The following is a 90,409-nucleotide window of genomic DNA, read 5'->3' as shown; positions in this document are numbered from 1 at the left end:
TCGCTAACAACGCCATCAACTGATCGCCGTCGGCCACGTGTCCGTGCTCATCCACGATCACAACCCGATCGGCATCACCATCCAGGCAGATCCCGACATCGGCCCCGTGCGCCACCACTGTTTCAGCTGCAAGCTGAGGTTTGGTCGAACCGCAATTCAGGTTGATATTCTTACCGTTAGGAGACGTTCCTACAGGAATGACCTCGGCCCCAAGTTCCCACAACACCTCGGGCGCGGTGCGGTGCGCGGCGCCATTGGCGCAATCCACCACCACTTTGAGACCGTCCAGTCTAAGATCGCGGGATAGCGAAGATTTCACCCGCTCGCCATAGCGAAACCGCGCATCGTCTACCCGGCGGGCCCGACCGATATTTTGCGCCTGCGCAGGCCTAACCCCTTCTTCGATCAGCCGTTCGATTTCAATTTCCGCCTGATCCGACAGCTTGAAGCCATCAGGCCCGAAAAACTTGATCCCGTTGTCTTCGGCGGGGTTGTGACTGGCCGAGATCATCACGCCCAGATCGGCGCGCATTGACCGCGTCATCAGGCCGACAGCCGGCGTTGGAACTGGTCCCAGCAGCAAAACATTCATCCCGGTCGAGGTCAGCCCCGCCGTCAGCGCGTTTTCCAGCATATACCCAGACAGGCGCGTATCCTTGCCAATAACAACACGGTGCACGCCGGATTGGTCACGTCGGAAGTACCGCCCAACCGCGGCCCCCATGCGCAGGGCCATCTCAGCCGTGATCGGATGCGTATTGGCGGTGCCACGCACCCCATCGGTTCCGAACAGCTTGCGCATTGGTATCTCTCCGTAAATTCTTGCTTGCGACCGGATTACCGGACGGCGGCCCATAGACGCAAGGCCTGAGCGGTTTCAGCGACGTCATGAACACGAAGGATCTGCACACCCTGTGCCAATCCGGCCAGCCCCACGGCGATAGATCCCGGCGCACGGGCATCTTTGCCGGGTTCTTTGCCTATCTGACCAATAAACCCCTTTCGGGACACGCCCAGCAGGATCGGACACCCCAAACCGTGAAACAGGCTGAGATTCTGCAGAAGGATAAGATTGTGCTTTTCGGTTTTGCCAAATCCTATGCCCGGGTCGATAACGATCTGGTCCCGGCTCATGCCGAGGTCTTCAAGAAAACCAACCTGCCCATGTAGGAAGTCATAAACATCCAGCAAAACATTGTCGTAAGTCGGGTCATCCTGCATCGAACCGGGATCGCCCTGCATGTGCATCACGCAGACAGGGGCTCCGACCTGGGCACAGAACGGCGCAAGGTCCGGATCGAAGGTAAAGCCCGAGACGTCGTTGATCAGCCCTGCCCCGGCTTTCCAAGCGGCTTTGGCAACGGCGGCTTTGCGGGTATCTATGGAAATCAACGCATCGGTGGCCGACCTGATCGCCCTGATCAGCGGTTCGGTCCGGGCGATTTCTTCATCTTCAGGCACAAAACTTGCGCCGGGGCGCGTCGACTCGCCACCGATATCGAGAATCCTGGCGTCCTGCGCTACCATGTCCTGTGCCGCAGCCTGTGCCGCCTCAACAGAGTTATGCACTCCACCATCCGAGAAACTGTCCGGCGTGGCATTGAGGATGCCCATGATCTGAGGGCTATCCATCGCAACGCCAGAAATAGCGGCCCGTGGACGTGTCAGCCGATCCAGAACATCGCCCGGAACCTGCGCAACCGGGAGGATGCGCGCGGCTTCGGTCCGGCTGAGGCGTTCGACATGGGTGAACCACAGCGCCTGACCGGCCAAGGCGACCGCCCCCTCGGGGCGCGCCTCACCATGCTGAACCAAAGGGCGGTAGTAAGCAGTCACAGGGTCGCCTGATCCACCGGCACAGCGCGCAGCGGAATCTGCGGCGAGTCCGGCAGGGCGCCTCCGAAAACCAACAGCTCACTTGCTTCGAAAGTCGCAGCAAACCACGCCGCCAAAGCGACCGCGTCAGAGGGTGCGGCAGATGGCCCATCCACCGCATCAAGAACGATCTTGGACGGGGCCCAAACACAAATCTGTCCGTTCTTCATGGCCCAATCCAACTCAGTCCGCGTGGAAACGACGACACAGCGCAGGTCACGCGCGGCCAATACCCAGGCGTTTTGCTCGATGGCCAAAAGGTCGATCCGGCGTTGTGTCATGGCGTGCCCAGTTTGTGAAACGGCCATCTCCGCCGCCCCAACGCATAGGATCAAGGGGCGTTTCCGATTCTCCAACTGGTCGATCCAACCGGTCAGATTGTCCGAAGCGATTGCTTCGTTTGACAGGAAGGCCAAACGCGGGTGCGGACGCTCTTCCTCGACCAGATCGTGGTGAGATGCATCTTTACCGCGCACGATCTCGACGCCCAAAGCGCCGGGTCCTCGATCCAGTTTTTCTATTCTGACAAAAGCCCTTACGGCCTGAGGCTCAAGCAAAATTCTTTCCGCAATCCGATCTGCCAGAGTTTCCAGCAGGTTCAACCGCTCGGCTGACAGTTCAAAGGCGATAGCCTCGGTCACACGATCATATGACAAAATGCGATCAACATCATCGTCAATCGGATCGGTCAAAGGGCGCACTTCGACAACGATATTAAAGCAAATGCGTTGCGTCGTTCCGCGCTCGGCCTGAAAAGCGCCAATTTCGACCTCGACAATATGGTCCCGCAGAGAAATGCGATCCAGAGGTCCCCGCGTGGCTGTCGCTTCGGACCGCTCGGAGGGGTGCGCAAAGGCAAGACGGATTTCAGAACTCATGCGGTTGACCCTTTGGGCTTGGTGGACTTTTCGGACCTATTTACACATTGCAGGCCCTATAACACTGCAACAAGCGCCATTCCAGTCTTCGAATGCGGCGTCAGCTGACGCGAAACCAGCTCATCATTCCCGATGCTGAATGACCCAGCATGTGGCAGTGTAACAACCAGTCGCCTGGATTGTCAGCAATCAGCGCGATTCTACGGGTCTGACCCCGCCCTATCAGTATCGTGTCGCGCCAGGGGCCCAGCGTGCCGTCATCCAGGATGATGCGGAAATGGTGCCCATGCAGGTGCATAGCGTGGGGAAACGCCGTTTCATTGACAAACTCAATCTGATGAGCACTTCCCAATCGTGCATCCAGAAACGGCTCATCCGGTCGATCAGAATAGCCATTCAATGCCCAAAACCTCCCGAGTTGGGCCAATTCACGGCCTGATAGCTCGGTCTCGCCCAAATTGGCGGAATCCAGCCAGCGCATGGCCCCGCCTTGCAGCGTCATGCGATGGATCGGTGCGTCGTCCAGCCGAACCTTAGGCATCTCATTTGCTGGCAAAGGGCGGATTCCAGTCCTGTTTGCCGCCGCCTGACCGGCCACCGCAAGCCGAACCAGACCGAAGCTGTCACCGCGTTCTTGACTTACAAGCCCGGCAATCTGACCCTCATCACTTTGCACATCCACGATCAGATCCATCCGCTGAGCAGGTGCAAGCGGGACGTTCCCGGAAAACGGCAAAGGGTCAACCAGAGGCATTCCATCCAAAGCGACGATCCAACCTGTCAGACCATCCAGCCCCAGATCGAATATCCTGGCATTTGCCGCATTGATCAGCCGCAGCCTCAGGCGCGCGCCGCGCGCCACTGCATATTCTGGATCAAACTGGCCATTAACTGTGACGAGATTGCCCAAACGCCCGGCGTGGCTGAGGTCGTGCTGGTTATCAAAATCTTCTACGATCTGCCCGGTTTCCGGGGCCAACCTCCAGTCGTCCAGGACAAGGGTCAAATCCTGATCCACATCAGGCAGATTATCTTCTTCGACAATCAATGGGCCGTAGAGGCCACGCGCAACCTGCTCCATGGATCGGTTATGGGCATGATACCAATATGTTCCCGCATCCGGGACCACAAAGTCATAGGTAAAACTGTGGCCAGGCTGAACAGCGTCCTGCGTCAGACCCGGGACTCCGTCCATTGCATTGACAATCCGAATGCCATGCCAGTGGATCGTAGCGGGTTGGGGTAAATCGTTTACCAATCTGCGCCGGACGCTTTGCCCTTTGCGCAGGCGAATTTCTGAACCGGGCACATTTCCACCAAAGGACCAAACCGAGGTCTCGGGGTACCCGTCAGGGGCCAGCTGTCGGGAGACGATCTGGGCAACCAAATCATCTATTGCGGCATGCACTGCCTTGGGCAACAGCAACATTGCTGTACCGGATTGCAAAATCTGTCTGCGTGATAACACCAATACGGGCCTCCTGGACCCGCAATCTAAACCGATTTTCGTCCCGCGCCAGTAGGGTTCCAGCGCGGGTGCGTCAATCAGTTACTCGCCGTCTGATAGTTGTGACGGTAGAAAATATGGACACCGATACGCGCGGTTTCCTTGTAGACCTTGGCCCAAGACGGGCGCACTGCGGTCGTGTGATAATGCGTAGCCCCTTCGGTGAGCTTTTTGGCAGCCCCGTCGATGGCTGTACGCGCGACTTTCGCTACACGCTCATAGGCCTTCTTTTCACGGATCACTTCCTCTTGACCGTCACAGGTATAGGTGAACTGGCACTGGTATTTCTTACCTGTGCCCTGATTGATCACACCACACAGCGTGTCGGGAAAGCGGCTGCTGGCAACACGGTTGAGGATTACCTCCGCCACAGCAAACTGACCGCGCACGCCTTCGCCGCGCGCTTCAAAGTACAACGCCTCGGCCAGGCACTTGAACTGTTCGCCTCCGGTGGCGGTGGGTTGCTCGTCCAACCAGCTCTTGGAGTAGGACACTTCTTTCGGCTCAGGCTCCTGTCGGGGCTTGAACAAATTCAGATAATCGCGAAAATTCTGACCGGGCAGTTCGCTACGGGCGACCAGCTCACGTTTCGCAGTATCGGTTGCTTCCCTCTCAGCGAAGGACACACTAGGCAGCATGGTTGTCGCCATAACGGCAACAGCCAGAATATATCTTAGCATCAGATAACCTCGCACAGGCACATTCTGCGCCATACCCTCCCCCGGCGGGCGCGATGAGGCTCATACCGAATTGAATCGGAAACGTCCAGATCAGAAGAAGATGCAAGTGGAAAATCGCCGTAACGTCAAAATAAGTTGACGACGGCTACCTTCTTTTCCCACTAATCCTTGGGTCGGCAGTTACTGTCAACCCCCAAGTCTGGACGAAATCGCCAGTTGAGCGGCAGCCAGCCGAGCGACAGGTACCCGGAAGGGTGAACATGACACATAGTCGAACCCCAAATCCCGACAAATTGCGATTGATTCGGGGTTTCCGCCATGTTCGCCACAGACCGACAGGGTCACGTCCGGCTGAACCCGGCGTCCGCGTTCAGACCCCAGCTTCAGCAATTCCCCTACACCATCGGGATCTAGCACGTGGAACGGGTCCTCGGCAAAAACACCCTGACGCACATAAGCAGACATGAAACGACCAGCGTCATCACGAGACAATCCGTAGGTCATTTGGGTCAAATCATTGGTGCCGAAGCTAAGGAACGCAGTTTGTGGAGCGATTTCGTCCGCCCGCAGGCAGGCACGCGGCGTTTCCACCATGACCCCCAGCCGATATTCGAACTCTTGCCCTCGTTCAGCGGCTACCGATGCCGCAACCGTGTCTATCCGAGATTTGACAAGCTCAACCTCGCGCTTGGCCGAAACCAGCGGTATCATCACCTCGGGGACCACCAGAGCGCCCTCTTTGCTGGCCTCAAGCGTCGCCTCAAAGATTGCTCGGGCCTGCATATCATAGATTTCCGGCACCGTGATGCCCAGCCTGACGCCGCGCAATCCCAACATCGGATTGTATTCGGTCATCTCGGCGACACGGCGTTCCACATCTGAAACCGGCAGATCAAGTGCCTCTGCTAATTCACGCTGGCCACTGCGAGTCGTGGGCAGGAACTCATGCAACGGCGGATCGAACAGGCGGATACAGACCGGTTGACCTTCCATAATTCGAAAAAGTTGCACGAAATCTGCGCGTTGCATCGGAAGCAGACGTTCCAGAACCGCCGCACGACCGGAAGAGGTTTGGGCAAAGATCATTTCGCGCATCACGATCAGGCGGCCGGGATCAAAGAACATATGTTCCGTCCGGCACAGGCCGATCCCTTGTGCCGAAAAGTTCCGAGCGGTCTGCGCATCCGCAGGCGTATCGGCATTGGCGCGGATCTCAATATCACGTTCGGCGTCTGCCCAGCTCATAAGCGTCTGAAAACAATCGTCTAGCGCCGCCTCAAGCATCGCGGGCTGCCCCGCCAGAACCTGCCCCGAAGTTCCGTCTATCGTCAGCTTGTCGCCCGTTTTGAAAACGCGGCCATCCTGAGCTGTCAACATCTTCTCTTTGGTCTGAAACCGCATTTCAGAGGCGCCAACGATGCAAGGCAGGCCCAAGCCGCGACCGATCACGGCCGCATGGCTGGTCATCCCACCCTTTTCGGTCAGAACAGCCACTGCGGCGTGCATTCCCCGGACATCTTCCGGGGACGTCTCTCGGCGCACCAGAATACAGGGCTCGCCCCGCGCGGCACTGGCCTGCGCCTCGGCCGCAGTAAACACAAGCTTTCCGGTTGCCGCCCCTGGACTGGCTGCAATGCCTGTGGTCAGCACATCGCGGCGCGCGTCGGGGTGAACCTGCCGGTGCAGCAACTCGTTCAGAGAATGCGGATCGACCCGCATCACCGCCTCTTGCTGAGGAATGATGCCATCCTCGGCCAACCGAACGGCAATCCGCATGGCAGCACGGGCACTGCGCTGCACGCGCACACCGTCCAGAATGTGAACGTGCCCATTTTCGATGACGAATTCGACCTGCATTTCCTCACGCAGCTTTTCGCGCATGATTGCAGCATGTGCCTTGAGTTCCGCGAATGCCTTGGGCGCAACTTCCTCAAGCGACTTACCACGCGGATCCTTTTCCAGATACAGCGCGGCGACCCCCTCGCCCAACGCGTCCCGCCCCTGGCTTTGGCTGAGGTAACGACCGGTTATCTGCTGCAGCCCTGTTGTCGGATCAATCAGTTGCAGAACGCCGGACCCGCATTCACCCTGCCCCACACCCGGGACCATCTCCTGAATGACCAGGCCCAGACCTGCATCCGCTGGCGCACCTTTTGCCTGGCGTAACAGCCGGGCTGAGGTTCCATCCCATGCCCGCGCCATCGAACGCAGAACCGCAACCAGCTGCTCACCACGATCCTGTGGGAAAGGCTCGTCGGTCTCATCCTCATAGGCCCGCAACGACTGGCGCAGACCTTCCAGCCCATCGGCCTCGATGTCGTCAAACACATCCGCATCCAGACGCGCCACATGAATGGCATAGCTTTGAACAAAGCGCAGCGACAGTGCAGCCGCGGCCTCGTTCCCCATCTCGTCTGACAGATCCACATAGCGCGCATCATTCATACCGATGTTGAGGATTGCCCCAGGCCCGCCCCAATCGGGGTCCTCGGAACTTGGACGAACACATAGCAGCGCCGCCTCGTCGAACTGTTCGAGAATGGCCGCAATGTCGGGCACCTGCCCGCCGGCGATCCGCTGCACTGCATCAAAGGACAATGCAACCGTTCGTGGTACGGGAAAATTCAGCCGAACCAGACGCTGCAGGCATTTCGCGCGCCCGCCATGAGTATTCGCCGCTACGGGCGCTTCGGCTGTGATCAGAGTGGTATGCGGGTTATTCTGCACTGCGGCACCTTTTGGTTTCACCGCAGCATAGGCCCCTGCGCCGATGGCGCAAGAGCGTCAACCTTCGATTCGGGCCAGATCCGCCACGCTGGAACAGACCGTCCTGATCTGGCTGAGCAGGTTCAGACGGTTTCGGCGCAGGATGTCATTGTCGGTATTGACCTGTACATCCTCAAAGAACGCATCCACCGGCCTGCGCAGCGCGGACATAGCCGTCATCGCGGCCGGGAAATCTTCGGACGCCAGCGCTGTGTCGATCTGTGCCTTAGCCTGATCCAATGCTGCAAACAGTGCTTTCTCGCTGTCTGTTTCGGCAAACTTCACATCCGCACCATAGGAGTATTCCACCCCATCCTTCTCTTCCGCCTGAGACAGGATGTTGTTGGCCCGCTTGAACCCCTGCACGAGGTTCTCGCCATCCTCGGTCGCAATCACCGCATTCAGCGCGCGGGCACGTTTAACCAGCAGATTGAGATCATCATTGCCGTCCATCGCGATACAGGCGTCGATGATGTCGTGCCGGATGCCTTCGTCGCGGAGGAAAGTTTTGAGGCGATCGTGGAAGAAGGAGAGGAGGTCGCTCGGCAAACCCAATGGATCTTCAACCAAAATTGCATCAGCTTGGTCATCGCTGGCAATTCTCGCGCCATCGCTCACTTCTTCAATAAGCTCTACCAAAGGTTGGCTGGAAATTGGACCATCCAAAACCATGTGGAAATGAAGAGCCCCCGCCGCTTGATGGACGAGATTTAGGGACAATTCATTCTCCAATACCAAACGAATTATCCCCAGCGCCGCCCTGCGCAGAGCGAACGGGTCTTTCGAGCCAGTTGGCTTTTCATCAATCGCCCAGAAGCCGGTCAACGTGTCCAACTTGTCCGCCAGCGCCACGGTCACCGACAACGGCGCTGTTGGTACGTCGTCTGACGGGCCCAGCGGTGAGTAGTGCTCCTGCGGCACGGCGGCCACGGCGGCGTCTTCACCTGCGGCTTCGATGTAATACCGACCCATAAGCCCCTGAAGTTCGGGGAATTCATAGACCATTTCCGAGCTCAGGTCGGCTTTGGCCAGACGCGCGGCTTTCTCGGCCACTGCCGGTTCGGCACCTGTGATCGGTGCCAGCTCGCGGGCCAACGCGGCGATGCGATTGATCCGTTCGGCCTGCGTGCCCAGCTTGTTGTGGAAGGTCACGTTCTCTAACGCGCGGGTCCATTGGGCGATGTCCGATTTGGCGATGCGCAGGTCGTTCTCCCAAAAGAACTTGGCATCGGCCAGACGCGCCGACAGCACCTTTTGGTTCCCCGCCAGAATGGTCGCGCCATTGTCGGCGGTCTCGCGGTTGGCAACGGTGATAAATCGTTCAATCCGGCCGGTTTTAGGGTTCTTTACAGAAAAGAACTTCTGATGCTCTTTCATCGAGGTTTGCAGCACCTCAGGCGGCAGTTCCAGAAACTCCTGATCAATCTGCCCCATCAGCACCACGGGCCATTCGACCAGCCCGGCCACCTCGGCCAGCAGGCCCTTGTCGTCGACCACTTCCAGCCCAGCAGCAAAAGCCATGTTCTGCGCGTCGTTCCAGATGTGTTCGGCGCGTTCCTCAGGTGACAGCACAACAAAGGCGCGTTTCAGCTTGGCGGCATAATCCTCAAACGACGTTACAGAAAACCGGTTCGAGGCCATAAAGCGGTGACCCTCGGTTGTGTCGCCGGATTTGATCCCTTCAACTTCCAGAGGCACGACCTGCGCTCCGGTCTCATCATTGAGGATGCACAGGATCGAATGCAGCGGACGCACCCAGCGCATCGACCCACTGCCCCAGCGCATCGACTTGGGCCAGGGGAAATTACGGATCGTCGCCTCAAGCACGTCGGCCACGATATCAGTCGCCGGTCGCCCGGGCTTTTCGATCATCGCGAAATAGACCGCACCTTTGGGCGTTTCACGCTCTTCCAACTGGTCGCGGGTCAGGCCGGCGCCGCGCAGGAAGCCTTCGATGGCCTTATCGGGTGCGCCCACTTTCGGGCCTTTGCGTTCCTCGCGGATGGACGGGCTTTCGGCCAGCAAGCCTTCGACCGCCAAAGTCAGACGACGGGGCGTGGTCAGAGAGGCAGCCCCGGCATAGGTCAGACCGGCCTCGACCAGACCATCAGTGATCCGCTTTTTCAGGTCTTCACCGGCACGGGTTTGCATGCGTGCAGGGATTTCCTCGGAAAACAGTTCGATCAGCAAGTCGGGCATAGTCAGTCCTTAGAAATTGACGATCGTCTGGATGACGATGGCATTAGCGATATCCACAAAAAAGGCGGATACAAGGGGCAGTACGATAAAGGCAATAGGTGAAGGGCCATATCGCTTGGTTACAGCGGTCATATTGGCAATGGCGGTGGGGGTCGCGCCCAGCGCAAACCCGCCGAAACCCGCGGCCAGAACCGCGGCGCGATATCCTGACCCCATCACCGGAAACAACACGTAGATAACGAAGATTACCGTAAAGGCGGTTTGTGCCGCCAGTACGACCAAAATGGTCACACCAAGTTCCGCAATCGTCCACAACTGCAGGCTCATCAGCGACATGGCCAGAAAGGTACCCAACGCAAGCTCTGAAACCAGCCCAAGCGCGGATGTGCGGCTGACGGGAACTGCATTTGGCCGCAACCAGCTGCGCAGGTTGCCGATCAAAATGGCAATGATTAGACAAGGTACAAACAGGGGAAGTTTCAGGCCGGCCTCTGCGATCAGGACATTCACGCCATAGCCAATGATAATGGCAAGATGGAGGTACAGCATGACCCGCATCAGACCAAGCGGCGTAATATCAGGATAACGCTGTTCTTCGGTTGCGACACCAACTGTCAGTTCTTCGTTGGGGCGGTCGGGGGTCAGATTATAGCGTTCGACAAGATACTTGGCCACAGGACCACCAACCACCGCGGCCAACACCAGGCCCAATGTCGCCACTGCGACCCCCAACTCGGTCGCGCCTTCCAACCCAGTTACGGCACCAACGTCCGGCGCCCATGCGATGGCGGTTCCATGCCCTCCGATCAGGGCAGCTGATCCGAATAACACTCCGGATTGGGCAGGAAAGCCAAATGCAACCGCCCCGACGGCACCAATGCCGTTTTGCATGATGATGGTGATCAGTGTCAGAACCAACAGCAAGAACAGAGGTTTGCCGCCGGTAAGCAGATCCAGGAACCGGGCATTCAGGCCGATTGCCGCAAAAAACAGCACCAGCATATAGTCCCGCGTGGCCATCTCAAAATCGAATGAGATGCCTGTGGCCATGTATAATCCCAACATCACCAGCGCTGCGACCAACCCACCGCTGACCGGTTCGGGTATGTTGAAGCGCTGAAGCAGTTTCACCTGCGTGTTCAACTCCGCCCCCAAAAGATAGACAGCTAGCCCCAACGTGGCGGCGATCATATCCGGGATGAGATAAGTCATTGCCCCGTTTCCAGTTGCTGCGGGCATTCCTCTCCGACGACCGTGCCGTCATAGGCCTTTTCCCCGCAGTTGTTCAGCGCGTGCCAAACATAGCCTTTTCCATCCTGGGTTACAGCGACGATCCGGTCCACGCCAAAGTGTATATTCTTAGCCCCGATAAAGGCCTGCGCCTGACCGGTCTGCAACGCGTTGGCAATCTCGATGGCATCGTAGCACTCAAACCATCCGGGCGCCGTCAACGGTTCGGGGTCATTGGCGGTCTGATAACCAGCCAGATCTGCTGGCGTCAGGTCAGTTTCAAAGCAGGCGCGGTATCGAATCGGAGAGCTGTCCGCATCAATCGCCTGAAAGTCCGTATAGGCGATGGTCTCGGGCTCATCTGCGCCGATTGCTAGCAAACGGACATCCTGTCCCGGCTTTGAGACCACTTCATAATAAAAGCCGTAAACTTGCAGATAGTACATGGCCCCACCAGCCAGAACAGCCGACCCAAGAAGGAGAATAGCAAGTAGTTTTCCGGTCATCGTTCGAGCATCCTATTCACGTGGCCTCTTTCATTGAGGTCAAAAATGGGCCAGTTTCCAACCTGATACAGGCTGACATTAGGGTAATGAAAATGGACACGACTCTCGCCGCAGGTTTTTTCGGCGCGCTTTTTGCGATCATGAACCCGATCACCAACTTGCCCGTTTTTCTGAGCGTGACTGATGGTCTGACCCCCGCAGATCAGCGCAAAGTTGCGGTGAAAACCGTCACCTACTGTCTGATCCTGGGCGGAGCTTTTGCAGCCATTGGCAGCAAGACATTGGGACTGTTCGGCATCAGCGTCAATGATCTGCGCGTTGCGGGCGGTCTTGTTGTCCTGATGATCGGCCTGAACATGCTGAGCGGCACCGAGAGCACGGCGCATCACGGAACCGAAGGCGAAAAGAAATCTTATCCCGAGCCCGACACCGTCGCCTTTTATCCGTTGGCCTTTCCCATCCTCGTGGGGCCTGGCACAATCACAACGTTGATCCTCTATGCACATCAAATGTCCAAACCTATGGACGTCATACTCTATGTGGGCGTTTTTCTGGCAGTGCTGTTTTTGCTGTTCGTCACATTCTGGAACGCCGCGGCGCTGTCCAAGCGGCTTTCGGACAACGCTCGGGTGATCATGAGCCGCTTTATGGGTATGATCCTGTCCGCCATCGCCATCAGCATGATCGCGGACGGGCTTAAAGTTCTGCTTCCAGGTTTGGCGTAACTGCCGCATCAGACCTCGTACCCGGCGGCATCGGTCTGAACGAAGGCGTCGGCGCATTGCTTTGCCAAGGTCCGCACGCGCCCAATATAGGCCTGCCGTTCCGTCACCGAGATCACGCCACGCGCATCCAACAGGTTAAAGATATGTGATGCCTTGATGCATTGATCATAGGCCGGGTGCGCCATTACGATACGCTTACCGGTTTTTGGATCGTCATGCTCTTGCGCCAGAATATTGGCGCATTCGGACTCGGCCTCTTCGAAATGGCGCAGTAGGACTTCGGTGTTGGCCACGTCAAAGTTCCAGCGGGCATATTCTTCTTCGGTCTGTTTGAATATGTCACCATAGGTCAGCGGGCTGGGTGACTGCGGATCGTTAAAGGGCATGTCCATCACGTGATCAACACCCAGCACATACATCGCCAGCCGCTCCAAACCATAGGTCAATTCACCTGAAACCGGCGCGCAGTCATGGCCTCCGACCTGTTGGAAATAGGTGAACTGGCTGACTTCCATGCCGTCGCACCAGACCTCCCAGCCCAGGCCCCAGGCGCCCAGCGTTGGGCTTTCCCAGTCATCCTCGACAAACCGGATGTCATGCAGGTCCATGTCGATGCCGATTGCCTCAAGGCTGCCCAGATACAACGCCTGCAGGTCCGGCGGACTAGGCTTGATCAACACCTGATACTGGTAATAGTGCTGCAAGCGATTGGGGTTCTCGCCATAACGCCCATCTGTTGGGCGGCGCGAGGGTTGCACATAAGCTGCGGCCCAGGACTTGGACCCCAAAGCGCGCAAAGTAGTCGCTGGATGGAATGTCCCTGCCCCGACCTCCATGTCATAGGGCTGCAGAATGGCGCAGCCTTTTGACGCCCAATAGGTCTGAAGGCGCAGGATGATCTCCTGAAAAGAGCGAGGTGCGTTGGACTTAACGGTCATCACATTCCCTTTGGACGCCATTGCGCCCTGTTCCGGTGGGTTTTGCCCTTCCTATGCAAGGGGCCAAGGGGCGTCAACGGGACAGTGTGCCCGGGAAGCCACTGAGCGGCCAAACTGGAAATTCCCCGTATTCCAGGCATGGTGTTTCAACCCGCATATCGCGTACTCTTCATCGCAGAAAAACACCGCGGACACAGGCACACAATGAGACGCATATTAACGGTAATTTCAGTTCTTTTCCTTTTCGGCGTGCGAGCATCATTTGCGCAGCAAGACGGAGGTGTTTGGGTCCAGGTCGAGGCGCAGCCTTCGCTGCGTGAAGCCCAGGAACGCGCACAAACCTATTCTGGCGCGTTGCCAGACGTAAATGGATTTCGCCTGAATTCGGGCTGGTATGCCATTGTGATCGGCCCGTATCTGCGCGGCGATGCCGAGCAAGTTCTGCGGGTGTACCGCGCGGAGGGGCAAATTCCAGCCGACAGCTTTATCGCCTTCTCGAACACACTGGGGCAGCAGTTCTGGCCGGTCAGTGCGAATACTCAGGACCAGGCCGCTGTGACAGCGCCGGTCGCATCTGAACCGGAACAACCAGTGGCCGAGGCAACCCCGCAAATTGCTGATGAAACCAGATCACAGGCGCTGCAAAGCGAACGATTGCTGAGCGCGCAGGAGCGTATGGGCCTTCAAACCGCACTTCAGGCAGCCGGTTTCTACAACTCGACGATTGACGGTGCCTTTGGACAGGGAACGCGTCGCTCGATGGGCGACTGGCAAAGTTTCAACGGATACGAGGCGACCGGGGTTTTGACGACGGCACAGCGCAAGGCCTTGATGGATGACTATAACGCGCCATTAATCAGCGCCGGAATGCAGCGCTACACAGACCCACAGGCAGGTATCGAGATGGCCATGCCGCTGGGTGTTGTTGCATTCGACCGTTACGAGGCCCCCTTCGTGCATTTCAACGGCTCGACCGACCTGAAGGCTCAGGCCCTGCTGATCAGTCAGGATGGCACCAAAGCAACCCTGCGGGCCCTTTTTGAAGTCATGCAGTCGCTGGAAATCGTTCCGCTTGAAGGCCCTCGCCAGCTGCGCGGTGACAGCTTTACGCTGGAAGGTCGCGGCAATGACATTGTATCCTATACCGAGGCCAAGCTGAAAGATGGTCAGATTAAAGGTTTTACCCTGGTCTGGCCCGAAGGGGACGAGGCGCGCCGTACCCGCGTTCTTGCCGCCATGAAAGCGGGCTTTAGCACCACTGATGCGGTTCTTGATGCCGCCGCCGGATCGGACGCTGCGCAAAGCATTGATCTTGTATCCGGCCTGCAGGTTCGCAAACCGCGCCTGTCACGCTCGGGGTTCTTTGCGGATGCCAAAGGCACCGTCCTGACCGTGACCGAGGCGGCAGATAGCTGCTCGCGGATCACGCTGGACGGCGCGCATGAGCTTGAGGTCGCCTCGACCGATCCCAATCTCGGCATCGCCGTTCTGCGGCCAAGCCGCGACCTTTCCCCGATCAGCGTGGCCGAGTTCAGCAGCACCAAGCCGCGGATTCAGTCCGAGGTTGCGGTCTCCGGATTCTCGTATCAGGGCGTTTTGGGCGGTCCGACGCTGTCATATGGGCAGATCGCCGACCTGCGCGGCCTGAACGGTGAGGATGGCGTGAAGCGTCTGGCGCTGGCCACCCAACCCGGCGATGCAGGAGGCCCCGTGTTTGACGGCAACGGTCAGGTGGTCGGGATGCTTTTGCCGACCCCGACGGATGGGCGGACCCTGCCCGCCTCAGTCAGCCTGTCTGCCAATACAGAGAGCCTGAACAAGGCGCTGAGCAAGGCTGGGCTGGCAGGTCAATCCAGCGCCACCGCCGCCACGCAGGTCTCACCCAATGAGCTTAGCCGCCGGGCAAATGGGATGACTGTTCTGGTACAATGCTGGGATTGAGTTCGTAAAATCGCGCATTAACGCCGCCCATCCGGGCGGCGTTTTTTATTCTGCGCGCCATATGTCCGGAGTGATCCGGATCAATGTCGGCCCCTTAGCGGTAAACGCTTTTCGCACCGCAGACTGCATGTCTTCCAGTGTTGAGGGCGCGGCAGACAAGGCGCCGAATGCCTCGGCCAGTTTGCAAAAGTCAGGGTTACGCGCAACGACAGCATTCGGGGCGATCTGACTGCCCACCATGCTGTCTTCGATCTCTTTCAGCTTGCCATTGTCCCAAAGAATGATCGGCAGGGGCAAACCCAGCTCTACCGCCACGCCCAATTCAATCATCGTGTAGTGAAAGCCATATTCCCCAGCAATCACAGCAGTCGGCCTGCCCGGCCGCGCGATAGCGCCACCTATTCCAGCCGGCAACGCATAGCCCAGCGTGCCAAAGCCGTTCGGGTGGTGCCAATGATAGGGGAAGGGCATTTCCCACACCCCCTTGGCAACATAGGCGAACTGGGTCATGTCCGAATACACCATCACATCCGCTGGCATTGCCTTACGCAAGGCATCCAACACCGGGACAATTCCGGGTCGATCTGCGTCAATCTCGGCGCGCCATTTACTGCGGGCTTCGGAAACCTCATCCGAAGACCAGCCATTTGCCGGTTTGACATGGTCAATAGACGCCCACATCGCGTGGGCAAAGCTTTCGCCATCCGCCTGCAACTTGACCGAGGCCCGATGATGGTCTGACAGGACCTGAGGGTCCAGATCAATGCGGATCATATTGGCCGTATGCCCCAGCGCATCGCGCCACAGATCGACCTCACCCAGCTCGGCTCCGACGACCACCACAAGATCGGCGGAGGCGATGATCTGGGCGCTTTCGGGACGAGACAAGGCAGCGCCAAAATCCAACGCATAATCCAACCCCACCATTCCACGCCCCGCATAGGTGGTGAAACAGGCCGCTCCGATCTGTGTCAGAATCTGCCGCCACAGGTTTGATCTTGCACCGCCTCCCAGAATGAACAGCGGCCTGCGCGCAATGTTCAGCATCGACAAGACCGGCGCGACGTCCGGCGGCAGAGCCTTTGTCCGCAAACCCGGCTGGTTCGGGAATGGGGCCGGGTCAGCCTGTGCCTTAAGCTGCGAAATCGGCACCTGTATGTGCTTGGGTCTGGGGCGGCTCAGCGCGAACTCTTCGAAAGCACGTTCAACCAGGCCATAGGCGGCCGAAGCTGTATTAGCCTGCAACGACCAATCCGCGACCGTTTCTCCGGCGGCACGTTGATCCTTCATCTGATGAAGCTGCCCCTGCAGCGCCTGATCATCATCAAGACAGGAGGACAGCACCAGCATTGGCACCGAATCCGAATACCCCTGCCCCATGGGTGTCATGATGTTGCACAGCCCAGGCCCAGTGATCACATAGGCCACGCCAGGATTGCCGCTTGCACGCGCATATCCGTCCGCCATGAAACCGGCCCCCTGCTCGTGCCGCGCAAGAACATGGGTGATGCCGGCTTCTTCGATCCCGCGATACATCTCTTGATTATGGACGCCGGGGATACCAAAAATCACATCAACACCCCGATCCCGGAGCATGTGCGAGATTTGAGCGCCAAGTGGTCTTTTCATCAACTTCTCCAGAAATGGACTGTGAACAGCGCATAGACCGCGAGCAGTTCAAGCCGACCGACCAGCATCCCAGCAGATAGTAACCATTTGGCTGTATCGCTGAGCCCGCTGAAATTACCCGCTGGTCCGATCTGATCCCCAAGGCCTGGACCAACATTGGCCAACGCTGTTGCTGCACCCGAGACAGAGGTAATGAAATCCAGCCCGGTCAGCGCCAGCGCCCATGCCAGAAAACCCAAAGACAATACGAAGAACATGAAAAAGCTCATGACCGAAGTCAGGACATCCGTTCCGATGGGACGCCCGTCATAGAGAGGCATGAACACCCCATGCGGTGAACGGATACGCCGGATTTGAGTTTTGATGGATGCAAACAGCAGTTGATAGCGGAAAATCTTGATCGAACAGGCAGTTGATCCCGCACACCCTCCGATCAGGCCAATCAGGAAGAACACCATGATCGGAAAACTGCCCCAACCCATATAATCGACGCTGGCATATCCGGTACCTGAAATGATCGATGTGATGTTGAACAGCGATTCCCGCACCGCCTGTTCCCAGTGATGCGGAAAGACAGAGGTCAAAAACACCGCCATGACGGCTACAAGAATCAGGATCGTGGCCAAAAACGCCCGAATCTGACTGTCGCGGAACAGGGAGCCGGTGCTGCCATTGGCAAACTGAACATAACGCACAAATGGCAGGGCAGCGAGGATCATGAAAATCGACGCCGCATATTCCGCCGGACCCGAGAAGGTACCGAACGATGCATCATAGTTTGAAAACCCACCGGTCGAGATTGTGGTCATAGAATGAACCACGGCGTCAAAAAAGCTCATGCCAAGACCGGTGTAAACAAGCGCGCAGACCACGGTCAGGAACACGTAGATCAGGGAAATCTGGCCTGCGATTTCTTGCGCCCGCGGCAGGATCTTACCCATGGTTTCGAAACCTTCCGAACGGAAGATCTGCATTCCTCCGACCCGAAGCTCGGGCAGAAAAACCATTGCAACAACGATGATCCCGATACCGCCCAGCCATTGCAGCACACCGCGCCACAAAAGCAACCCCTGCGGCAGCCCGTCGAGCCCGGAAATCACGGTCGATCCCGTGGTCGTAAGGCCAGACATGGCCTCGAAATAGGCATCTACAAAGCGCAGCTCGGTTTCCCCGAACAGGAAAGGAATTGCCCCAAATAAAGGCAAAGCCACCCAAACGCCGGTCGTGAGCAGAAAGGTCTGACGGATCGTCAACCCTTCGCCAACGCCATTTGAGCAGCTCATAGAAAGGACAGCGCCGGTCAGAATGGTGATAACGCTGCTTTCAAGGAAAACATGCCATTCGCCGCGGCCCTCGATAAGGTCCGCAAGCATGGGCAACATCATGGTCGCCCCAAGAATGGCGACCAACAGGCCAATCACATATCCTACCGGGCGCATGTCCGTCATGAGGCGCAGCGTTGGCGCGCCTGCACGACTGTGTCAAGCGGATGTCCCGATTACTTTTCGGTTTTGCTGCTCGAGACGGGCATCACGGGCGGTTTCGAAGGCGCGCGTGACCGGCGTGCAGCTGCCGCCTGTCCCCCCTGAGCCTTCGGCGTGGCCGGATTTGCAGGTGCAGGTTTGGCGGTTGCAACCCGATCTGCCTTCACCTTGGACGCTACGGGTTTAACAGCTGCGGTTTTTGCAACAGCAGCGTCGATCGCTGCGGCGGGAGCAGCAGTTTTTGCCACTGCAGGTCTGACTACAGCAGGTTTAGCGGCTTCTACTTTGGGCGTTTCAGATTTGGCAGTTACGGTTTTGGTAACTGCAGGCTTTGCCGTAGCGGCTTTGGGGGCAGCGGGCCTAGCTGCGACTTTTGGGGCTGCGGCTTTTGCCACTGCAGGTTTTGCCGCGGATTTGGTCTGTGCCTTTTTCGCACCCCCCGACGCTCTGGCTTTTGTCACAGGTTTCGCCAGGGCGGGCTTGGGCGATTCGGCCTTTGCCTTGACTTCTACCTTTTTCTGGACGGCCACTTTGACCTTTGCCGCAGGTTGCGGATCAGCATTGACCACAGGCATCGCCTGAGATTTGAACTCAGGTGCCTTCACGTCAGCAACAGTCTTTTCGGAGGCGACACGCAGGGCCTGAACCTGGGCGAAGGGCAGTTCAATCGCAGAGTTAGTCAGAATTTGCATGATTTTCAAATGGTTGGTCATTGCCTCACCGGCAAATCGAATTGCTGCTGCCTGAAATTCAAATGGCTGGGTAAACGGGTTCATGAGGTTGTTCTCCTGTGAAAGTGATGCAACCCGCGAATGAGTAAAGAACCCTGCCCGCCCTGACTAAACGGGCGGATTACGTTGCCTTGCAGTCCTTGGCGTCGCACGTGCCGGCTTCCTGATTGAGTGAAATGATCACCAGAACAGTGACCACGAGATGGCTGCATTCAAGGATAGTTTACAGCAAGAACTTCGCGCTTGCAGCATTTATCGCTGCAATGCGGCGAAATTTCACCGCATCGACACTTAATCAAGGTTTTACAAAAGTTTAGCGCCTATCCGACGTGAAACAATGTCGTAAACAGTCTCGGATCCAGGCTAGAGGACACAAAGGTCGGGCCCTCAGTCAGAACAGAAACGGCATCATGGCTGTGCAGGCTTTCTTGATGGCTGGCGATCACGCGGAAATCGCCGATATGATGGTCGGCCAAAAGTTCGGCACAAAACAGGCGTGCCGCGTCTTCGACAAAAATCGGGTTTGCGGCGTTCAGCTCGGCAAATGCCTGCTCATCTTCACGTTTGACCATGACCTGCGTCTCGGTCGGCACCGCCCTGCGACACAGCGCAATCAGATCTTCGAACCAGAGGCAATCGGCATCGCAATCGACCGCAACCGATATCCGCGCAACCGAGCGCTGCGAATGCGGCGTCGCCAGTTGCCCTCGTGTAGACCGCGCATGCTCGCTGAGCTCCAGAGAACATGGGCACGTCGAGGAATACACATAATCCAGATGCATGATCTTTTGGCGCACGCCATTCTGTTCAACCAGTTCCAGCGCGATATCGTAATATTGATAGCCTTCCAGACCCGAACGCAGGCTTTGAGTCCTGTCCGGGTAAGAGAACCGCATCTGGATACGTGCGTCAAAGCTGTCCAGATCGGTCATATAGTCGTTCAGCGCAGCCTCGATCACCTCAAAGCTGAACGTGCGCTCAGCATGTTTGTAGAACGAACGCATGATACGGGACATGTTGATGCCCTTCTTTTCCGCATCAAGGCTGACAGTGCCAGTCACTGAGGTCTCCAGCGTCAGGTCGTCGCCCTGCTTGCGGTGAAACCGGATCGGCAGGCGGAAATTCGATATGCCAACATGTTGAATCTGTTGCTTTGCCCCACGGATCAGGCTGGAAGGTCCATTCTGAAGGTCAGGCAACGAGGCGCGGTAGGCCTCATCCACAGCAAACCCCTCGGGGTAATGCCGCGACAGGGATGGGTAGTTGACCGGCAGGAGCCCCGGCACAAGCCGCGCGACAGCAGGATCAAGCTGACCGATATCTGCCTCGGTCGCGTTCTCGGCCCATTTCCGCAGGGTTTTCAACGCTGCCGCGGCCTCATCATTGTTGGGGGCGTCATCAATGTCACGGGGATACACGTTCATCGATCAGGGCTCCTCGGGTTGGTCGCCGGACTATATATATGTTCGACGCGATTTCCAGTCTAATGGTATACGCGCCGAAACACAGCCCGGATCGAAACTTCGTGATGGGCGCATCATGCGCACAAGTCACAAACCGTTTTCGAACTATGCCTAACAGTCCAGCAGACACCCCTATTGCTGAGAAACGTCCAATGCGCGCTTGATATCGGCAAGAAGATCATCGGCGTCTTCCAAACCTACCGAGAACCGGATGAGGCCCGGAGCAATGCCCAGCTCAACTTTTTGGTCGTCACTCAATCTTTGATGTGTGGTGGTTGCCGGGTGGGTCGCAATCGACTTGGCATCGCCCAGATTGTTCGAAATCACCGGAATCGTCAGGGCGTTAAGGAAGAAAAATGCCGCCTCTTTTCCGCCCTTGATATCCAACGACAGCACTGTCCCGCCTTTGCCGCCAAGCTGCGTTTGTATCAGATCATTCTGCGCATGAGACTTCAGACCGGGGTAAAGCGTCCGCTCCAACGCCGGATGGCCCTCTAGCGCCTCGGCAATCCTCTGGGCGGTTTCGGCCTGTGCGTTGACCCGCAAGGCCATGGTCTCAAGCCCTTTCAGCATGATCCACGCGTTGAAGGGGCTAAGCGCGCCTCCGGTGTGTTTCATATAGGGCTCGACCGTACCACGGATGAACTCTTTGGTGCCGATGATGACACCACCCAGGGCGCGGCCCTGCCCGTCAATATGCTTGGTTGCCGAGTAGACAACCACGTCAGCCCCCTGAGCGATCGCGCGCGAGAAAACTGGGGTCGAAAACACATTGTCCACGATGACCGTTGCACCAACCGCATGGGCCAGAAGGGAAACGGCTGAGATGTCGATGACCTCAAGCGTCGGGTTGGACATGGATTCGAAGAAAACCGCTTTGGTGTCCGGGCGGATCGCAGCCTCCCATGCGTCAAGATCGGTACCGTCCACAAAGGTCACTTCAACCCCGAACCGGGTCAGCACGTTTTCCAGAATATACAGGCACGACCCGAACAGAGCCTTGGCAGAAACAACGTGGTCACCGGCTTGCAACATCGAAGTCAGTGCCGCATTCACCGCAGCCATTCCAGAGGCGGTGGCAAAAGCGTCTTCGCCCCCTTCCAGAGCCGCGATACGCTGTTCAAACATCGAAACTGTCGGGTTGCCATAACGAGCGTAAATGAACTCATCAGGGCCGGTTTCGATGAACCGCGCCTCGGCCTGCTCGGCCGTATCATAGACAAATCCCTGGGTCAGAAAAATCGCCTCGCTCACTTCGTTGTATTGGCTGCGGCGGGTGCCGCCATGGACGGCTTGTGTGCGCTTGTTCCAGCTCTCGCTCATGTCATTCCTTTCAGCCCCTTGAGGGACGTAAACAAAAAACCCCAGACGCGGCCAAGCGAAAGGGGTCTTTCATCCTGACCTTTTAGCGGTGTTGTTTAGCGTGGCCCGCAATCCGGTAACAAATCGCCACGTGGTGATGCTGAATTACGCCGCGGCTGCAGTATCGTCAACCCCGCCCCCGCAACGTCGCGCAGCTGTAACAATCCCTTCACCTAGGGGGCATAGGCTGTTGGGATATTGCCGCCACAACATCTTGTATGAGGCTGTGAGAATGCCAATAATCCGGATCAACGCGACCGGCGACACGCTTACGCTGCACAACAGCCCACAGTCCCCCTTCAGCCTGCTATGTCAGACCCGGCACATCCAAGGCCCGGTCATCCTCATGTCACATGGGTACAGGTTCCGGCCAGGCCGGGCCAAGGCCTGCCCGCACCAACATTTCTTGTCCCTGCCCCGGACATCCTCGCCAACATCTTTCTGCAGCTGGCCGCGGCAACTTGGTTTTGGCACTGGTTTGCAAACCGAAGGGCTGGGCATTGCCTTTGGCTGGAATGCACGGGGATCGTTTTGGGGTGCCCTCCGCCGGGCGCACGAGGCCGGACGTGTTCTGGCCGAATTGATCCGGGAACTGCACCATCTGAACCCGCGACGTCCGATCCACTTTATTGGCCACTCGATGGGGACCGAATTGGCGCTTGAAGCCCTGCATCACATCCGACCCGGATCCCTGAGCCGCATCATCTCGTTGACCGGAGCCGCCTATCAGAGTCGCGCGTTAAGAGCGCTGGCCACTCCGGCGGGTAGACGGGCGGAATTCATCAATATTACGAGCCGCGAAAACGATCTGTTTGATTTTCTATACGAATGCCTGATCCCTCCGCCTGAACGGGGCGATCGCAGCATAGGCAGCAGCTTGACGGCCCCGAATGCAATAACGCTGCAACTGGATTGCCCGGACACGCTGAATCATCTGGCGTATCACGCTTTTGCGATCCATGCCTCCAGACGCAGGTTCAGCCATTGGTCCAGCTACACACGCCCCGGTGCATTGCAAGTCTATCAGGCATTGTTACTTAACCCTAACGCCCTGAGCTTGGCGGTCCTGCGCAGTGGCATCCCACCCTTACCCCAGCGCCGATGGTCTCGGTTATTTGCATGGGCAGAACCCTTGGCGTTCAATTCGCTTTCCGGCAAAACCTCATGACCTCGGCAATCGGCGTATTATCGACCCTCGACCTCACAGCGGGCAGCCGCTGACAGGCTACGCCAAATCCAGTCAGTAGCTGCGGGTAAAAATACAGCGAGCAGAAGAACGGGAGGGGAACAAAGGCCAAGAATTCCCAGACGCGGCACATCGAGTCGCAAATGAGGCTGGAAACACCTAAATGCCTTGACTAAGGAAGGATCTAACATCGCAAGAGGAAGATGCACGCAATGGCAAAGATCACTTATGTCGAGCATGGCGGTACCGAGCACACTGTCGAGGTCGCCAACGGACTAACCGTCATGGAAGGAGCCCGTGACAACAACATTCCCGGCATCGAAGCGGATTGCGGCGGCGCCTGTGCCTGTTCGACCTGCCATGTCTATATCCACCCCGACTGGGTTGAGAAAATTCCCGGCAAGGATGACATGGAAGAAGACATGTTGGACTTTGCCTATGAGCCCGACCCTGCCCGTTCGCGCCTGACCTGCCAGATCAAAGTCACAGACGAGATGGATGGCCTGATCGTTCAGATGCCGGAAAAACAGATCTGATGCCCTGCAAAGCGCCGCGCCTACCCTACCGAACTTGGCAGGGTCAGGCCCGCGGCGCAGCGCTGACGTTGTGCTTCTGGCTGACGGGCCATGCCCCGTTGGCACTGGCGGAGACCGTCTCAGCCGCTCGTTTCACCGAGCCGACAACACGTTACGCCCACGGAGTTCTGGGTGATAACATCGAATATGGCGCGTTAGAGCTGACTACCCAAAGCGGAAACGTGACCATCCGTCTTCCATCTGATCGCGTATTTGAAGATCTCGCTCCACGGCTTGTGGACGTAGATCAGGACGGGACCCCCGAGGCCATTGTCGTTGAATCTCAGGATCAAGCGGGCGCTCAGTTGGCCATCTATGATGCCAGAGGGGACAAAATCGCCGCAACTCCGCATATCGGTACCCGCTTTCGATGGCTTGCTCCGGTCGGGGCGGCGGATCTGGATGGGGATGGCAATATCGAGATCGCCTATATCGACCGCCCTCATCTGGCCAAGACATTGCGCATTTGGCGCTTTGTCGACGGCGAATTAATCCAGATTGCCGCTCTACCAAGGCTGACAAATCATCGGATCGGCGAAGATTTCATCACAGGGGGTCTGCGCGACTGTGGCAATGGCCCGGAACTGGTTGTCGCGTCTGCGGACTGGCGCGAAATTGTCAGCATCCGCTTTGACAATGGCTGGGTGCAGCATCTGGTCGCCCCCTTTAGCCCGAAAGCAATGACCTCTGCGCTTAACTGCGTACCCTCGCCCTGACTGCAGCCCGCGTCAGAGGGCTGCCCGGCCCAAGTCCATTGACGCTGCATCTCTGATGCAGTGGCTGGGCGCGGGAGCCGTCGCGATTAAAGCGCCCGCCATCCGATATCCCGGCGAAAGAACCCCTCTGGCCAGTTGATCCCGTCGATCAGCTCATAGGCGCGGTCACGCGCTTCCTGCAGGTTCTGGCCGCGTGCGGTGACATTCAATACCCGGCCACCACTAGAGACGATCTGACCGTCGGATTCTTTGGTTCCTGCGTGAAACACCATATTACCGCTATCTTCAGATACGTCATCCAGCCCTTTGATCACGCTGCCTTTTTGGTAAGAGCCCGGATAACCATTTGCGGCCATGACTACCGTCAAGGCGTGATCATCCGCCCAGTTTACACGCGCCTCGGCCAACCGGCCTTCTGCTGCGGCGTGCATCAGGTCCATCGCCTGCGCGCCCAGGCGCATCATCAGCACCTGACATTCCGGGTCGCCGAAACGCACGTTATATTCAACCAACCGTGGCTGGCCGTCCTTGATCATCAAACCAACATAAAGAACGCCCTGAAACGGCGTTCCGCGCCGCTTCATCTCTGCCATGGTGGGGCGCACGATCTCGTTCATCGCACGCTCTTCGATTACAGCGCTTAACACAGGAGCCGGAGAATACGCGCCCATGCCGCCGGTGTTCAGACCGGTATCGCCCTCGCCTACCCGTTTATGGTCTTGCGCCGTGCCAATGGACAGGATGCTTTCCCCGTCGCATAGCACGAACAGAGATGCCTCTTCACCTTCCATGAACTCTTCGACCACAACTTCGGCACCGGCACCACCAAAGGCTCCGCCAAACATGTCATCGATCGCATCCAAGGCCGTCGCTTCGTCCATCGCAACGATCACACCCTTGCCCGCGGCCAAGCCATCAGCCTTGACGACGATAGGTGCGCCCTTCTTTTTGATATAGGCTTTGGCTGGCTCGGCCTCGGTAAACCGGGCGTATCCTGCGGTTGGAGCATTGGCGGCGTCGCAGATCTCTTTAGTAAAGCTCTTGGACGCCTCGAGACGTGCAGCCGCGGCCGAGGGGCCAAAAACCAGGACACCGGCCTCGCGCAAACGATCCGCAACCCCCGCAGCCAATGGCGCCTCGGGGCCGACGATCACAAAGTCGATCGCGTTCTCATCCGCAAACCTGACCACCTCACCGCCGTTTTCGATATCCAGCGCTGCACATTCGGCAATCTGGGCGATCCCGGCATTGCCCGGCGCCACAATCAGGCGGTCGCATTTCGGGTTTTGCATCACCGCCCAGGCCAGGCTGTGTTCGCGCCCACCACTGCCGAGAATGAGGATGTTCATGACTGCTCTCCGATCTGCTTGGCCTTGCCTTCCGCGCGTTCTAAGCTGGCCGGGCATTTGACACAAGGCGCTGAAATGTCCGACCTGCTTGACGACCCCATTCCCGGCCAAAATACCCCAGAATACACTGTTTCCGACATCTCGGGCGAGGTGAAGCGGACGCTGGAAGGCAGTTTCGGCCGAATCCGTGTTCGGGGTGAAGTCGGTCGCGTGTTCAAAGCCAGATCTGGTCATCTGTACTATGACATCAAGGACGACAAGAACGTACTGGCCTGCACCACTTGGAAAGGCCAGGTTGCTGCCCTGTCCGTGGTTCCCGAGGAAGGTCTGGAAGTGGTCGTCACAGGCCGCCTGACCGCTTTTGGAGCGCAGTCCAAATACAATCTGAACGTGGATGAGGTTTCGGTGGCCGGACAGGGTGCCCTGATGGCCCTGCTTGAAAAGCGAAAGAAACAGTTGGAATCCGAGGGCCTGTTCGCACCCGAGCGTAAAAAGCCTCTGCCCTATCTTCCTCAGATCATCGGCGTGGTGACTTCACCCTCGGGCGCGGTGATCCGCGATATCCTGCACCGGTTGCGTGACCGATTTCCGCGCAAAGTGTTGATCTGGCCTGTCGCCGTGCAAGGTTCGAATTGCGCGCCTGAGGTGGCGAACGCGATTACTGGTTTCAACCAACTGACTCCTGGCGGTGCGCTGCCACGACCGGACCTGATCATCGTCGCCCGTGGTGGCGGGTCAATCGAGGACCTCTGGGGGTTCAACGAAGAGATCGTGGCCCGCGCTACGGCGGCATCAGAGATCCCGGTGATCTCGGCCGTTGGGCACGAGACCGACACGACCCTGATTGATTTTGTCTCGGACCGCAGGGCCCCAACCCCCACAGCCGCAGCCGAACTTGCGGTGCCTGTCCGCATGGAACTTCTGGCCTGGACCGGAAAGCAAGGCGCCCGCCTGTCCCGTGCAGCCACGGACGCTGTGCAAAGACGGTCGCAACGGTTGCGGGATTTATCCCGCGCATTACCACGCCCGGATAGCTTGTTGAACAACCCGCGACAACGCCTTGATTTAATTGCGGACCGACTGACACCAGCACTTGAGCGCGGCGTACAAAACCGCCGCCTTCAAGTTGTGAAACTGTCCGCCCATCTGCGCCCGTCCACATTACGCTCACTGGTCGGAACCCGACAGGAAACACTGCGCAGCCTTTCGTCGCGCCTGTCTGTCCGGCCGATCCAGCGCGAAATCGACAGCCAACGGCAAAACATCAACCGCCTAGCCGAACGCTTGAGTACAGCGCAAGCCGCGCGTCTGGACCGGATGCGTCAATCCCTGGAAACCGCAGACCGGCTGCGGGAAACGCTAAGCTACAAGGCAACGCTGCAACGTGGATATGCGGTCGTACGCGCCGAAGGACAGGTACTGACAACCCGTAAACAGGCGGCAAAACACCAATCCTTTGACATTGAATTTGCAGATGGCGAATTGACGACCGGCCCGTCTACCGCGTCACCGTCAACTTCGAAAAAGCCGCCGAAAAAGGATGCGCCGGATCAGGGGTCGTTGTTCTGACCCCTGCACAGGCTAGACACCGACTTCGGGACCGTAACAGACCATCTCGGCGTCTGTGTCTTCGTTCTCATATAGTTCGGTCATCTCAGGATTTCCCTCGAACTGAGCGATCAGACCGCCGCCAGATTCGGTGAATACCCAGCATTGCGGGTCATGCCGGTCTTCATAGACGAAACAGATCTGTCCTTCCTGCTCGTACCAGAGCCCTTCTTTGCAGTTCCCATCCAGAAAAGACCAAATCACGCGGCGATCCGGCAGATAACGCTCGACCCCATAAATCCTGCCTTCAAAGCCATAGAACAGGGTTTTTCCCAGCGTATAGCGGTCAAATTCGGCGCCGGATAGAGATGTGTCGGCACAAACCGCCGGGGCAGCCATCGACAACAGAATCGCAATTCGTTTCAGCATGGGTTCATTCTGTCAGATGGCAGGCCGCTAGGCCAATTCCCTTTTCATTCCAACCGGGTGCCTTCACGTCACCGATTGAGTTTTGCGGTTATGCGCTGCGAAAGTGTTCAGTACATGCTGCGGAGATAACTCTATGACCAATGCCCTGTTTCTGATTGCGACAGCTTGCGCTCTGGCTTACCTGCCATTGACCTCGCGTGGCGCTGGCGCTGTTCGGTCAATCCTAAAGACCCTATCCGTCGCAGTTTTGGCGGTCATTGCCGCCCAAAGTGGCGCTCCATTTCTGTTGATCCTTGCGCTGGCATTCTGTGCGCTGGGGGACGCCCTTCTGTCCCGGGAAAGTGATGCCACCTTCATGGCCGGGATCGGTGCCTTTGCAACTGGTCATCTGGCCTATATCGGGCTGTTCCTGTCCCATCCGGCCAGCGACGCCGCGCTTATTCTGGAGAAGCCCGGATATTTCTGGTCTTTGATCCTCCTCGGTATTGTCGTTGTCACCCTATTACCGCCGCGTGCCGGAGACCTGAAATGGCCCGTTCTCGGGTATATTCCGATCATTCTGGGCATGGGTATCACGGTCCTGGCCCTGCCCGAGACAGGCGCGCTGCGTTGGGCTTTACCTGCGGCTTTGTCCTTTATCGCGTCCGACCTGATCCTGGCGACTGAGAAGTTTCTTTTGCCAGTGGACCATCCCAGCCGCCGTTTCACCTCCTATCTGGTTTGGGTATTGTATTGGGGGGCGCAAGCCGGTCTTCTGATCGCCTTCCTCTGACCCTTTGCAACTGCTGCAATTCCGCATTAGGTGAGAGGAACACCTGCGGAGACCAAAAATGGCGCTATTCTCAAAGCTCAAGGACAAGCTGTTCAAATCCTCATCCCGCCTTGAACAGGGGTTGGATGCCATCGTTGAAGATGGGGGCGAGGAAACAACTGCACCGGATCCAATCCCACCAGCGCCGCATTCCGAACCGGAACCCGAAGTCGCGCAACCGGACATGGCACCGGAACAGGCAGTTGCCAAACCGGTGGCCATTACAGCCGAGTCTGCTCCGTCCAAATCCATGCTCGGGCGGCTTTTCGGGCGCGCCGAGACCGAGACAACAGTTCGCCGCACGCTGGATGACGACATGCTGGAACAGCTTGAAGAGCTGTTGATTGCATCCGACATGGGTGTGGACACAGCGCTGCGCGTCACCGCCAATATGGCCGAGGGCCGTTATGGCCGCAAACTTTCGACACAAGAGATCAAGCAGCTTCTGGCGCAGGAAGTCGCCCGGGTTATGGAACCCGTTGCAAAGCCCATGCCGCTCTATTCCAAACGCCCACAGGTGGTACTGGTTGTTGGCGTCAACGGATCGGGCAAGACCACCACGATCGGCAAACTAGCCAGCCAGTTCAGGGCGGCCGGCAAGAACGTAGTGATCGCAGCTGGAGACACCTTCCGCGCAGCCGCCGTTGAACAGCTGCAGGTCTGGGGCGACCGCGCAGGCGTTCCGGTCCTGACAGCCCCCGAAGGCTCGGACCCCGCCTCCCTGGCCTTCGATGCGTTGACGCGCGCACAAGAGGATGGCGCCGATCTGTTGATGATCGACACCGCCGGTCGTCTGCAGAATCGTGCCGACCTGATGGAGGAATTAGCCAAGATCGTCCGGGTGATCCGCAAAGTCGACGAAACCGCACCGCACAATACCCTTTTGGTTCTGGACGCCACCACCGGTCAGAATGCACTCAGTCAGGTCGATACCTTTCAGAAACTGGCCGATGTCTCCGGCCTAGTGATGACCAAGCTGGACGGCACCGCAAAAGGCGGCGTGCTGGTGGCACTGGCCGACAAGTTCGGCCTGCCCATTCACGCAATCGGCGTCGGAGAACAGATCGACGATCTCGCCCCTTTCGATCCCGAAGAATTCGCCGCTGCTCTAACCGGCCTCGATCAACGCTGATCCGAACTTCAACTGACTAAAAATATCTTCGGGGGTGTGGGGGGCAGACAGCCCCCCACCCTCTCCACCCGCGAAAGGTCGATGTCTTGAGCGACTGGCTCATCTCTCTGGAAGGCACGCCCAAGGGCCATGACCTTGCCCTTGGGCTCGCGCTGATGGCCGCCTTCTTGCACGCGGTGTTCGGAGCATTACAAAAGGGCCGTCACGACCCGTGGCTGTCCCGCGGGGCCATAGACACCAGCTACTGTCTTCTAGCTGCACCTTTCGCGTTTTTTGTAGTGCCTTGGCCCGAGCCCTATATGTGGCCAATCTTCGCCACCGTCTGGCTGATCCACATCGCCTATAAGACCCTGCAGGCAATGGCCTATACCAAGGGCTCTTACACGGTGGTCTATCCCGTCGTGCGCGGCACCGGACCACTGTTCACCGTTTTCGGCGCCTATCTTTTGTTTGGCGAGACCTTCTCTGCCACGCAATGGTTTGGTGTCGCGGTCTTGCTGGCCGGGATATTCGGGCTTGCGGCCTATAATCTGCGGTTTCTAGAAACCAACCGCGAAACGCTTGGGATCGCCCTAGCCTTGGCCCTCGCAACCGGCCTGTTTGTGGCGTTATATACCACCTATGACGCCTATGGCATTCGTGCGACGGCCGATCCGTTCACCTTTCTGGCCTGGTTCTTCATGATCGACGGGGCGACGATGCCGATCTATGCGTTCTTTCGCTGGCGCGCGATGGCCCATCGCCCGGCCTTGGGACCCTTGGCGCTGCGCGGCATCGCCGGCGGGATCATCGCCCCTCTATCTTTCGGGGCCATCATGCTGGCCACGCGGTTGGACAAGGTCGGCGAAGCCGCCGTTCTGCGGGAAACCTCCACCGTCTTTGCCGCCCTGATCGGCTGGCTGGTTCTGAAAGAAACCGTCGGCCCAAGGCGGATCGCGCTGATGGCATTGATTGCACTCGGCGCTGTAATAGTTGAAATGGGCGGGTAAGCAGCAGGACAAGAGACATGACAGGCAAGACCGACATAAATCCATTTCTGAAACAGGTGCTGGAACTGGGGCCTCCGCTAGCCTTTTTCTTCATCTACCTGCGCTTGCGCGATGACAGCTTTATGATCGGCGGCATCGAGTATTCCGGCTTTATCATTGCCACGATCATTTTTGTGCCGCTGATGCTGGGGGCAATGGGCATCCTGTGGTACCTGACCGGCAAGCTAAGCCGGATGCAGATATTCACAGCTTTCATGGTCATTTTCTTCGGCGGCCTGACCGCCTGGTTCAATGACGAGCGGTTCTTCAAGATGAAAACCACGCTTGTTTATGGCCTGTTTGCTCTGATCCTGGGGATCGGGCTGCTGCAAAAGAAATCCTATCTTGCCTATGTTCTGGACGAGATGCTGCCCATGAAACACGAAGGCTGGATGATCCTGACCCGTCGTCTGTGTGCGTGTTTTGCTGTTCTGGCCGTCGCAAATGAATTCGTGTGGCGCACGATGTCGACTGACCTGTGGGTCAAGATTGAGACCTTCGGATTCCCCATTGCCCTTATGGCGTTCCTCATGCTGCAGTTCAGCCTGTTGCAAAGCTATATGGATGATCCCGATCATCAATGACGGCTAAATCCTCAACCGCCCTTCGGATGACTTTTCCGTGAAGCGCGGGAGCCCTAAAACCTAACAAAATCCTTGGCTAAACGCTTGGGCTATGAAAAGTTGTGTCACCACTCACCTTTTCCCGCCGGAGCACCACACCAAATGACGGCTTTCCCAAATAGTGGCTTTCTATCCGAAGCTTCAGACCGGCTGAGATCAATGCTCTCGGCACAGGCGACAGAGATTTCTCTCGAACCTGGTGATATCCTTTTCGAACAAGGGGATGAAGGGGATGCCCTCTATGCCATTCTTGCCGGCACGCTAGAGGTGTCCTTCTTGGCGATGAGCGGTCGAAAACTCTCGTTGACATTGATGAAGCCTGGCGAGGTCTTTGGTGAAATCGGCTTGTTCGACAATGGCCCCCGCACCGCAACCGTGGCCGCGGCCGAGGCCTCTCGGGTGCTGCGTGTGCGTAGGTCCGATGTCATGAACCAGATCCGCCAACATCCTGACCTTGCGGTGGATATGATCCGACTGGCCGGTTTGCGCATGCGGTGGATGGGGTCGCAACTGAATGAACAGGTCTTTTTGCCGATGCCTATCCGGCTTGCGCGCAAACTGCTGCATCTGTCCAACCTTCAAGACGATCCAACCACCCGCATTACCCTGTCCCAAAGCGAGCTGGCCGAATTCGTTGGTGCCACGCGCGAAGCTGTCTCAAAGACAATTTCAACCTGGAAACGCGACAAGGTTGTCGAAGCTTCGCGGGGCGGCCTGATGATCCATGATTTTGAGGCACTGCGGGAACTGGCGGATTCCGACCTCATTTGACCTGTTGTGACCTGCTTCACATACGACGGATCGCATTAAGATTACGTTAGGAACTGTTACCGTAGGAGGTCAGAGAATCATCCCCGATATCTGTCCACTGACCTCTCCCTGTACCAGAGCCATACGCCTTCCCCGGCGTGTGGCTCATCTTTTTTCAGCACAGAAAAAGGCCAGAGCAGGTGCCCTGGCCTTTCTGTTTGTTCAACCTAAGAGATCACTCTTCAAGGCTCAGCGCGACAAAGCGTGGATCTCCACCGCGCCGCACCAAAAGCAGCAGTGACTTCCGCCCGGCCGTGCGGGCTTCTTCCATTCGGTCCTCGAGATCAGAAATCGCAGTGACCTTCTGCTGGCCAGCCTCGGTGATCAGATCACCGGCGCGCAAACCCTTGGCATAGGCTTCTGACGCCTCGTCCACTTCGGTCACAACCAGCCCCTCAGTATCCGGCTCCAGCCCCAGATCAGCACGCAGGGCTTCAGTCACGGGCGATATCGTCAGCCCCAGAATATCGGCATTTTCCTCAACCGGGGCTTCTTCGGCTTCACCCTCTTCGCTTTCGGCCCGCTCGGCATCTTCGCGGCGGCCCAGAGTCACAAGCACTGTCTGCGTGCTGCCATCCCGATGCACCACCACACGGACCGACTTGCCAACCGTTGTCTCACCAACCTGACGTACCAATCCACGGGTGTCATCGACCTCGACACCATCAAAGCTGAGGATCACGTCACCGGCCAACAGGCCAGCCTCTTTGGCCGGGCCCTCGGGTACATCGCTGATCAGTGCGCCACCCGGCTTGTCCAGGCCCATCGCCTCGGCCATATCCTCGGTCACGTCCTGAATGCGGACACCCAGCCAACCGCGGCGGGTCTCGCCGAACTCGCGCAGTTGGTCGACAACCTTGACCACCACATTCGAGGCCATCGAGAAGCCAATCCCGATCGAACCGCCATTCGGCGACAGGATCGCCGTATTCACGCCGATCACCTCGCCATCCATATTGAACAGCGGCCCGCCCGAGTTCCCCCGGTTAATCGCAGCATCGGTCTGGATATAGTCGTCATAAGATCCGCTGAGCGCGCGGTTCCGCGCCGAGACGATCCCCGCCGAAACCGAAAACCCTTGCCCCAGCGGGTTGCCCATCGCAATCACCCAGTCGCCAACGCGCGCAATGTCACTATCGCCGAACTTGACGTATTTCAGCGGCCCGGTGGCTTCGACCTTCAAAAGGGCGATATCGGTTTTTTCATCCGTACCGATCACTTTCGCAGGCAGTTCTTTCTTCGGTTGACCGTCGCCCGGGAAAAATTCGACCAGTATCTCATCAGCCTCGGCAATAACGTGGTTGTTAGTAACGATGAAACCATCCTCGGATATCACAAACCCCGAGCCCAGCGAATTGCTGCGGCGCGGGCGGTTGTCATCTTCCCCGTTACGGTCTTGAAACTCGCGAAAGAAATCTTCGAACGGAGAGCCCTCGGGAACGATCCCCTGCGGGCCGGTCTGTCCCTCAATCAGTGTCGAAGTGGTGATGTTGACCACCGCTGGGCTGATCTTATCGGCCAGCGGAGCCAGGCTTTCGCCCCGCGCCTGTGCGGCCACTGACTGCGCCAATACAAGCAGCATCCCGGCAAAGGCCAGCCACATCAACCGCATGAAACCAACAACGTCGTCCCGCCGGACGGATATACTGCGCGCTTGTGACTGCACGTGGGAACTCCTTGTCGTCAACACTATCTGGATCGCCCGCAGGCGGCCCTTCTTGATATCCAATGTAGCTGGTTTGTCCTTGCCCGCAACTGAGGATCGCGGGGAAATCACCATGAAGTGTAGCCGTTGTTCAAAACCCGACCTGATATGCACCCCATAGCAACACGAGACCTCCCACCATACATAACAATCCTGCAAGCCGACGTGCCTGCTCTGGCATAGACCGCAACGCCTCTAGCATACGTTCAATAAGCGAAGGGGCCAGCGCATAGGCCAGCCCCTCGACAATCAACACCAGCCCAAAGGCCAGAAGGATCATACCCATTATTCAGACGCCTGCCCCGCCGATTGGCCCCGGCCGGTGGGTGATTTGAGATAGTTGAAGAACTCGGAATCCGGGCTCAATACCATCGAGCTGTTACCGCCCTGCAAAGCATTCTGATAGGCGGTCAGCGAACGATAGAATTCGAAGAATTCAGGGTCCGCACCGTAAGCTTCGGCAAAGATCGCATTGCGTTCGGCGTCAGCCTCACCGCGAATGATCTCAGCCTCACGCCGCGCATCCGACACCAGTTCGACAACGGTCCTGTCGGCCTGGGCACGTACGCGCTGTGCCGCCTCATTACCACGGGCACGTTCGTCTGTAGCTTCCCGCTCCCGCTCGGCCTTCATCCGGTCAAACGTCGCTTCGAGGTTGGCCTGCGGCAGATCGGTCGCTTTCAGACGCACGTCAATGACGGTCACACCCAGCGCAAGTGCCTCGGCAATCGCACTATTGCGGATACGCAGCATCAGTGCAGCCCGGTCCGAGCTCAGGATGTCACGGGACGAAACTGAACCCAGAACTTCGCGGGTTTCAGCGCGCAAGATGCGGTCCAGACGATCCTCGGCAACCGGGATACCACCGACACCAACCGCCTGGCGGAACTGGTTCAGATCGGAAATCCGGTACCGTGCGAAGGCATCGACTACCAGACGACGATCATCCAACGGCGTCACTTCAAGCGGTTGAACGTCGATGGACAGGATACGGTCGTCATAACGGACAACTTCCTGAATAAGTGGAATTTTGAACGCCAGACCAGGCTCTTCCTTAACCGCGACCACACGGCCGAATTGCAGAACCAATGCGCGCTGGCGTTCGTCCACGATAAAGATCGATGACAGCGCAACAACGCCGAGGATCACCACAAGGATGAGGATAATGGGTGACTTACGCATCAGTTGCTCTCCCCCGATTGATTGCGGCGCAGTTCGTTCAGCGGCAGATACGGCACAATGCCCTGTCCCTGACCGGCCGAGTTTTCGTCCAGTATGATCTTGTCGACATCACCCAGAATCTGCTCCATCCGCTCCAGATACAAACGTTTGCGCGTTACATCCGGCGCTTTGGAGTATTCTTCCAGAACCGCGCTAAAGCGGCTGGCTTCACCTTGAGCACTGTTGATCTGCTGGGCGCGATATCCTTCGGCCTCTTCCACAACTTGCGCGGCTTCACCACGTGCTTCGGCCAGTACCTTATTGGCATAGGCGTCGGCGACGTTCTGCAGACGGTCACGTTCTTGTGCGGCGGCCTGAACGTCGCGGAAGGCCGCGATTACGTCCTGTGGCGGGTCGGCTTTGTCAAAGTTGACACGCACAATGTTCACGCCGGAATCATAGCTGTCCATCGTCGACTGAATCAATTCCTGCAAGCGATCAGCGATCACACCCCGATCTCGGTTCAGGATCGGTGCCAGCTCGCTTTGTGCAATGATCTCGCGCATGGCCGATTCCGACACGGCGCGGATCGTCTGGCGCGGGTCGCGCAAATTGAACAGATACTTGGCCGGGTCATTGATGTTCCAGACCACCTGATAGTCGATATCGACAACATTTTCGTCGCCTGTCAGCATCAAGCCATCATCGCTACCACGGGCTCCGCCCATGTCTTCGTTCTGCTCGCGGGTCACAGGAATGACCTCGGCAGTTACAAACGGCCAAGGCGCAAAGTTCAGACCGGGATTTCCAACGTTTGAAAATTCACCCAAAAACAGCTCTACCGACTGTTCTTCCGGCTTTACCGTATAAAAGCTGGCCGCCCCCCAAAGGACTGCACCCACCACCAACCCAATGGCAATAGTCCCTTTGGTAAAGATGGGACCACCCCCGCCACCGCCCGAACCATTGCTACCACGGCCGCCACCGCCGCCGCCCATCAGGACGCGCAGCTGTTCCTGGCCTTTTTTCATCAGCTCGTCGATCTCGGGGATCTGCGGGCCCTCGTTTTCAGGGGGCTTGCGCCCGTCCCCGTTATCACCCCGATTTCCTCCGCCGCCAGAAGAGCCTCCGCCCCCCCAGGGGCCGCCGCTGTTGCCCGCCATTTTTATCTATTCCCTTGTGTTGAACCGTGTGATCACGGGTTCCCTTGTAACTTGTGTGCGCGCGGTTGCAAATCAAGCCGTACGCACAGGATGACGCATTGTTACCAGTTCTTCCGCCATGACCGGATGAACTGCAACGGTGCGGTCGAAATCTTCCTTGGTTGCGCCCATTTTGACGGCAATGCCAGCCAGTTGAATCATCTCGCCGGCGCCCGGCGCCACGATGTGACAGCCCAGCACCTTACGCGTGGCCTGAGAGACGATCAGTTTCATCAAAACCCGCTGCGTGCCACCTGCGAATGCCTTTTGCATCGGCTTGAACGAGGTTGCATAGATCTCGACCGGCTCTTGGGCTGCAGCGTCTTCTTCGCTCAACCCCACCGTGCCGAATTCCGGCTGCGTGAAAATCGCAGTTGGAATCAGGTCGTGATCCACAGGTGTCGGGTTGCCTTTGAATACGGTTTCGACAAAAGCCATCCCCTCGCGGATCGCTACCGGAGTCAGGTTTACCCGATCCGTCACGTCGCCAATCGCATAGATCGAGGGCACGCCGGTCTGGCTGTAATCATCCACGATGATCTCACCCTTGCGGCCGCGTTCAACGCCGATGGCCTCAAGCCCCAGATTGTCGGCATTGGGCGCGCGACCAGTGGCATACATGACCACGTCAAACAGCTGTTCCGTGCCATTGGTGGCCTTTACGCGAATCTTGTCGCCGTCCTTGGCCATCTCAAGCACATTGGTGCCCAGATGCAGATCGATGCCGTTCTGGCACATCTCTTCGCTGATCAGACCGCGCGCTTCTTCGTCAAAGCCCCGCAGGATTTGCGCACCGCGGTAGAACTGGGTGGTTTTCACGCCCATGCCGTTCATGATTCCTGCAAACTCGCTGGCGATATAACCGCCACCAACGATCAGGATGCTTCCGGGCAATTTTTCCAGATGGAAAATCTCGTTCGAGGTGATCGCCAGGTCCGAGCCCGGATACTCGGGCACAACAGGGCGTCCGCCTGTGGCCACCAGAATATGCTTGGCCGTCATGCGGGTGCCATCGGCCAGCTCGACGGTATGTGCGTCCACCACGTGTGCACGCTGATCAAAGCTTTCGACGCCGTTGTTTTTCAGGATGTTGCGATAGATGCCTTCCAGCCGGTCCAGCTCGGCATGGAGTTTGCCGCGAAAGAAATCCCAGTCAAATGCACCGGGTTTGACGTCCCAGCCATAGGCCTGCGCATCTTCGACCATGCCAGAGAATTCGCTGGCAAAAACCATCAGCTTTTTGGGGACACATCCGCGGATCACGCAGGTCCCGCCATAGCGATCCTCTTCCGCCAACGCCACTTTGGCCCCGTTTTCGCCAGCCGCCACACGCGCCGCCCGGACCCCGCCCGAGCCGCCTCCGATGACGAAAAGATCATAGTCAAAGCTCATTTACAGTGCCTCTTTCAGTTTTCTGACAACGCTATCGAGCCATCATCAATGATGTACCCGGTCACTCATGACGGCCCAGACTGGACCACTGGGACAGTTGATCTTGCCAAGACGCATACAGATTTGGTCGATAATGCTCAATCGTCTCTACGAAACACTCAGATATGGGTTTCGGCATGGATTGCAACGGAAGGGGTAAACACTCATGCCCGCCATCTGACTTGTTGAAGCTAACAAAAAAAATAGGGCGTCGTTTTTGCTCGGTTTCGTCGAACGCATCAATGTAGCGTACATCAGGCCAAACAATGTCTTGGATCATTCCTCTACGCGTGCGGAGCTTCGATCCACCAGAGTCCACTAGGGCCACAAGCGACGGCACCTTGAGTGAACCTAGATAGTTCATGAACAACACGACGGAAGTAAGGACAACGAGCACCAATGTGAAAAGCGTGCCACCTGTCCACCCCGCGGAAACAAAACCCCACGCCGCCACCACAGCCGCAATCCCGATCTTTATCAGGTTGCGTTTTAGCGTCCTGGCTCGCGCAGCCAAATCTGCTTCGGTTTCGCGGTATTCAGCAACCGGAGAGGTGCTCATACCTTAATCCGCCAAATCCGTGAACAGGTTGTCTTTGCCGCCATCGAACAACTCGTCCAGTTCCACCGTTCCCTCGTTGATGTCGCGCAGTTCGACCCGGCCATCTCCATAACCGATCACGACCTTGTCGCAAATGTCGATGAACAACCCGTTCTCGACCACGCCGGGCACCTGGTTCAGCACCAGCGCCATCTGCCTTGGATTTCCGATCCGTTGCAGATGCAGGTCCAGCACGTGATTGCCTTCATCCGTGACAAACGGCGCTTCTCCGTTCATGCGAAGTGCCGAGCGGGTACCGAGAACATCCATGGTATCCAGCACCTCTTCGATCAGGGTGCGTGTGGTCTGCCAGCCAAAGGGGATCACCTCGACCGGCAATGGGAAGGCACCCAGAGTCTCGACCTCTTTGCCGGCATCGGCGATGACCACCATCTGGTCGCTGGCCGTGGCTACGATCTTTTCCTGCAGGTGCGCGCCGCCGCCGCCCTTGATCAGATTAAGCTCTCTGTCGAATTCGTCCGCTCCGTCGATGGTGATGTCCAGCCATCCCGCCTGATCCAGAGAAACAACCTCAATGCCCAGTTCGCGGGCCAGTTGGGCCGTCCGGGTCGATGTCGGAACACCCTTGATCGCCAGACCTTCTTCTCTGACCCGTTCCCCCAGCCGACGCACCATCCATGCAGCGGTCGATCCGGTTCCCAGGCCGACTCGCATCCCATTCTGCACCATGTCAGCCGCACGGCGTGCTGCGACGTATTTTGCAGTGTCGATGGGCGACAGATCACCGGCCATTTCAGCATCCCCCTAATTTGCTGCGGAACTTATACGGAATGCCTACGACAACTGCGAGAGAGAATTGTCCGGATCGGTAGACCAACATGTCGCGAAACTACGCGTTTCCTATGGGAAACGTCGCAATCAGGTCTGTTGAAAACATACGTGAGGTATACATAGTTCGCATGAACACGCCTTACCGCCTGCACTATGCCCCGGACAATGCTTCGCTGGTCATCCGGCTGGCGCTGGAAGAGATGTGCCTGCCCTATGAAACCGTTCTGGTAGACCGCCGCCAAAGCGCACAGGACAGCCCGGAATATCGCGCGCTGAACCCCAATGGGCTGATCCCGGTATTGGAAACACCACAGGGGCCGATCTTCGAAACCGCTGCTATCTTGTTGTGGCTGGCGGATACGCATGGCCGGCTGGCCCCTACCCCCATGGACAGCAACCGCGCCGCGTTTCTGAAGTGGCTGTTCTTTGCCTCCAATACGCTGCACGCTGATCTGCGTATTCTGTTTTATGCCGAAAAATATATAGACGCAGCGCAGGTCAATCCTTTGCGCGCCGGTATCCGCCCTCGTTTGCGCCAGCACTTGCGCCTGCTTGACGAAGTTGCGAAAAGCGCGCCTTCCTGGCTGAGCCCGGACATACCATCGGTCCTGAGTTATTATCTGGCCTGTCAGATGCGCTGGATGGCGCTCTATCCTGCGAAGGCTGATCGCAGCTGGTTTCAGATTGCTGACACGCCGCATCTGCAGCGAATGCTGATGCAGTTGGAGACGCGCCCCGCCACACGTGCCGCAATCGCGGCCGAGGGTTTAGGGGTTACACCCTTTACCTCACCAACCTATGCTAACCCACCGGAAGGCTTTGCTACCTGATATGTTTCTGTCTGTCTTCGATATGTTCAAAGTGGGCATTGGCCCGTCCTCGTCCCATACGATGGGACCAATGGTTGCTGCCGCGCGGTTTCTGGACATGATGCGCGCCTCTCCGTTCGAATTTTCAGGGCTGCGCGGGTCGCTGCACGGGTCGCTAGCCTTTACCGGTGTCGGCCACGCAACCGATCGCGCCACGATCCTGGGCCTGGCCGGATTTGTGCCCGACACATATGATCACGAACGGGCCGAGGCCGCACTGGCTGGCATAAGTGAGACCCACAGCGTGACCCCCGAAGGATTGCCCACGCTGCAGTTCGATCCCAAGGCCGATCTGGTTTTCGACTATGAAAACAATCTGCCGGGCCATGCTAACGGTATGGTCCTGATGGCCACGGACGCACAGGGCGACGTGATCCTGCGGCAGGTCTATTACTCGATCGGTGGCGGCTTTGTTCTGACCGAGGAAGAACTGGCCCAAGGCAAGGCAACAGATGAAGGCGCACCGGTGCCCTTTCCTTTCAAATCGGCGGTCGAGATGTTGGACATGGCCAAAACCAGCGGCAAAAGCATCGCCGAGATGAAGCGCGCCAACGAGATCGCGCGCGGCTGTGCAGACAGTTTTGCCAAAGGCACTGCGCGCCTCTGGCAGGTCATGAACGACTGTATCGAGCGCGGTCTGACCACCGACGGTATTCTGCCAGGCGGTTTGAACGTGCGCCGTCGCGCCAAAGGCATCCATGACGCGTTGATGGCCGAGCGTGGCATGAACCTGAACGCGCCCCACACGATCAACGACTGGATGAGCGTTTACGCCATGGCCGTGAACGAAGAAAACGCAGCTGGCGGTCAGGTGGTGACCGCCCCCACCAATGGTGCTGCCGGGGTTCTTCCAGCGGTAATGCGCTACTATCTGGACCATGTACCCGGTGCTTCAGAGAACCACATCGAAGATTTCATGCTGACTGCGGCCGCTATTGGAGGGCTGGTCAAATACAACGCCTCGATCTCGGGCGCCGAGGCCGGGTGTCAGGCCGAAGTCGGCAGCGCCGCGGCCATGGCTGCAGCCGGGCTGTGCGCGGTTATGGGCGGCACGTCGGAACAGGTGGAAAATGCCGCCGAGATCGCTCTCGAGCATCATCTGGGCATGACCTGTGATCCTGTCGCCGGGCTGGTTCAAGTACCCTGTATCGAACGCAACGGGCTGGGTGCGATCAAGGCGGTATCAGCGGCCTCCTTGGCCCTGCGTGGAGATGGTCACCATTTCGTACCACTGGACGCCGTCATCGAAACCATGCGTCAGACAGGGCATGACATGCATGAAAAATACAAGGAAACGTCATTGGGCGGTTTGGCGGTGAACGTGCCGAATTGCTGAGGCAACGCGGGGAAGCGAAATGGAAGGCCATTGTCTTTGCGGTAAAATTTCATTTCAGGTGGACCCGCCTGTTCTGTCCTGTGTGATCTGCCATTGCGACAGTTGCCGCAGACAATGCGCGGCCCCGATGACGGCATATTTCGGGGTCTGCGACGGACAGTTGACCTGGACCGGCCAGGCACCAAAGACATTCGCATCCTCACCTGGCGTAGAACGCAGCTTTTGTCCTGATTGCGGCTCGCCGATCTCATTCCGGTCCGACACGATGTCCGGTGTGATGCATCTGTATGTGGCCCTTCTGGACGACCCTAACCAACTGCAGCCTACGCTGCATGTCGCGCATGAAGAGCAGCTGGGCTGGCTGAAACTGGATGACGGGCTGCCGATCTGCATCGGCCCGGACTACACCAAAGTACAACCGCTGCCCGACCCCTAGCTTTCGCCTTTCCCCGGTTCAATCAAATCGCTAGCGTCTCATCATGACACAGGACCGTCCCGTTTTTGGCATCGTGCTGATGCTTGGCTTTTGCGCGCTTGCACCCTTGGGGGATGCGGTCGCCAAATTACTGGGTGAAACCGTGCCGCTTGGAATGCTGGTCTTTGTCCGGTTTGCCATTCAAGCCATGTTGTTGGTTCCGCTGGTCGTCTGGACCGGCAGACCCTGGCGCATGCAGGGGCGTATATTTCGCCTGGCTGTCATAAGAACCCTGCTGCACATCGTCGGCATCGCCGCGATGTTCTCTGCCCTGCAATACCTGCCGCTGGCCGACGCTGTGGCCATCGCCTTTGTTATGCCGTTTATCATGTTGCTTCTTGGCAAACTGGTACTAAAGGAAGAAGTCGGCAAGCGACGCCTGATTGCGTGCCTTGTGGGCTTTGGTGGTACATTGCTTGTCATTCAACCCAGCTTTGCCGAGGTCGGATATGCGGCTTTGCTTCCACTTGTCGTCGCGGTGGTGTTTGCCCTGTTCATGCTCGTGACCCGGCAAATTGCAAAAGCTACAGATCCCATTGCGCTTCAGGCCGTGTCAGGCGTCATAGCCTCTGTCATCCTACTGCCTGCCCTGTTGGTGGGAACACCCGCCGGAATCTGGGAGCTGTCCCTGATTGCTCCGAATTTGGGCGATGTCTGGCTTTTGCTTGCAATCGGGCTTCTCGGCACGGTCGCACATCTGTTCATGACCTGGTCGCTGCGATATGCACCCTCTGCAACATTGGCCCCGATGCAGTATCTCGAAATCCCGGTCGCTACGGTGTTTGGCTGGCTGATCTTTCACGACCTGCCCGACGGTGTCGCCGCTTTGGGCATCTGCATCACCATCGCCGCCGGCCTCTATGTCATTCTGCGTGAGCGGGCCAGCGCCCGGACGGCCCCGACAGAAGCGCCTGCATGACCTGATCCAGCATCGCCCTGGGAAACATTACCAAAAGGCCCGGCCCATCCATACGCAATTCAACCGAGCCCAATGCGCGGTTGGACGTTCCGACAGCGCCGTTCGGCTCCATCACCAAACCGTCGATTGGCCATTCAAGGCCGCGGCTTTGCCCTGATACACGCTGCAATGGAAACAATGAGACGACATCTCGAGGCGCCATAGAAACCGAGATTTTGGGGGGTGCGTGAAAGATAATCTCACTTTCGCCAATCAGAATACAGGGCTGATCTTGCCTGCGAACCAAGACGTTGAGTGCTGCTAACTGGTGATCCAAACGCCCCCCGAGAAAACCGACCCCAATCACCAACGGCGCCTCGACACTGCGCAGGGCCTTGTCGAAATCCGTGCTGTTTTGTTCGCTAATTGGAAACAGTCGATCCAGCGGAATCTGATCTTTGTGATCCGAATCGAGCGAATCAAAATCACCGATAACAGCGTCTGGAGTACGCCCAATTTCCAACAAACTTGCCGCCCCACCATCCGCGGCGACGGCCAACTTTGTGCGAATCAACGCCAAATCCAAATCTTCAGGGCCAATTTGACCGCTTCCAACCAGCGTGATTGACTCTTTCGAACGTACAATTCGCGTCTTTTTCATGAGATTGATCATTTTTTCCGGGTTTTGACACATTGAGACCACAAAATGATAGGTTCATGGACAAAGTTCTGAGCCAATAGCTCTGCCCACGACCGGGCTGATGGCTCGTGTAGTTTGTAGAGGACGTACGTCTGATGGTACAGAATAACAAGGTTTTGACAGTTTCCTACGGAACCTTCTCGTGCACTTTGGAAGGATTTGACGATTCTTTTGAAACGATGAAGTCGATTGCCGAATACTTCCGCGACCTTGCAGCGGATGACAGGTATTTTGGGTCCGAACCCCCGCAACCAGACGCCGAAATGCTGACCCGCATTGCTCAGCGAGATGCGACGCGTAAAGTCGAAGCCAGCCAGAGCGAAAACGGATTGCTTCTGCGGGCGCAAGACCGTGCCGCTTCACCGTCCCTTTCTACCGCGCCCATGACCCCGCCCAGTACCCCGAGTGCTCCAGCCTATACCGCTGCCCCCTCACAGTCCGCGCCCATCGCAGAGGCCGAGCCGGTTGAGGGTCGACCCGAACCCGCCGCCGATAGTATCGCCGCAAAGCTGCAACGGATCCGGGCGGTAGTCTCTCATAGCGAAGAAAACTCGGTGATCTACGCCGAGGATGAAGATTCGCCCCTGATGAAATCCGAAACCGGCCCAACTGATGCCGTATCGGCTGCCTTTCAGGCCGGAACTCTGACCCCCACAGATCTGGTCGAATCCCCCGCGGCCGATGCAGTGGTTGAAGCAGCTCAGGAATTTGAGCCCGAACCTCAGATTGACATGCCCCCACCCGCCGCGGAAGAGGCAGAGATCGAAGGCCCGGCCCAAGAGACCCCCGCCGTGCCAGAAATTGATGTCGCACCCATCGCCGACGATGTGTCCACTGTCGAGGCAGAAGAGGTTTTGTTTTCGGATCTGAGTGCCGAGACGGACGAAGCCGAGAGCGACGAAATCGACAATATCCTGACAGAAGACATTTCGGCGGACGCAGACGAACCTGAAGAGGTTGCCGGCTATTTGACCGAAGAAGACGAGGAAACTCTGCTTGACGAAATCGCCAGCGTCGAAGCCGTGTTGTCCGCCCGTGCATCCGAGCCTCTGCCTGAGGAACCGAACCTGGACGAGGACGTTTCTCGCCTGATGGAAAAGGCGGTCGAACAGATGGATGATCCCGCGACTGCCACTCAGCGCGAGACATATTCCCGTCTGCGCAATGCAGTGGCCGCAACCAATGCTGATCGTGCAGATGCGCTGAACCGTAATCAGGCTCAGCAGATCAGCCCGCGCCGCCCCGAAAGCAATGTTACAACTGCCCGTCCCAAGGTAGAGCCTGCCGCTCCCCTCAAGCTGGTTGCTGAACAGCGCATCGACAATAAAGACGAGGATGAAATGGGGCCGATTTCTCCGCGCCGTGTAAAATCCAAACCGCTGGGTCTTCCGATCGAGGAAAGCGGCTTTGCGCACTATGCGCAGGAACAGGGCGCACAATCTCTGCCGGACCTGCTGGAAGCTGCGGCATCTTATCTGTCGTTCATCGAAGGACAGGAACAGTTCTCGCGCCCGCAACTGATGAACAAGATCCGTTCTCTCAAGCAGGACGATTTTAATCGCGAGGAAAGCCTGCGCTCATTCGGGCAACTGCTGCGCGATGGCAAGATTGAGAAAGCTGGCGGAGGTCGGTTTGCGGCTTCGGACGAGATAGGGTTCCGCCCTGACGGAGATGAACGCGCCGCAGGCTGAATTCAAACCGAAAAGAAAGAAGGGCCGGAGACCAACTCCGGCCCTTTTTCATTGGGCGTTCTTTTGTGGGCAGGCGTATGAACCCACCGCAGGATGAGCCCGGCATAGGCCGCTCAGTCAGAGGATCCGTTAGGATCTTCTTTTCCGACACCTTTGAAGATGAATTTGAAAGGCAGAGCCCACAAAATGCCGAGCGCTACGTATACCAGAAGTTCCAACCAAATTGGTGGCCGGTCCAACCAGTTTATCACCGTCACCACCGCAACGATATAAGCCGGCAGGCCAATCAGCAGCAGCACCATCGACCAACGACGACGCGCTTTATAGCTCAGGCCATTTTTCTGTTCGCCGGCCATCAGTCAGCAAACGGGTCTGTCACCAAAATGGTGTCATCCCGCTCTGGGCTAGTAGACAGCAATGCAACCGGACATTCGATCAACTCTTCGACCCGACGCACATATTTGATGGCGTTTGCGGGCAAATCCGCCCAGCTGCGCGCGCCTTCGGTGGATTCGCTCCAACCAGGCACTTCTTCGTAGATCGGAGTACATCGTGCCTGCTGATCGGCTGCAGTGGGAAGATAATCCAGACGCTTACCGTCAAGGTCATAGGCAACACAGATTTTCAGCGTCTCGAATCCGTCCAGCACGTCCAGCTTGGTCAGCGAAATACCGTTTACGCCGCTAGTGGCACAGGTTTGGCGCACCAGACAGGCATCGAACCAGCCGCAACGCCGCTTGCGCCCGGTGGTGGTACCAAACTCGTGCCCACGCTCACCCAGACGCTGGCCATCCGCATCATCCAATTCGGTTGGAAACGGCCCCTCACCCACACGGGTCGTGTAAGCCTTTACGATGCCAAGGACAAAATCAATCGAGCCTGGCCCGATGCCGACACCGGTCGCCGCCTGACCGGCGATCACGTTGGACGAGGTCACAAACGGATAGGTTCCAAAGTCGATGTCCAGAAGGGCACCCTGCGCGCCTTCAAACAGAATACGCTTACCAGCCTTGCGCTTTTCGTTCAGTACTTTCCAAACGGGTGCTGCGAAAGGCAGAATCTCGGACGCAATTTCCCTCAGCTGAGCAATTAGTGCATCGCGGTCCACGGGTTCGATCCCCAATCCCTTGCGCAGCGGGTCATGGTGCTGCAGCGCGCGATCTACGCGTGCCTCAAGGGTCGCTTCGTCTGCCAGGTCAGCAACCCGCACAGAACGCCGCCCAACCTTATCTTCATATGCGGGGCCAATTCCACGACCGGTGGTGCCGATCTTGGTTCCTTTGCTTGCCGCCTCTTCGCGTGCGCGGTCCAGTTCACCGTGGATGGGCAGGATCAGCGGGGTGTTCTCTGCGATCATCAGCGTTTCGGGCGATATCTCGACTCCCTGCGCCTGGATCGTTGCGATCTCTTTCAGCAGGTGCCAGGGGTCCAGAACAACGCCATTGCCGATGACACTCAGCTTGCCGCCACGTACCACACCGGATGGCAGAGCGTGCAACTTATAGACGGCACCGTCGATTACCAACGTATGACCGGCATTATGCCCGCCTTGAAAACGCGCGATCACATCGGCCCGTTCACTGAGCCAATCGACGATCTTGCCTTTTCCTTCGTCACCCCACTGGGCGCCGACAACAACCACATTGGCCATATCTGGTCCTTTTGCGCTGAGATATCAAACCCGGCTCGTATAGCGATGTGTCAGCGACAGGGAAACCGATAATTCGCCGCAGATCATAACCACGCTGTGCGTGGTGCCTCCGGCGGAGGTATTTTTGGCCAGATGAAGAGAGGATCCCTTGCTTCATCTGGCTCAAAATACCTCGGGGGAGTCGCGGCTTGCCGCGGCGGGAGCAGCGCCCCCTTTCTAGCCATTCGACAAATGAACGGGTTCACCATGTGGAGTCGTCAGATAGGCCTTCTCCCAATCCAACGAGACTGCAGCGACATCACTTGGGTTCGCGTCACCCATTTCGGCCAAAAAGGCCTCGAGTGTTTCCAGCCAGGCATGGAAATAGTCGTTGCCACCATTCAGCTCTTTGCTCAGACCATGGCGTTTTAGCATCTTCGAAAACCGATCGGCCCATTCCGACCATTCGAATCGTCCCGCTTCATTCAGCGCGACCGTGACCGCAAAGACCTGTGCATGCCAGGGCTCTGCGAATGCCAGCTCGGGTAATGGCTGTGCGTTACACTCACTCATCGGGCACCAGATAGCTTTGCCACAGATCTAATATGACCTCGTCATTTCGGTTCTCGGGATCGGCCCAAAGCTCAGAGGCTGGGAATGCAACCGCATATAATGGTTCAGGTGCCTCTCCCAGACCATGAGCATTGGAATCCGGCAAAACATGCGTCCCATGCAGGCGTAATATCCGACCGCAAGCGCCAGAAGCGTAAGATGGCAACCTGGTATGACCACCGTTTTTCAGGCGGTTGGCAGCCGGTCGTACTGTACGCACCTTTTGGCCGGGATCAAACTGCACCGCGATATTCGAGGGTCGATCAGCCGGACCGCCTTTGGACAGTGCGCCCTCTACCGCCCCGGCTGTCAGCGCGCGGGAAGCCAAAGGATGTGAAGCATCCGTTCCTTGGCCCAGAAGGTCTTCCAAAGTCAGGACCCCCTGCTCTACCAACAGATCTGCAAGTGCTGACACCCATTTTTCGTAGTAAGAGAATCGTACATAGTCTTTGGGCGACAGTCGTTCGCGTGCATGGCGCGAGATGTCGATATTCCATTGTCCCAGAAACCCGGCAGCCAATGTCAGTGCCAATGCGCGCCCGTGCCATTCTTCTGGGAAAATCGCTGCATCTTGGGATTCGGGGATCACCGGACCGTCGCCGAACCGTCCTCCCATATCGTGAACGCGGGTCATGACGGCACCTTTGGCAGGCCGGTTCCGATCATACTGTCACGGGTCACAAGCGCGGTCAGGTCGTCTTCGGTCATCCCATCGGTGCCATCGGGGCGCATGGGTAGAACAAGATAGCGTATCTCGGCCGTTGAATCCCAAACCCGCACGGCTGTCTCATCCGCCAGAGAAACTCCGAACTCGGACAAAATTTTACGCGGCTCACGCACGGCCCGTGCACGATAGGCATCCGATTTATACCACCCCGGCGGGATCCCCAACAAAGGCCATGGGTAGCAACTGCACAGCGTGCAAACGACCATGTTGTGGAGATCAGGGGTATTTTCGACAACAACTATGTGCTCGCCTTGCCGACCGTAAAAGCCAAGCTTTGCCACCTCGGGCGTTGCATCCTTAAGCAGTGCTGCCTTAAAGGCCGGATCAGTCCAGGCTTTGGCAACAACCCGGGCACCGTTCTGCGGGCCAATCTTGTTTTGGTAAGTGTCGATGATCTCATCCAAAGCGGCCGGGTCGATCAAACCCTTGCGGGTCAGAATCGTTTCCAGCGCCTTGACGCGAAGGGCGGGTTCAGGCGGCAATAAGGCGTGCGGATGGTCGGGATCGTCATGTGGCATGGGTCGCAGCCTGCTTTACCATCCCCTTGCCTGTCCAGTCTCTTTGCTGTGATCCCGAAGATCACTTGGCGTGATGGTAACTCGTGACTTGCCCCCGGAACCAAACTTGCATAAGTACCTCGCGATACACGCCACGCTGTACAGGACCACCATGGAAAACGTCGTTCTCATTATCCATCTTCTTCTGGCTTTGGGCCTGATCGCCGTCGTCCTGATGCAGCGGTCCGAAGGCGGCGGCCTTGGCATGGGTGGCGGCGGAGGCGGTGCCATGGCTGGCCGGTCGGCTGCAACAGCATTGGGCAAGGTGACCTGGATTTTAGCCGCGTGCTTTATCGTCACTTCGATCACGCTGACCATTCTGGCGGCACAAAAATCCTCGGGCAGCTCTGTGCTCGACCGGATTGGGACACAGGCACCGGCCGCGACCGAAGAAAGCACACCGGCAATTCCGTCGGCGGATGACCTGTTGCCTCCGGCACAGGGTGACAACGCGCCTTTGATCCCGCAGGCCAACTGACACACAAAACCTAGAAACCGAAAAGAGAACTGCAACAGCATCTTGCGGTTCTCTTGCGCTATTGGCGCGAATCCTTTATACGTGAAGTCCCGTGATGCAGCGGTTTTTCTTGAACCGCCGGGCAGCTGATATTGACGTCTCACGGGGAGCAGCCGAAAAACATGGCGCGTTTTATTTTCATCACTGGTGGTGTGGTTTCATCCTTGGGCAAAGGATTGGCTTCGGCGGCTTTGGGCGCGCTGTTGCAGGCCCGCGGATATTCGGTGCGTCTGCGCAAGCTGGACCCCTATCTGAATGTCGATCCGGGCACCATGTCGCCTTTTGAACATGGCGAAGTGTTCGTTACAGATGACGGGGCAGAAACCGATCTGGACCTTGGCCATTACGAACGTTTTACCGGCGTAGCCGCGCGCAAAACCGACTCGGTCAGTTCCGGGCGGATTTATTCCAACGTGTTGGAAAAAGAACGCCGTGGCGATTACCTCGGCAAGACCATTCAGGTGATCCCGCACGTCACCAACGAGATCAAGGATTTCATCGCCATTGGTGAGGATGAGGTTGATTTCATGCTGTGCGAAATTGGCGGCACCGTGGGCGATATCGAAGGCCTGCCCTTCTTTGAAGCCATCCGCCAGTTCAGCCAGGACAAACCGCGCGGGCAGTGCCTGTTCATGCATCTGACCCTGCTGCCCTACATCAAAGCCTCGGGCGAATTGAAAACCAAGCCGACCCAGCACTCGGTGAAAGAGCTGCGTTCGATCGGTCTCGCCCCCGACATTCTGGTCTGCCGGTCCGAAGGCCCGATCCCGACCAAGGAGCGTGAAAAGCTGGCTTTGTTCTGTAACGTCCGCCCCGATAGCGTGATTGCTGCGCAGGACCTCAGCACCATCTACGATGCTCCGCTCGCCTATCACCGCGAGGGACTGGATCAGGCGGTTCTGGATGCCTTCCAGATCAGCCCTGCCCCCAAGCCCGATCTGACCAAATGGGAAGACGTCAGTGATCGCATCCACAATGCCGAGGGCGAAGTGAAGGTCGCCATCGTCGGTAAGTACACCCAGTTGGAAGACGCCTATAAGTCGATAGCCGAGGCGCTGACCCATGGCGGGATGGCCAACCGTGTCCGCGTCAAGGTCGAATGGGTCGATGCCGAGGTATTCGATACCGAAGAGGCCGCCCCGCATCTGGAAGGCTTCCACGCGATCCTCGTGCCCGGCGGATTCGGTGAGCGCGGTACCGAAGGCAAAATCAAGGCTGCGCAATACGCCCGCGAACATAAAGTGCCCTACCTGGGCATCTGCCTGGGCATGCAGATGGCCGTAATTGAGGCCGCGCGAAATGCCGCTGGCATCAAAGAGGCCGGGTCCGAGGAATTCGACCATGAATCCGGTAAAAAACGTTTCGAACCGGTGGTCTATCACCTGAAAGAATGGGTGCAGGGCAATCACAAGGTCGAACGCAAAGTCGGTGATGACAAGGGCGGCACCATGCGCCTGGGCGCCTATGACGCGGTTCTGGCCGAAGGGTCAAAAGTGGCCGAAGTCTATGGCGGTACCGCCATCGAGGAGCGCCACCGCCACCGCTATGAAGTGGACATCAAATACCGCGACAAGCTGGAAAAAGCTGGTCTCAATTTCTCAGGCATGTCCCCCGACGGCCGGTTGCCAGAAATCGTCGAGTGGTCGGATCATCCGTGGTTCATTGGGGTCCAGTACCACCCCGAGCTGAAATCAAAGCCGTTCGACCCGCATCCTTTGTTCCGCGACTTTGTGCGCGCTGCCAAGGACACCTCGCGTCTGGTCTGACACCAGGCACGAAAGCAGATTGTATCGGTCAGCGCGAAAAGACTGTACGCGCTGACCCTTTGCACGGTTAACTGTCCGCAACTCAGAGATAGGAGACCGTCCATGACCGATCAGATCACCAATGCACTGACATTCGCGGCCCTGCACAAAAAGGGCGAACCGGTTATCCTGTACAATATCTGGGATGCTGGCAGTGCCGGTGCCGTGCGCGACGCTGGCGCCCAAGCCATTGCCACTGGAAGCGCTCCTGTTGCGATGGCACAAGGGTTCAGCGATGGCCAAAACATCCCGATGCAGGCCGCGCTGGACAATGCTCGCCGGATTGTCGAATCCGTTGATCTTCCGGTTACTCTGGATTTCGAAGGTGCGTATGCGGCTGATGCTCAGGGTATCTCTGCCAATGTCAGGCTGGCCCTTGAATCCGGCGTTGTCGGCTTCAACTTCGAAGACCAGATCATCGGATCAAATGAGTTGTACGATATTGAAACTCAGGCCGCCCGTGTCAGCGCGATGCGTGAAGGTTGCGATGCGGCGGGCGTTCCTGCGTTTATCAACGCGCGGACCGACATTTTCCTGAAGGCGCAGCCCGAAACCCATGATGATGCGATGCTGGAAGAGGCAATGGTCCGAGCACAAGCCTATTCAGATGCAGGGGCCAGCGGATTCTTTGCCCCCGGCCTACGGGATCAGGCCATGATTGCCCGGTTGGTAGAGTCAATCGACTTGCCGCTAAATATCATAGCATTACCCGGCACACCGGACACCGCCACTTTGGCTGGGCTGGGAGTCGCGCGTATAAGCTATGGCCCTGTACCCTATCGGAAAATGCTGGCCTGGCTGCAAGACGAAGCGCGAAAGGTACTCTGACCCAGCGCGCTATCCGGCTCTAGCAGGCGGTCTTTTGATCATTCTGAGCCTTGCGCGATAGTCCGTGCTTGGCGGGTTATCAAATATGGAATAATCTCTGACCATGTTGAAAAAACTCTTTCAGGCTTTCCGCCCGCCACAACACGACAATCTGCCCGACCCAGACGCTGAACTTGCACTCGGGGCGCTTATGGTGCGCGTTGCACAAGCGGACAGGGATTATAAGCTGGAAGAGATCAGCCTGATCGACCGTATCCTCGCCCGACTTTATCAACATAACGCGATCGAAGCCGCAAAGGTCCGCGCCACCTGCGAGAAACTGCACGCAGCCGCACCGGAAACGGACACGTTCGGTAAGCTGATCCGGGAAACCACGGACCTGCACGAGCGCTTGGCCGCTTTGGATGCCCTCTGGGAGGTGGTTCTGGCCGACGGGAATACAGATGAGGGCGAGATGAAAATCGTCGAAGAAGCCCGCATCGCCATGGGTCTGAGCTTTAACGACAGCAAGACCGCCAGAAAGCGTGTGCAAAGACGCTTGGAAGAGGCGTAAGGCCTCTCTATACCTGTCTCATGTTTAGTGATTTTCTGTCTCGACTGACCCAGCCTCAGCCCGCCCCTTTCACCGATGACGATGCTCGACTGGCCTTGACGGCCCTGCTGGTGCGCGTTGCCCGATCTGACAACGACTATGCCGACAGTGAAATGGCGCGAATCGACCGGATTTCGGTTGAACGCTATGACCTATCCCCGTTCGAAGCCGCCGGCCTGCGCGCCCGCGCCGAAGATCTCGAGGCCGAAGCACCGGACACCGTACGGTTCACTCGCGCAATCAAAGAGGCCGTTGCCTATGACGACCGCCTGGCAGTCGTTCAGGCCTTGTGGTCGGTCGCTCTGGCGGATGGGCACCGCACGGGTGAAGAGGATTCCTTACTGCGACTGGTCGTCAGCCTGCTGGGCATCAGTGATGTCGACTCTGCAATGGCCCGTCAAAAGGCTGCCAAATCTTGATAGCCATGCTGGGCATGTACGACATGCCTGCGCTGCGCCCTGCGAATGATCGGTTTTGGGCATCGATTCGGGATTACCTTGGCTATGGCCCCGCAAACCTAAACCGAGACCGGGATGTCTGGGATGTCTGGTTGGACCCGGATCTGGTTTTTGCCCAGACCTGCGGCATGCCCTTTCGCACCCGGCTGCATGGCAAGGTGCAGTTGGTTGGAACGCCGGATTACGCGTTGCCTGGCTGCCCACCTGGCCATTACCGGTCGGTTTTTGTAGCCCGCCGCCACGACCCCCGCGATCTTGATGAATTGGCCGATGGTGTTTTTGCCTATAATGAACCGCTGTCGCAATCCGGATGGGCCGCCCCAATGGTTCACCTTGAACGATACCACCGAACACCATCGTCGGTTCTGCAATCCGGTGGTCATGCGCTGTCTGCTCAAGCCATTTCCGAGGGCCGTGCCGATTATGCCGCGCTGGATGCACTGACATGGGAGATGCTGAAGGTCCATTCCGACCTTCCAGAAGCTCTGCGTGAGGTCGCCGAAACAACCCCAACCCCCGCGCTACCTTATATCACAGCGAAGGATCAGGACGCCGCTCAGATCGCACGCGCAGTTCGCAACGCGATTAAAACCATGTCACCGCAAGATCGGAACCTTCTGCACCTGCATGACCTGATCTCTATTCCTGCCAAAGATTATCTGCGCGTCCCAAATCCGTCGAAATTGTAAACTGCGATGGATAATTCATGATCAAATTGACCAGAACGCTTCGTCAAATTGACGGAATCACCCGCTTACTCTGTCATTTGCGCATTGCATTGATCTGATTTTTAAGCCCTAGTACCGCACCAACACCAATAACACCTGGACCAACCGTGACAGATTCAACTCCCGTCATTGAGATCAAGAACCTACACAAGAGTTTCGGCAATCTGGAAGTGCTGAAGGGTGTGGATATCACTGCCAGACGGGGCGATGTTGTATCTTTGATCGGGTCCTCGGGGTCTGGGAAATCCACTCTATTGCGGTGCTGCAACCTGTTGGAAGACAGCCAGCAGGGCGAAATCCTTTTCAAGGGTGAACCTGTTCGTTGGTCCGGTAACAGCCACACGCGCCGGCCTGCAGATGCAAAACAGGTTCTGCGCATTCGCACAAACCTGTCGATGGTTTTCCAACAGTTCAACCTGTGGGCTCATTTGACCATCCTGCAGAACGTGATGGAAGCACCTGTAACGGTATTGGGCCGTGACAAAAACGAAGTTGAAGACAGCGCACGCAGATACCTTGAAAAAGTTGGTATTGGCGACAAATGCGACGCCTACCCCGCACAGTTGTCTGGTGGCCAGCAACAGCGTGCCGCGATCGCGCGGGGGCTGTGCATGGAGCCCGAGGCGCTTTTGTTTGACGAGCCCACGTCGGCGCTGGACCCCGAATTGGAACAAGAAGTGATCAAGGTGATCAAAGACCTGGCTGCAGAAGGCCGCACCATGATCATTGTGACCCACGACATGAAAATGGCCGCTGATATCTCTAGCCATGTCGTTTTCCTTCACCAGGGCCTCATCGAAGAAGAAGGCCTGCCTGAAGATCTCTTTACTACCCCTGAATCTCCACGGCTTCAGGGCTTTCTTTCCGCCACTCAGGCGGCATAACTTCAGATCAGAACCAAAACTGGGGAGTATCCAATGAAAAAACTGATCCTGACCACTGCGGCCCTTGCGCTAAGCGCGGGCATGGCCATGGCAGACACCATCCGGATGGGGACCGAGGGCGCCTATGCACCTTGGAACTTCGTCAATGACGCAGGTGAGATCGACGGCTTTGAGCGCGAGCTGGGTGACGAGCTGTGCAAACGCGCAGACCTGACCTGCGAGTGGGTCAAGAACGACTGGGATTCGATCATTCCGAACCTGGTCTCGGGCAACTACGACGTGATCATCGCTGGTATGTCGATCACCGACGAGCGTGACGAGGTCATCGACTTTACCCAGAACTACACACCGCCGGATCCCTCCGCCTATGTAGCAATGTCGGATGACGCCGATGTTGCAGGTGGTGTGGTCGCCGCACAGACCGGCACCATTCAGGCTGGCTATATCGCCGAATCCGGCGCGACCCTGGTCGAGTTCGCCAGCCCCGAGGAAACCATCGCTGCCGTACGCAACGGTGAGGCCGATGCGGTTCTGGCCGACAAATCCTTCCTTGCCCCGATCGTCGACGAAGACGCAGATCTGCGCTTTGTGGCCGATGAGGTCCCGCTGGGTGGTGGCGTCGGCATTGGCGTCCGTGAATCCGACGGTGAGCTGAAAGAAAAGCTCAACGCAGCCATCCAATCCATGAAGGATGACGGCAGCCTGAACGAGCTGATCACCAAATGGGAAGTGTCTTCGACCTTCTAATTCTGATCCGGCGGCGTGCCCCAGTCTACGGGCGCGCCGCCCCAGCGCCTTTACCACCTGAAGAGGCCCGCCATTTTTTCATTCTGCACTGATCCCGACACGCTGGGAACCTTCCGTTGGTTCTCGTGCTATCTGACCAATGGTGTGCATTGGTCCTTTTACCTGTCCTTCCTCAAGGTACTGGCCCTACTTGCCGTGACGGCGCCCGTAGCGCTGGGTTTCGGGTTCGTCGGAGCCATGGCTGCCCGTTCGCACGTTCTGCCGGTCAGTTGGCTGGGTAAGGGTTATATCGCCATCGTGCGCGGCGTGCCGGATATCGCCTTTTTCATGTTCTTCGTGATTGCTTTGGATCAGGCATTCGAATGGACGCGGCATCAAATTCTCTGCCCGGACTGGACGGATTCGATCCGACAGGGCAACGACTTTATCGTCTGCCAATCTGCCAAACTGCCACTGGGCACCTCGCCGGAATGGGTGCACGAAACCTATGGGTTCTTTCTGGCTGTCATCACTTTCTCTATTGTTTTCGGCGCTTTCGCCGCCAATGTTCTGTTCGGCGGCATGCGGGCCGTACCCTATACACAGCTGGAAACCGCCGAAGCCTATGGAATGTCCCGCCGCCAGACATTCTGGAAAATCCTTGTGCCTCAGATGTGGGTTTATGCCCTGCCCGGTCTCAGCAATCTCTGGATGGTTCTGATCAAGGCCACACCGTTGCTGTTCCTTCTGGGCATCGAAGATATCGTGTACTGGGCCCGCGAACTGGGCAGCACCAAGACTCCGAAGTTTACGCAATACCCACACGGTGACTGGCGCATGTGGTATTTCCTGTTCCTGCTGGTTTTCTACCTTGGCTTCACCCGTATGTCCGAGATCGGGCTTGAACGCCTGATGCGCCGGCTGTCCCACGGACAGGCCACCGCCGCCGGAGAATTGCTGCGCAAGGAGACCACCGCATGAGCTGCTTGCAGACCATTCAGGACTACGGCCTGCGATCTCTTGGATATGGCGAGCGTCTGCTGCCAAAATCCGACTTTACCTTATGTGAGCACTTTACCCTGATTGGGTCTGGTATGATCTGGAATATCTATTTCGGAGTCATGGCGCTTGCGACCGGGTTTTTCCTTGCCACAGCACTGGCGCTTGGCAAAGCTTCACCCAGTTTCTGGCTGCGCAAACCTTCGGAATGGTTCATTTTCATCTTTCGTGGTTCGCCGCTGTTCATTCAGTTTTTCTTTGCCTATTTCTTCTTCCTGTCGCTGAAGAAATCCTATCCGATGTTCGATTCTCTGACGTCGGCCTGGATTGGGGCGCTGATCGTTCTGTTTCTGAACACAGCCGCCTATTCAGCCGAAATTTTCTTTGGCGCGCTCCGATCCATTCCCAAGGGCGATACCGAGGCTGCAGATGCTTATGGCATGTCCGGTTGGTCTCGCTTCCGGCGGATCGTCTGGCCCACCATGCTGCGGCTTGCCTGGCCCGCCTACACGAATGAGGCGATCTTTCTGTTCCATGCCACCACGCTGGTGTTCTTCTCGGCCTTCCCCGCCTGGCAGCAACGAGGCGATGCGCTGTATTACGCAAGCTATTTCGCGGACAAGACGTTCAACCCCTTTGTCGCCTATCCAATCCTTGCCTTCTATTTCATCTTACTGACGCTTGTGATCGTTGGGGGGTTCGGCCTAGTGAACAAGCATCTGAACCGTCATTTACCTGCGGAACGGAAAACAAAGATGCGCTTTCGCCTGAATCTGGCACGCTAAGAACCTACCGGGGATGCAGCCGCTGCAATCCCCGGAAAAGACAATTTCTCAAATAATAATCGGTACCGTTTTGAGTGAAGGCAGCCCTTCGATTTGCGCGGTGGCTTAGGGGCCGAACTAGCTTGCGAATTTTCTGGTAATCGGGGAGATGGTACCGCCTCCCTGGCTTGAACAGGGGACCTCTGGATCCACAATCAAGCGATTTAGTCCATTTTGTTGTTATTTTTCAATAAGTTAAAAACTATTCGATTTGAATTTATGCATTGTTTATGCAATCCGAATGACAGATATCGTGACAAAGAAAGCCATACTTACAATATATTGATTCTTTCAGGCGAAACTGGGCTTCAAAATCCTCTAGACCTCTAATTTGTCAGGTTAACTGACATCAGAGGTAGTTTTGTAAGTTAATGTTGTGACCTGTTATTTCGGACTTCTTGAAAAGAAACAGTATCATAGCCGAGTGATAGTCTGCCTTCGTGCTTCAGTCCTAAATTGCCGGAGACGTTTTGACGGTTAAGTACCTGCTACCAAATGTTCCACGTCAAAACCTAGCAACCGGATGCCTCGAATTGATCGGTTGTTGAAAGGTGGGCGTTTGGGGTCCCCCCACCCAAGCAGTTCCATGACACAGGCTTCACCAAATCCACTAAGCTTGTATCCGCCAAAAATACAATCATAGGCTCTCTCGATTGCATCGCCGGGGCCAGAAAGCAGATAGCCTACTGTTCGCACTACGTCTTCTACCCTGTTATTCTTCTGGAAGTCGATGCGCAGGCGTTCAAGACCGGGGAGATCTTCCCCGATATCCTTTGAGACAAATCGCAAACGTTCGAGAAACGCGTGGCAACCTGTAAGATACCGGAAAAGGTCATCGTAGCTTAGCTGGGCCAGTTCGTTTGGATTGCAGAGATAGGTCCGAATGTTTGCAATGTTCTCGATCTCTTCGGTAGCGTGATACATGTCGCCTTTCACAGTATCGTCTGTAGACTGCCAGAGGTGAACATATTCGGCTATGCGCTCGGCTCTGTCCTTGGGGTCGGCGAGCAATGGCTTCTCCCGCCAACCGCTCCCGCTCCCTTGCGTCAGACGCAGCCACCCAAGAAACCTTCCCATTTCTATCTGTGGGTCCTGCCCTGCATACTCAGGACGCCCAAAGCCATTCCGTTGAGCTACCTTCAGGATTTCGTGGTGTGCAGGAACTAGTATTTCATCATACTTCCGACGGAATCCTTGAATAAAGGTTCGTTCTTTTGACTTCTTCTCGCTTCCGACGACAATGCTTTTAGTGTTGGCTGGTCTGACAAATTTTTGGATGAATTTCTCAAAGGCAATCTCATCCTGTGGCTTATCCTTGGACTTGAACGCTTTCTCATATTCTCGGAGAACTTCTTCGTTCAACACATCTGCGTCGTTCCACAACTCGTCGAAAAGACCCGGCAGCGCGTAGAATGCCTCATCACGATCCTGCCTCAACAAGATGGAAAGCTCTCGGTTTGCCTTCAGACCGCTGTCGGTAAGGTTTGCGGAACCTACCAGCGCAACGTCATCGACTATGTACAATTTCGTGTGGAACTTGGAGTCTGTGAAATAGCGTACTTTGACCCGAGGATTCTCGAGAGCTTGTCTAAGCGCTTCTGGTCTCGTGATCGGTGAAAACCTAACAATAAGACGGACGTCACAGCCTTGGTCCGTCAGGGTCTCGATGGGTTCGGTCGTGGTAAAGAATGGAGCTGCTAAGAGACCCGATCTTGGATTTGTTCCTGCATTTATGAAAAAGTTTATCGTAAAGCCAGTTGAGCTCGTGTTTGCATAAAACTCAGAGAGTCCCATCACTTTCCTTTCGAATTTTCGGGGAAATCCGCGTATTTCTAGACGTGGACAGAGAAGTGCATTTGCACGATCCAATGAACAACACTTGGCAGCCCTAAGTTGGCGCAAGGCAACAGGCGGTATATGGAAGAACCATTTTGAAAATCTACCTCCAAGCGACGATCTGAATTGCGTCGGGACATCTTCCTCGCAATGTCAATGAAGCTAGTTCAAAATCCATATTTTGTTCTTCGCGTTGTGAATGCCTGTTCACCACCTTCAAGCAAGTCCTTAATCAACTGTTGAACAGAGTTTTTGTCGATGGAACCGCAGTCTTTATCCATCACTTTCGTTCGATCTCCTGCATCTTCGACTGTTGGAGTAAGCCCCACAATTTGATCGGCGTCCCCTAAAACAGGAATATTAGGGTTATGGCTGGAGAAGATGAACTGCCTGCGTTTTTTTCCTTCCCTCATAGTTGGAACGACATGCCCTGCGATAAAGTGGTTGTCCAAGTCGTCTTCCGGCTGATCAATCACTAGGGGCGCGTCTGCATCAAGCAACAAAAGCAAAAGTACGGCCGTTGCCTTTTGGCCAGCAGATAGGTTCTCCAGTTTCTTCCAATTTTGGACATCGCCTCGAACGACATTTAATTCAATTGCGGCTTCTGGAGGAATTCTGCATTCTTCAATCTCAAGTGCGGCTGCCTCACCGGCGTCCGCAATTTTCTTTGCGCTATGTTCCGTGAATCCATATTCAGAAACCAACGCATCACTACCCAAGCGAATAGTCTCTGCAAACTTAGACAGCGATAATGCATCTAGTTCTTCGAGCTTCCCATACGCTTGACTGATATTGCCATCGATGTGTTTGCGCAGAATGTCCTTCAAAGGTTCGATGTTTGTGCTGGGTTGAATTACTGCCTTCACAGTATCTTTTAGCTTTCTTGAAACCCTCTTTGCGGCCGTTTCAAGAGCTGAGTATGCACGTGCATCGACGCTCTCCCATTCGTCAATAATCCCTTGGCGTGTGCTGCGTAGGGTGCCAAGCTCGGCCTCGAGTTCCTCTTTTTCCTTTTGTTTCGGCTCTAGTCTAGCGACTTGATCATCGAGGCTAACGTATTCTTCTGGATCGTAACCTTCTTCTCTGAGCGCCTTCTTTACGTCTTCAAAGCGCCGGTTGGCTTCATCCTTTAGTGGGCTCCAGTTGCTTTGAATTTCCTTTAGATCATTGAGAGCCTTTGAATTCGCAGCGGTTAGAATCTCGGAAGCAGCACGCCACGCGTCATTGACATCTTGAGCGATTTTTTGAAGCGGTTCTAAAGTTGGACGATTTGGTAGTTTTTGATCCGCCTCTGCCGGTAATATTGGACCTGCAGTTTCACTAGACGGAGACAGCAGCTCTGACTGTTGTTTTAGAGCGGCAACCTTACTAGCCACGACTTCTAGCAATCGTTCCTCTGCTTGAATTGCAGTTTTTTCTTCAGCATGTTCCTTGAGTTTAGTGGCTTGAAATCTCTTTAATTTTTCGCGCAAGCCCGGCAACGCGTTTAAGGCTTCGTCCAACTCAGCAATTTTTTGACGTTTTTGAATTATGCCGGTCCGAGATGCGAAGAGGCGCGCCTTGATATCGTCCATTTCGACTTTGACTTTGGCATCGTCCCCGACAAATCGCTTCAAAATATCGGCGAGTTTAGCTTTATCACGGGTTAACTCTGAAATTTCATGCTGCCCGTAGACTTCAAGACCCGGAACTAAATCTAGAGGTCTAAGATCTTGTATTATATCTCCATTTTGATCTTTGACACGTGGCTCCTGTCCGTAGACACGCTGTACCAAATAGTATCCCGGTGAAGGTGTCGGCGAATGTAGTAAAACTGCTACGCTCGCTCGCTGCCCCATAAGCTCCTTCATCATAGATTTGTGCGTGCTGGAAGATTCCTTACCCTTCGGTTCAAGTCCAAAGGCATATCGAATACTCTCCACAATTGTGGATTTTCCAGCACCACGCCCCCCGATCAAAACATTTAGACCCGAATTTAGTGCAATTGATTGGCCGGACATAAGCCCTCGATCCCAAGAAACGGCAACCAGTCTTGTATAGTCAGTGGGTGCACCGTCTGAATTCAACAGAATGCGCCCATCAGCATCCAAGAATGCTTGCTTCAATCCTTCAATGGACACGTCTGTCATTTTGACCATGCAAGTCGCGCCATCATTCGAGAAGTCGTTCGGTTGAGACACGTCCGAAGCATTGACGAAAGCTACTGGGCGATCTCGTTTGTATTCTGGGTTCTTGTTCTTGCAGATTTGGAGATAATTACTGGGTACATCTGAGATTGGGCCAGGGATCGCTGCTGCTAAATGGTATTCAGACGTCCAAGCATTCACTCGAGTGCTGCCATTTAGTGTGGTCAGCAAACCTGCACTAGAGGTCACATGAGCCGTGATTGCAATGCCGCCCCTTTTGTGAACGAGTTGCAACAATTGCTCGCAGGTTTTGTTGGAAAGCGGTGACTCAACTTTCGAGTCCCGTAAATCACACGCGCCGATCAAAGCGTTCATGTCTGAGGCAGTGGTTTCAGGCGGAAATAGACAAAGAATATGCACGCCTTCCGAAGAGTTTGCTTCAAACGCCGGAAATACAGTAATTCCTTCTGACTTCAGACGATTGGATAAGGTTGTCGAAGCATCGAACCGGAAATGGTCAGTGATCGCGACCACTTGAATGCCGTTTTCTATGCACGCTTTGGCCATGGCATCATTGTAGTCTGCTTCATTTTCGTACTCTGATGGTTTTGCGTGCCGTTGTCCGTATTCAAAGGGGTTAACCTGAAAGGCACACCGGTAGAACTTACTACCGTTGGGTTTTCGTATTGCTGATACAATGCCTTCCGGTGTGGCTGTGTGAGCAAGCAAAGTCTCTAGACTCGGGTCATGATCGATCGGCATTATTCTTCTCCAGCGCACTCAAATTTTATATTTTTGCGCCGCATCCAATTGTTTGAAATGTTTGGGTTCTTCGAGACATTTGTAACGTCATTCACACACGCTTCAATAGCCATTTTTTACACACTATCAGCCCTCGGTTGTGCCTGCGAATAGCCAAATTTTGTATTCCAAGAGAAGCAATGCAATGTAGTTGATTGTAAATCTGACGCACCAAGCGGCGTCCTACTCTCGCAAAGACTGGAATCACCTTGTCTCTGCGTTGGGTCAGGAAAACTAACAATCTACCCTAGTGAACCACCGCAATTTGTATATCCGAAGGTGCATCATAGACTTCTGGATTCACAAGAAACCAATTCTCAAGAGGTCTCTAACCGGCGAAGTTGATGTCGACTCCCATGCCTTCGACAGCGTCACTTAGACTTACCTTCAAACGACGTAATCGACCGCCTAAACTTGGTGATATCAGGCAAAACCTGATTTCTTCTGTAAGAGAAAGCGACAATCAAGATGGTCTCAGTGTTAGTCAAAACATCATCTGCTTCAAGCCGCATTCAAGCAGTCAAAGTGCGTAAACAGTTGCGACTGTGGATGCATAAACTGAGCGGTCGACTGCATAAACTCTGCATAAACACCTGCATAAACAGCTTGACGCAAGCGAGGCTGACAAGCGCATTAACACTATATGTTATTGTTTTTAATGGAAAATTGTGGTACCGCCTCCCTGGCTTGAACAGGGGACCTCTGGATCCACAATCCAGCGCTCTAACCAACTGAGCTAAGGCGGCACTTGTGAAGGGCGATGTACCGAACGCGTTCACGGAATGCAAGAGGATTAAAGCTGAATTTTCCAGCTTTGTTCGACCAGATCAACCCCGAAGGAATGGACCGGTTTGCTATCCATCAACTGCCACCCAGTGGACCCATAAAGCGCACAGGCAGCCTTGTGGCTTTCATGCGTCCACAGCCTCATTTCAGTGTAACCGGCGCCGCGAGCAAAGCCCATGCAGCTCTCCAGCATCCGCTTTCCCAGGCCCATCCCACGCGCTTCGGGCAACAGCAAGAACAAGCGCAGTTTTGCGGTCGTTTCACTCAGGGCAACGCAGAAAATACTGCCCAAAGGTTTACCGTCACATTCGGCTATCCAGCCACGCTCGCGCTTGGCATCATGGTCCGAGATGAAATCGTCGAGGATTTCTTTCACCAACACGGCAAAAGAGTCGTCAAAACCCTCGTCTCGTGAATACAAAAGATCATGCACAGCCACCAACCACGGCGCGTCCAAAGCTTCAAAGGGTCTGATCTGAATAGAGTGCATCCCCTATTTGAACGCAAAGGTAACTTGATTCTCAAGCCTTTGCGCGCTAGCACGAACTCTCATCCCCGGAGGCACACATGAGCATCAATACCGAAAGTGACATTCAGGCGAATTTGCAGATCGGACCAACAGATCAGGGGATGGTGCGCCTATTCATCGAAGCGGAAAACCTTGAAATTCCAATGGATTTCGATCCGGAAGAAGCCGAAGAGATTGCCGATGAACTCCGTGCTGCTGCGCATGCCGCACGGGCGGTAAAAAGCTAACCTATCAGATTCTGGGATCTCTCAGGGACTGCAAGCGCCGGGCTGCATCTGTGGCAAATTTCTGGATCATCTTCTTCCGCCGGGCCGGAGCTATCTTGTCCTCTGGTGCCATACGCACGATCTCGGCGTCATAAGCATCGGCAATGATCAACCCGGTCTCGGCAGGCAACAGCTCGGTCGGAAACTCCGTATCCACTGCCCAGAAGAATCGATCACACCACTCCAAATAACCATGCCATTTGGAATCCGACTGGAAATCAGCGCGGCTTGATTTACATTCGATCACCCAAAGCTCACCCTTAGGACCCAGCCCCATCACATCAACCCGCAGTCCGCGTATAGGCACGAATTCCTCAACGGATACAAAGCCATGCGCCGTCAGGTGACGGGCGACGCCACGTGCAAGTCTTTGTCCGGGTTGCAGGTCCAATGTCATATCCCAAATGTGAACAATTAGTGAACAAATGTAAAGTGAGCCCATACGACTTGACATAATACCATTTGGTATCGCATTAATGTGAAACCAAATGGTATCTCTTTAGGTTGCATATGGAAAACCAAACTCAAAACGCGTTCCGCGCTCTGGCTGACCCTACCCGCAGGGACATTGTGCAGATTCTGGCACTGCAGGACATGACGATCGCTCAGTTGACTGATCGCTTCGACATGACCCGCGCGGCTGTCAAGAAACACCTGACCGTCCTGTCGGATGGCGGCCTGATTGCCGTCGAAGCCCGTGGCCGGGAACGCATAAACCGACTTGAACCAAAAGGTATGGCCCCTGTTCTGGATTGGCTCAGCTACTTTGATCAATTCTGGGATGAACGCCTTAACTCTCTTAAAGAAGCTGTTGAAAGGAAATCAAAATGACTGATGCCGTTCTAAGGAAATCCATCTTCCTGAGGGCCGAGCCCGAGACCGTCTGGGCCTACCTGACCGAACCCGACCGGTTGGCGGAATGGTTTCACAAACCCGAACGCCCCCTGGCGCAGGGCCAAAAGCTTGAGATGTTCGGAACAACCAGTGGCGACCTGCTGATCTGGGGAGAGGTCCGCGAGGCGCGCCCTCCGTCCTATCTGGAATATTCGTTCACGGTTAAGCCGATGGGAGACGCGGTCAGCATCGTGAAATGGACTCTGGAACCGGTGGCGGGCGGTACACGCCTGGACCTGCTGCACGAAGGTCTGCCGCAAGGTGCCGAAGCCTTTGGCCTGATCCTGGCGCTGGACAATGGCTGGGACGAGCATTTTGGCAAGATGCGCGTGGCCTTGCACGAAACTGTTGACGCCTGACCCCTTGTGCGAACCCGCCGGACGCCCTACTTAGGCCCGTGGCGGGTTCTGCCCTTCTTGTGACTGGTAGCATTCTGGTGGCCTTAAGCAATTCCGAGGGGGCTGGCTCTGTTCAGGTCCTGGCCTGATTACCTGGCGCCCACCTGTACATACAGGTCCTCGGGAATCAAACCGCACGGTTGACTGGTGGTCCCGCCACACTCGATCCAAACTCCGGCAGGAAATAGCCGGATTTACGAGCTCTGGGTTCTGACCTGCGGGCCAGATCGCGCTAATCATACCTGGAGCAGACAGGCATCAAGAAATGCTTTTACGGGTTCGGGTTTCCGAATGGCGCGGGGCTGCACAATCACAACATTGAAATACCCGATATCCTGTGCCAGCGGACGCGCGACGACCGCATCGCCTTCTATCGTGCGGCTCGCCTCTGGCGGAAAACCAACCAGCGTGAACCCAAGCCCTTTGCCAACATAGGCATGCACCAACTCTCGTGATTGCGAGGTCAGCGGCACTTCTGGATCAAGCCCGGCGGCCTGCAACAGGTCAAGATAGCTTGGACCCGGACCGGAACGCGACACTGCTATGTAGGGCAAGCCTGTCAGCTGCTCAAGCTGTACGCTGTCGGCATGCGCCATAGGGTGGGAGGCCGGAAGTAAAACCAGAGGCGCCAGTTCTTTAAGTACTTCAACGTGATGACGTTGGGGATCAAACCCTTGATCAAACACCACAAGCGCGTCCAACTCGCCCGCATCCAGCGCAGCAACGAGGTTCGGGAAATCATCCTCAACAACCTCGATGCGGATACCGGGATGGCTTTGGCGAAAAGCCAGAACAGCTGGTAGAATGATCTTCTGCGCAATTGCATAGTGTGTCCCGATCACAATAGACCCTGTTTTACCCTCAGCCATCACAGCGGCTCGATTGCCGAGCGCGCCTGCTTGCATCAGCAACGCTTCGGAATCCGTCAAAAAGGCTGCGCCATCGCGGGTCAACCTCATCCCGCGTGCGGGAAAGCGGTCAAACAACGTCAAACCAGTGACATCTTCGAGCTTGTCGATTGCCGATGAAATAGCGGCGGCCGAAACATTCAGGTTCCTGGCTGCCTGCGCGATACCGCCACATCGCGCCGTCTCGGCAAAGAACGACAACTGGCGCAAAGTGAAACGTATCATCAATAAAATCTTCTTTTTTCAAATTTTAAATCAGTTTTTTCGACCTTTAGCAATGCGTTACCCTGCGTTTGAAACTCAGGGAGAAAGCAGATGGACATCAGACCACTTACCGGCAGTGTGGGCGCAGAGATCATCGGCGCCGATATCCGAGACGGCAGCCAGTTCGACGCCATTCATACGGCCTTTGCTCAGCACTCTGTCATCGTACTCAGAGCGCAGGATGTCGGCCCGGATGAGCATCTGGCGTTTGCCCAACGCTTTGGCGCGATCAACATCAACCGCTTCTTCAGGCCGGTCGATGGGCATCCAGAAATCGCTATGGTGCTGAAGGAAAAGGATCAGAAAGAGGCCATCGGAGAGGGCTGGCATACCGATCATTCCTACGACCAAATCCCGGCGATGGGGTCTATCCTGCATGCTTTGGAAACCCCGCCCTTTGGAGGCGACACGCTGTTCGTCTCGATGGGTGCAGCTTATGAGGCGCTGTCACCTACCATGCGGAGCTTTCTGGATGGGCTCTGGGCGGTTCATTCCTCTCGGCACGTTTTTGGAACAAGCACACAGGACAGTGAAGCGGCGCAAAGTGGTCGGCTAAGCAATGCACAGGCAGCCACCCAAGACGCGCGACATCCTGTGATCATAAAACACCCCCTCAGCGGGCGGCGCGGTATTTATGTGAATCCAGTGTTCACAACCCATATCGAAGGCCTGAGCGCTGATGAATCAGCAGCCATCCTTGCAATGCTATATGACCATTGCCAGCAACCCGAGTTCCAATGCCGCATTCGTTGGCAAACAGGCGACATGACCATCTGGGACAACCGGGCCACATGGCACAAAGCGGTCAATGACTATCATGGATTTCGACGATTGATGCACAGGGTTACCGTGGAGGGTGTCGCCTTGTCTGCCGAATGACCCGAACCCTGTCAGACAAAAGTCACAACGCAGTCAGACTAAAACTGACGCCCTGACCTACCAATTACGGCGGGCAAGCTCTGCGTCCACCTCAGCCGGCGTGTCACCTGTCTTAACGCCCAGTACGTGCCTCTTGTTTGATCAAGGCAGGCTTTAGCCTGACAGAAACCGGCGTTCCACCGCGCGGACCGCCGGGTTTTTCGGCCATGCTCATAATGGCATAGGCAAACTGTACACCGGCAAAGACGATCCCGTTCATGAACCAGATCATCGCCAGACCAACAAGGCCGATATCAGAACCAGTAATCAGATGACGCAGGTTGGCGACATTCAGGGCCAGAAGCACCCCGACAAAAATTGCCGAGATGGCAAAGCCCCAGGCCACTTGCGTGATATACAAACGGATCAGTTTGGGCATGGCGGACCTCATTGCGCTGTAATATTCAGTTTAACGCATACTTGATCCGTGTAAACGCGTCAGAACGCCTCGGGCTTGGCCTCGTGCGCCATGTGATCCAGCACTGCGTTGACAAATTTGGTCTCTTTACCTTCGGGGAAGAAGGCCCGCGCCACATCGACGAATTCAGTGATGACCACCTTGGGCGGTGTGTCGTTCTGTGTCAGCTCTGCTCCGGCGGCCCGGAAGGCCGCGCGCAGGGTCGGGTCGATCCGGGCAATCGGCCATTTGGCAACCAAAGCGCGATCGGTCATCTGATCGATCGGCGCCTGATAATTGACCGCATCTTCAACCAGCTTGCGGAACAGACGAATATCGCCGTCCAGCATTTCATCGCCCTCATAGACGGCGCCAAAGCGGTGATCCAGAAACTCGGTCACAACCTGATCGGTTGTCTGACCCGATTGCTCCATCTGGAACAGCGCCTGCACGGCATAGAGCCGAGCGGCGGATTTCATCAGGCGTTTCTGGTTGGCCGGTTTTGGCGCGTCTGTCTTGGTCATGCTGTTGTGGGTCCGTTGCTGTCGCCCGCCACAAGGATGGACTCGGACGGCGGCTTGAACCCGACGCCCTTTTTGGAAGAGCCCCACTTACGGCTGAGCGCGATCAGATGCAAGGCCGCAGCGGCAGCCCCACCCCCTTTATTCATTTTTTCCGGATTGGCGCGCACTTCGGCCTGATTGTCATTCTCGACTGTCAGTATACCGTTGCCGATGCACAGCCCCTGCAGACCCATCAGTTGGATGGCACGGCTGGAGTCGTTGCAGACGGTTTCGTAATGCGTGGTCTCTCCGCGAATGACACAGCCCAGCGCGACATAGCCGTCAAAATTGCACTGACGGTCCGCCATGGCGATAGCCGTCGGGATTTCCAAGGCGCCGGGCACTTCGACCACATCACAGGTGCCGCCTGCCCCTTCGATCTCGGCCTTTGCGCCAGCCACCAGATTGTCAGCGATGACGCGATAGAACGGGGCCACAACGATCAACAGCTTGACGGGTTTGTCGAATGTCGGCGTTGGCAGCAAGCCGTGTTTGTCTTGTTCAGCCACAATCAGTCCTCCCTGAGGATTGAACGGGTCCCGACAATGGACAGGCCAAAAGCGTCGAGCCCGAGATAAACGGTTTCCGGCGAGTCGGTCAGCAGCACAAGTTCCTGGATCCCCATCTTGGACAGGATCTGCGCCCCCAGACCGGTTTGTTTGATGGTGCGTGGGCCCTCATCTTCAGCCGCATAGAGCGAGTTGCGCGGTTGGCGGAACAGACAGACCACACCGCGCCCTTCATCCGCAATCTTTTCCATCGCGCGCGGCAACTCACGTGAGGATTTCGGGCCAAGACCCAGAATGTCGGGCGCCTCGTGCAGCGCATGGGTCCGGGTCAAAACCGGCTCGGGCGTGGTGATGTCACCCTTGACCATCACGACATGTTCGATGCCATGGGTCTGATCGGTGAAAATCCGCATTTCCCAGTCGCCGCCATATTCGGATGTGACGGTTTCCCGAGATGTCTCAACCACCAGATTGTCATTGCGCGACCGGTAGGCGATCAAGTCGCTGATCGTGCCGATCTTCAACCCGTGTTCCTTGGCGAATTCGACCAGGTCAGGCAGCCGCGCCATGGTTCCGTCAGGGTTCATGATCTCGCAGATCACACCCGAAGGGTTCAGCCCGGCCAGGCGTGAGATATCAACGGCGGCCTCGGTATGGCCCGCGCGCACCAGCACCCCGCCCCGCTTGGCCCGCAAGGGGAAGACGTGACCCGGCGTGGCGATATGGGCCATCGTGTTTTGCTCGTTGATCGCAGTCGCCACAGTCAGCGCCCGGTCACCAGCGGAAATGCCAGTCGACACTCCCTCGCGCGCTTCTATCGACACGGTGAACGCGGTCTCATGACGTGACGAGTTGTTCACCGCCATCATAGGCAGACCCAACGTGTCAATCCGTTCCGCCGTCATTGGCAGGCAGATCAGGCCGCGACCATGGGTGGCCATGAAATTAATTGCCTCAGCATCAGCGAACTCGGCGGCAATCACCAGATCGCCCTCATTCTCGCGATCTTCGTGATCAACCAGGATGTACATCCGGCCTTTGCGCGCCTCGTCGATGATCTCTTTGATCGGGCTGATTGCCGCGCGCAGCTGGGCCTCGACCGGTCCGGGAGTTTCAAAGCTCATGGGGCAGCCTTTCACATGCCAAGTTTGACCGGGTGGATAGACCACCGCGCGGTCAAAGACCAGACCGCATGCGGCACCGTTCCGGTCAGACGCGACGTTGAATTGTGGACTAGGACATTTCAGCGAGGCGCGCGACATAGCGAGCCAGCGTGTCGATCTCAAGATTGACCCGGTCGCCGATGCCGACATCCCCCCAGGTCGTCACCTCTTTTGTGTGCGGAATGAAGTTGATACCAAAATCGCACCCGTCCACATCGTTTACGGTCAAAGAAGTACCGTTCAGCGCAACTGATCCCTTGGGTGCAATGAAGCGGGCCAGATCTTTGGGTGCGCGCAAGGTTACCCGCGTGCTGTCGCCCTCGTCCAGAACGGCGACCACTTCTGCGACGCCATCAACATGACCAGACACGATATGACCGCCCAACTCATCTCCGACCTTCAGCGCCCGCTCTAGATTGACACGTTTGCCGACGGTCCAGCGATCCAGATTGGTTTTCGAAACGGTTTCCGCGCTGATTTGCACATCATACCAGTCTTCGCCCAATGCGATGACTGTCAGGCAAACGCCGTCGCTGGCAATGGATGCACCAATATCAATCCCCGGGGTATTGTAGGCGGTTTTGATCCGCGCCCGCAGATCGCCTTGCTGCTCCAGTTCGGTGATGGTGCCGATATCTGTGACGATCCCCGTAAACATTGCGTTAATCCTCTGTTTCTAACCTGATGCCAGCGCTCACCGTCGAGGTAAGCGTAAGCGCGCCTACGGGCAAGCCCCAGGTTGCCGCAAATACGACAAACAGGCATAATTCCTCATCTAACGACAAGAGCAGCAGAAATGTCACCACTCAACGGCGCTGCGCAAAAACGCGTATTTCTTTTCCTGCAAGGACCGCACGGGCCGTTTTTTGGCGCGCTTGGTAAGATCCTGCGCGCAGCGGGTTCCGAGGTGTGGCGCGTGGGTTTTAACGCCGGGGATCAGGCCTTCTGGTCTGATAAGGCCAGCTTTATTCCCTATGCTGGCAAACCCGAGAACTGGCCGGTAAAATTTGTTGACCTGGTTGTCGGCCGCGAGGTGACAGACATTGTCCTGTATGGCGATACGCGTCCAATCCACGCCCAAGCCATCCGCATCGCCCGCGCCCACGGGATCACTGTTCATGTTTTCGAAGAAGGGTATCTGAGGCCCTGGTGGGTCACCTACGAACGCACAGGTACGAATGGCAATTCGCATCTGATGAATCTGGAAGTTACCCAGATGCAGCGAGCGCTGGAGCGTACTGATGCGCCGATGCCGCCCCCTCCGACGCATTGGGGTGATATGCGACAGCATATTTTCTATGGCGCGCTGTATCATTGGTTTGTTCTGTTCCTGAACGGCAAGTATCGCAATTTCCGAACCCACCGTGACCTATCGGTTTCGAAAGAGTTCAGGCTGTATTTCAAACGGCTGGCAATGATGCCGTTCCACAGAATCCGGCGGCGTATGGCGACGGAGCGAGTCCGGCGGGGCGGGTTTCCCTATCACTTGGCATTGCTGCAACTGGGACATGACAGTTCGGTTCAGTCACACTCGGACTTTGACTGCATGTCCGAGTTTCTTGAGCAGGTACTGCACGGTTTTGCAAAAGGCGCACCAACGCACCATCATCTGGTCATCAAAGAACACCCGCTGGAAAACCATCGGGAACCATTGCGCCAGGTGGCACGCAAACTGGCCAAAACACTGGGTATCGCTGATCGGGTCCATTATGTACCCGGGGGCAAACTGGCCACATTGCTCAACGAAGCGAGCTCGGCCGTGACGATCAATTCAACTGCGGGTCAGCAGGTATTGTGGCGCGGCATTCCTCTGCGCGCCTTTGGCAAATCGGTCTATGACAAGCCCGAATTTGTTTCCAGCCAACCGATCACTGATTTCTTTTCCAATCCAGATATCCCCGATACCGAAGCCTATCAAAGCTATAGGCGTTTTCTGCTTGAAACCAGTCAGGTCCCCGGCGGGTTTTATTCACGCCGTGGGCGGCGACAGTTGCTTAGGCGAGCCGTGGATATGATGCTAAGGGCGAAAGATCCCTACCAATCCGTGCTGACCGACAAAGAGGCGCGGACGCCACAGTTGAGGATCGTTGAGTAAATCACCCCTCTTGATGCTGGCGATTGCAGTTGGAAACAAGTACGCTGCTGGAAACAAAAGACCAAAACCAAGACGTTCGAGGATATTCGGCAGTGCAGCGCTTTCCAATCCGATGGGGACGGGGTGTAACCCTTGTGGCCGCTCTTGGCCTGCTGGCCGCGTGCCAACTACCTAAAACTGGCCCAAACAAATCCGAAATCCTTGCCGGTTCGACCACGAAAGGTGGAAACGCCTATGTTGTTGAGGTTGACGACCGGGTGGCGCAGGTCACGTCCGCAGTGCCTCAATACGGGTTCTCGCAAACCTTCCGTAGCGCTCAGAACCTGACCGCCGACACGGTTCGTCCGGGTGATGTACTGGGCCTGACAATCTGGGAAAACGTGGATGACGGGCTGTTATCCGGAGAGACCGGCGCCTCAACATCCCTGGAAGAGGTACAGGTCGACAGCGAGGGCTTCATCTTTGTTCCCTATGCCGGGCGCCTGCGCGCAGCCGGAAACACGCCGGAACAGCTTCGCATGTTGATCACGGAAAAGCTCCAGGACCAGACCCCTGATCCTCAGGTCGAAGTGCGCCGTATCGCCGGGGACGGATCGACCGTCTCACTATCGGGCACCCTGTCTGCGCCCGGGATCTATCCGATCGAACGACCAACCCGCACATTGGCCGGAATGCTGACACGGGCTGGCGGTGTGATCGAAGGCTCCGACATCGCCCTGGTGACACTGATCCGAGGCAATCAAAAAGGGACGGTCTGGTACAATGACTTGTTCCGCAACCCGGAATTTGACGTTGCCCTGCGGGGTGGCGACCGCATTCTAGTCGAAGCCGACAACCGGTCCTATGTCGCCTTGGGGGCGACGGGCGGTCAGTCGCGCGTGGCATTCGACAGTCAGGATCTGTCCGCGCTGGAAGCGCTGGCACAGGTTGGTGGCTTGCAGCCCCTGTCTTCGGACCCGACCGGCATTTTCGTTCTACGAAAGGAACGACAGGACATTGTCCGGTCAGTCATGGGAAAACCGGACCTGCAGGGAGAGCAGCGCATGATCTACGTGCTGAACCTGACAGCACCCAATGGCCTTTTCATCGCCCGCGACTTTGTCATCCGCGATGATGACACAATTTACGTCACCGAAGCACCTTATGCGCAATGGAGCAAATCCATCTCGTTGATCGCCGGTGGCCTGACCCCGCTTGCCAATGTCACGACCCTGACAGGCGGATGATGCCCTCCGTTCCACAAGGAACGTATGCCAAGGCCGAACGCAGTCGTCTTTTGGTCTATAATGGCGGATTTCTGACAGCCGCGCGCGTGCGGAGAATTCTGTCACTGACCGGATATGATATCGGAATCGGCACGCCCAAAGGGTCGGATCTGGTGGGTATCTGGGGCAATAGCCCGACGGCACATCGTGGACTGCGTATAGCGACCAAATACAATGCTCCGATCTTGCGCGTAGAGGATGCATTCCTGCGATCTCTGCACTCAGGACGCAGTGGCGAGGCTCCGCTGGGTCTGCTGCTTGATCGCAGCGGTGTGCATTTTGATCCAACACAGCCTTCGGATCTGGAAACACTTCTTGCGACCGACCCGTTGGATAATACGGCCCTGCTGAACCGGGCACGTGGCGGGATGGCGCGGCTGCGCGAACTACATCTGAGTAAGTATTCCGCCTATGATCCCGCGACCCCTGCGCCGGACCCAGGGTATGTCCTGGTTGTCGATCAAGCACGCGACGATGCTTCTGTAAGGGCAAGCGGTGGCGATGAGGCCCGGTTCCGCGAGATGCTGGTTATGGCGCAAGAGGAGAACCCCGGCGCGACCGTTCTGATCAAAACCCACCCCGACACGATCGCAGGGCACCGGCCCGGATATTACTCTGCCGATGATCTGACCGACCGCGTATCCTTTCAGCACAGCGCCATCAGCCCCTGGACCTTGTTAGAGGGCGCTGTGGGCGTCTACACCCTGTCCTCGCAACTTGGGTTCGAGGCCATATTGGCCGGTCACAAACCCCGCGTCTTCGGCCAACCGTTTTACGCCGGTTGGGGTCTTACCCAAGACGAAGCCCATTTCCCAAGACGCCAACGAAACCTAACGCGCGCGCAACTCTTCGCCGCCACCATGGTTCTTTATCCCAAGTGGTACGATCCCTATCGGGATCAGCTGTGCGAATTCGAATCCGTGCTGGACACGCTTGAAGGTCTGACCCGCGCCTGGCGACAAGATCACAAGGGCTGGACGGCATCCGGGATGCGGCTTTGGAAACGCAGGCACCTGCAGCACATGTTTGGGCGCGAGAAAAAGGTAAAATTCACGCCTGACGTTCCCGAAAACCCAGATCGTCCCCACATGGTTTGGGCGCGGCACGGCCGTGATATGGAAAAGGTCACACGGGTCGAGGATGGCTTCGTTCGGTCCCGTGGGTTGGGGGCCAGCCTTGTGCCGCCTCTGTCGCTGTCGCTGGATGACCTTGGGATCTATTACGACCCGACCAAACCCAGCAGGCTGGAAGAGATGATCGCCAAGCGTGAAACCCTGCGGCCGGATCAGGAATTGCGGGCCCAGCGGTTGGTGACACAGATCATAGCTGGAGCGGTTAGCAAATATAACACCGGCGGCCCGGTTCCGGACTTGCCAAAAGGTCACCGCATTCTGGTGCCCGGACAGGTCGAGGACGATGCCTCGATCCTGTTTGGAACCAGCACCGTTCGCACCAATACTGAACTTCTGCGCACGGCCCGCGAGATGAACCCGACCGCCGTTCTGATCTATAAACCGCATCCCGATGTCGAAGCTGGCCTGCGTGAAGGTGAGGCCGAGGCTGAGGGGCTAGCAGACCTGATCGTCACGAACACCGATCCCGCCGCATTGTTGGGTGAGGTTCAGGAGGTCTGGACCATGACCTCTCTGCTAGGGTTCGAGGCGCTGATGCGCGGATTGCCGGTCACAACGCTCGGTGCACCCTTTTATGCTGGTTGGGGTTTGACGCAGGATTTGGGGTCCGTCCCCGCCCGTCGTGGTGCACGGCCCTCCCTGCTGGGATTGATCCATGCCGCACTGATCGATTACCCGAGGTATATGGACCCTGTCACCGGCATGCCCTGCCCTCCGGAAGTGGTATTGGAAAGGCTGACAGACGGCTACCAGAGCCGATCTGGCCCCGGCCTTAGACTGCTCTCGAAACTACAGGGCGTTTTCGCAACACAGGCGCATCTCTGGCGCCGTTAGCGCAATGCCCGCGCCCAGCGATGCATCACGTCCTGACCGATGATGCGGGTCTCCAGCAGCTCAAACCGCGGGGCCTCATCCAGTCGATCCATACCAAGCGCCCCGATGGCAGGCAAACCTTCGGCACCAATCGCAAGCCCGGCACTGAAGCCGATCAACTCATCAACCAGTTCATCCACCAAAAGCGACGCAGCCAGGGACGATCCGCCCTCGCAAAAGACGCGGGTCAAACCCTCCTGCCCCAACTGCAGCAACAGGTCAGCGGCATCAATGTGATGATCGCGTAACGCGCAGGGGATAAGCCTTGCGCCCAGTCCTTCCCACGCTTTTGCACGTTCGGCATCCGGTGACGGACCATGGCACAACCACACCGGAATTTTCGAGGCGGTGCGTGCCAGTTGACCCATCAACGGGATATCCAGATGGCGCGAAACGACGACGCGCACAGGCTGACGTTCAATCCCAAGATCCCGAACTGTCAGAGAGGGGTCGTCTACACGCGCCGTACCTGCCCCAACCATAACAGCATCATGCGTTGCCCGCATGGCATGAACAGCCCGCCGCGAGGTCTGACCCGTAATCCACTGACTATGGCCGCTTTCGGTCGCAATGCGCCCGTCAAAACTGCTGGCCAGTTTAAGCGTGACAAATGGCCGGCCCTGTTCGGTCTTTAGAAAGAAACCGGCGTGGTCGCGGGCCGCCTGATCCGCAAGAACACCGGTTGTCACGTCAATCCCAGCCTCGCGCAGCATGGCAAAGCCCTGCCCGGCAACACGCGGATCACTGTCTTCGATGGCTGAAACAACACGCGCCACACCGGCCTCAATCAAGGCCTGAGCGCAAGGCGGGGTCTGTCCGTGATGGGCGCAGGGTTCAAGCGAGACATAAGCAGTCGCGCCACGCGCCTGCGATCCCGCCTGTCTTAACGCTTCGGTTTCCGCATGTGGCCGACCACCAGGTTGCGTCCAACCACGCCCAACAATCCGCCCGTCCTGTACGAGTACGCAGCCAACGGATGGGTTGGGCCAGCACGTCCCCTGTCCGCGCCGCCCCAAGGCAAGGGCCAGCGCCATATATCGCTTATCTGTTTCGCTCACTCGTCCGTCGAAGGCTGCGGCGGGCGCAGTTCGTGGACAAACTCCTCGAAATCATCGGCCGCCTGGAAATTCTTATACACGCTTGCAAACCGAACATAGGCAACGGTGTCGATCCGCGCCAGAGCTTCCATAACAATTTCACCGATCTTGCTGGACGGAATGTCGGTATCGCCCATGCTTTCCAGCCGTCGCACAATACCCGAGATCATCTGATCAATGCGTTCCGGATCAATCGGGCGTTTCTGCATCGAGATACGGATCGACCGTTCCAGCTTGTCTCGATCGAAATCCTCGCGTTTTCCATTGGTTTTGATCACAACCAGATCGCGTAACTGAACGCGTTCATAGGTGGTGAACCGTCCGCCGCAAGCCGGGCAGAAACGGCGCCTGCGGATCGCGACATGATCCTCTGCCGGGCGTGAATCTTTGACCTGAGTGTCGATATTTCCGCAAAACGGGCAGCGCATCCGCCGTCTCCTCGTCTCTTGTTCCGCCTCTTTTAGTAAGCGCTGTGGCCCACTTATCCACAACTATAGGGCAGCCTCTAGGATTTGGGTAGTCGGAAATTTTTACCGCTAAATAAAGGGGTCACGCGAAATGCGCAGCGACGCGTCGGTTGTGTGATTGGGTCCGGTGTTCAAACAGATAAACGCCCTGCCATGTCCCCAGCATGGGCACCCCTGCGGCGACAGGAATGCCCAAGGACACAGGCAGCAACGCAGCTTTGATATGTGCTGGCATATCGTCTGGCCCCTCATAGGTGTGCCTTAAATACGCCATCGACGGATCATCCGCCGGTGGCACTAGACGTTCGAAAAAGGCCTGCAAATCCGTCCGCACCTCGGGGTCCGCATTTTCCTGAATGGCCAGAGAACACGAGGTATGGCGCACAAACAGGGTCAACAATCCGTCGCGACCGCTTGGGGCAAGCCAGTCTCGTATACCCGAGGTGAACTCATACAGCCCCGGCCCCTGCGTTGAAATTATAAACTCGGTCTGCAAAACGCGGGTCTTACCTTCTTTAATCAAAAATTGGCTGCCGGAAACACAGGCCATTCGCGTTCTGGACGGACCTGCTCTGCCCCGGCTGGAAACCAATGGAAACAAAGCTTGTGCTCTGCTCGACATTTGCTGGAGGGGTCAACGAGAATTGGACCGCCGTGCGGCGACCGGTGGCTTCGCTTGGGCCATATCCACGCACAACATAGATATTCTGCTGCCACCCTGCCCCCAAGCTGCGACGAGCAAAATCTGCAGCAGCGCACCAATAGCCATCCACATCCCTACGCGCGCGCGGGATCACCTCAAACACTTTGTCGTTTACTGCAACAGTCTGAAAACCGTTTGGTGCTGCTGTCACCGCCCCCGGTTCAAACAACGTGGCGGCGGCCAGAACCGCAGATGTGATCACTTTTTTCATAATGCTACTCTCTCATGTTTCTTGATAAATATTAAAGTAGATTGCAGGAGGCCATGGCAAAGCCACCTCACGTTCATTTCAGGCATTGTTCCTATTTACGTGAACCGGCATCAGCCAGCCCCGATATCGGATCAGTTGACCCAACATCGGCATTTCTGCCGAAACATCGAACCGAAACCGGCCTTGATCATCCTGCCATTCCACCGTCGCCGAACGCGGTAAAAGAAAGTTTGGGCATGGCACCCCCAATAGAGTGAGGCGCAGGATGTTTAAATGCAGCTTTTGACCTCGAACCTGTGGGCGCATCCAGATGGTCAGCCCTCCGATCCTCTCTTTCACGCACCGCCTGTCTGCGTCGTAGACCAGATGAGACAGCGTCTCATGCCCGCCAAAATCCCTGAGCCATTCCCATTCCTGGCCATTGAGTTTGGTTCGAATGCGGACCGTCTGAGTATCTGCAGCGGGGGGAAACCCACCCAACCACAATGACAAAGAGGTCAACCACCCGGTTCCTCTTTGGATGCTGCATAATCCTGTAAACTCTGCCGTTTCACTGTGGAATTTTCGAACCGCATCCGGCACCTCAGAATTGGCTGGAAGGGCCTGCAGAAATGGGTCCGGCCTCACGCATACCCTCCGGGGAAGAACCGCGCTTTCATGGATGAATCCGGAACCAGGCACGTGTCGAACCGTCCAAAGAATGCAAATCGGTGGCGCGCGATGAAATGATAAAGCGGATCCTTCAAAAACCGCGGAAGAAATCGACAGGCCGACAGAACAGGCCACAAAGCGGGTAAGCTGCGCATTGCAGCAGCAAAAGCAACCAAGCGCTGATGCACAACACCGTCAACGATCACAAGATTGGTTTCAAACTCGTCGGTGGGCAGGCCGAGTTGCCGGTAAAGGCTTTGTCCTATGGGGGACTGGGCAATTACAAACTTGAACCGCTTCTTTGTGTCAGCCCACAGCATGAACCTGAAAAACCGAGAACACAGCACGCATTCTCCATCAAAAACGATGAGGTTCTGCTCGGTTCCCACATCTGAGATCGCCCAGTCTTGCATTGGATACCAGATCAATTTCGCCACAACCGGACCGTGCCATTGAAGGGTAAAATCCGCAATGCGACACGTAGGTTTTCAGATGAAACGTGCCGGGGAGCCACCGATCGCTAGTCTGAGACGACCGGAGCTCTACCCTCATCCCCATAAGGTGCTGACCCGACAACACGGGGTAACTATGCCTTTGCGCTGCTATATCCTTGCTGAAAAGTGCCAGAAACTTGTGAAAACCTGCCAGATGGGTTTGCCTGCACTCCTGCAAACTGGGTTCAAATTTTTCGCGAAAGCATTAAGAATTGGATATGGAACTTGATATTGCCAGAATTCAACACTTGACCCGAACGGTAGATGAGCGTTCGGGCGGCCCAGAGTTGGCAGACCAGCTTTTGGAACGCAGCGGTCTAAGCCGAGCGGCAATCGCTCCCCCCACTACAGTCTACAGTGCGCAAACTGAGGCGATGTTCATCAGATATGCCTGCGACGCTATGCGCGACATAACTTTTGCCGCCTATGCGGGTTCAAAAGTCAGTTCGGCCTCTAGCATTACGGCCTATATCAGCAAGTACTCTCGTGACCTCCGACAGGTGTTTGAAAACACAACCCGCTTCTCTCGCATCATAGATCCCACAATCACCTTCAGTCTGCGCCATGCCGGGAATTTTGTGTCCTTCGAGGCGGATTGGGAAGACGCAAGTTTTGCCCGGTATCACAGACGCACAGAGTTTTTGATGTTTGGGACACTGGCGCGAATGCGGAACCTGACGCAGTCAGACTTCCACCCCATAGCAATTCGCTTTCAACACGAGGTTGGAGAGAAAAGAAACCTATTTCAAAAGCTTGCAGGATTTTCGGTAGAGTTTGGAGCAGAAAACCTAGAGATTGTTCTGTCGCCTTCATCTCTGGATCTTCCCGTGCCCACATATGACCCGATGCTTCGTGAGCATCTGATTGAGTACGGGGAACGCGTCCTGGCAGAGCGGGCCTCGCCTAAGCAAAAATTGCGGGCGCAGGTCGAGGGTCTGATTACACGTTCGATGCCGGGGAATTTTCCGCAAGCCGATGACATAGCAGCCAATCTCGGCATGAGCCCGCGAACATTTGCGCGTCGGCTAAAGGATGAAGGGTCAAGCTATCGAGAGATCGCAGACGATCTGCGCTGTGATCTGGCCCAAACTTTCATCACCAACGGTATGCAGCTATCTGAAATTGCATTCTCACTTGGCTACGCAGACCAACCCGCCTTTTCCACCGCTTTCAAACGGTGGACGGGTCGCGCGCCCAGCGCTTTCCGCAGCCGCCTGGACCCGTAATCGTAACTTTGAGGTAGCCGGGGGTCGTCAGCCTTGCAGCCTCGCCCCGGCCCGTCCCATGAGTGGACATTGAGGATATAGGAAGACGCGCAGCGGGCTTCTTGTGAGTTCTCGCCAAATTGATGTTTCTACAAGCCACCGTGAACAGTGGTTTCAAACGAAAAAGGCGCCTCGGTCGAGGCGCCTTTTCTAGGTTACTGATCCAGGAACGACCGCAACTTTCGCGACCTGCTGGGGTGTTTCAGTTTTCGCAACGCCTTCGCCTCGATCTGACGGATACGTTCGCGCGTCACGCTGAACTGTTGGCCGACCTCTTCCAGAGTGTGGTCAGTGTTCATACCGATGCCAAACCGCATCCGCAGAACCCGTTCTTCTCGCGGGGTAAGTGAGGCCAGAACACGCGTGGTCGTTTCCTTGAGGTTTTCCTGAATAGCACTGTCCAGCGGCAGCACAGCATTCTTGTCCTCGATGAAATCGCCAAGCTGGCTGTCTTCTTCGTCGCCAATCGGCGTTTCCAGGCTGATCGGTTCCTTGGCGATCTTCATCACCTTGCGGACCTTCTCCAGCGGCATCTGCAGCTTTTCGGCCAGTTCTTCCGGCGTCGGCTCGCGGCCGATTTCATGCAGCATCTGACGACCGGTCCGAACCAACTTGTTGATCGTCTCGATCATATGGACCGGGATACGGATCGTGCGTGCCTGATCCGCGATGGACCGGGTGATCGCCTGACGGATCCACCAGGTGGCATAGGTCGAGAACTTATACCCGCGGCGGTATTCGAACTTGTCTACGGCCTTCATCAGGCCAATGTTACCTTCCTGAATAAGATCAAGGAATTGCAGACCACGGTTCGTGTATTTTTTGGCGATCGAGATCACCAGACGCAGGTTGGCTTCGACCATTTCTTTCTTGGCCTGGCGCGCCTCTTTCTCGCCTTTCTGGACCTGCTGTACGATGCGGCGGAATTCGCTGATGTCCAGGCCAACATATTGCCCGACCTGAGCCATATCGTTGCGCAGTTCCTCGACCTTGGAGGTCGAGCGTTCGATGAACATCTGCCAGCCCCGGCCCGGCTTTTCAGCCATCTCAGCCAGCCAGTTCGGGTCTAGTTCACGCCCACGATAGGCGTCAACAAATTCGCGACGGTTGATGCGGGCCTGATCCGCCAGCTTCACCATCGAGCTGTCCAGCGACATGATCCGACGATTGATGCCATAGAGCTGGTCGATCAAAGCATCGATCCGGTTGTTGTGCAGATGAAGGCCGTTCACCAGCTCGACAATCTCGGCGCGCAGCTTCTGATAGGTCGCTTCGTCCGTGTCGCTGAATGTGCCGTCTTCGTTCAGGGTTGCCGAAATCCGGCTGTCCTGCATTTCGCTCAGCATCGCAAAATCAGTCGAAATACGCTCGAGCGTAGTCAGAACCTGATCTTTCAGAGCAGCTTCCATAGCAGCCAGCGACATGTTCGCCTGCTCGTCTTCGTCATCGTCATCATCGGTCGCAATCGGGTTGCCATCGGCATCCAGCTCGGGGCCTTCTTCTTTGGCGGGCTTTGCGGCCTGCACGGTCGAAGTGTCGACGACCGGCTCTTCGACATCGCCGTCTTCGTCCATCTGATTGCCGAAAGTGGCCTCCAGATCAATGACGTCGCGCAGCAGAATGTCTTCGGACAGCAATTCATCATGCCAGATCGTAATCGCCTGGAAGGTCAGCGGGCTTTCACAAAGCCCCAGGATCATCGTATTACGACCAGCCTCGATCCGCTTGGCGATAGCAATCTCGCCCTCACGGCTGAGCAGTTCGACCGAACCCATTTCGCGCAGATACATGCGCACCGGGTCATCGGTACGATCAAGCTTTTCGGCGGCGGCACCGGCCAGCGTGACCTCACGGTTGCTTTCCGTTGTGATCAGGTCGGTCGAGCCTTTATTCTCTTCCTCTTCCGCCTCTTCATCTTCGATGATGTTGATCCCCATCTCGGACAGCATCGACATAACGTCTTCGATCTGTTCCGAGCTGACCTGATCAGGCGGCAGGACCTGATTGAGCTGGTCGTAGGTGATGTAGCCTTTCTCACGAGCCTCGGCGATCATCTTCTTGACCTGAGTCTGGCTCATGTCCAGCGAGATTTCCTGTTCCTGCTCGTCGGATTTGCTGTCTTCGTTTGTATCCTTGGCGGCCATTCAATGCTCCTGCAGGGATGGGTGATTCGATTGAACCGAATCATTAGCGCGTTGAAGTGATTCGGCCACCCGTTTACCTGTTTTTCTTTTCCAGTGCCTTACGAAAACACCACATTACCGGCGTTTTCGCTCGAAATTGATACCTGACATGATTGCCTTAAACGCATCCTTCTCGTCGCGGTTGATTCGCGCACCATTGTCAGCGATGTCGAAAACGGCCCTGTCTTCATTCTGGCTTCGGCTTGTTCTGTTGCGCTCTTCGGCAGCTTGCGCCAAGCGATAGGTCAACGCTTCATCGTCCAGATCAGACAGCTCCTCTGCGGCTTCGGCAATCTCTGCGTCCAGACCCCTGAGAGCTTTGATTTTGGCGAGTTCCTCAGCCAATGTCATTTCGGCCTTTTCAACGTCGCCCGGTTTATTCACGCAGGGGATCACTGCGACATGGCGAAGGGCCAGCAAGTTTTCAAGGGCGTGATGTCCCAAAGTTTCCGCAATATGTTGTTTGAGGTTCTCAGGATCATCTATCGCGTGCCGCAGAATGGCATCGCGCAGGCCCGCGTGATCTTGGTCACGGCACTCCATTTCTTCCAGTTGGTGCTCAAACTGCACCACGACTTGGGGGTTCAATGCGGCGATGGCTAGAATGGCGGCTTCGCGCATCTGGATATCGGCATTGTCGGATGATGCCAGGAATGACGCCCGCGCGCCCGGTGTGGCCGGTTGCGGTTGGGGCTTCCATTTCCCGCGTGTTTGCCAGGTGCGGTTTTGTGGCTGCCTTTGAGGGCGAAACAGCTGCCAGCGCAGGTCTTTGATCTCTTGCCCGTAATGCGACCGGATCGACGGGTCACGGATCAGCTTGATCTTGTCGCGCAAGACCTTGTCCAAAGCTGCTTTGCGTTCGGGGCTGTCGAACACCTTGCCTTCGGTTTCGCGCTGCCACAGCAGCCTGACCATTGGCATGGCCTCTTCCAATACCGTCTGCACTGCCGTTGGACCATCGGCCCGCAACAGATCATCGGGGTCTTTGCCCTCGGGCATCAGCGCAAAGCGCAAGGACTTTCCTGCCTCAAGCAGCGGCAGGGCCAGATCGACCGCCCGCATCGCAGCACGCAAACCCGCCGTGTCGCCATCCAGCGCAATGATCGGCTCGTCCGAGATACGCCACAGCAGTTGCAACTGATGCTCGGTGATTGCGGTACCCAATGGGGCCACCGATGCGCCAAAACCGGCCTCGGCAAGCGCGATCACATCCATATATCCTTCGGCCACGATCAATGGCTGCCCTTTGCCGGCAGCCTGCCGCGCGGGGCCTTGGTTATAGAGGCTGCGCCCCTTGTCGAACAGTTCAGTTTCGGGCGAGTTCAGATATTTCGCATTGTCATTGGGGTCCATCGCTCGGCCACCGAACGCAATGCAACGCCCGCGCGGATCCCGGATCGGATACATGATCCGGTTCCGAAACGTGTCATAGGGCTTTTTACCTTTGTTCGAGGGTTTCGCCAGACCCGCACCAAGGATCAGATCTTCGGCAACGTTCTTGCCGCGTAGGTGATCCCAAAGCGCCTGCCAACCGTCGGGAGCAAAGCCGATTTCCCACCGATCCAGCGTCTGCACTTTCAAGCCGCGCCGCGCCAGATAATCGCGCGCCTCCCCACCTGCCCCTGTTTTCAGCTGCAACCGAAAGAACTGCACCGCCTGTTCCATCACCTCGGCCAGTTGCGTGCGACGATCCTGTTTCTCTTGCGCCTTGGGGTCACGTTCGGGCATCGGCATTCCGGCTTCACGCGCGAGAATTTCGACCGCTTCGATGAACGAGACATTCTCGGTCTCTTTCACGAAGCTGATCGCATCCCCTTTGGCATGGCAGCCAAAGCAGTAATAGAAACCCTTTTGGTCATCGACGTGGAACGATGCTGTCTTCTCGTGATGGAACGGGCACGGAGCCCACATGTCGCCCTTGCCCTGATTGGACTTGCGCGCGTCCCACATGACTTTGCGCCCGACGACCTGAGACAAGCTCAGCCGGGTGCGCAACTCATCCAGAAAACCGGGTGGTAATGACATGGGTTAAACCTGACAGAAACAGCAACGCGCGCCAAGGGGAAGGCGCGCGTTTGTCCGCAAAGAAATCGCAAGGTTTGGATTACTGCTGCAGGCACAGCTCCATCCACGTGGCGCCGAGATCCTTTTTGCGCACATCGCGCATCTTCTGCTCATAGACCCAAGGGGTGATCAGCGGGATCGCGGCATTATAGTTCGCGGGCCAAGTCGGACCTGTATCGGCCACGGCTTGCGGCACGTCGCGCTCTTTCACGCGGTCAAGTCGCGCCTGCTGGATCGCCGCCACGACATCCGCCTGATGCTGGCAGCTTTGTTCTTTTGTTTCCTGAGCAGCCAGAGGTGTGGCCAGTAAAATAGCCGCAACGGCAATACGCAACATGGTGGTCTCCGGGATTCGTTCTCGTCGCTGAAGTCTACTGCCGGGCGCGGATGCGCGCCATCGTCGAATTGCATCTTGCGCAGCCCTGTTGCGCCTTGGTCCTGCGGGCGAGGGATCAGATGCCAACCGCCCGCAGAGAGTATTGTCAAAGCCCCTTAGCGCGGTAGCTTTTCGAGACACGGTCAATGGCCACGATGTAGGCCGCGGTCCTCAGATCCTCGACATCGTCGCGACTGTGCCAGACTTCACGCATCGACTGGTAAGCAATCCGCATGGTGTCATCGAGCCCCGAACGAACCAGCTCAAGCTCATCCGCACCTTTCAGGTATTTCGCCTTGAAGTTCGGAGACATGGACCAGGCATCGCCCAGATAGCGGTCCAGCCGTTCCAGTTCACTGACGATCAGCTCGTGCCGCGACTCTTCCTGACGACGCTGCATGCGGCCAAACCGGATATGGCTTAGGTTCTTAACCCATTCGAAATACGAAACGGTCACACCGCCAGCATTTGCGTACATATCAGGAATGATCACGACGCCCCTATCGCGCAGAACTTCATCTGCACCAGCTGTCACCGGGCCGTTTGCAGCTTCGATGATCAACGGGGCCTTGATGCGATCGGCATTATCAAGGTTGATCACACCTTCCAGCGCCGCCGGGATTAGGATGTCGCACTCTTCTTCCAGCACGGCCCCTCCCTCGGCGGAATGGGTGGCGTCGGGATAATCGCTGACGCCGCCATGCTTGACAATCCATTGGCGAACCGACTCGACGTCGATCCCGTCCGGATTATACAGCGCTCCGTCCCATTCAATGATGCCCACGATACGAGAGCCGTCTTCCTCGCTTAGGAACTTGGCAGCGTGGTATCCCACATTCCCCAAGCCCTGAACAATAATGCGCTTGCCGTCCAACTTGCCCGACAGCCCTGCCTTTTGAATGTCCTCAGGATGGCGGAAAAACTCGCGCAGCGCATATTGAATGCCGCGGCCCGTGGCCTCGACCCGTCCGGCAATACCGCCAGCATTCAGCGGCTTGCCTGTCACGCAGGCGCGCGCGTTGATGTCAGTTGTATTCATCCGGGCGTATTGGTCCGCCATCCACGCCATTTCACGCTCACCCGTCCCCATATCCGGGGCTGGCACGTTCTGTGACGGGTTGATCAGGTCGCGCTTGGCCAACTCATAGGCGAACCGGCGGGTGATCTGTTCAAGCTCATGCTCTTCGTATTGGCGTGGGTCGATACACAACCCACCCTTTGATCCGCCAAACGGCGTTTCGACCAGAGCGCATTTATAGGTCATCAGCGCCGCCAGCGCTTCGACTTCGTCCTGGTTCACTGCCAGGGCAAAGCGAATGCCGCCTTTCACCGGCTCCATATGTTCGGAATGCACCGACCGATATCCGGTGAATGTGTGTATGTCACCGCGCAGCCGGACGCCGAAGCGTACAGTATAGGTGGCGTTGCAGACCCTTATCTTTTCTTCAAGGCCCGGAGGCAGATCCATCAGGGACGCTGCCCTGTTAAACATTAGATCTACACTCTCTCGAAAGCTGGGTTCTTTTGTGGCCGTCATTTAAACCTCCGTGCCGGCGAACGACTTGCGTTCTGACGTTTTGTCGCACCCCTTTGCTAAACGATCAATGTTTAAGCAGAAATAAAATCTCAAGTTACGGGGAAATATTCGAACTCTGGCTGAGTCGCCAAACCCAGACATTATCCGCCGAATTGTTCACGCATCGAATACAGCCCCGCGCAACGGTCCGGAATTATCCCTCAATTTCCCTCAAACCAGCCAAAACTGGGCCCTTTTCGCCCAATTCCCGCCACGTTTCGCAGTTAATTTCCATACGTTAACTTTTCCTTAGCAGCTTTGGATGTCTGCTCAGCGAGGTCTGCAAGATGAAAATGCCCAAGTTTCTACGCGAAAGCAAAAGCGGCACTAAATCCGCGCTAAGCGCGCGCCGGTTCGCAAAAAGCGAAGACGGTACATTCACAATCTTTGTATTGTTGGGTTTCCTGGTGATCTTAGCTTCGACAGGAGCTGGCGTTGACCTAATGAATTTTGAACGCGACCGCGCCAATCTACAATCGACATTGGACCGCGCCGTTCTTGCGGCCGCTGACCTTGATCAGAAAATGCCCGCACGTGAGATTGTCGATGCCTATTTCGAGAAGGCCGGGCTGGGCGGCAAAATCACTTCTGTCGTGGTGGAAGAAGGCTTTGGATCACGCAAAGTATCAGCCACCGCAGAGGCGACCATCAAAACCCACTTTATGCATTTCTCTGGCGTAAAGAACTTAACCGCGAACGCGGCCAGCACGGCTGTCGAAAGCATTGGTGCTGTTGAAATCTCGCTGGTTCTCGACATCTCAGGCTCAATGAACAACTATTCGAGTTCTGGTGGGAAGAGCAAAATTGCGCTTCTGCAGGATGCGGCCACTGAATTTGTCACGCTGATGCTGGATTCAGATGATCCGAACCGCACGGGCATTTCGATCTCGATCGTGCCTTACGCGACTCAGGTCAACGCTGGTGAACCCATCCTGAGCAAATTCACCAACGTTACAGCAGAGCACAACTACTCCCATTGTGTGAACTTTATCCCGGAACAGTATAGCGACACAGACCTGGAGCGTGATGACACGCTGGAACGCACCGCGCATTTTGACCCCTTCACCTATTCCGAAGGCTCGATCAGAACACCGGTTTGCCCGGTCCGCGATGGCAGTGCGATTACGCCTGTTACCGATAATCTGGAGGCATTGACCAAACAGATCAAGGCGTTGACTGCAACCGGGAACACCTCGATAGATGTCGGCATGAAATGGGGCGTGGCCTTCCTGGACCCAAGCGTTCGTGGCATTGTGAGCGACCTGGCTGACGACAACATCGTTCCAAATCACTTCCGGACCCGCCCGTCAGACTATAACTCTGACATCTTGAAAATTGTAATCGTAATGACCGATGGTCAGAACACGGACCAGTATATGCTGAACCCGTCCCTTCGGGAGGGCTTGTCGGATGTCTGGTACAATGCTGAGGCCTCCGAATACACAGTCTACCATTCGCAGGGTCGCCCGAACTTTTTCTGGCCACAGCAGAACACGTGGGCGGACCATCCGTTCGGCAATCCTGATCCAGAGACACCAGCCAACGAAGAATTGGGTACGGCTGTTCGCCTGACCTATCCAGAACTTTTCAACCGTGTGTCGTTGGCCTGGAATGCAAGATATAACTATTACTGGCAGTCAAGTGCATGGGCCGAGTGGTACTCGAAAGCGTATGCCAAAGTTGAAACTTCGGCCAAGAACCAGCGCACCAAGCATATTTGTGACGCAGCCAAAGATGAGGGCGTCATTGTCTATGGCATCGCCTTCGAAGCACCCAGAGCCGGGTACAAAACCATCAAGGACTGTGCCAGCTCGGACAGCCATGTATACAATGTGAACGGTTTGGACCTGGAAGACGCATTTGCTTCTATCGCGTCGTCGATCAGAAAACTGCGGTTGACCCAATGATCGGAGCCCTTGTTTCAAAGCTGCGAAGCCTGAAACGCAGGGAAGATGGGGCGGTCACCGTCGAGTTTGTGATCATCTTCCCGGCTTTCATGTTCTTCATCCTGAGTGCGATGGAGTATTCGGTGGTCACCTTGCAGCAGGCGATGTTAGAGCGGGCTGTGGACCAGACAGTTCGCGACATTCGCCTCGGCACGGGCACCAACCCAACGCATGATCAGATCAAAGATACGATCTGTGATCGCGTCGTAGTGATCAAACGCTGTACCACCAACTTGCAGCTGGAGATGCTGCAACAAAGCGCGTTTGTCGGGTTGAACCTTCCGCCTGTTCCGGATTGCACTGACAATTCTGAAGAAGTGAACCCAGTTCGCGCTTTCGAAAATGGCCTTTCGAACGAGTTGATGATCCTTCGGGCCTGCGCAAAGGTCGATCCGATTTTCCCTACATCGGCGATGGGGCGTATTTTGTCGGATGAATCAGGCCAGATCGAACTTACCGCGACAACTGCCTTCGTACAGGAGCCTCTGTAAGCCTATGTTTTTCATTTCAAAGCTCCGGAATCTTCTGAAATCCAAGACGAAAGACGAGAGTGGGGTACTCACGGTTGAGGCTTTGCTTGTCTTTCCGATGCTGGTTTGGACGATCACAGGCGCTTTCACGTATTTCGACGGCTTCCGCCAAAGCGCATCTAACCTGAAAGCGGCATATACCGTTGGCGATTTGATCTCTCGCGAGACCGGCACGATCACGGACACTTATATCACCTCATTGCATTCGCTGCTGGTGGCGATGGTCAACACCCGATCACAGATGAATCTGCGCGTGTCGCTGGTTGTGTTCGACGAAGAGGATGATCGTCATTACGTCAGATGGTCAACGGCGCGCGGTTACGACAGCATCTGGACCGACGACAATATCGACCGCATGCGTGATAACCTGCCGCCTATGCCGAACCAGGACACGCTGATCATTGTTGAAACGGCGAATGCGTACATTCCGGTCTTTGACTCGATCTATGGGGTAGATTACCTCAAAGGCAACCATGTCTTTGAAAATTTCGTCTTTACACGCCCGCGCTTTACCAATGAGGTTGCGGCAAATGTGTCCGGCGTTGTTGAAATTGAGGAAAATCCCGACGGGTCTGGCGAGATCGGTGAAATCGAGGACCCCGGCACAGGGGATTCCGGTGCGAGTGCGGAAAGCGCAACGAACTAGGACAGGGTTGACCTCTTAGTACCTTCAACCCCGCCTTCGAATACCCAGTGTACGGCTAAGATCTGACCTAGCCGCGCTCTGCCACCATCACAGACAAAATCTCGGACATGAATTTGGTTTCGGCGGCGGATGTCATGCCGCCGATGCCAACGCGGCGTCCCAGGCGCCACCACAGCCCCGGCGCCCATCTATTTGTACCTGATTGCCGGGTTGTTACCAGAAAGCCATTCGACGGCTTGAAGGCAAACGCGCCTCTTTCGACGGTTTCAATGTCTTCTATTGCGGCGATCGGCTGCCCTGCCCCGGTTCTGAGTTCGGTCTCAGTCAGCTCGATCCAATCCGAGGTTGCCTGCCACATGCGATAGGCCAGCCAGAAGGACGCCGCGCCTACCACAAACAGGAATGCCTGCCAGGATGGCTCCGGCGGCGCGGCAAGCGCGACGAAAACAACCAGAAAGCCCACGGTCGACAACATTCCGACACCCATCCACCGCCTGGGTGATGAGGCTTTGACCACGGCCAGAACTTCTTGTTGCATTTGCTGCTCTCCCACTTTGCAGTTGGGTTTAGCCACTTTCCCAGCCAAACAACAGAGGCGAACGCACCTGCTGAATTTCGCACAGGTTGCGTGTTTCAGCGCAAATTGACCCGCCATGGCAGTGCGGTACATCTTCCCCATAGCAACAGGAGCGCAGCAATGTCCCTCAGACCGACTTTGGAAACCCGAAAGGCCATACCGACGATGGAGGGAGCAGGCGTTAAACTGCACCGCGCTTTCGGCTTTCAGGATCCGTCGGAACTGGATCCTTTTCTGCTGTTCGACGACTTTCGCAATGAACGCCCGCAGGACTATCAGGCTGGATTTCCATGGCATCCGCATCGCGGGATCGAGACGATCACCTATGTCCTGTCCGGCTCGGTTGACCATTCGGATTCACTTGGCAATAACGGAACACTTGGCGCGGGTGATGTGCAGTGGATGACGGCAGGGTCCGGAATCCTGCATCAGGAAATGCCCAAGGGGAGCCAAACCGGCCAAATGCACGGGTTTCAGCTGTGGGGCAATCTACCCGCGGCCCAAAAGATGACAACACCGCGATATCAGGACGTGCCGCGCAAAGAGATCCCTGAAATCATGGACGATGACGGAACCGTTGTCCGTGTGATCGTGGGGACGTTTTGGGGCAAGACAGGCCCAGTCGACGGCATCGCCGCCGACCCTCAGTATCTTGACATCCAAATTCCGGCAGGCGTGAAGAAGACCTTCCCCATAGACACCTACCGTCGCGCATTTGCATATGTATTCGAAGGCGCGGGCGCCTTTGCTGATGCCTCGCGGCCTGCGGGGGTCCTTTTGGAAAAAGAAGTTGGCGGCCAAGAGGTGAACATTCGTGACATGTCGGGAGACCGAACACTGGTTCGGTTTGGGAGTGGTGACGAAGTGACCGTTCAGGCAGGTCCGGAGGGTGTCCGGTTCCTGCTGATTTCCGGCGCACCGATCAATGAGCCGGTCGCGTGGCACGGCCCCATCGTCATGAACACCCGGACCGAGCTGGAACAGGCTTTTCGCGAATTGCGCAACGGGACGTTTATTCGGCCGGCACATTGAC

89 protein-coding genes, 1 tRNA gene and 1 riboswitch are annotated in these 90,409 nt (G+C 56.5%); of the genes, 38 read left to right on the top strand and 52 right to left on the bottom strand.

Annotated elements, in window-relative coordinates:
• The 9 genes from AC2FJ5_RS18820 to AC2FJ5_RS18780 form a co-directional block, all read right to left on the bottom strand.
• A partial coding sequence (locus tag AC2FJ5_RS18820; RefSeq protein ID WP_496794303.1) for a phosphohexomutase domain-containing protein occupies positions 1-802 on the bottom strand: 802 nt, incomplete at its 3' end.
• Between the two features lie 35 nt (positions 803-837).
• Positions 838-1,836: a dihydropteroate synthase gene (folP, locus tag AC2FJ5_RS18815; RefSeq protein WP_496794302.1), complete on the bottom strand. Its 999-nt coding sequence runs from the start codon at positions 1,834-1,836 to the stop codon at positions 838-840.
• On the bottom strand, positions 1,833-2,753 hold the full coding sequence (locus AC2FJ5_RS18810) for a dihydroneopterin aldolase (RefSeq protein WP_496788737.1): 921 nt from the start codon (positions 2,751-2,753) through the stop codon (positions 1,833-1,835). The genes folP and AC2FJ5_RS18810 overlap by 4 nt, the downstream gene beginning before the upstream one ends.
• Before the next feature lie 100 nt (positions 2,754-2,853).
• Positions 2,854-4,221, bottom strand: a complete 1,368-nt coding sequence (locus AC2FJ5_RS18805) for a multicopper oxidase family protein (RefSeq protein WP_496794301.1) — start codon at positions 4,219-4,221, stop codon at positions 2,854-2,856.
• A gap of 77 nt (positions 4,222-4,298) precedes the next feature.
• Positions 4,299-4,973 carry a cell wall hydrolase gene (locus AC2FJ5_RS18800; protein ID WP_271946407.1) on the bottom strand — a complete coding sequence of 225 codons (675 nt, stop codon included), beginning with the start codon at positions 4,971-4,973 and terminating at the stop codon, positions 4,299-4,301.
• Between the two features lie 153 nt (positions 4,974-5,126).
• Positions 5,127-7,688, bottom strand: coding sequence for a putative PEP-binding protein (locus tag AC2FJ5_RS18795; RefSeq protein WP_496794300.1), 2,562 nt, complete (start codon positions 7,686-7,688; stop codon positions 5,127-5,129).
• 36 nt (positions 7,689-7,724) lie between these two features.
• Positions 7,725-9,905 (bottom strand): glycine--tRNA ligase subunit beta, encoded by a 2,181-nt coding sequence (gene glyS / locus AC2FJ5_RS18790; RefSeq protein ID WP_496794298.1) that lies wholly within the window; start codon positions 9,903-9,905, stop codon positions 7,725-7,727.
• A gap of 9 nt (positions 9,906-9,914) precedes the next feature.
• Positions 9,915-11,117, bottom strand: a complete 1,203-nt coding sequence (gltS, locus tag AC2FJ5_RS18785) for a sodium/glutamate symporter (protein WP_496700057.1) — start codon at positions 11,115-11,117, stop codon at positions 9,915-9,917.
• A complete protein-coding gene (locus AC2FJ5_RS18780; protein WP_496700702.1) occupies positions 11,114-11,641 on the bottom strand; it encodes a DUF6446 family protein in 528 nt (175 codons plus the stop codon). The genes gltS and AC2FJ5_RS18780 overlap by 4 nt, the downstream gene beginning before the upstream one ends.
• Before the next feature lie 92 nt (positions 11,642-11,733).
• Between AC2FJ5_RS18780 and AC2FJ5_RS18775 the strand changes: the two genes are divergently transcribed.
• On the top strand, positions 11,734-12,366 hold the full coding sequence (locus AC2FJ5_RS18775; RefSeq protein ID WP_496794297.1) for a MarC family protein: 633 nt from the start codon (positions 11,734-11,736) through the stop codon (positions 12,364-12,366).
• An 8-nt stretch (positions 12,367-12,374) separates the two neighbouring features.
• Here AC2FJ5_RS18775 and AC2FJ5_RS18770 read toward each other — a convergent pair whose 3' ends face one another.
• Positions 12,375-13,304, bottom strand: a complete 930-nt coding sequence (locus AC2FJ5_RS18770) for a glycine--tRNA ligase subunit alpha (protein WP_496690759.1) — start codon at positions 13,302-13,304, stop codon at positions 12,375-12,377.
• A 204-nt stretch (positions 13,305-13,508) separates the two neighbouring features.
• Here AC2FJ5_RS18770 and AC2FJ5_RS18765 point away from each other — a divergent pair, with 204 nt between their 5' ends.
• On the top strand, positions 13,509-15,245 hold the full coding sequence (locus AC2FJ5_RS18765; RefSeq protein ID WP_496794296.1) for a serine protease: 1,737 nt from the start codon (positions 13,509-13,511) through the stop codon (positions 15,243-15,245).
• A gap of 45 nt (positions 15,246-15,290) precedes the next feature.
• On the opposite strand, the gene AC2FJ5_RS18760 is transcribed toward AC2FJ5_RS18765, so the two are convergent.
• The 5 genes from AC2FJ5_RS18760 to metZ all read right to left on the bottom strand — a co-directional run bounded on the left by AC2FJ5_RS18760 (position 15,291) and on the right by metZ (position 21,875).
• A complete protein-coding gene (locus AC2FJ5_RS18760; RefSeq protein ID WP_496794294.1) occupies positions 15,291-16,874 on the bottom strand; it encodes a thiamine pyrophosphate-binding protein in 1,584 nt (527 codons plus the stop codon).
• Positions 16,874-18,322, bottom strand: a complete 1,449-nt coding sequence (locus tag AC2FJ5_RS18755) for a TrkH family potassium uptake protein (RefSeq protein ID WP_142634535.1) — start codon at positions 18,320-18,322, stop codon at positions 16,874-16,876. The genes AC2FJ5_RS18760 and AC2FJ5_RS18755 overlap by 1 nt, the downstream gene beginning before the upstream one ends.
• Before the next feature lie 50 nt (positions 18,323-18,372).
• Positions 18,373-19,134, bottom strand: coding sequence for a hypothetical protein (locus AC2FJ5_RS18750; protein WP_496794293.1), 762 nt, complete (start codon positions 19,132-19,134; stop codon positions 18,373-18,375).
• Between the two features lie 275 nt (positions 19,135-19,409).
• Positions 19,410-20,513 (bottom strand): GTP cyclohydrolase FolE2, encoded by a 1,104-nt coding sequence (gene folE2 / locus AC2FJ5_RS18745; RefSeq protein WP_496678170.1) that lies wholly within the window; start codon positions 20,511-20,513, stop codon positions 19,410-19,412.
• 171 nt (positions 20,514-20,684) lie between these two features.
• Complete coding sequence (gene metZ, locus AC2FJ5_RS18740; RefSeq protein ID WP_496678172.1) at positions 20,685-21,875, bottom strand: O-succinylhomoserine sulfhydrylase; 1,191 nt, start codon at positions 21,873-21,875, stop codon at positions 20,685-20,687.
• 62 nt (positions 21,876-21,937) lie between these two features.
• Positions 21,938-22,015, bottom strand: a riboswitch (SAM riboswitch).
• Between the two features lie 131 nt (positions 22,016-22,146).
• Here metZ and AC2FJ5_RS18735 point away from each other — a divergent pair.
• From AC2FJ5_RS18735 to AC2FJ5_RS18725, 3 genes are all read left to right on the top strand, one after another.
• Positions 22,147-23,082, top strand: coding sequence for an alpha/beta hydrolase (locus AC2FJ5_RS18735; protein WP_496690764.1), 936 nt, complete (start codon positions 22,147-22,149; stop codon positions 23,080-23,082).
• A 230-nt stretch (positions 23,083-23,312) separates the two neighbouring features.
• Positions 23,313-23,636, top strand: coding sequence for a 2Fe-2S iron-sulfur cluster-binding protein (locus AC2FJ5_RS18730; protein WP_142634548.1), 324 nt, complete (start codon positions 23,313-23,315; stop codon positions 23,634-23,636).
• Entirely contained in the window at positions 23,636-24,391 is a 756-nt protein-coding gene (locus AC2FJ5_RS18725) for an FG-GAP repeat domain-containing protein (RefSeq protein WP_496690765.1), read from the top strand. The genes AC2FJ5_RS18730 and AC2FJ5_RS18725 overlap by 1 nt, the downstream gene beginning before the upstream one ends.
• An 86-nt stretch (positions 24,392-24,477) precedes the next feature.
• On the opposite strand, the gene purD is transcribed toward AC2FJ5_RS18725, so the two are convergent.
• Positions 24,478-25,740, bottom strand: a complete 1,263-nt coding sequence (gene purD / locus AC2FJ5_RS18720; RefSeq protein ID WP_496704886.1) for a phosphoribosylamine--glycine ligase — start codon at positions 25,738-25,740, stop codon at positions 24,478-24,480.
• Between the two features lie 75 nt (positions 25,741-25,815).
• Here purD and xseA point away from each other — a divergent pair, with 75 nt between their 5' ends.
• A complete protein-coding gene (gene xseA / locus AC2FJ5_RS18715) occupies positions 25,816-27,309 on the top strand; it encodes an exodeoxyribonuclease VII large subunit (RefSeq protein ID WP_496794292.1) in 1,494 nt (497 codons plus the stop codon).
• A gap of 12 nt (positions 27,310-27,321) precedes the next feature.
• On the opposite strand, the gene AC2FJ5_RS18710 is transcribed toward xseA, so the two are convergent.
• Positions 27,322-27,717, bottom strand: coding sequence for a hypothetical protein (locus AC2FJ5_RS18710; protein ID WP_185956619.1), 396 nt, complete (start codon positions 27,715-27,717; stop codon positions 27,322-27,324).
• 133 nt (positions 27,718-27,850) lie between these two features.
• Here AC2FJ5_RS18710 and AC2FJ5_RS18705 point away from each other — a divergent pair, with 133 nt between their 5' ends.
• The 5 genes from AC2FJ5_RS18705 (at position 27,851) to AC2FJ5_RS18685 (ending at position 32,082) form a co-directional block, all read left to right on the top strand.
• Positions 27,851-28,489, top strand: a complete 639-nt coding sequence (locus tag AC2FJ5_RS18705) for a lysoplasmalogenase family protein (protein ID WP_281972305.1) — start codon at positions 27,851-27,853, stop codon at positions 28,487-28,489.
• Positions 28,490-28,547: 58 nt separating this feature from the next.
• Entirely contained in the window at positions 28,548-29,660 is a 1,113-nt protein-coding gene (gene ftsY / locus AC2FJ5_RS18700; protein ID WP_496695013.1) for a signal recognition particle-docking protein FtsY, read from the top strand.
• Between the two features lie 86 nt (positions 29,661-29,746).
• Positions 29,747-30,649, top strand: a complete 903-nt coding sequence (locus AC2FJ5_RS18695; RefSeq protein WP_496794290.1) for an EamA family transporter — start codon at positions 29,747-29,749, stop codon at positions 30,647-30,649.
• Positions 30,650-30,666: 17 nt separating this feature from the next.
• Entirely contained in the window at positions 30,667-31,272 is a 606-nt protein-coding gene (locus AC2FJ5_RS18690) for an inner membrane-spanning protein YciB (protein ID WP_142634562.1), read from the top strand.
• A gap of 141 nt (positions 31,273-31,413) precedes the next feature.
• Positions 31,414-32,082 (top strand): Crp/Fnr family transcriptional regulator, encoded by a 669-nt coding sequence (locus tag AC2FJ5_RS18685; RefSeq protein ID WP_142634564.1) that lies wholly within the window; start codon positions 31,414-31,416, stop codon positions 32,080-32,082.
• A gap of 214 nt (positions 32,083-32,296) precedes the next feature.
• On the opposite strand, the gene AC2FJ5_RS18680 is transcribed toward AC2FJ5_RS18685, so the two are convergent.
• The 7 genes from AC2FJ5_RS18680 to rpiA all read right to left on the bottom strand — a co-directional run bounded on the left by AC2FJ5_RS18680 (position 32,297) and on the right by rpiA (position 38,971).
• Positions 32,297-33,787, bottom strand: coding sequence for a Do family serine endopeptidase (locus AC2FJ5_RS18680; RefSeq protein ID WP_496690773.1), 1,491 nt, complete (start codon positions 33,785-33,787; stop codon positions 32,297-32,299).
• A gap of 130 nt (positions 33,788-33,917) precedes the next feature.
• Positions 33,918-34,112, bottom strand: a complete 195-nt coding sequence (locus tag AC2FJ5_RS18675; protein WP_142634568.1) for a DUF2065 domain-containing protein — start codon at positions 34,110-34,112, stop codon at positions 33,918-33,920.
• Positions 34,112-35,008, bottom strand: a complete 897-nt coding sequence (gene hflC, locus AC2FJ5_RS18670) for a protease modulator HflC (protein WP_496700039.1) — start codon at positions 35,006-35,008, stop codon at positions 34,112-34,114. Before hflC ends, AC2FJ5_RS18675 begins: the two co-directional genes overlap by 1 nt.
• Entirely contained in the window at positions 35,008-36,150 is a 1,143-nt protein-coding gene (gene hflK / locus AC2FJ5_RS18665) for an FtsH protease activity modulator HflK (RefSeq protein WP_271946353.1), read from the bottom strand. The genes hflC and hflK overlap by 1 nt, the downstream gene beginning before the upstream one ends.
• Positions 36,151-36,222: 72 nt before the next feature.
• Complete coding sequence (gor, locus tag AC2FJ5_RS18660; protein ID WP_496794289.1) at positions 36,223-37,581, bottom strand: glutathione-disulfide reductase; 1,359 nt, start codon at positions 37,579-37,581, stop codon at positions 36,223-36,225.
• Between the two features lie 61 nt (positions 37,582-37,642).
• Positions 37,643-38,179 (bottom strand): hypothetical protein, encoded by a 537-nt coding sequence (locus tag AC2FJ5_RS18655; protein ID WP_496690777.1) that lies wholly within the window; start codon positions 38,177-38,179, stop codon positions 37,643-37,645.
• A 3-nt stretch (positions 38,180-38,182) separates the two neighbouring features.
• Positions 38,183-38,971 (bottom strand): ribose-5-phosphate isomerase RpiA, encoded by a 789-nt coding sequence (gene rpiA / locus AC2FJ5_RS18650; protein ID WP_271946345.1) that lies wholly within the window; start codon positions 38,969-38,971, stop codon positions 38,183-38,185.
• Positions 38,972-39,138: 167 nt separating this feature from the next.
• Here rpiA and AC2FJ5_RS18645 point away from each other — a divergent pair, with 167 nt between their 5' ends.
• From AC2FJ5_RS18645 to AC2FJ5_RS18630, 4 genes are read left to right on the top strand one after another with little or no spacing between them, the layout of a single operon-like run.
• Entirely contained in the window at positions 39,139-39,840 is a 702-nt protein-coding gene (locus tag AC2FJ5_RS18645; protein ID WP_496794287.1) for a glutathione S-transferase family protein, read from the top strand.
• Position 39,841: 1 nt separating this feature from the next.
• Entirely contained in the window at positions 39,842-41,215 is a 1,374-nt protein-coding gene (locus tag AC2FJ5_RS18640) for an L-serine ammonia-lyase (protein WP_496794286.1), read from the top strand.
• A 19-nt stretch (positions 41,216-41,234) separates the two neighbouring features.
• Positions 41,235-41,651, top strand: coding sequence for a GFA family protein (locus AC2FJ5_RS18635; RefSeq protein ID WP_496794285.1), 417 nt, complete (start codon positions 41,235-41,237; stop codon positions 41,649-41,651).
• Positions 41,652-41,694: 43 nt separating this feature from the next.
• Positions 41,695-42,609, top strand: a complete 915-nt coding sequence (locus tag AC2FJ5_RS18630; protein WP_496749152.1) for a DMT family transporter — start codon at positions 41,695-41,697, stop codon at positions 42,607-42,609.
• Here AC2FJ5_RS18630 and AC2FJ5_RS18625 read toward each other — a convergent pair.
• A complete protein-coding gene (locus tag AC2FJ5_RS18625) occupies positions 42,554-43,249 on the bottom strand; it encodes a thiamine diphosphokinase (RefSeq protein ID WP_496794283.1) in 696 nt (231 codons plus the stop codon). The two genes, AC2FJ5_RS18630 and AC2FJ5_RS18625, sit on opposite strands and share 56 nt — an antisense overlap.
• 134 nt (positions 43,250-43,383) lie before the next feature.
• On the opposite strand from AC2FJ5_RS18625, the gene AC2FJ5_RS18620 reads away from it, so the two are divergent.
• Positions 43,384-44,979 carry a hypothetical protein gene (locus AC2FJ5_RS18620; protein WP_496794282.1) on the top strand — a complete coding sequence of 532 codons (1,596 nt, stop codon included), beginning with the start codon at positions 43,384-43,386 and terminating at the stop codon, positions 44,977-44,979.
• 113 nt (positions 44,980-45,092) lie between these two features.
• Here the strand turns inward: AC2FJ5_RS18620 and AC2FJ5_RS18615 are convergent, their stop codons facing one another.
• From AC2FJ5_RS18615 to nthA, 5 genes are all read right to left on the bottom strand, one after another.
• Entirely contained in the window at positions 45,093-45,335 is a 243-nt protein-coding gene (locus AC2FJ5_RS18615; protein ID WP_142634590.1) for a DUF2842 domain-containing protein, read from the bottom strand.
• The gene (locus AC2FJ5_RS18610) at positions 45,335-46,630 is read right to left on the bottom strand and encodes an adenylosuccinate synthase (protein WP_142634592.1); all 1,296 of its coding nucleotides are present in this window, start codon (positions 46,628-46,630) and stop codon (positions 45,335-45,337) included. The genes AC2FJ5_RS18615 and AC2FJ5_RS18610 overlap by 1 nt, the downstream gene beginning before the upstream one ends.
• 216 nt (positions 46,631-46,846) lie before the next feature.
• Positions 46,847-47,182, bottom strand: coding sequence for a nitrile hydratase accessory protein (locus AC2FJ5_RS18605; RefSeq protein ID WP_496700031.1), 336 nt, complete (start codon positions 47,180-47,182; stop codon positions 46,847-46,849).
• A complete protein-coding gene (gene nthB / locus AC2FJ5_RS18600) occupies positions 47,175-47,855 on the bottom strand; it encodes a nitrile hydratase subunit beta (RefSeq protein WP_496794281.1) in 681 nt (226 codons plus the stop codon). Before nthB ends, AC2FJ5_RS18605 begins: the two co-directional genes overlap by 8 nt.
• Positions 47,852-48,466 (bottom strand): nitrile hydratase subunit alpha, encoded by a 615-nt coding sequence (nthA, locus tag AC2FJ5_RS18595; protein ID WP_496690784.1) that lies wholly within the window; start codon positions 48,464-48,466, stop codon positions 47,852-47,854. The genes nthB and nthA overlap by 4 nt, the downstream gene beginning before the upstream one ends.
• A 151-nt stretch (positions 48,467-48,617) precedes the next feature.
• Here nthA and secG point away from each other — a divergent pair, with 151 nt between their 5' ends.
• The 10 genes from secG to AC2FJ5_RS18545 all read left to right on the top strand — a co-directional run bounded on the left by secG (position 48,618) and on the right by AC2FJ5_RS18545 (position 56,827).
• Positions 48,618-48,983 carry a preprotein translocase subunit SecG gene (gene secG / locus AC2FJ5_RS18590; protein ID WP_142634600.1) on the top strand — a complete coding sequence of 122 codons (366 nt, stop codon included), beginning with the start codon at positions 48,618-48,620 and terminating at the stop codon, positions 48,981-48,983.
• 161 nt (positions 48,984-49,144) lie between these two features.
• A complete protein-coding gene (gene pyrG / locus AC2FJ5_RS18585; RefSeq protein WP_142634602.1) occupies positions 49,145-50,788 on the top strand; it encodes a CTP synthase in 1,644 nt (547 codons plus the stop codon).
• 102 nt (positions 50,789-50,890) lie between these two features.
• The gene (locus tag AC2FJ5_RS18580) at positions 50,891-51,655 is read left to right on the top strand and encodes an isocitrate lyase/PEP mutase family protein (RefSeq protein WP_142634604.1); all 765 of its coding nucleotides are present in this window, start codon (positions 50,891-50,893) and stop codon (positions 51,653-51,655) included.
• Between the two features lie 103 nt (positions 51,656-51,758).
• The gene (locus AC2FJ5_RS18575; RefSeq protein WP_142634606.1) at positions 51,759-52,208 is read left to right on the top strand and encodes a tellurite resistance TerB family protein; all 450 of its coding nucleotides are present in this window, start codon (positions 51,759-51,761) and stop codon (positions 52,206-52,208) included.
• Between the two features lie 20 nt (positions 52,209-52,228).
• Positions 52,229-52,666, top strand: a complete 438-nt coding sequence (locus AC2FJ5_RS18570) for a tellurite resistance TerB family protein (protein WP_142634608.1) — start codon at positions 52,229-52,231, stop codon at positions 52,664-52,666.
• 5 nt (positions 52,667-52,671) lie between these two features.
• Entirely contained in the window at positions 52,672-53,394 is a 723-nt protein-coding gene (locus AC2FJ5_RS18565; RefSeq protein ID WP_496751358.1) for a phosphate/phosphite/phosphonate ABC transporter substrate-binding protein, read from the top strand.
• Between the two features lie 146 nt (positions 53,395-53,540).
• A complete protein-coding gene (locus AC2FJ5_RS18560; RefSeq protein ID WP_496694986.1) occupies positions 53,541-54,317 on the top strand; it encodes an ABC transporter ATP-binding protein in 777 nt (258 codons plus the stop codon).
• Between the two features lie 33 nt (positions 54,318-54,350).
• Complete coding sequence (locus tag AC2FJ5_RS18555; RefSeq protein WP_271946303.1) at positions 54,351-55,064, top strand: transporter substrate-binding domain-containing protein; 714 nt, start codon at positions 54,351-54,353, stop codon at positions 55,062-55,064.
• Between the two features lie 72 nt (positions 55,065-55,136).
• Positions 55,137-56,024, top strand: a complete 888-nt coding sequence (locus AC2FJ5_RS18550) for an ABC transporter permease (RefSeq protein ID WP_142635158.1) — start codon at positions 55,137-55,139, stop codon at positions 56,022-56,024.
• Positions 56,021-56,827 carry an ABC transporter permease gene (locus AC2FJ5_RS18545; protein ID WP_142634616.1) on the top strand — a complete coding sequence of 269 codons (807 nt, stop codon included), beginning with the start codon at positions 56,021-56,023 and terminating at the stop codon, positions 56,825-56,827. Before AC2FJ5_RS18550 ends, AC2FJ5_RS18545 begins: the two co-directional genes overlap by 4 nt.
• A 516-nt stretch (positions 56,828-57,343) precedes the next feature.
• Here the strand turns inward: AC2FJ5_RS18545 and AC2FJ5_RS18540 are convergent.
• From AC2FJ5_RS18540 to AC2FJ5_RS18525, 4 genes are all read right to left on the bottom strand, one after another.
• On the bottom strand, positions 57,344-58,735 hold the full coding sequence (locus AC2FJ5_RS18540; protein ID WP_496794279.1) for a phospholipase D-like domain-containing protein: 1,392 nt from the start codon (positions 58,733-58,735) through the stop codon (positions 57,344-57,346).
• A 134-nt stretch (positions 58,736-58,869) separates the two neighbouring features.
• The gene (locus AC2FJ5_RS18535) at positions 58,870-61,590 is read right to left on the bottom strand and encodes a TrlF family AAA-like ATPase (RefSeq protein ID WP_496794278.1); all 2,721 of its coding nucleotides are present in this window, start codon (positions 61,588-61,590) and stop codon (positions 58,870-58,872) included.
• Between the two features lie 708 nt (positions 61,591-62,298).
• Positions 62,299-62,375: transfer RNA gene (locus AC2FJ5_RS18530), tRNA-His, on the bottom strand.
• 47 nt (positions 62,376-62,422) lie between these two features.
• Positions 62,423-62,905 carry a GNAT family N-acetyltransferase gene (locus tag AC2FJ5_RS18525; RefSeq protein WP_496690787.1) on the bottom strand — a complete coding sequence of 161 codons (483 nt, stop codon included), beginning with the start codon at positions 62,903-62,905 and terminating at the stop codon, positions 62,423-62,425.
• A gap of 77 nt (positions 62,906-62,982) precedes the next feature.
• Between AC2FJ5_RS18525 and AC2FJ5_RS18520 the strand changes: the two genes are divergently transcribed.
• The gene (locus AC2FJ5_RS18520; protein WP_142634620.1) at positions 62,983-63,171 is read left to right on the top strand and encodes a DUF6324 family protein; all 189 of its coding nucleotides are present in this window, start codon (positions 62,983-62,985) and stop codon (positions 63,169-63,171) included.
• 4 nt (positions 63,172-63,175) lie between these two features.
• On the opposite strand, the gene AC2FJ5_RS18515 is transcribed toward AC2FJ5_RS18520, so the two are convergent.
• A complete protein-coding gene (locus AC2FJ5_RS18515) occupies positions 63,176-63,607 on the bottom strand; it encodes an MmcB family DNA repair protein (RefSeq protein WP_496690788.1) in 432 nt (143 codons plus the stop codon).
• A gap of 113 nt (positions 63,608-63,720) precedes the next feature.
• Here AC2FJ5_RS18515 and AC2FJ5_RS18510 point away from each other — a divergent pair, with 113 nt between their 5' ends.
• Positions 63,721-64,041: an ArsR/SmtB family transcription factor gene (locus AC2FJ5_RS18510; RefSeq protein WP_496700015.1), complete on the top strand. Its 321-nt coding sequence runs from the start codon at positions 63,721-63,723 to the stop codon at positions 64,039-64,041.
• Positions 64,038-64,463, top strand: coding sequence for an SRPBCC family protein (locus tag AC2FJ5_RS18505; protein WP_281972322.1), 426 nt, complete (start codon positions 64,038-64,040; stop codon positions 64,461-64,463). The genes AC2FJ5_RS18510 and AC2FJ5_RS18505 overlap by 4 nt, the downstream gene beginning before the upstream one ends.
• Positions 64,464-64,738: 275 nt before the next feature.
• Here AC2FJ5_RS18505 and AC2FJ5_RS18500 read toward each other — a convergent pair whose 3' ends face one another.
• Positions 64,739-65,635, bottom strand: a complete 897-nt coding sequence (locus AC2FJ5_RS18500) for a LysR family transcriptional regulator (protein ID WP_496700657.1) — start codon at positions 65,633-65,635, stop codon at positions 64,739-64,741.
• Positions 65,636-65,725: 90 nt separating this feature from the next.
• Between AC2FJ5_RS18500 and AC2FJ5_RS18495 the strand changes: the two genes are divergently transcribed.
• Entirely contained in the window at positions 65,726-66,553 is an 828-nt protein-coding gene (locus AC2FJ5_RS18495) for a TauD/TfdA dioxygenase family protein (protein ID WP_496794277.1), read from the top strand.
• Between the two features lie 112 nt (positions 66,554-66,665).
• Here AC2FJ5_RS18495 and AC2FJ5_RS18490 read toward each other — a convergent pair whose 3' ends face one another.
• From AC2FJ5_RS18490 to AC2FJ5_RS18470, 5 genes are all read right to left on the bottom strand, one after another.
• Positions 66,666-66,971 (bottom strand): hypothetical protein, encoded by a 306-nt coding sequence (locus AC2FJ5_RS18490; protein ID WP_496794275.1) that lies wholly within the window; start codon positions 66,969-66,971, stop codon positions 66,666-66,668.
• A 59-nt stretch (positions 66,972-67,030) separates the two neighbouring features.
• Positions 67,031-67,513, bottom strand: coding sequence for a transcription antitermination factor NusB (nusB, locus tag AC2FJ5_RS18485; RefSeq protein WP_496794274.1), 483 nt, complete (start codon positions 67,511-67,513; stop codon positions 67,031-67,033).
• A complete protein-coding gene (locus AC2FJ5_RS18480) occupies positions 67,510-68,061 on the bottom strand; it encodes a 6,7-dimethyl-8-ribityllumazine synthase (protein WP_496794273.1) in 552 nt (183 codons plus the stop codon). Before AC2FJ5_RS18480 ends, nusB begins: the two co-directional genes overlap by 4 nt.
• Before the next feature lie 2 nt (positions 68,062-68,063).
• Complete coding sequence (gene ribB, locus AC2FJ5_RS18475) at positions 68,064-69,185, bottom strand: 3,4-dihydroxy-2-butanone-4-phosphate synthase (RefSeq protein ID WP_496690792.1); 1,122 nt, start codon at positions 69,183-69,185, stop codon at positions 68,064-68,066.
• A gap of 109 nt (positions 69,186-69,294) precedes the next feature.
• Positions 69,295-69,882: a riboflavin synthase gene (locus AC2FJ5_RS18470; RefSeq protein WP_142634640.1), complete on the bottom strand. Its 588-nt coding sequence runs from the start codon at positions 69,880-69,882 to the stop codon at positions 69,295-69,297.
• Between the two features lie 138 nt (positions 69,883-70,020).
• On the opposite strand from AC2FJ5_RS18470, the gene AC2FJ5_RS18465 reads away from it, so the two are divergent.
• From AC2FJ5_RS18465 to AC2FJ5_RS18455, 3 genes are all read left to right on the top strand, one after another.
• The gene (locus AC2FJ5_RS18465) at positions 70,021-71,319 is read left to right on the top strand and encodes a capsule polysaccharide biogenesis protein (RefSeq protein ID WP_496794271.1); all 1,299 of its coding nucleotides are present in this window, start codon (positions 70,021-70,023) and stop codon (positions 71,317-71,319) included.
• Positions 71,320-71,411: 92 nt separating this feature from the next.
• Complete coding sequence (locus AC2FJ5_RS18460; RefSeq protein ID WP_142634645.1) at positions 71,412-72,545, top strand: polysaccharide biosynthesis/export family protein; 1,134 nt, start codon at positions 71,412-71,414, stop codon at positions 72,543-72,545.
• Positions 72,545-74,551, top strand: a complete 2,007-nt coding sequence (locus tag AC2FJ5_RS18455) for a capsule polysaccharide biogenesis protein (protein ID WP_496794270.1) — start codon at positions 72,545-72,547, stop codon at positions 74,549-74,551. Before AC2FJ5_RS18460 ends, AC2FJ5_RS18455 begins: the two co-directional genes overlap by 1 nt.
• Here the strand turns inward: AC2FJ5_RS18455 and ribD are convergent.
• The 6 genes from ribD to AC2FJ5_RS18425 all read right to left on the bottom strand — a co-directional run bounded on the left by ribD (position 74,548) and on the right by AC2FJ5_RS18425 (position 78,156).
• Positions 74,548-75,648 (bottom strand): bifunctional diaminohydroxyphosphoribosylaminopyrimidine deaminase/5-amino-6-(5-phosphoribosylamino)uracil reductase RibD, encoded by a 1,101-nt coding sequence (ribD, locus tag AC2FJ5_RS18450; RefSeq protein ID WP_496700006.1) that lies wholly within the window; start codon positions 75,646-75,648, stop codon positions 74,548-74,550. The genes AC2FJ5_RS18455 and ribD overlap by 4 nt on opposite strands.
• Positions 75,645-76,115 carry a transcriptional regulator NrdR gene (gene nrdR / locus AC2FJ5_RS18445; protein WP_142634651.1) on the bottom strand — a complete coding sequence of 157 codons (471 nt, stop codon included), beginning with the start codon at positions 76,113-76,115 and terminating at the stop codon, positions 75,645-75,647. Before nrdR ends, ribD begins: the two co-directional genes overlap by 4 nt.
• 121 nt (positions 76,116-76,236) lie before the next feature.
• Positions 76,237-76,650: a secondary thiamine-phosphate synthase enzyme YjbQ gene (locus AC2FJ5_RS18440; protein WP_142635160.1), complete on the bottom strand. Its 414-nt coding sequence runs from the start codon at positions 76,648-76,650 to the stop codon at positions 76,237-76,239.
• A 19-nt stretch (positions 76,651-76,669) separates the two neighbouring features.
• On the bottom strand, positions 76,670-77,068 hold the full coding sequence (locus tag AC2FJ5_RS18435; protein WP_142634653.1) for a hypothetical protein: 399 nt from the start codon (positions 77,066-77,068) through the stop codon (positions 76,670-76,672).
• A 78-nt stretch (positions 77,069-77,146) separates the two neighbouring features.
• Positions 77,147-77,650, bottom strand: coding sequence for a DUF4166 domain-containing protein (locus tag AC2FJ5_RS18430; RefSeq protein WP_281995006.1), 504 nt, complete (start codon positions 77,648-77,650; stop codon positions 77,147-77,149).
• Positions 77,651-77,691: 41 nt separating this feature from the next.
• Complete coding sequence (locus AC2FJ5_RS18425) at positions 77,692-78,156, bottom strand: thiol-disulfide oxidoreductase DCC family protein (RefSeq protein WP_496794269.1); 465 nt, start codon at positions 78,154-78,156, stop codon at positions 77,692-77,694.
• Between the two features lie 305 nt (positions 78,157-78,461).
• Here AC2FJ5_RS18425 and AC2FJ5_RS18420 point away from each other — a divergent pair, with 305 nt between their 5' ends.
• Complete coding sequence (locus AC2FJ5_RS18420) at positions 78,462-79,439, top strand: helix-turn-helix domain-containing protein (RefSeq protein ID WP_281994815.1); 978 nt, start codon at positions 78,462-78,464, stop codon at positions 79,437-79,439.
• A 194-nt stretch (positions 79,440-79,633) separates the two neighbouring features.
• Here AC2FJ5_RS18420 and rpoD read toward each other — a convergent pair whose 3' ends face one another.
• The 4 genes from rpoD to AC2FJ5_RS18400 form a co-directional block, all read right to left on the bottom strand.
• On the bottom strand, positions 79,634-81,622 hold the full coding sequence (rpoD, locus tag AC2FJ5_RS18415) for an RNA polymerase sigma factor RpoD (protein WP_142634659.1): 1,989 nt from the start codon (positions 81,620-81,622) through the stop codon (positions 79,634-79,636).
• Between the two features lie 114 nt (positions 81,623-81,736).
• Positions 81,737-83,686 carry a DNA primase gene (gene dnaG / locus AC2FJ5_RS18410; protein ID WP_496709264.1) on the bottom strand — a complete coding sequence of 650 codons (1,950 nt, stop codon included), beginning with the start codon at positions 83,684-83,686 and terminating at the stop codon, positions 81,737-81,739.
• Positions 83,687-83,765: 79 nt separating this feature from the next.
• On the bottom strand, positions 83,766-84,062 hold the full coding sequence (locus AC2FJ5_RS18405) for a hypothetical protein (protein ID WP_142634663.1): 297 nt from the start codon (positions 84,060-84,062) through the stop codon (positions 83,766-83,768).
• 145 nt (positions 84,063-84,207) lie between these two features.
• Positions 84,208-85,638, bottom strand: a complete 1,431-nt coding sequence (locus AC2FJ5_RS18400) for a Glu/Leu/Phe/Val family dehydrogenase (protein ID WP_142634665.1) — start codon at positions 85,636-85,638, stop codon at positions 84,208-84,210.
• A 332-nt stretch (positions 85,639-85,970) separates the two neighbouring features.
• Between AC2FJ5_RS18400 and AC2FJ5_RS18395 the strand changes: the two genes are divergently transcribed.
• From AC2FJ5_RS18395 to AC2FJ5_RS18385, 3 genes are read left to right on the top strand one after another with little or no spacing between them, the layout of a single operon-like run.
• The gene (locus AC2FJ5_RS18395; RefSeq protein ID WP_496794267.1) at positions 85,971-87,584 is read left to right on the top strand and encodes a TadE/TadG family type IV pilus assembly protein; all 1,614 of its coding nucleotides are present in this window, start codon (positions 85,971-85,973) and stop codon (positions 87,582-87,584) included.
• Entirely contained in the window at positions 87,581-88,114 is a 534-nt protein-coding gene (locus AC2FJ5_RS18390; RefSeq protein WP_496690802.1) for a TadE/TadG family type IV pilus assembly protein, read from the top strand. The genes AC2FJ5_RS18395 and AC2FJ5_RS18390 overlap by 4 nt, the downstream gene beginning before the upstream one ends.
• Before the next feature lie 4 nt (positions 88,115-88,118).
• Entirely contained in the window at positions 88,119-88,799 is a 681-nt protein-coding gene (locus tag AC2FJ5_RS18385; RefSeq protein ID WP_496794266.1) for a TadE/TadG family type IV pilus assembly protein, read from the top strand.
• 67 nt (positions 88,800-88,866) lie between these two features.
• Here the strand turns inward: AC2FJ5_RS18385 and AC2FJ5_RS18380 are convergent, their stop codons facing one another.
• Positions 88,867-89,337, bottom strand: coding sequence for a hypothetical protein (locus AC2FJ5_RS18380; RefSeq protein ID WP_496794265.1), 471 nt, complete (start codon positions 89,335-89,337; stop codon positions 88,867-88,869).
• 159 nt (positions 89,338-89,496) lie between these two features.
• Between AC2FJ5_RS18380 and AC2FJ5_RS18375 the strand changes: the two genes are divergently transcribed.
• Positions 89,497-90,408, top strand: coding sequence for a pirin family protein (locus AC2FJ5_RS18375; RefSeq protein ID WP_496749168.1), 912 nt, complete (start codon positions 89,497-89,499; stop codon positions 90,406-90,408).
• Position 90,409: the final 1 nt, after the last annotated feature.

The organism is Ruegeria sp. CDSA221, from assembly GCF_059611825.1.
Note: the sequence above shows the minus strand (reverse complement) of the source record. Positions and strands in the feature narration are given on the sequence as shown.

Coding starts and splice junctions, on each gene's coding strand:
- AC2FJ5_RS18810 (WP_496788737.1), bottom strand. CDS start 2,753: ATGAGTTCTGAAATCCGTCTTGCCTTTGCGCACCCCTCCGAGCGGTCC.
- AC2FJ5_RS18800 (WP_271946407.1), bottom strand. CDS start 4,973: ATGGCGCAGAATGTGCCTGTGCGAGGTTATCTGATGCTAAGATATATT.
- glyS (WP_496794298.1), bottom strand. CDS start 9,905: ATGCCCGACTTGCTGATCGAACTGTTTTCCGAGGAAATCCCTGCACGC.
- gltS (WP_496700057.1), bottom strand. CDS start 11,117: ATGACTTATCTCATCCCGGATATGATCGCCGCCACGTTGGGGCTAGCT.
- AC2FJ5_RS18780 (WP_496700702.1), bottom strand. CDS start 11,641: ATGACCGGAAAACTACTTGCTATTCTCCTTCTTGGGTCGGCTGTTCTG.
- AC2FJ5_RS18775 (WP_496794297.1), top strand. CDS start 11,734: ATGGACACGACTCTCGCCGCAGGTTTTTTCGGCGCGCTTTTTGCGATC.
- AC2FJ5_RS18770 (WP_496690759.1), bottom strand. CDS start 13,304: ATGACCGTTAAGTCCAACGCACCTCGCTCTTTTCAGGAGATCATCCTG.
- AC2FJ5_RS18765 (WP_496794296.1), top strand. CDS start 13,509: ATGAGACGCATATTAACGGTAATTTCAGTTCTTTTCCTTTTCGGCGTG.
- AC2FJ5_RS18760 (WP_496794294.1), bottom strand. CDS start 16,874: ATGAAAAGACCACTTGGCGCTCAAATCTCGCACATGCTCCGGGATCGG.
- AC2FJ5_RS18755 (WP_142634535.1), bottom strand. CDS start 18,322: ATGACGGACATGCGCCCGGTAGGATATGTGATTGGCCTGTTGGTCGCC.
- AC2FJ5_RS18750 (WP_496794293.1), bottom strand. CDS start 19,134: ATGAACCCGTTTACCCAGCCATTTGAATTTCAGGCAGCAGCAATTCGA.
- folE2 (WP_496678170.1), bottom strand. CDS start 20,513: ATGAACGTGTATCCCCGTGACATTGATGACGCCCCCAACAATGATGAG.
- metZ (WP_496678172.1), bottom strand. CDS start 21,875: ATGAGCGAGAGCTGGAACAAGCGCACACAAGCCGTCCATGGCGGCACC.
- AC2FJ5_RS18735 (WP_496690764.1), top strand. CDS start 22,147: ATGCCAATAATCCGGATCAACGCGACCGGCGACACGCTTACGCTGCAC.
- AC2FJ5_RS18730 (WP_142634548.1), top strand. CDS start 23,313: ATGGCAAAGATCACTTATGTCGAGCATGGCGGTACCGAGCACACTGTC.
- AC2FJ5_RS18725 (WP_496690765.1), top strand. CDS start 23,636: ATGCCCTGCAAAGCGCCGCGCCTACCCTACCGAACTTGGCAGGGTCAG.
- purD (WP_496704886.1), bottom strand. CDS start 25,740: ATGAACATCCTCATTCTCGGCAGTGGTGGGCGCGAACACAGCCTGGCC.
- xseA (WP_496794292.1), top strand. CDS start 25,816: ATGTCCGACCTGCTTGACGACCCCATTCCCGGCCAAAATACCCCAGAA.
- AC2FJ5_RS18710 (WP_185956619.1), bottom strand. CDS start 27,717: ATGCTGAAACGAATTGCGATTCTGTTGTCGATGGCTGCCCCGGCGGTT.
- AC2FJ5_RS18705 (WP_281972305.1), top strand. CDS start 27,851: ATGACCAATGCCCTGTTTCTGATTGCGACAGCTTGCGCTCTGGCTTAC.
- ftsY (WP_496695013.1), top strand. CDS start 28,548: ATGGCGCTATTCTCAAAGCTCAAGGACAAGCTGTTCAAATCCTCATCC.
- AC2FJ5_RS18690 (WP_142634562.1), top strand. CDS start 30,667: ATGACAGGCAAGACCGACATAAATCCATTTCTGAAACAGGTGCTGGAA.
- AC2FJ5_RS18685 (WP_142634564.1), top strand. CDS start 31,414: ATGACGGCTTTCCCAAATAGTGGCTTTCTATCCGAAGCTTCAGACCGG.
- AC2FJ5_RS18675 (WP_142634568.1), bottom strand. CDS start 34,112: ATGGGTATGATCCTTCTGGCCTTTGGGCTGGTGTTGATTGTCGAGGGG.
- hflC (WP_496700039.1), bottom strand. CDS start 35,008: ATGCGTAAGTCACCCATTATCCTCATCCTTGTGGTGATCCTCGGCGTT.
- hflK (WP_271946353.1), bottom strand. CDS start 36,150: ATGGCGGGCAACAGCGGCGGCCCCTGGGGGGGCGGAGGCTCTTCTGGC.
- gor (WP_496794289.1), bottom strand. CDS start 37,581: ATGAGCTTTGACTATGATCTTTTCGTCATCGGAGGCGGCTCGGGCGGG.
- AC2FJ5_RS18655 (WP_496690777.1), bottom strand. CDS start 38,179: ATGAGCACCTCTCCGGTTGCTGAATACCGCGAAACCGAAGCAGATTTG.
- rpiA (WP_271946345.1), bottom strand. CDS start 38,971: ATGGCCGGTGATCTGTCGCCCATCGACACTGCAAAATACGTCGCAGCA.
- AC2FJ5_RS18645 (WP_496794287.1), top strand. CDS start 39,139: ATGAACACGCCTTACCGCCTGCACTATGCCCCGGACAATGCTTCGCTG.
- AC2FJ5_RS18640 (WP_496794286.1), top strand. CDS start 39,842: ATGTTTCTGTCTGTCTTCGATATGTTCAAAGTGGGCATTGGCCCGTCC.
- AC2FJ5_RS18635 (WP_496794285.1), top strand. CDS start 41,235: ATGGAAGGCCATTGTCTTTGCGGTAAAATTTCATTTCAGGTGGACCCG.
- AC2FJ5_RS18630 (WP_496749152.1), top strand. CDS start 41,695: ATGACACAGGACCGTCCCGTTTTTGGCATCGTGCTGATGCTTGGCTTT.
- AC2FJ5_RS18625 (WP_496794283.1), bottom strand. CDS start 43,249: ATGAAAAAGACGCGAATTGTACGTTCGAAAGAGTCAATCACGCTGGTT.
- AC2FJ5_RS18620 (WP_496794282.1), top strand. CDS start 43,384: ATGGTACAGAATAACAAGGTTTTGACAGTTTCCTACGGAACCTTCTCG.
- AC2FJ5_RS18615 (WP_142634590.1), bottom strand. CDS start 45,335: ATGGCCGGCGAACAGAAAAATGGCCTGAGCTATAAAGCGCGTCGTCGT.
- AC2FJ5_RS18610 (WP_142634592.1), bottom strand. CDS start 46,630: ATGGCCAATGTGGTTGTTGTCGGCGCCCAGTGGGGTGACGAAGGAAAA.
- AC2FJ5_RS18605 (WP_496700031.1), bottom strand. CDS start 47,182: ATGAGTGAGTGTAACGCACAGCCATTACCCGAGCTGGCATTCGCAGAG.
- nthB (WP_496794281.1), bottom strand. CDS start 47,855: ATGACCCGCGTTCACGATATGGGAGGACGGTTCGGCGACGGTCCGGTG.
- nthA (WP_496690784.1), bottom strand. CDS start 48,466: ATGCCACATGACGATCCCGACCATCCGCACGCCTTATTGCCGCCTGAA.
- secG (WP_142634600.1), top strand. CDS start 48,618: ATGGAAAACGTCGTTCTCATTATCCATCTTCTTCTGGCTTTGGGCCTG.
- pyrG (WP_142634602.1), top strand. CDS start 49,145: ATGGCGCGTTTTATTTTCATCACTGGTGGTGTGGTTTCATCCTTGGGC.
- AC2FJ5_RS18580 (WP_142634604.1), top strand. CDS start 50,891: ATGACCGATCAGATCACCAATGCACTGACATTCGCGGCCCTGCACAAA.
- AC2FJ5_RS18575 (WP_142634606.1), top strand. CDS start 51,759: ATGTTGAAAAAACTCTTTCAGGCTTTCCGCCCGCCACAACACGACAAT.
- AC2FJ5_RS18570 (WP_142634608.1), top strand. CDS start 52,229: ATGTTTAGTGATTTTCTGTCTCGACTGACCCAGCCTCAGCCCGCCCCT.
- AC2FJ5_RS18565 (WP_496751358.1), top strand. CDS start 52,672: ATGCTGGGCATGTACGACATGCCTGCGCTGCGCCCTGCGAATGATCGG.
- AC2FJ5_RS18555 (WP_271946303.1), top strand. CDS start 54,351: ATGAAAAAACTGATCCTGACCACTGCGGCCCTTGCGCTAAGCGCGGGC.
- AC2FJ5_RS18545 (WP_142634616.1), top strand. CDS start 56,021: ATGAGCTGCTTGCAGACCATTCAGGACTACGGCCTGCGATCTCTTGGA.
- AC2FJ5_RS18535 (WP_496794278.1), bottom strand. CDS start 61,590: ATGCCGATCGATCATGACCCGAGTCTAGAGACTTTGCTTGCTCACACA.
- AC2FJ5_RS18525 (WP_496690787.1), bottom strand. CDS start 62,905: ATGCACTCTATTCAGATCAGACCCTTTGAAGCTTTGGACGCGCCGTGG.
- AC2FJ5_RS18520 (WP_142634620.1), top strand. CDS start 62,983: ATGAGCATCAATACCGAAAGTGACATTCAGGCGAATTTGCAGATCGGA.
- AC2FJ5_RS18515 (WP_496690788.1), bottom strand. CDS start 63,607: ATGACATTGGACCTGCAACCCGGACAAAGACTTGCACGTGGCGTCGCC.
- AC2FJ5_RS18510 (WP_496700015.1), top strand. CDS start 63,721: ATGGAAAACCAAACTCAAAACGCGTTCCGCGCTCTGGCTGACCCTACC.
- AC2FJ5_RS18505 (WP_281972322.1), top strand. CDS start 64,038: ATGACTGATGCCGTTCTAAGGAAATCCATCTTCCTGAGGGCCGAGCCC.
- AC2FJ5_RS18500 (WP_496700657.1), bottom strand. CDS start 65,635: ATGATACGTTTCACTTTGCGCCAGTTGTCGTTCTTTGCCGAGACGGCG.
- AC2FJ5_RS18495 (WP_496794277.1), top strand. CDS start 65,726: ATGGACATCAGACCACTTACCGGCAGTGTGGGCGCAGAGATCATCGGC.
- AC2FJ5_RS18490 (WP_496794275.1), bottom strand. CDS start 66,971: ATGCCCAAACTGATCCGTTTGTATATCACGCAAGTGGCCTGGGGCTTT.
- nusB (WP_496794274.1), bottom strand. CDS start 67,513: ATGACCAAGACAGACGCGCCAAAACCGGCCAACCAGAAACGCCTGATG.
- ribB (WP_496690792.1), bottom strand. CDS start 69,185: ATGAGCTTTGAAACTCCCGGACCGGTCGAGGCCCAGCTGCGCGCGGCA.
- AC2FJ5_RS18470 (WP_142634640.1), bottom strand. CDS start 69,882: ATGTTTACGGGGATCGTCACAGATATCGGCACCATCACCGAACTGGAG.
- AC2FJ5_RS18465 (WP_496794271.1), top strand. CDS start 70,021: ATGTCACCACTCAACGGCGCTGCGCAAAAACGCGTATTTCTTTTCCTG.
- AC2FJ5_RS18455 (WP_496794270.1), top strand. CDS start 72,545: ATGCCCTCCGTTCCACAAGGAACGTATGCCAAGGCCGAACGCAGTCGT.
- nrdR (WP_142634651.1), bottom strand. CDS start 76,115: ATGCGCTGCCCGTTTTGCGGAAATATCGACACTCAGGTCAAAGATTCA.
- AC2FJ5_RS18435 (WP_142634653.1), bottom strand. CDS start 77,068: ATGAAAAAAGTGATCACATCTGCGGTTCTGGCCGCCGCCACGTTGTTT.
- rpoD (WP_142634659.1), bottom strand. CDS start 81,622: ATGGCCGCCAAGGATACAAACGAAGACAGCAAATCCGACGAGCAGGAA.
- dnaG (WP_496709264.1), bottom strand. CDS start 83,686: ATGTCATTACCACCCGGTTTTCTGGATGAGTTGCGCACCCGGCTGAGC.
- AC2FJ5_RS18405 (WP_142634663.1), bottom strand. CDS start 84,062: ATGTTGCGTATTGCCGTTGCGGCTATTTTACTGGCCACACCTCTGGCT.
- AC2FJ5_RS18400 (WP_142634665.1), bottom strand. CDS start 85,638: ATGACGGCCACAAAAGAACCCAGCTTTCGAGAGAGTGTAGATCTAATG.
- AC2FJ5_RS18395 (WP_496794267.1), top strand. CDS start 85,971: ATGCCCAAGTTTCTACGCGAAAGCAAAAGCGGCACTAAATCCGCGCTA.
- AC2FJ5_RS18390 (WP_496690802.1), top strand. CDS start 87,581: ATGATCGGAGCCCTTGTTTCAAAGCTGCGAAGCCTGAAACGCAGGGAA.
- AC2FJ5_RS18385 (WP_496794266.1), top strand. CDS start 88,119: ATGTTTTTCATTTCAAAGCTCCGGAATCTTCTGAAATCCAAGACGAAA.
- AC2FJ5_RS18380 (WP_496794265.1), bottom strand. CDS start 89,337: ATGCAACAAGAAGTTCTGGCCGTGGTCAAAGCCTCATCACCCAGGCGG.
- AC2FJ5_RS18375 (WP_496749168.1), top strand. CDS start 89,497: ATGTCCCTCAGACCGACTTTGGAAACCCGAAAGGCCATACCGACGATG.